The organism is Pantoea sp. X-Soil-TKNS-1279 (assembly GCF_059730565.1).
The window spans coordinates 2,296,762-2,412,104 of record NZ_AP035948.1 but is presented as its reverse complement, the minus strand read 5'-3'; the positions used below and the strand labels follow the sequence as shown (position 1 = coordinate 2,412,104).

The following is a 115,343-nucleotide window of genomic DNA, read 5'->3' as shown; positions in this document are numbered from 1 at the left end:
CTCATCTGATTCAGCAGCAGATCCAGCATGCCCGGATCATCCTGATACCAGCTCAATTGCGGCGTGGTGATTTTCGCCAGTTCAGCGGCTTTGCTGACGGCATCATCAAAGTCACCCAGCGCATCCACCAGTCCGTTAGCTTTGGCATCGCTGCCGGTCCAGACATGGCCTTGGGCAATCTCATTGATCTGCTCTGGCGTCTTATGACGCGAAGCCGCCACTAAACCGACGAAGTTACGATAGCCATTCTCGATAGTCAGCTGCATCAGTTGCTGTACTTCCGTCGGTAACGCTTTGGTGGTGGCGACGTCAGCCAGCGGCGAGGTGGCAACGCCATCGGTATGCACACCAATGGTGCTCAGGCTGTTCTCAACGGTATTGATCACGCCGAAGATGCCAATCGAACCGGTCAGCGTGCTGGGGTTAGCCACAATGTAATCCGCCGGAGTGGAGATCCAGTAGCCACCAGACGCGGCCATCCCGCCCATCGACACCACTACCGGTTTACCTGCCGCATGGGCAGCAGCCAGTTCTTCGCGGATGGCTTCTGACGCGGTCACGCTGCCACCAGGGCTATTGACGCGCAAAATGATCGCTTTGATTTTCGGATCGAGACGCGCATCGCGGATCTGTGCAGCGGTGGTGTCGCCACCGACGTTTCCGGCGGTCTCTTCACCGTCCATAATCGCGCCACTCGCCATCACCACGGCGATATTGCCATCCTGCTGCGTGGGTTGCTTAACGGTGTAATCGTAAATGCTGACGTTACGATAATCGTTATTCTGTTTATCCCAGCCGAAGGTTTTAATCAGCTCCTGATCAGCAGAAGCACGGCTTTCCAGCGCGTCGACCAACTTGTTGTTCAGCGCATATTTTGCCGTATCACCCTGTACCGCCTGCAAACCGCTGATGATACCGGCGGCACCCGGGAACAACTGTTCCGGGGTAATCTGACGGTTCGCGGAGACGGTGTTCAGATAGTTCTGCCACAGCTGACCGATCCAGCGGCTATCGGCATCGCGTGCTTCTGGTGACATATCGTCACGCAGGAACGGTTCGACCGCCGACTTATAGGTACCGACGCGGAAGACATGTGAGTTAACCTTCAGCTTGTCGAGCAAGGTTTTGTAGTACAGGCCGTTAGTGGCGAAACCGTGCAGATCAACGGTGCCCTGCGGCGAGAGATAAACTTTGTTGGCGTAACTCGCCAGATAATATTGTGCCTGGCTGTAGCTATCGCCAATCGCGTAGACCGGTTTGCCGCTGTCACGGAATTCGCGCAGTGCTTTACCGACATATTGCAATGACGGCTGATCGCCACCGGCAAAATCACGCAGATCCAGCACGATGCCGGTGATGTTTTTGTCACTTTTTGCCTGACGAATGGCATCGACCACATCAAACAGCGAGTTTTCCTGGAGACGATCACTACTGGTACCCAGCAACTGACGGCCAATCCGGCTCAGACGGTTGCTGACCGAAGGTTTGTCCACCAGCACCCCGGTAAGATCGACTTTCAGCGCGCCCTGCTGGACCGGTTCGCTGCTGCCGGAACCGCTCACCTGTAACCAGATCCCCACACCCGCCAGGATCAACACAATCAGAAATAAATTAAGGATAAATTCCCGGATAAAATTCAGCACCCGCCAGCCCCAGCGGAACAGGCCAGCAATAATTCGCCACAATGTGCGCATAGACTCTCCATATTCACGTAGCCGAAGACAGCCAGCACGCCAGCCGCCTCGATATCGACCACATCCTAAAGAGCAGCGTGTTAAAAGTCAGCAGGAAATCGCGCCAGACTGTTACAAAAGATCGTGGTATGCCAGGATTAGACAACGTTTTTTTCCAAGGGAGAAGATAATGGATGCACTTGATTTGTTAGTTAATCGCCGTTCAGCCTCACGTCTGGCGGATCCCGCCCCGGCAGGTGAGGTGCTGGAAAACATCCTGCGCGCCGGTATGCGCGCGCCGGACCACGGCACCCTGCAACCCTGGCGCTTCATCATCGTCGAGAAAGAGGGACGTGAGCGCTTGAGCAAGCTGCTGGAGCAGGCCGCGCGTGCCAGCGCGATGGATGATAAGGCCATAGAGAAAGCCAGCTCATCGCCGTTCCGGGCACCGATGATCATCACGGTGGTCGCACGTTGTGAAGAACATCCTAAAGTGCCACGCTGGGAACAGTTGATTTCCGCAGGCTGTGCGGTGATGGCGATGCAGATGGCGGCAGCCGCGCAGGGCTTCAATGGCATCTGGCGCAGCGGTCCCTGGACCGATCATCCGCAGGTGCGTGACGCCTTCGGCTGTCGGGAACAGGATGCGATTGTCGGTTTTCTGTATCTCGGTACGCCGCAGTTAAAATCCAGCACCACGGTTCTGCCCCCTGACACGGCGGAATTTGTCAGTTATTTCTGACAGACACCCGCGGGTTTCTCCGTCAGGCTGAGCGGCGTTGCAAATATTGCACACCGCGTGTGCGATTGATCGAGCTGTGATTGCGCACCACTTACCTCAGGCTGGCAGCCAGGCTAACATAGCGCTATCTGCCAGTGCATAAGGAACCCGCCATGAGTGACCCTGTTCGCTTGACCCAATACAGCCACGGCGCTGGCTGTGGCTGCAAAATCTCACCCCAGGTGCTGGAAACCATCCTGCATAGTGAACTGAGCGCCTTCCACGATCCCCATTTGCTGGTGGGGAACGAAACCCGCGATGATGCCGCCGTTTATGACCTGGGCAATGGCAGCGCGGTGGTCAGCACCACCGACTTCTTTATGCCGATTGTTGACGATCCCCATACCTTTGGCCGTATCGCTGCCACCAATGCCATCAGCGATATCTATGCAATGGGCGGTAAGCCGATCATGGCGATCGCCATTCTTGGCTGGCCGGTGAATGTGCTGAGCCCCGAGGTCGCGCAACAGGTGGTTGAGGGCGGTCGTGCGGCATGCCAGGCCGCCGGCATTGCGCTGGCGGGCGGTCATTCGATCGATTCACCTGAGCCGATTTTTGGCCTCGCCGTAACGGGCATCGTTGATGTGGCGCGGGTGAAGAAAAATAGCGCAGCCCAGCCTGGCTGCCAGCTGTTCCTGACCAAACCGCTCGGCATTGGTATTCTGACTACCGCCGAGAAAAAAGGGCTGTTACGACCGGAACATCACTCGCTGGCGGCGGAAGTGATGTGTCAGTTGAATAAGGTGGGTGCGGAGTTTGCCCAGCTCGCAGGAGTGACTGCAATGACCGATGTCACCGGTTTTGGTCTGCTGGGGCATTTAAGTGAAATCTGTCAGGGTTCCGGTTTACGTGCTGAGGTGAACGCGACCCAGGTGCCACGCCTGCCGGGTGTGGACGGGTATATTGCTGCCGGTGCCGTACCGGGAGGAACCAGTCGTAATTTTGCCAGCTACGGTCACCATGTGTCACCGTTGGATGACGCGACGCGTGCGCTACTGTGTGACCCACAAACCTCCGGTGGTTTACTGGTGGCGGTACAGCCTTCTGAAGTTGAAGCCTTTCACCGCTGTGCCATGCTGGCCGGTGTGACGCCCACCGCGATTGGCGAATTGTATGACGCCGAACCCCATCATCCGCTGATTACCGTAGTTAACTGACGTTTAAGGATCGACGCCATTCATGCGTTTGTTTATTGCAGAAAAACCGAGCCTCGGACGTGCCATCGCCGACGTGTTGCCTAAACCCCATCGACGCGGCGATGGTTATATTGCCTGCGGAAATGATCAGGTTGTCACCTGGTGCGTCGGGCATTTGCTGGAACAGGCGCAACCTGATAGCTACGACAGCCGTTATGCGCGCTGGAATCTGGCTGACTTGCCGATTATCCCTGAGAAGTGGCGGCTCCAGCCGCGTCCCTCGGTGGCGAAACAACTTAAAGTCATTGAAGGTTTGTTGGCGCAAGCGTCCGAAGTGGTTCACGCGGGCGACCCGGATCGTGAAGGACAATTGCTGGTGGATGAGGTGATTGATTACCTGCAATTGCCTGCGGAAAAGCGCCAGAAAGTACAACGTTGCCTGATTAACGACCTCAACCCGCAGGCGGTGGAACGCGCAGTGAGCCGCCTGCGTGAAAACCGTGAGTTTATCCCGTTGTGTGTCTCGGCGCTGGCACGCGCCCGTGCCGATTGGTTGTATGGCATCAACATGACCCGTGCCTGGACGCTGTTAGGGCGTAATGCAGGCTATGACGGTGTGTTGTCGGTCGGTCGGGTACAGACGCCGGTGCTTGGGCTGGTGGTACGACGCGATGAAGAGATTGAGAACTTTATCCCGAAGGACTATTTCGAAGTCAAAGCACATATTGTCACGCCAAAGGATGAGCGTTTTGTCGCCAGTTGGGTGCCGAGTGATGCCTGCGAACCCTGGCAGGATGAGGAAGGGCGCTTGTTGCACCGCCCACTGGCGGATCATGTGCTGGAGCGCATTAACGGCCAACCGGCGCTGGTCACCGCCTATAACGATAAACGGGAATCAGAAATCGCGCCTCTGCCGTTCTCCCTCTCCAGTTTGCAGATTGAAGCGGCAAAACGCTTCGGCCTGAGCGCACAAAACGTTCTGGATTGCTGCCAGCGTTTGTATGAAACCCACAAGCTGATCACCTATCCGCGTTCAGATTGCCGTTACCTGCCGGAAGAACACTTTGCCGGGCGTCATGCGGTGCTGAACGCCATTCAGGCCCATCAACCGGATATGACACCACCGGCTGATTTCAACCCTGAACAGCGCAACCGTTGCTGGGATGACAAGAAAGTCGATGCTCACCATGCCATCATCCCGACCGCACGCGCCAGTAAGGTGAATCTCAGTGAAAATGAAGCCAATATCTACGGCCTGATTGCGCGTCAGTACCTGATGCAGTTCTGTCCCGACGCGGTGTTTCGCAAGTGCGTCATTGATCTCGACATTGCGGGTGGCAAATTCGTTGCTAAGGCACGTTTCCTGGCGGAAGCGGGCTGGCGAGCGTTGCTTGGTAGCAAGGAGCGCGATGAAGAGAACGATGGCACGCCATTGCCGGTGGTCAGTAAAGGTGACGAACTGTTATGTGAACGTGGTGAAGTATTGGCAAAGCAGACGCAGCCGCCCCGTCCGTTCACTGATGCCACGTTGCTTTCGGCCATGACCGGCATCGCACGCTTTGTGCAGGACAAAGATCTAAAGAAAGTGCTACGTGCGACCGATGGTTTAGGAACGGAAGCGACGCGAGCCGGGATTATTGAATTATTGTTCCGGCGAACATTCCTGGTGAAAAAGGGCCGCTATATTCACTCTACCGAGGCGGGCAGGGCATTGATCCATGCGCTGCCGGAAATGGCGGCACGGCCTGATATGACTGCCCACTGGGAATCGACGCTAACCCGCATCAGTGAAAAAGCCTGTCGTTACGATGAGTTTATGCAACCGCTGGTCAGCACCTTAATTGGCCTGATTGGCCAGGCGCGGCAGCAGCCATCGCTTCAGGCATTTCGTGGCATTGCCGCAAGTGGGAGCGCGAGTGAGAAAAAACGGACACGCAAACCTGCCCGGCGCAAAATGAAGGAGACCGAGTGATGCGATATCTGATGGTGTTGCTGAGTGGCGCTCTGTTGTTGAGCAGCGCGGCACAGGCGAATCGCACCCCTGATTCTGGCCGCACGGGTAACACCGACGTGGTGGTGGATATGCCGCCAGAAGTCTGGACGCAGGGGCAAAATAATCAGCAGAGCAACTGTCTGCAATGCTGTACCTATGAGAATCGCAGCTACTCGGAGGGTGCGGTAGTCAAAGCGGAAGGTGTGCTGCTGCAATGTTCGCGCGATGAGAAAGTGATGGGTACTAATCCATTGATTTGGAAAATTATCAAATAAGTCGCGTGGCCTGAGCAGGCCACGCAGCGTCATCACAATTTAAAGGTTGACCATACCGGCGCATGGTCCGACGGTTTTTCCATGCTGCGGATGTCGTAATCAATACCGCTGTCGATACAACGCGATGCCAGAGGCTGACTGGCCAGCAGCAAATCGATACGCAGACCGCGGTTATCATCAAAGCCTTTGGAGCGGTAATCAAACCATGAGAAACGGTCAGTCGTTTCCGGGAATTGTGCACGCCAGGTATCAACCAGACCCCAGTTAAGCAGGCGGTCCATCCACTCACGCTCTTCCGGCAAGAATGAACATTTACCGGTGCGCAGCCAACGCTTACGGTTCTCTTCACCGATGCCGATGTCGAGATCGGTGCTGCTGATATTCATATCACCCATAATCAGCACCGGTTTGTCTGCTGCCAGTTGAGTTTGCAGGTAGCTTTGCAGATCCTGATAGAACTTCGCTTTTGCCGGGAATTTGATCGGATGGTCACGGCTTTCACCCTGAGGGAAGTAACCGTTGATCACCGTGATATTCCCAATCGGGCTGGGGATTTCAGCCATAATCAGACGGCGCTGGGCATCTTCGCCATCAAGCGGGAAGCCGCGATGTACCGCGACCGGCTCGGCTTTGGTCAGTAGTGCGACCCCGTAGTGGCCTTTTTGTCCATGATAAAAGACGTGGTAACCGAGTTTACTGACCTCTTCAAGCGGGAACATGTCGTCATGGACCTTGGTTTCCTGCAAGCCAATCACGTCCGGCTGATGCTGTTCCACCAGCGCTTCAAGTTGATGAGGGCGCGCACGCAAACCATTGATGTTAAATGAGACAAATTTCATTTCGCTACCATTTTTATCCGCAAAAGTATGGCGGGATGGTAGCGAGTTTTGTGGTAAATGTCATGGTCAGAAGCGGCATTGCGTAGCGGCGCGATATATCGCGCGGTTTTTCCGTGCTGAAAATGCGCGATAAATCACGCCGCTGTGCTTCAGAATCTGACAGCCCGGGCCAGTGCGGCAATCAATTCACTGCTGTTCATTCGCACGCAATAAGACGGCATACCGCGTTCAAAACGCCAGCCTTCAGCCAGCGGCCCGGCATCAACGGCATCAAAGCCGAAGGCGTCGTACAACGCGACCGCGATTGCTTTACCTTCTGCATCGTCACCGGCTACCGGCAGGGCGCGTCGACCGGATGTGGCTGCGGCCTGACCGTCACTCTCCAACTGGGTCATTGGGATGGCGTTGAAGGCTTTGGTGATCCGCGCCTCTGGCAGGTAACGGGCCAGCAGTTCGCTGGTGGTGGTGGTGCGGGAAGATAATTCGGCGATGTCGCCGTCGCGTTCGCGATAGTAATTCACCGCATCAAGGACGGGCTTGCTGCCAATCTCAGTGGCAGGCAGAGCATCAATGGCGGTCAGCGGTACCGCGATAATGACGATATCACCGAAGCTGGCGGCTTCGCGAGCTGTGCCGATCTCACAACCGATCATCGGGCGCAGGCTGAACAACGTTTGCGGGTCGCGTGAGTTACTGAGCATGACCTGATGTCCGGCCTGAATGGCTAATTTGGCGATCGCCCGGCCTACGAATCCTGCGCCAATAATTCCTGTCTTCATTTTTTCACTCCATCGGGTTGTTGTGAGTTGTAATATGATTCCCTCCCATAAGAAGATAAATCGCATTAATGTTGTTTTAAAAACAACTCTCAGGAGGGAATGATGGACAAACTGGCCGGGATGAAGGTGTTCGTCAAAGCCGCTGAATTAGGGTCATTTGCCGCTGTTGCGGATGCACTGGAGATGTCACCACAGATGGTGGCTAAACACATTGCAGCGCTTGAGACACGACTGGGTGCCGCATTAATCAACCGTACCACGCGACGTCAGCATTTGACTGAAATCGGCCGTCGCTACTATGAGCGTTGCCGCGTGGTGCTGACCGAAGTGGAGGAGGCGGATGCCGTAGTGTTGAATATGCAGGCCACGCCTTCCGGTATTATCCGTGTGAATGCCCCGGTGACCTTTGGGTCATACACACTCTCGCCTTTCATCAGCCGTTACCTCGCTGCCTGGCCACAAGTACAGGTCGAACTGACGTTGAGTGACAGAATCATTAATGCCACCGAGGAAGAAGCGGAGGTTTTGATCCGCATTGGGGAGTTGGCCGACAGCGCTATGGTAGCCTGGCCGCTGGCACCCTATCGATTGATTGCCTGTGCAGCCCCGTCTTACATTGCGCGTCATGGCATGCCCCAGACACCGGCAGAACTGCAACATCACGCCTGCCTGGTCTATGGCTACTGGTCTGCCGCGATGCCCTGTCGTTGGATCTTTCATAAAGCGGGTAAGATTGAAGAAGTCAGGCCGGAAGGGCGCTTACGCTCCAACGACTGGAAAGCCCTGATGCATGCTGCACTTGAGGGTTATGGTGTGACTCTTGGACCAGAAGATGTGCTTAAAGAGGAAATCGATAAAGGACGTCTGGTGCGGGTGCTGCCGGATTACAGCGGACCCTCTCGCCCAATGCATATACTGGTGCCATCGGCGCGTAAGCAAACGACCAAGATACGTTGTTTTGTTGATGCGGTGAGGACTGAGTTTGGGAATAAATAGGGGAGAATATTCGGATGGTGGTGGGAGAAGGATTATTCGGCGCAGAGCGCCTCACCCTTCGGGCCGCGCTAAAGCGCGTTGTCTCGCGTGGCTCGACCCGAACCTTCGGTCGAAGCTTCTCATCCTTCTCCAATCAGCGATATGGGGAATGTGAGTGAAAGTCAGGAACAAGGGAGAATATTCGGATGGTGGTGGGAGAAGGATTCGAACCTTCGAAGTCTGTGACGGCAGATTTACAGTCTGCTCCCTTTGGCCGCTCGGGAATCCCACCAGGGATAAGGCATATTGTGGCAACAGATCGCGGCGATTCAGATGGTGGTGGGAGAAGGATTCGAACCTTCGAAGTCTGTGACGGCAGATTTACAGTCTGCTCCCTTTGGCCGCTCGGGAATCCCACCACTGGCCTGAATCATTACGCCTGAAAGCGGGGCGCATAATACCAAATGCGCTTCATCTGTAAAGCGCCCGCACTAAATTTATGAATCGATTGCCCACTTTTTACTCGTGGCGCTGAAGGCTTGCGCAGTTCAGCGCCGAAGTGGTTAAAGAATGATCGTGCGGTTGCCGTACACAAACACGCGTTGACCCAGCACTTTATACAGTGCTCGGCTCAATACATTCTTCTCTACATCGCGACCGGCGCGCATCATCTCTTCAGCGGTGTAGCTGTGATCAACGTTGATCACATCCTGCATAATGATCGGGCCTTCATCGAGATTGTCGTTCACATAATGCGCGGTCGCGCCGATGATTTTCACACCACGCTCATACGCCTGATGATAGGGGCGTGCACCGATAAATGCCGGCAGGAAGGAGTGGTGAATGTTGATGATCTGGTTCGGATAGCGTTGCACAAACGCGGGCGTCAGGACGCGCATATATTTCGCCAGCACCACATAATCGGGTTGATAACGATCAATCTCATCCGCCATGCGGTTGTCGTGTTCTTCGCGCGTCAGACCTTCATGGCTGACCAGCACAAAGGGAATATCAAAGCGTTCAACCAACGAGCGCAGCGTTTCATGGTTGCCAATCACCGCAGCGATTTCCATATCAAGACCACCAAAGGCGCTTTTCATCAACAGATCGCCAAGGCAGTGCGCCTCTTTGGTCACCAGGATCACCACACGACGGCGGCCTGCGCTGTTCAGTTCGCGAATTGAACCCGCCGGTAAGGCGCTATCAAGATCCGCAAGCAGGGTGTTGTCGTTGAAAATGCCTTCAAGCTCTGTGCGCATAAAAAAGCGCCCGGTACGGTGATCGACAAATTCGTTGTTCTGCACGATGTTGAGTTCATGCTTGTAACAAATGTTGGTGATTTTGGCGATCAGACCTTTCGCATCGGGGCAAATGGTACGTAAAACTTTTCGTTGCATGGTTTGCGCTTGCATCTCGATCAGAGTCCTGTCAAAGCGATGAATGGTAATGCTGTTGGGCTGATGTCCACATCAGCCACAACATTTTTTGTATTTTTTATCGGAGCCACAAGGACAGCGATCGTTTCGCCCCAGCGGGGGCGTTGTTCCGTCCACATAGTACCAGCGTTGATCCTCACGAAGAAAGCGTGAACATTCATAGATGGCCGATGTGCGTCCTTTTTCGAGGTATCGCGCAAAAAAGGTCACGAATGCTTCATTCTGATGGCTTCCCTGATTACAACGGGTTACATTCAGGCCCAGCCATTCAGTACCGGAAAAACTTTCAGATAATAACGTCTCAAGTTCGGCCACACGTTGGCTGGAGTGCCAGGTTGCGACCAACCATGCCGCGTTTTTCTCCACGTATGCCGTGTAGCGTGAGCGCATCAGCTGTTCGGCGCTTGCCGGGGTAGCCTGCCCGGTCAGAAAGGGTTGGCAACATAGGCTATACTGCTTTCCGCTACAGCAGGGGCACGTTTCGGACACGTCATCTCCACAAGGTGATTAAAGTTAAAGATTGCGCGCTATGGTAGCTGACTGTCGGGCGCGAAGCTACGTACCAGGTAAATCCCGAGGTGAGATGAGAAAGGTGAGGATCGGGCTGGCCCTGGGTTCAGGTGCCGCCAAAGGCTGGTCGCATATTGGCGTGATCAATGCGTTAGAACGGGCCGGGGTCGAGATTGATGTGGTCGCCGGCTGTTCGGTGGGGGCGCTGGTGGGATCAGCGTATGTCAGTGGCCGTCTTGGTATGATGGAACGCTGGGTCAGCGCCTTTCGCTACTGGGATGTGATTCGCCTGATGGACCTTTCATGGCAACGTGGCGGACTATTGCGCGGCGATCGCGTGTTCAGCCATGTTCGGCAGATGATACCCCATGAATTAATTGAGCAATGCGAAAAACCTTTCGGTGTTGTTGCCACCAATCTTAGTACCGGTCGTGAGTTGTGGTTAACCGATGGCGACCTGCATCAGGCGGTACGTGCATCATGCAGTATGCCAGGCTTATTACCACCCGTTGGCTACAATGGGTACTGGCTGGTCGATGGTGCGGTGGTCAACCCGGTACCCATTTCGCTTACGCGTGCGTTAGGGGCTGACATCGTGATTGCTGTCGATCTCCAGCATGATGCGCATCTGATGCAGCAGGATTTACTGTCAGTGACGCCGCAGAGTGGTGAGGAGCAGGCGGCAGCAGAAGCATTGAGCTGGGGTAAAAAATTACGTCAGCGACTACTGGGACTTACCCAGCGTCGTGCAAATCAAACGCCTGGTGCCATGGAGATTATGTCGACCTCCATCCAGGTGCTGGAAAATCGCCTGAAGCGCAATCGTATGGCAGGCGATCCGCCGGATGTGCTGATTCAACCCTTTTGTCCGCAAATTTCTACGCTGGACTTTCACCGGGCTGAAGAGGCCATTGCGGCAGGCAAGGCCGCCGTCGAGAAAAAAATGGATGAACTATTACCGCTGGTCCGTAGCAGATAGTCAGGTTGTTCATTCACAGGTGTTGTGACTTCGGTTAATTCTGAAAGGCACAACTGCGTTTTATGAACCACTATTGAAATGTCTGGTACGCAGGGGGAGAGAATGGAAAAACCGCTAATCGGCAAAAAGATACTCATTGTCGAAGATGAGGTCGTTTTCCGTTCGTTGCTTGATAACTTTTTAATCAGTCTTGGCGCGCAGACCATGCAGGCCGGAGATGGTCTTGATGGGCTGACGCTGCTCACCGCACAGGCGGTTGATCTGGTCATTTGCGATCTGGAAATGCCGCGTATGGGTGGGATTCAGTTCGTAGAACGCATCCGCAGCCGGGGTAACAGCGTGCCAATCCTCATCATATCCGCTACCCAGAACATGGCGGATATTGCCCATGTGTTACGCCTTGGCGTTCAGGATGTACTGCTTAAACCGCTGAGAAATCTCGATCGTTTTCGCGAAGCGGTGTACGAATGTCTCTATCCTTCGATGTTTACCTCAAAAGTTGAGGAAGACGAACAACTTTTTCAGGACTGGGATGCGCTGGTGAGCGATCCTCTGGCGGCGGCAAAATTACTGAAACAATTGCAGCCTCCGGTCCAACAAAATATTGCCAATTGCCGAATCAATTACCGACAACTCACTATGGCAGAACAGCCGGGCCTGGTGTTGGATATTGCTGCCCTGTCAGATAAAGATCTGGCGTTTTATTGTCTGGACGTTACCCGGGCGGGTGATAATGGCGTACTGGCGGCCTTGTTGCTGCGTGCGTTATTCAATGGCTTGTTGCAGGAACAACTTTCCGGTCAGAAGCAGCGGTTGCCCGAGTTAAATGGTCTGCTGCGCCAGGTCAATATGTTGTTGCGGCAGGCAAACCTTAATGGTCAATTCCCGCTGCTGGTCGGTTATTATCATCGGCAGCTGAAAAACCTTATTCTGGTGTCAGCCGGTCTGAATGCCACCCTGCACATTAACACCCATCAAATTCAACTCAGTAATGGCGTACCGCTTGGCACTATGGGGAGTACGCATCTTAATCAAATTAGCCAACGCGCCGAGTCCTGGCAGTGCCATGTATGGGGCGCTGGTGGCCGACTCCGCCTGATGTTATCGGCTGAAGAATAAACGATTACATTTATATTTTTCGCGGGTTGAAGACAGGACCAGGGCTTAGCTTTACACTTGGGTAATAGTCTTAAATTCCGCGGATTAACTTCATCCAGGATAAATCCGTCAAAGAGTAACTGATATACTCAATTTCGATTTTTAAACCGACATATCAAGTATTAACTTGAGCGGCCTATAAGAGAGGTATCTTGATGTCTGCCTTTAAGTCAAAAGTAAAAAAAGCGGTAATCCCTGTAGCTGGCCTGGGCACGCGTATGCTGCCAGCCACCAAAGCTATCCCGAAAGAAATGTTACCGCTGGTTGATAAGCCGTTGATCCAGTATGTCGTGAACGAGTGTATCGCTGCCGGCATTAATGAGATCGTGCTGGTCACCCATTCCTCTAAAAACGCCATCGAGAACCACTTTGATACCAGTTTTGAGCTGGAGTCGATGCTGGAAAAACGTGTTAAGCGTCAGCTGCTGGATGAAATCCAGTCTATTTGCCCACCGCATGTCACCATCATGCAGGTTCGTCAGGGTATCGCCAAAGGTCTGGGCCACGCTGTGATGTGTGCACACCCGCTAGTTGGTGATGAGCCGGTTGCAGTCATTCTACCGGACGTGATCATCGATGAGTACGAGTCCGACCCGACGAAAGACAACCTGGCAGAAATGCTGTCTCGCTATGAAGAAAGTGGCCGTAGCCAGATTATGGTTGAGCCGGTTGCCGACGTGACGGCATACGGCGTGGTTGACTGCAAAGGTGCCGATCTGGCTCCGGGTCAAAGCGCACCGATGGTCGGTGTGGTTGAGAAGCCGAAAGCCGCTGAAGCCCCGTCAAATCTGGCGGTAGTGGGGCGTTATGTACTGTCTGCTGACATCTGGCCTTTGCTGGCAAAAACCCCTCCGGGTGCAGGTGGTGAAGTTCAGCTGACTGACTCCATTGCCATGCTGATGGAAAAAGAGACCGTTGAAGCTTACCACCTGAAAGGTGTGAGCCACGACTGCGGTAACAAATTGGGTTATATGCAGGCTTTTGTTGAATACGGTGTTCGTCATCCGGTTCTGGGTAAAGATTTCACCCAATGGCTTGAAGGCGCTGTAGGAAACAAAAAGTAATCCATTAAAAACAGGATAATTCAATGAAAGTCACTGTATTTGGTATCGGCTATGTCGGTCTGGTTCAGGCTGCGGTGTTAGCCGAAGTCGGACATGACGTTCTCTGTATTGATGTCGACGCGAAAAAAGTCGAAAACCTGAAAAAAGGCATCATTCCGATTTATGAACCCGGTTTAACCCCGCTGGTGATGTCGAACTATGAGGCAGGTCGCCTTAAGTTCAGCACCAACGCGGAAGAGGGTGTCAACCACGGTGTGATGCAGTTCATCGCGGTGGGGACGCCCCCGGATGAGGACGGTTCTGCCGATCTGAAATATGTGACTGCGGTTGCGCGTACCATTGCGCAACATATGAATGATCACAAAGTGGTTATCGATAAGTCGACAGTACCGGTCGGTACTGCTGATAAAGTGCGCGCAGTGATGACCGAAACCCTGAAAAAACGTGATGCTAATATCGCGTTTGATGTGGTTTCAAATCCGGAATTCCTCAAGGAAGGTGCAGCGGTTAATGACTGCATGCGTCCTGAGCGCATCGTTATTGGCACCGACAATGACGACGTGGTTGAGCTGTTACGCGAGCTGTATGAGCCGTTCAACCGTAATCACGATCGTATGATTTTGATGGACATCCGTAGTGCAGAGCTGACCAAATACGCAGCAAACTGCATGCTTGCCACCAAAATCAGCTTTATGAACGAGATGTCTAACCTGGCTGAACGACTGGGTGCGGATATTGAGAAGGTGCGTCAGGGTATCGGTTCTGATTCCCGTATTGGCTACCACTTTATCTATCCGGGCTGTGGCTACGGTGGTTCCTGTTTCCCGAAAGATGTGCAGGCGCTGATCCGCACAGCAGAGTCTATCGGTTACAAACCCCGTCTGTTGCAGGCGGTTGAAGATGTGAATGACTCGCAGAAAAGCAAGCTGCCTGGCTTTATCAAACGTCACTTCGGCGATGATTTGCGTGGTAAAACGTTTGCTCTGTGGGGGCTGGCATTTAAACCGAACACCGATGATATGCGTGAAGCCTCCAGCCGTGTACTGATTGAAACGTTATGGGAAGCAGGTGCTACCGTTCAGGCGTTCGATCCGGAAGCGATGGATGAAGCACAGCGTATCTACGGACACCGTAGCGACCTGAAGCTTATGGGTACCAAAGAAGCGGCGTTGCAGGGAGCTGATGGCCTGGTGATTTGCACTGAATGGCAAAACTTCCGTGCCCCTGATTTTGATGTGATTAAAACAGCATTAAAACAACCCGTGATTTTTGATGGTCGTAACCTGTATGATCCGGAGCGTATCAGCAAACGCGGTTTCGTTTATTATGCAATCGGCCGCGGGGCTTCAATTCAAATTGCGTAATAGATGAGGGATGTATGAAGTTTCTGGTTACCGGTGTAGCAGGTTTTATTGGATTTCATGTGAGTCAGCGTCTGCTGGCTGCCGGTCACCAGGTTGTCGGCATCGACAACCTTAATGACTATTATGATGTCGGCTTGAAACAAGCCCGCCTTGACCAGATAGCGCAACATCCCGCATTCAGCTTTAGCAAAATGGACCTGGCAGATCGCCAGGCCATTTCTTCTTTATTTGAGCAGCAAGGTTTCGACCGGGTTATTCATTTAGGCGCGCAGGCAGGGGTGCGATATTCCATAGAAAATCCACATGCCTATGCCGATGCAAACTTGATCGGGCACCTGAATATTCTTGAAGGTTGTCGCCACCATAAAATTGGGCATTTGCTTTACGCCTCGTCCAGTTCAGTTTATGGTCTGAACCGCAAAATGCCTTTTTCAACTGATGATTCGGTTGACCATCCTGTTTCACTTTATGCGGCGACCAAAAAAGCTAATGAGCTGATGTCGCACACTTATTCGCATCTCTACCAATTGCCCACTACCGGTTTACGTTTCTTCACGGTATACGGTCCGTGGGGACGTCCTGATATGGCGTTGTTTAAATTTACGCGCGCAATGCTGGCAGGTGAGCGCATTGATGTTTACAACAACGGGCAAATGAAACGCGACTTCACCTACATTGATGATATTGCCGAGGCCATTGTGCGTTTGCAGGATGTGATTCCGCAACCCGATGAGCAATGGACGGTGGAGACCGGAACGCCAGCAAGCAGTTCAGCACCTTATCGCGTGTATAACATCGGAAATAGCCAGCCAGTGAGCCTGATGGATTATATCAAGGCACTGGAGAATGCCCTGGGCATCGAAGCAAATAAGAATTTGATGCCGATGCAGCCGGGAGATGTGCTGGAGACCAGCGCGGATACGCAACCATTGTATGATGCGATCAATTTCCGGCCACAAACCAGCGTCGCTGAAGGCGTGCAGCAATTTGTTGACTGGTATCGTGAATTTTACCACGCGTAATCATGCATGAAAAAAGGAAGCCTCAGGCTTCCTTTTTTTTACCTGGTGAATTCACCAAATGGGTGTGTAATCACAAAAATTGCTAAGCACTGGTGGGGTTACAGCAGGAAATCGTCCAACTGTTTGCCTTGTTCTTCAATCGCTTTTTTAATCACGGCTGGTGTACGACCCTGACCAGTCCAGGTACGGGTTTCACCATTTTCGTCAACATATTGATATTTTGCCGGACGAGCTGCGCGCTTGGTTTTACCCGCAACTTTAGTTTCTGATAAAGCCTGCAATAACTCATTCGGGTCGATACCATCAGCAATCAGCATCTCACGATATTGTTCGAGTTTACGCGTACGCTCGGCATTTTCTGCTTGCGCATGAGACTCTTCTTCACGACGTTCATTCACCACAACTTCGAGTTTCTCCAGCATCTCTTCCAGAGTTTCCAGAGTGCATTCCCGAGCCTGTGCGCGCAATGTACGGATATTATTAAGAATTTTAAGTGCTTCGCTCATTGTCCTAATCTCAAAATATATTTAATGGGAGTTGTTCTGCCAGCTCATAATAGTGGCGGAGAAAAATAACTGCAATAGCCAGATTAAAAAGTAAAACGTAAATTAAAACGCAGAAGGCATTTTTAGCGACAGATGTAGTCTATTTAACTTGTCACATTGTATTCGATAGCCCTTAAAGTTTGTGGTTCAAAGGTGCGTTGAAGGCATACAGTTGATCCGCTAAAGGAATAAAAATGAATAAAAAGTCGGCATGGCCACTCCTTTATCATTGAGTGCTATTTGCGTGCTCAAGCGGCATTCTGTTAAGTGAACTTATGCTGTTAATTTGAGCAAATGATAAAAACAATCCTGCGCTACAGCGTGATACCTTTATGGTAGACTTGCACGCATCTGATTTTGGCCCTGAAGAGATTTACCAATGGCTCAACTCTATTTTTATTACTCAGCGATGAACGCGGGCAAATCAACGGCGCTGCTACAGTCATCCTATAATTATCAGGAGCGCGGTATGCGCACCCTGGTCTATACCGCTGAAATTGACGATCGCTTTGGTGCGGGCAAGGTAAGTTCACGTATCGGTCTGTCATCACCTGCCTGCTTATATAATGCAGAAACTCAACTCGATGTGGAAATAGCCGCAGAACATGCCCGTCAACCGCTTCATTGTGTATTGGTCGACGAAAGCCAGTTTCTGACGCGCGAGCAGGTCAGGGCGTTGTCGGATGTGGTCGACAATATGGATATTCCGGTGCTGTGCTATGGATTACGCACCGATTTCCGTGGCGAATTATTTGTCGGTAGCCAATATCTGTTGGCATGGGCTGATAAGTTGGTTGAGCTGAAAACCATCTGCCATTGTGGACGTAAAGCCAGCATGGTTTTACGCCTCGACGCCAGCGGTAAGCCTTTTAGTGAAGGTGAGCAGGTGGTGATCGGTGGAAATGAGCGATATATATCTGTCTGCCGTAAACATTATAAACAGGCGATTGATGAAGGATCATTAAAAGCCATTTACGGGAATCGCCAGCCCGAATTATAAAATTGCATGCATAAAAAAACCCGCCGAGGCGGGTTTTTTTATTATTCAAACTCAGGCTTTTTTGGTTTTTTTCTCTGCTTTCACCACTTTCACCGGTTGTAAGTCAACGGCTTCCGCCACTTCGGCTGTCGCTTCGACAAACTCACGGCCGTAGAAGGTATCCAGCATGATTTGTTTCAGCTCAGCAATCAGCGGATAACGCGGGTTCGCACCGGTACACTGGTCATCGAAGGCATCGTCAGCCAGTTTATCCACTTTCGCGAGGAAATCGGCTTCCTGTACCCCGGCTTCACGAATTGAGGTCGGAATACCCAACTGCGTTTTCATCTCTTCCAGCCACGCCAGCAATTTCTCAATTTTCTGCGCGGTACGGTCGCCATCGGCACTCAGACCCAGATGATCAGCGATTTCAGCGTAACGACGACGTGCCTGCGGGCGGTCATACTGGCTGAAGGCGGTCTGCTTGGTTGGGTTGTCATTGGCGTTGTAGCGAATGACGTTACAAATCAGCAGGGCGTTCGCCAGACCATGTGGAATATGGAACTCAGAACCCAGTTTGTGGGCCATTGAGTGACATACACCAAGGAAGGCGTTAGCAAACGCGATACCGGCGATGGTGGCCGCATTGTGCACACGCTCACGCGCTACCGGGTTTTTCGCACCTTCTTTATAACTGGCTGGCAGATTCTCTTTCAGCAGTTTCAGTGCCTGGAGCGCCTGGCCGTCAGAGTATTCATTGGCAAGGACGGAGACGTAGGCTTCCAGCGAGTGGGTTACCGCATCCAGGCCACCGAAGGCGCAGAGTGAACGCGGCATATCCATCACCAGGTTCGCATCGACAATCGCCATATCCGGAGTCAGCGCATAGTCAGCCAGTGGGTATTTCTGACCGGTCGCGTCATCCGTTACCACAGCAAACGGCGTTACTTCAGAACCGGTACCGGAAGTGGTGGTGATGGCGATCATGCGTGCTTTCACACCCATTTTCGGGAATTTGTAGATACGTTTACGGATGTCCATAAAGCGCAGGGCCAGTTCTTCAAAATGGGTTTCCGGATGTTCATACATCACCCACATGATTTTTGCCGCATCCATCGGTGAACCACCACCCAGGGCGATAATCACGTCAGGTTTAAAGCTGTTCATCTGCTCAGCGCCTTTGCGCACAATGCTGAGCGTTGGGTCAGCTTCGACTTCGAAGAACACTTCAGTCTCGATTCCGTGTGATTTCAGCACGCGGGTGACCTGGTCAGCATAGCCATTGTTGAACAGGAAACGGTCAGTAACGATGAAGGCGCGTTTGGCCCCATCCGTTGCCACTTCTTCGAGTGCAATTGGCAGAGAACCACGACGGAAGTAGATGGACTTCGGAAGTTTATGCCACAACATATTTTCAGCTCGCTTGGCCACGGTTTTCTTGTTGATGAGATGTTTAGGGCCCACGTTTTCAGAAATGGAGTTACCGCCCCATGAACCGCAACCGAGAGTCAGTGACGGAGCCAGTTTGAAGTTATACAGGTCACCGATACCACCCTGTGAGGCCGGGGTATTGATCAGAATACGCGCCGTTTTCATCTTGTCGCCGAAGTAGTGTACGCGCTCACCCTGGTTATCCTGGTCGGTATAGAGACAGGAGGTGTGGCCGATACCGCCCATAGCAACCAGTTTTTCCGCTTTACCCACCGCGTCTTCGAAATCTTTGGCACGATACATCGCCAGAGTCGGGGACAATTTTTCATGCGCGAAAGGTTCTGATTCATCAACCAGTTTTACTTCACCAATCAGGATCTTGGTGTTAGCAGGGACGGTGATACCGGCCATCTCCGCAATTTTAGGCGCTGGCTGTCCAACAATGGCGGCATTCAGTGCGCCATTTTTCAGGATGATATCCTGAACGGCTTTCAGCTCTTTACCCTGCAACAGATAGCCGCCGTGGGTGGCAAAACGCTCACGCACTGCTTCATAAACGGAGTCGACGACAATCACTGACTGTTCAGAAGCACAGATCACGCCGTTATCAAAGGTTTTGGACATCAGGATGGAAGCAACTGCACGTTTAATATCTGCTGTTTCGTCCACCACTACCGGGGTATTACCGGCACCCACACCAATGGCAGGTTTGCCTGAACTGTAAGCGGCTTTCACCATGCCCGGTCCACCGGTTGCCAGGATCAGGTTGATATCCGGGTGATGCATCAGCTGATTTGACAGCTCAACAGACGGGGCATCGATCCAGCCGATAATGTCTTTCGGTGCGCCAGCGGCGATAGCTGCCTGCAACACGATATCTGCGGCTTTGTTGGTGGCATCCTTAGCACGCGGATGTGGTGAGAAGATAATACCGTTACGTGTTTTCAGGCTAATCAGTGCCTTGAAGATGGCGGTAGAGGTCGGGTTAGTGGTTGGAACAATACCGCAAATCAGGCCGATAGGTTCAGCGATGGTGATAGTCCCGAAAGTGTCATCAGTTTCGAGCACACCACAGGTTTTTTCATCTTTATAAGCGTTGTAGATATATTCGGAAGCAAAGTGGTTTTTGATTACTTTATCTTCAATGATGCCCATGCCGGATTCGGCAACGGCCATCTTAGCCAGAGGGATACGTGCATCAGCAGCAGCGAGCGCGGCAGCACGGAAGATTGCATCAACTTGTTCCTGACTAAAGTTGGCGTATTCACGCTGTGCCTTTTTAACACGTTCTACCAGTGCATTAAGTTCGGCGACATTAGTTACGGCCATGGTGTTCTCCTGAAGGAAGTTAAACTTTTTTAGTAAACAAGCCTGGATCCAGAAGTATAGTCGTGCTCTGGTCAGGAGAAGCGAAGGAACTCGCAGTTGCTTACTAAAAAGGTTTTCCGGTCTGGATACTAAAGCCTCAGGATTCTGTTTCGATGGGGTAAGATTACCCCCGATGAGGTAGGAGAATTATGATGCAGATCAATTTCGCCCCAAGCTGACACCTTTCAGCACCCACTTTCGCAAGTAAAGTAATCGCGGACGCCACAAAATGACGACTGCTCAGCAGCAAAGTGGTAACTCGCCATTAACGCCAGTCAGATGTACTGGATTAAAGGTAAAAAAGCAGCATAGTTTTCTGCTTAAACCACTGGTTTTTCTCCCGGCTTTTGCACTACATTAAGCGCGATTTTCACTGTGACCATTTCTGGAGCTGACTGTGACCCCCGTGCTACTTGATCTATCCGGCTATATTAAGTTTTTTGTCGGTTTGTTCGCCCTGGTGAACCCGGTGGGCATCATTCCGGTGTTTATCAGCATGACCAGCTACCAGGGGGCTGCGGAGCGCAATAAAACCAATCTTACGGCTAACCTTGCAGTGGCGATCATCCTGTGGACCTCGCTGTTCCTTGGTGATGCGATTTTGCATCTGTTCGGCATCTCCATTGATTCCTTCCGCATTGCTGGTGGCATCCTGGTGGTGACCATCGCCATGTCGATGATCAGCGGTAAGTTGGGTGAGGATAAGCAGAACAAGCAGGAAAAATCAGAAACCGCGATTCGCGAAAGCATTGGTGTGGTGCCTCTGGCATTGCCGCTGATGGCCGGTCCCGGCGCCATCAGTTCCACCATCGTCTGGAGTACGCGGTATCACAACTGGCAAAATCTGCTGGGATTCACCGTCGCTATTGCCATATTCGCCTTTTGCTGTTGGCTGTTGTTTCGAGCGGCACCGTTAATGGTTCGCGTACTTGGCCAGACCGGAATCAACGTTATTACCCGTATTATGGGTTTGCTGTTGATGGCGTTAGGCATTGAATTTGTAGTCACCGGACTAAAAGCCATTTTCCCTGGTTTATTAAGTTAAAAATTGGCTTAATTTTTCTCACGTCATCAATGGATGATCCTGAATGGTGCAATCAGGTAAAATACTGCACCATTTAAGTGCTTTTATTCATCGTACTTAACAGCGCAGTGCTGATATCAATTTTGCTACTGCCGTCTCCTTCCCTTGTGTGATTCTCGTTTTTTATTGTGATAATTATCACAGCATCATATCTGGCATAATTGCCAATGATATAAATAAAACCTCTGCATGGGGTTATTTTAGTGAATAGATATGCCATTGTAATGCTAACTAATGGCATATAACGCATTTAAAATATAAGCCAGTCGCGCATGCGCATAATGTCAGCATAAATTGATATAAATAAATTAAAATCAATGAATTAGATGATAATTCTGGTTAAGAATTAACACTTTTCCTTCTCACCAGGACGTGATAAAAGAGAATTAGCTAACATTTTTGCGGTTTAGCTTTGGCGTGCGGGTATTTGTTCTGATAATTTTCGGACCATCACAATTTTTTTATCTGATAGTCAAAAATGTGTACGGTTCTTGCTTACACGCTATCAGGTTTATGTTTAGGGTTGATTTCTGTTGATGAAATGGAAGGTAGCGAAGGTCACGGCGTTTTCACCTCTCGCCTTTTGCCTGTGGGGTTTGTTTAGCCAAAGCCAGGCGGCTGAGATTCCTGTGGGGACACAATTATCCGACACCCAGCGCATTGTGATTAATAATGGCAGCGAAGTGGCGTCCCTTGATCCGCAAAAAATCGAAGGCGTACCGGAATCCAATGTGATCCAAAGCCTGCTTGATGGTCTGGTCAACACTGACAACAACGGGAAGATTGTGCCCGGCGTCGCGGAAAAGTGGCAGAACGATCAGGGACGCGTCTGGACCTTTACCCTGCGTGATAACGCGCGCTGGAGCAACGGTGAACCCGTAACGGCGCAGGATTTTGTCTACAGTTGGCAGCGTCTGGCTGATCCCAAAACCGCTTCCCCTTATGCCAGCTATTTACAGGCGGCGCATGTGGAGAATATTGATGCGGTGATGTCGGGGAAAGCCAAACCTACAGCGCTGGGCGTCAAAGCACTGGATGCCCGTCATTTCCAGGTTACGCTCTCTGAACCGGTTCCCTATTTCCTTTCAATGGTCGCCAACACTGCGATGAAGCCGGTTTATCGTCCGGCGGTGGAGCAGTGGGGCGAACAATGGACTCAGCCTGAACACTACGTCAGTAATGGTCCTTATACCCTGAGCCAGTGGGTGGTGAATGAAAAAATCGTGGTGAAGCGTAATCCACTTTACTGGGACAACGCCCACACGGTGATTGAAGAGGGTGTTTATCTGCCCTTGTCGTCGGAAAACAGCGACGTTAATCGCTATCGCAGCGGCGGCACGGACATGACCAACAGCGTTGTGCCGCCCGATATGTTCCATAAATTGCAGCAGGACCTCGGTGATGAGGTCAAAGTCAGCCCGCTACTGTGCACCTTCTATTACGAAATCAATAACAAGAAAGCACCGTTTACCGATGCTCGGGTGCGTACTGCGCTGAAGCTGACGCTGGATCGTGACATCATCGCGCAGAAAGTAATGGGGCAGGGGCAAATTCCCGCTTATAGCCTGACGCCGCCGTTTACCGATGGCATCACGCTTTCTCCGCCCGCCTGGTTTAAGCAGACGCAGGCGGAACGGAATGCCGCAGCCAAAAAGCTGTTGGCTGAAGTCGGCTTTAATGATCAGCACCCGCTGCGTTTCACGCTGTTGTACAACACCTCCGAGCAAAATAAAAAACAGGCGATTGCTGCGGCTTCTATGTGGCAGAAAAACCTTGGTGCGGTGGTGACGCTACAGAATCAGGAGTGGAAAACGCTACTCGAAACACGTCATCAGGCGCAATACGACGTGGTGCGCGCGACCTGGTGCGCTGATTACAACGAACCATCGACCTTTCTGAATATGTTGCTGACTGGTGCCTCAATTAACACCGCGTTTTACAGCAACCCGGCTTTTGACCAGTTGATGAATAAAACCCTCACGGTGTCGGATGCGGCAGCGCGTGCGGCGCTTTATCAACAGGCTGAGACGCAACTGGATAAAGACTCGGCGATCATTCCGGTCTATTACCGTGTCAGCGTGCGACTGGTGAAACCCTGGGTGGGGGGCTTTACCGGCCAGGACCCGCAGGATCTCATCAATCTGAAATACTATTACATAAAGAAACATTGAGTAATGGGCTGAACCGGCGCTACAGTCGGGCGGCACGTTACCGTGGCAACACCTGAAAAGGTGATTGCGATCTCTGACCAGACAGGGCGGAGATCTCCCGGATACGGGGTACGCCGGGCGGTGTTAACTTCCCGGTGACGATAATAAAACTGGAGCGTAATAATGAACAACATCACGAAAAAAAGCCTGATCGCCTTAGGTGTGGTTGCGGCGATTGGCGCGCTGGCAGGGAATGCCGCGCTGGCAGCAAATGTGCCAGCAGGCGTTGAATTGGCAGCAAAGCAGGAGCTGGTGCGCGGTAATGGCGACGAGGTCCAATCTCTGGACCCGCATAAAATTGAGGGTGTGCCGGAAGACAACGTGGCGCGCGATCTGTATGAAGGTCTGTTGGTCAGCGACAGCGATGGCAAACCGGTTCCGGGTGTTGCTGAAAGCTGGGAAAATAAAGACTTTAAAGTCTGGACTTTCCATCTGCGTAAAAATGCCAAATGGTCCAATGGCGCGCCGGTAACAGCACAGGACTTCGTTTACAGCTGGGAGCGTCTGGTTGATCCCAAAACCGCGTCACCGTACGCCAGCTATCCGCAATATGGTCACATCGCCAACGTTGATGACATCATTGCCGGTAAAAAACCGATTACCGATCTGGGCGTAAAAGCGCTTGACGATCATACGCTGGAAGTGACCCTCAGCGAGCCGGTGCCTTATTTCGACAAACTGCTGATCAACTCCGTGATGTCTCCGGTGTACAAACCGGCAATTGAAAAATTTGGCGACCAGTGGACGCAGCCGCAAAACTGGGTGGGTAACGGTGCCTTTAAATTACAAGACCATGTGATCAACGAGCGTATTACGCTGGTACGTAACCCGGAATATTGGGACAACGCACATACCGTGCTGAACAAGGTCACTTTCCTGCCGATCAACTCAGAAGTCAGTGATGTGAACCGTTTCTTCTCCGAGAACGGCAGCGACATGACTTACAACAACATGCCGATCGAGCTGTTCAAAAAGCTGCAACGTGATAACCCGAAAGAACTGCACGTAGATCCGTATCTGTGTACTTACTACTACGAAATTAACAACCAGAAAGCACCGTTCACTGACCCGCGTGTGCGTGCTGCGCTGAAACTCGGCCTTGATCGCGACATCATGGTGAACAAAGTTCTGGCACAGGGCCAGCAGCCAGCCTACAGCTTCACCCCGCCAGCTACCGATGGCATGGAGATTCTGCCGCCAGACTGGTTCAAGTGGTCACAGGAAAAACGTAACGCAGAAGCGAAGAAACTGCTGGCTGAAGCCGGTTATACCGCTGATAAACCGCTGACGTTTAACCTGCTGTACAACACCTCCGATCTGCATAAAAAACTGGCGATCGCAGCAGCATCTATCTGGAAGAAAAACATTGGCGTGAACATCAAACTGGAAAACCAGGAGTGGAAAACCTTCCTGGATACCCGTCATCAGGGCAACTTTGATGTGTCCCGTGCCGCCTGGTGTGCAGACTATAACGAACCAACGTCGTTCCTGAACATCATGGTATCTGACAGCAGCAGTAACACCTCGCACTATAAGAGCGCAGAATTTGACAAGGTGATCAAAGACGCAATTAAAGCGCCTGACGCCAAAGGTCGTGCTGCCGATTATCAGAAAGCCGAGCAGATCCTGGATAAAGACAGCACCATCGTGCCGGTTTACTACTACGTGAACGCGCGTCTGGTGAAAACCTATGTGGGTGGTTACACCGGCAAAGATCCGCTGGATAAAACCCTCGATAAGAACTTTTATATAATTAAACACTAATAGCACACAGGCTATAAGACAGAGGCGGTGCTGCGGCACCGCCCATTACTTTGTGAAGCAACAGCCTGGTAGGTACGGCAATGTTAAAATTCATCCTGCGCCGGATTCTTGAAGCGATTCCGACGCTCTTTGTTCTAATCACCATCTCCTTCTTTATGATGCGACTGGCCCCCGGCAGCCCCTTTACGGGTGAGCGTACCCTGGCGCCTGAAGTCATGGCCAATATCGAAGCCAAATATCATCTCAACGACCCCATCGGCAAACAGTACGTTGATTACCTGATCCAGTTGGCGCACGGCGACTTTGGTCCCTCCTTTAAATATAAGGATTACAGCGTTAACTATCTGGTGGGACATGCCTTCCCGGTATCAGCCAAGCTCGGGCTTGCCGCCTTTGTGCTGGCAATGGTGCTGGGCATTGCGGCGGGCGTGATAGCCGCGTTAAAACAGAACAGTTTATGGGATTACGCGGTGATGGGGGTCGCCATGACCGGCGTGGTGATACCCAGTTTTGTGGTAGCGCCATTGCTGGTGCTGATCTTCGCCATCACCCTGCGCTGGCTGCCTGGCGGCGGCTGGAATGGTGGGCAACTGCAATATATGCTGCTGCCGATGGTAGCGCTGTCGTTAGCGTATATCGCCAGCATCGCGCGTATCACGCGTGGTTCAATGATTGAAGTGATGCACTCCAACTTTATCCGCACCGCGCGGGCGAAAGGGCTGCCGCTGCGTCGTATCGTGCTGCGTCATGCGTTGAAACCGGCACTGCTGCCCGTCATCTCCTATATGGGACCGGCTTTCGTCGGCATCATCACCGGTTCAATGGTGATCGAGTCGATTTACGGCCTGCCGGGTATTGGTCAGCTGTTTGTGAATGGTGCGTTGAACCGTGACTATTCGCTGGTGATGAGCCTGACCATTCTGGTTGGTGTGCTGACTATTGTGTTTAACGCGGTCGTTGACGTGCTGTATGCCGTTATCGATCCGAAGATTCGCTACTGACGCCGGAGTTCGCCCATGATGTTAAGTAAGAAAAACAGCGAAGCTCTGGATGCCTTCAGTGAAAAGCTGGAAGTGGAAGGGCGCAGCCTGTGGCAGGATGCGCGTCGTCGCTTTATTCATAACCGCGCCGCGCTACTCAGTTTGCTGGTGCTGGTGCTGATCGCGCTGTTTGTGATTTTTGCGCCGATGCTGTCGCAATTCCGCTACGACGATACCGATTGGGGCATGATGTCGGCTCCGCCGGATACCACTTCGGGTCACTGGTTCGGTACCGACTCTTCCGGGCGTGATCTGCTGGTGCGCGTGGCCATCGGTGGCCGTATCTCGCTGATGGTGGGGATTGCCTCTGCGTTGATTGCGGTGCTGGTCGGCACCTTGTACGGTTCGGCTGCCGGTTATCTTGGCGGTAAAACCGACTCGGTGATGATGCGTATTCTGGAGATCCTCAACTCCTTCCCGTTTATGTTCTTCGTCATTCTGCTGGTGACCTTCTTTGGCCGTAATATCCTGCTGATTTTTGTCGCCATCGGCATGGTGTCGTGGCTGGATATGGCACGTATCGTGCGCGGGCAAACCCTGGGCCTGAAACGTAAAGAGTTTATCGAAGCCGCGCAGGTTGGTGGGGTATCAACGATGAACATCGTGTTGCGCCATATCGTACCTAACGTCCTTGGTGTGGTGGTGGTGTATGCCTCGCTGCTGGTACCCAGCATGATCCTGTTCGAATCCTTCCTCAGCTTCCTCGGCCTGGGTACGCAGGAGCCGCTGAGCAGTTGGGGGGCGTTGTTAAGCGACGGGGCAAACTCGATGGAAGTTTCCCCCTGGTTGCTGATGTTCCCGGCGGGTTTCCTTGTGATCACGTTGTTCTGTTTTAACTTTATCGGCGATGGCCTGCGTGATGCCCTCGACCCGAAAGATCGTTGAGGAGTTTCCCGATGACCATTCATGAATTTCAGCCAGCAATGGCGGCCCGTGCGGGAAGCAACCTGTTGTTAGATGTTAAAGATCTGCGTGTCACCTTTGGTACGCACGATGGCGATGTCACTGCGGTCAACGATCTCAACTTCTCGCTGCGAGCCGGTGAAACCCTCGGTATCGTTGGCGAGTCGGGTTCCGGTAAATCGCAGACCGCGTTTGCGCTGATGGGACTGCTGGCGAAAAACGGTCGCATTGGCGGATCAGCCAAATTTAACGGCCAGGAGATCCTCAACCTGCCGGAAAATACGCTGAATAAACTGCGCGCCGAGCAGATCGCGATGATCTTCCAGGACCCGATGACCTCGCTGAACCCTTACATGCGCGTTGGCGAACAGCTGATGGAAGTACTGAAGCTGCATAAAGGGATGAGCAACGCCCAGGCGTTTGAAGAGTCAGTGCGTATGCTGGATGCGGTAAAAATGCCGGAAGCACGCAAACGCATGAAAATGTATCCGCATGAATTCTCCGGCGGGATGCGCCAGCGCGTAATGATTGCTATGGCGTTGCTGTGTCGTCCGAAATTATTGATTGCCGATGAACCCACCACCGCATTAGACGTGACGGTACAGGCGCAAATCATGACGCTGCTGAACGAACTGAAGCGTGAGTTCAACACGGCGATCATCATGATTACGCACGATCTGGGCGTGGTTGCCGGGATCTGCGACAAGGTGCTGGTGATGTATGCCGGGCGTACTATGGAGTATGGCCGGGCGCGTGATGTGTTCTATCAACCGGCGCATCCGTACTCGATTGGTCTGCTGAGCGCGGTACCGCGTCTCGATGCCGAAGGGGAGTCGCTGATGACGATTCCGGGTAACCCGCCCAACCTGTTACGTCTGCCGCAGGGGTGTCCGTTCCAACCGCGATGCCCGCATGCGATGGATGTCTGTGCCAAAGCCCCGGCACTGGAACCTTTTGGTGAAGGCCGTCTGCGCGCCTGCTTCAAGCCGGTGGAGGAGTTAGTATGAACGCCGTAGCTGAGAAAAAAGTGTTACTGGAAATCGCCGATCTGAAGGTGCATTTCGATATCAAAGATGGCAAGCAGTGGTTCTGGCAACCCGCCAAAACCCTGAAGGCGGTGGATGGCGTGAGCCTGCGCCTGTACGAGGGGGAAACCCTCGGCGTGGTGGGTGAATCCGGCTGTGGTAAATCGACGCTGGCACGCGCAATCATCGGGTTGGTGAAGGCCACTGATGGTCGTGTGGCGTGGCTGGGACGCGATTTGCTGGGACAGAGTCAGGAAGAGTGGCGCAAAGCGCGCAGTGATATCCAGATGATCTTCCAGGACCCGCTGGCGTCGCTCAACCCGCGTATGACCATCGGCGATATCATTGCGGAGCCGCTGCGCACCTATCATCCGAAGATGCCGCGTCAGGAAGTGAAGGACAAGGTCAAAAACATGATGATGAAGGTTGGCCTGCTGCCCAACCTCATCAACCGTTATCCGCATGAGTTTTCGGGCGGTCAGTGTCAACGTATCGGCATTGCGCGTGCGTTGATCCTCGAACCGAAGCTGATTATTTGTGATGAACCCGTTTCTGCGCTCGATGTGTCGATTCAGGCGCAGGTGGTGAACCTGTTGCAGCAGCTGCAACGTGAGATGGGGCTGTCGCTGATCTTCATCGCGCACGATCTGGCGGTGGTTAAACACATTTCTGACCGTGTATTGGTGATGTATCTCGGTCATGCGGTGGAGCTGGGGACTTACGATGAGGTCTACAGCAATCCGCAGCACCCGTATACGCGTGCGTTGATGTCAGCGGTGCCGATTCCCGACCCGGATCTGGAGAAGAACAAACAGATTCAGCTGCTGGAAGGTGAACTGCCGTCGCCGATCAATCCGCCATCAGGTTGCGTATTCCGCACTCGTTGTCCGATAGCCGGGCCGGAGTGTGCCAAAACGCGTCCATTGTTGGAAGGCAGCTTCCGTCATGCGGTGTCTTGTCTGAAGGTCGATCCGCTATAAAACACAACGCCGGGCAAGTGCCCGGCGTTCATTGTCATGCTGCGATCATTCGCGCCAGAGAATATGACACAACTTGTGGTCTTTCTCGCGGCACAGCAGAATACGCGCGAACACATCGGTAATCGGCTCACCATCGGCTTCACCTAGACCAATCACCACCTCAGAGAAAAAGTCAGGGTTCAGGTCAAAATCGACATGCTCCTGCCAGTCTTCTGACGGATCGAACAGCTCTGCGCCACCGCGTTCCTCAAATTGCAGGTTGAACAAAATGATATCTGCGGGATCGAGATTGTCGCCTGCCAGCTCAAGAAAAATATCGTAAGCCTGCTCCAGCGTTTCATCTTCGGTAAGGCGGTTATTTAAATCCATAGTCATTGGCGTGCCCTGCGGCGGTAAATATTTCCGCTCGTTTTACAGTAAAGGACTGAAGAAGTAAAACAGTCGTTCGACGATGCGTTGCCACCAGGCACGTTTTGCCCAGCGAGCGCCATCCAGCAGGCGTGAACGCGCGATGTAATCATCCTGTACGCAGGCGAGATCGCTACCAAAACCGGCGTCATCCACCACCAAAGTAATCTCAAAATTGAGCCACAGGCTGCGCATATCCAGATTCACCGTACCCACCAGGCTGAGCTGACCATCAACCAGCACGCTTTTGGTATGCAGCAGGCCATCTTCAAACTGGTAAATCTTCACCCCCGCCTCCAGCAGCTCGGTGAAAAAGGCACGACTGGCCCAGCCCACCAGCAGCGAATCATTATGGCGTGGCACCACAATGCTGACCTCGACCCCGCGCAGTGCTGCGGTACAAATGGCATGCAGCAAGTCATCGCTCGGCACGAAATACGGCGTGGTCATGATCAACTGATGACGAGCCGAGTAAACGGCAGTCAGCAACGCCTGATGAATCATGTCCTCGGGGAATCCTGGACCAGAAGCGATCACCTGAATGGTGTGGCCGCTCTCTTTCTCGAACGGCATGATATTGGTATCGGGTGTCGGGGGCAGGATACGTTTGCCGGTTTCAATCTCCCAGTCGCACGAGTAGACAATCCCCATGGTGGTCGCCACCGGGCCTTCCATACGTGCCATCACATCAATCCATTGACCGACTCCAGAATCTTGTTTAAAGAAGCGCGGATCGACCAGGTTCATGCTGCCGGTGTACGCGATGTAGTTATCAATCAACACTACTTTGCGATGCTGACGCAAATCCATCCGGCGCAGGAATACACGCAGCAGGCTGACCTGTAACGCTTCCACCACGTCGATACCGGCATTGCGCATCATGCCGACCCACGGGCTACGGAAGAAGGCGACGCTGCCTGCGGAGTCGAGCATCAGGCGGCAATGGACACCACGGCGTGAGGCGGCCATCAGCGATTCTGCCACTTCATCGGCGAGGCCGCCGGGTTGCCAGATATAAAACACCATCTCGATGTTATGGCGTGCCAGTTGGATGTCGCGAATTAACGCATGCATGACATCGTCGGAGTTGGTCAGCAACTGCAACTGGTTACCTTTAACCCCGGCGATACCCTGGCGGTGATGACAAAGCTGAAACAGCGACAGCGCCACGTCGCTATGTTCGGTGGCAAAAATATGGCGACATTGTTTCAGGTCGTTCAGCCATTTGGCGGTAGAAGGCCACATGGTGCGCGCGCGTTCCGCACGGCGTTTACCCAGATGCAGTTCACCAAATGACAAATACGCAATGATACCCACCAGCGGCAGAATATAAATGATCAGCAACCAGGCCATTGCGGAGGTGACGGCACGGCGTTTCATCAGAATACGCAGCGTCACCCCGGCGATAAGCAACCAGTAGCCAAAGAGCAGCAACCAACTGATAAGGGTATAAAATGTGGTCATTAAGTGGACGTCCCGTTCGCGCTTTGATGAGCAAAGTTTACGTGTTGCTGAACGGTAGCGAAACCTTTAATCATTACGGGGTAACGATAAGCGATTCGAATTGGCATTTTATGGCAGATCACTATAATGCGTGCCGGTGATTAGCCTGTCTGAGAGGATGTGATGAGACGAAGCAGAAATGAAGTGGCTCGCTGGAGAATGTTACGTCAGGTGCAGCGTCGTCGTGCGCGCTGGCTGGAAGGGCAGTCACGTCGTTACAAGCGTATTCACGCTATTCGTCATCAGGTCGCGCAGCAGCATCGCCGCTCCATCCTGTTTATCACCCAGAATGCCTGATAAACAATGCGGCGCCTAAGCGCCGCGCAGAACTAAAGTCAGGTTAACCATCTGTAGCGCCGCTGCCAGCACAATCAACATCACAATTTGCTGCCGTGCGCGGCGAAAGCCTTGCCGACGCCATATCCAGAGTGCTCTGCCGATCAGAATGAAAACGATGATCAGCAGAATCAGCGTGCGCCACATATCAGAAAACGCGTTTAAACGGCTTTACTGATACCTGCTTGTAAACGCCCGCCGCGATATAAGGGTCGTCATTGGCCCAGGATTGTGCCGCTTCCAGTGACGGGAACTCTGCAATCACCGTAGAACCGGTAAAACCGGCCGCGCCAGGATCGTTGCTGTCGACGGCGGGCATTGGGCCAGCCACAATCAAACGCCCTTCATCCTGCAACAATTGCAGACGTGCCAGATGGGCAGGGCGTACAGCGGTGCGTTTTTCGAGCGAGTCAGCATTGTCTTCCGCATAAATGACATAAAGCACGATAGGGAACTCCCGTTAGACTGGTCTGATTTGCCGAACACGTTAAGTGATCGTTAATCAGAGTGCAAACGAAAGATAATCCCACTGCCATCCAGCGCAAATGGGGCTAAAAAAGGCATTTACTGTACACACTTAACTCTGCTTGTTGAAACTGATTGCTATTTGCATTTAAAATCTGCGCTTCACTCAATGAACATGACTGTTATGACGACGCTGACTACGCCTTTTCCCAAACGTACCCCGGTTTCTGTGCTGTTATCTGTGGTTCTTCACGGTACGGTAATTGCCGGCATTCTTTATGCATCGTTTCATCAGGTCATTGAGGTTCCGAAAGCATCCCAACCGATCAGCGTTACAATGGTGGCGCCTGAAGTGCAGCCTGAACCTGCGCCAACCGTGCAGACCCCGCCGCCACCGGAGCCAGAACCCACTCCTGAGCCAGTACCAGAAGTCGCGCCGGAACCACCAAAAGCTGAGCCAGTTCCGATCCCGATTCCAAAACCTGAGCCGAAGCCAAAACCCAAGCCGAAGGTAGAGAAGAAGCATGAGCCGAAACGTGAGGTGAAACCACGCGAAGAGGCGAAGCCGCAGGCTCCGGTGAAAACTGACGCCCCAACTACCCAGACGCGCCCGACGACCGCACCGCGAACCACGCCAACCTCCACGCCTTCGGTTTCTGATGGCCCGAAAGCGATGAGCGTCAGTAAGCCAGCCTATCCGGCACGCGCCTTCGCGCTGCGCGTTGAGGGGCGGGTGCGGGTACAGTTCGATGTGGATAGTGACGGTCGTGTCGATAACATTCAGATTCTGTCTGCGGAACCGCGCAACATGTTTGAACGTGAAGTAAAGCAGGCGATGAAGAAATGGCGCTATCAACCAGGGCGTCCCGGCACCAACCTGACGATGAATATCGTGTTCCGCATCAACGGTGGCGCGAACATCGAATAAGAAAAAAGCGGTCAATGACCGCTTTTTTTAGCGCTGTTAATCACTCAGATTGGCTTTACCCGGTGGCAGTGGCCGTGACTTGCCGGAGTTATCAATAGCAACATAAATAAACACCGCTTCGGTCGCACAATATGTCTGACCAATCGGTTCCGACGAGACTTTTTTGATCCACACTTCCACGTTGATGGTCATCGAGCTGTTACCGGTGCGAATGCAGCGGCAATAGCAGCTCACCACATCACCTACCGCAACGGGTTTCAGGAAACTCATGCCATCCACCCGTACTGTTGCGACACGGCCCTCAGCAATCTCTTTTGCCAGGATGGCACCGCCCATATCCATCTGCGACATCAGCCAGCCGCCAAAAATATCACCGTTGGCGTTGGTATCTGCTGGCATCGCCAGCGTGCGCAGCACCATTTCGCCTTGCGGCAATTTATGTTTTTCGTCCATTGCTTCAGTTCTTATGCAGGTGAGGCGGCAAGCGCCAAAAAACCCGGCAGAGCCGGGCATCAGAGATTATTTTTCTTCTTGTTGTGGCATGTGTCGCCAGATGTATGCGCCACTTAACAGGGTAAACAGCAGGGTAAGACCTGTCAGACCAAACACCTTAAAGTTAACCCAAAACTCCTGCGATAACCAAAATGCAACATAAATATTCGCCAGCCCACAGGCAAGGAAGAAAATCGCCCAGGCAATATTCAGACGACGCCAGACCGTATCCGGGAGCTGCAACTCTTTACCCAGCATGCTTTGAATCAGCGGTTGCTGCATAAACCATTGGCTGTAGAGCAACGCCAGCGCAAACAGAGAGTAAATCACCGTCACTTTCCATTTGATAAATTCATCGTTATGGAACACCAGCGTCAGCGTGCCAAACACGGCAACCAGTACGAAGGTGATGATGGTCATTTTTTCCAGTTTGCGGTACAGCACCCAACTGGCGATCAGCGCGATACCTGTGGCAACCACCAGCGCGCCCGAAGCGACAAAAATGTCGTAAAGCTTGTAGAAAACGAAGAACACGACCAAAGGGAGAAAATCGAGTAACTGCTTCATAGAATATCCAGTCAGGGGCGTTAATTCAGGCGCTCAACGAGCGCCATAAGGTTAACGTAACAGCATATACAGCCGGTACAGGTAGATAATCAGGATGGCGGAAACCAGGTTCCCCAACGCATTCAAAACCACAGACGCGACATTGGCGGGCAGTACCGTCAGCGAGGAGAAAAAGAACATCAGCGCAATTTTCGCCAACAGCCAGACAATAATGGCCGGCGCGATCAGTTTCATATTTTTCCACGCCATGCGCATACTGGCGCGCATCGCACTCATCACACCCATCTTCTCATTGACCAGCATCACCGGTGCCAGCGATAGCAGGATCGCCAGCATTACCCCTGGCACCATCAGCACCATAAAGCCGAGTTGCACCAGCAGGGTGATTAAAAAGGTTTGCAGCAGCAATTTGGGCAGCGTTGGTGCTGAAGCACCGATGGCACGCAGCGCGCTCACACGCTGACCGCTTGATACCATCGGGATCAGGCACAGCATACCGCCTAATAACAAGGTATTTCCCACCAGCGCCGCGAAGGTGCCTGCCGCCGAGGCGCGCAGCAAAATACGCTGCTGTTCCGGCGACATATTCTGTACCAGTTCAAACAGCGAAGAAGCGCTGTCATCGCTCTGACTCAACAGCGACAACTGGTCAGCACCAGGCGTCAGGGCGTGGCCGATAATCACGGTTATAAATGAGGTAAGCAACGCCATCAGCACAATGGTAATCAGCTGATGGCGCAGAAAATTTCCTGTGTCACGGTATAACGAGCTTGCCGTGATAGACATGTACACTCCTTGGAGAAACCGGGTTAATTAACCCGGCGATTGTACATGTTCTGCGGGCAGGCTGGCACCCGGATTAGGACATCTTTCTGTCATCTCAGGTAAAGAAGGGTGAAAAAGAGCAGGTAAACCATAGCGCGCTCTGGCCCGATCGCAGGCTTCGTTCAGCACGTCGTGTTCACCCGACATCTCAAATTCACGGCAAGGGGAAGGACGGTGTTGATAAATGCCGCAGGAGACGCAGCCGCCGATCTCGCCCTGCAATGCCACACAACGCGGTTCGCGTACGTTAGTGCCGCGCATATTCCGCATCAACAGGCTGAGGGGTTCGGTTAGTTCAACGGGAACGAGGCCACCCGCATCGTCAGCTTCGGCCCAATAGAAAGAAACACGGAAATGGGCGCAGCAGGCGCCACAGGTCATGCAAGGGTTAAGTGAATCGCTCATTTGATCGCCCGCTTCTCCTAAGCATCGAACCAAAATCAACGGAAGAGAAATAGCAAAGTAGTCACGCTGTGAAATTTTCGCAAGGGGATTTTTATTACGCCGTGTAAGGCCAAAATTGATCTGAATCAATTCATTGTTTTATAAGTGATTTATTTGAATTGATTCACATGCATTTTGCCTGAAAAAGCGTTAGATCTTTGCCACCAACGCTGATCAATAACATCAACAATTCTGGCAAAGGAGTGAATATGAAACTGGCAAAATGCGCGCTGCTGGTGGCACTGGCGATCCCACAATTGGCACTGGCCCATGAGGCGGGTGACTTCTTTATGCGTGCGGGTAGCGCGACAGTACGTCCGACCGAAGGCTCTGACAATGTGCTGGGTATGGGCGGTTTTAACGTTAGTAATGATACCCAACTGGGTCTGACTTTTACCTATATGGCCACCGATAACATCGGTGTCGAGTTGTTGGCTGCGACGCCATTCCGTCACAAGGTTGGTCTGGGACCAACGGGTAATCTGGCAACAGTACGCCAGCTGCCACCCACCTTGATGGCGCAATATTATTTCTTCGACAGTAAAAGCCAATTCCGTCCCTATGTAGGTGTGGGTATAAACTACACCACATTTTATGATGCCAAATTCAACCAGACTGGTCGTGATGCGGGTCTGACCGACCTTAGCGTGAAAGATTCCTGGGGAGCGGCGGGTCAGGTGGGCGTAGATTATCAAATCAACCGCGACTGGATGCTGAATGCTTCATTGTGGTACATGGATATCGATACCACCGTAAAATTTAAAGCGAATGGACAACAACAGAATATTGATACCCGTATCGATCCCTGGGTGTTCTTCTTTGGTGTCGGTTATCGTTTCTGATTGGCGATGGGATGACAGTTCCAGGTCGCCATATATGGCGACCTGATCTGAATATCAGTGGGTAAGCGGCAACGTTTGCGATGCTTCCTGCTGTCCATCGGCTGTCATTGGCGTAAACATCACCTCTTTTTGCAGCGGCAGATGGTGTGGACAGGCACCGTAGACGATGACGGTTTGTCCCGGAAGTACTGTGGTTTCATTCAACGCCACAAGCGCATCATCCGGCAGCAGTTTGATATCTTTGTCGAGTTGGATCGGCACTTTACCGTTATTCGTCACCGTCAGTCTTTGCTCTTTTATTCCCCATACCAGTGGCAGAGGGGCAGATTGTACTGCCTGAGAAAACAGCGAGCATAGCAGCAGTGCTGAAGGCACAAGGCAAAGAACCTTAATTGTCCTTGTCATATACGACTTCCTGAGCATTCGCCTCCTGACGAAACAGGAGGCGATGAGATAATCAACACGCCTTGATAATTACAAGGCGTGTGACAGGTAATTAACGGCGAACTTTAACCGTCTGGGTGGCAGTTGAAGAAAGGCCCGTGTTGGGGTCGGTAATTTTTACCTGAACGTCAACATCGAAATCTTCCATCACTACTGAGGCCGGATAATCGAGAGTCGCAATCTGACCGTGGAGATGTTTGAACACAATCTTATTCGCGTTGTTCAGCACCGACCACTCAAACTTAGCGGTATCGAGTGAAGCATTACCCGGTAAGGTTGAATTGGCTGCACTCAGGGTTGCACGCAGGTTTCCTGTTGAAATGGTGTCGTTACCCTGAATTTCCAGATTGGCGATCGGTTTGGTTTCTGTCGCTTTTACCGTCACAGTGATATCACTGCTATCGGTTTTATCACCTTTTTTCACTGTCAGGCGGTAGGTAACCTTACCGGTTGTGCCAGGTTTGATCAGCGCACGGGCTTTCGCTGTGCTGACGCTCTGCACCCATGCTCCATTGTCCATGGTTTGCATTGCGCCGATATTGTGACCCGAGACAATCGTCCACTTATAGCTATCCGCATTCTTACTGGCAGAGCCATCCAGTGGATAATTACGGGATTCTTTATTGCTCTCAACGGTAAAGTTGGTCCCTGCCACCGCAACCGGTGCATTCGTTGCTTTTTCAACAGTCATAACAACTGACTGCATATTATCTTGTAAGAAGATACCGTTATTACGAAGATCGATTGGGTCAAATGAAATACTGCCGCTGGTGCTTTGCTTACCGATCAGAACAAAATTGGAATAGTTGGTGTTAATTTCAGTTGCCAGCTCAGCAATCCATTTATCATTAACGTTAGCAGCAGTGATCTCTTTTTTAATATCAACCAGGTTGGTACCTTTAGTGCCACCCATCAAACGGAAGTGAACATATTCACCGGCTACCGGTTTGTGCTCGTGGGCAAATTTACTGTATTCAAACCAATCGGTAGTTTGACCGCCATCCCCACCACCCGGATTCTCGGGGTCAATCGGTGGTTCACCAGTTCCAGGCTGATCGATTATCACATCACTACAGTTGTAAAAACCTTCACCACGGGGGTCATTACGCTGCCAGCGTGAAAAAATCACGGCACGGCCGGTACGGTCTGTCGGAATGGTGATATTAAAATCTTCGTAGCTGGAGTAAGCGCCCGGAACGTTTCCTGGTCTATTTTGAGTTGCTTTGGAAGAAACAACGGTATCCAGTAACTCCACATCGTCCCAGCCCAGGGCTTTCTCTGCCGGATTGTACCCTTTTTTACTGATATAGAATTCAATCCATGAAGGGTCATGAGGTTGCGTATAGCCATAACGCAGTTTGACATTACCGTTGCTGTCTGGCTTGATCAGCGTGGTGTGCCATTCGGCGCGAGGTGAACTGAATCCTCTCCCTTTACTGGTACCTGAGCAAATGAGGGTGCTGGGGATCTCTTTTCTGGCTTGTTCTGCGCTGTGATTACCACCAACAAAACCTGTCAACTCTTGCCAGGTATAAATCGACTGACCACCATCATTGCTTTCTGCGGAGGCTTTTTTGCAGACATCAAGATTCTGGTTTTGATTGCAATAATACTGACGTGCTGGTGGCTCAACTAAGGCACCATGACCAAATACACTGGGTACGGAGCCAGCACAGATGCTACCAATTACTAAAGATAGCAACGTCCGATGTTTAAGTTTCATCAGGGAATATCCTTTTGATTATTCATTTGCTGTGTGATTAACAAGAAACGGTGGTTATCACCTTTTTCGTGGGAATTATAAAAACGACACAGACGAGATAAAATAATCAAAGGATGAGAAAGGAGACGGGTTTATTTAGAAATGTCTTGATAATTTTAAGATGTAGTGCAATAAAATCGGGCGACCAGATAGTCGCCCGATAACTTATTTGATTTGCATATTATTTACGACAGATTTAACACCGGCGACGGTGCGTGTCACCGCCACGGCACGGTTCGCCATTTGCGGTGAACTGACGAATCCACTCAACTGTACGCGCCCTTTAAAAGTTTCCACATTGATCTCCGTGGATTTCAGCGAGTCATCTTTCAACAACTCTGTTTTCACCTTGGTGGTAATCACCGTGTCATCGATGTAACCCCCGGTTCCTTCCTGCGTTGACGTAGGTGCACATGCGCTGAGTGCTAGCGCCATCACCGCAGCCATCAGCAATCCTGCAACGACTTTGAACAAATTCATCGGTTATCTCCTTGTCATACATGATGTTTCACCGCGATGTGACGGTGCGATTAAAGTGTGGTGTGGCGGTTGGGAATGGTCAAATGACCGGGTGGAAAAAACACGGAATATGGCGTTTTTTGCCACTTATTGATCCCATTGCTTTATTTGGCAATCGGTTACGCTGTGAACACCTCAGCCACTGCCTTCAGGGATCAAACAATGAAAAAAACCCTTATCCTGATCATCGCCACCGTTGGCTACCTTTCCTGGTTACAACTTTTTGCCAACCAGACATTGCCGGTGCCACACGCGCAGGCGGAATCCCGGCTGATTAATCCGCACCTGGGCACCATCTGTAAGGCGACCACCGCCATTAGCTTCGGGCGTAATTTCCGCATCATGCAACTGGACAAAGTCGACGAACAGGGCGTTGCCTGGGTGCATTATCTGCGTCCATCGGATCATTCGCGCTGGGCGATTCGTTGTCGTTTACAGGAGGATCGGGTGATTTGGATGGCGGATAATCCCGACAGTGATGCACGTTGGCGCATCGGTCCGGACGATGAGAAGATCACCTGGCGTATCAGCGAAGACAATCTCACTCTCAGGCTGGTTTACCCGGATGGCTCTGGTGATGAGCAAACTTTTCAACTGGAGTAGGGAGAACGCCTTATCCGCCATGCGGCAGATAAGGCGGGGCGATTAACGGGTTGCGGCCTTCAGATTGCTGACAAAGGCTTGCAGTTCGCTCAGCAACGTCTCTGGTTGATGTTGATTACGTTCAATAATCTTCACAATAGCAGAACCAGAAATGGCACCGGCAGCACCAGCGCTGACGGCTTCTTTCACCTGACCCGGTTCAGAGATACCAAAGCCCTGCAACGGCGGTGCAGCATGGTATTCACGCAATTTGTCGATCAGGTGCTGCAACGGCACATGGGCACGGTTTTCAGAACCGGTCACTCCGGCGCGTGACAGCAGGTAAGTATAACCACGGCCATGCGAAGCAATTTCACGCAGCAGATCATCATCGGCATTCGGCGGGCAGATAAAGATCGGTGCTACATTGTGGCGCATTGCCGCCTGACGGAACGGGGCGGATTCTTCCACCGGCACATCGGCCACCAGGACGGAATCGACACCAACGGCTGCGCACTGGGCGTAGAAGTTATCGATCCCTTTACTGAACACCAGGTTGGCGTACATCAACAGGCCAATTGGCAGCTCAGGGTATTTCTGGCGTACGGCTGCCAAAATTTCAAAGCATTGTGCGGTGGTGGTTCCGGCGGCAAAAGCGCGCAAAGTGGCGTTCTGGATGGTCGGACCATCGGCCAGCGGATCGGAGAACGGAATGCCTAATTCCAGCGCATCGGCACCGCCCGCGACCAGCGCATCAATAATCTTCAGCGACATCTCTGGCGACGGATCGCCCAGCGTGACGAAAGGAACGAACGCACCTTCTTTGTTCGCCGACAGACGTTTAAACAGCTGATTGTAACGTTCCATCAGATCTCTCCCTTCGCTTTCAAAATATCGTGAACGGTAAAAATGTCTTTATCGCCGCGGCCAGACAGGTTAACCACCAGCAACTGCTCTTTTTCCGGGTTTTCACGGATCATCTTCAACGCATGGGCGAGGGCGTGTGAAGACTCCAGTGCCGGGATAATCCCCTCGGCACGGGAGAGTTGCTTAAAGGCGTCCAGTGCTTCGTCGTCGGTGATCGACACATATTCAGCACGACCAATGCTGTTGAGATGGGCGTGTTGTGGTCCCACCGACGGGAAATCAAGACCCGCCGAGATAGAGTACGACTCCTCAATCTGGCCTTCTTCGGTCTGCATCATCGGCGCTTTCATGCCGAAGTAGATGCCTACTCGGCCATGCTTGAGCGGTGCGCCATGCTCACCGGTTTCGATACCGTGACCTGCCGGTTCAACGCCGATCAGACCAACGCTGGTTTCATCGATAAAGTCAGCGAACATGCCGATGGCATTCGAGCCACCGCCGACACATGCCAGAACTGCATCCGGTAAGCGACCTTCTTTTTCCAGAATCTGCGCTTTGGTCTCTTCGCCAATCATACGCTGGAACTCGCGCACAATGGTCGGGAAGGGGTGTGGACCTGCCGCGGTGCCGAGCATGTAGTGTGCGGTTTCATAGCTGCCGGACCAGTCACGCAACGCCTCGTTACAGGCATCTTTCAGCGTGGCGGAGCCGCTGTGCACCGGGATCACCTCTGCACCCATCAGGCGCATACGGAACACATTAGGTGACTGGCGCTCCACGTCTTTCGCGCCCATATAAATGCGGCACTTCATACCCAGCAGCGCACAGGCCAGGGCAGAGGCGACGCCGTGCTGACCCGCACCGGTTTCCGCGATGATTTCATTTTTGCCCATGCGCTTTGCCAGCAATGCCTGACCAAGCACCTGGTTAGTTTTGTGCGCGCCACCGTGCAGCAAATCTTCACGCTTCAGATACAGGCGAGTTTTGGTGCCTTTGGTCAGGTTGCGGCACAGCGTCAGCGCCGTGGGGCGACCGGCATAGTTTTTCAGCAGGTCAGTAAATTCGGCCTGAAAATCCGGATCGCGCTGGGCTTCGACAAATGCCGCTTCCAGCTGACGCAGAGCAGGCATCAGGATTTGCGGCACATATTGCCCGCCAAACTCGCCAAAATAGGGATTCAGTAACGTCATCTTCTCATCTTCCTTATCCAGCCCGCTCCCGGCGGGCAAGAGAAATTAATAGGCGCGTAAGGTGCGGAACACTGCGGCAATTTTGCTGGCATCTTTAATGCCCGGCGACGATTCCACACCAGAATTGAAGTCCAGACCGGCGCAACCCAGTTGTGCCGCTTCGACACAGTTGTCGGCGCTTAATCCGCCCGCCAGCAGCACATTGCTGAGATCCTGTCCCTGCAACAGTGACCAGTCAAAACGCTGGCCGGTACCGCCCTGACCATTATCAAATACATAGCGGTCAACATGCGGCCAGTCGCGCGCAGGGAGCGCATCTTTGATACTCAGCGCTTTCCAGATCTGCACGGTTTCCGGCAAGGCCTGACGCAGTTCGGCAACAAATGCCGGGTTTTCATCGCCATGCAACTGGACGGCGAACAGGTTGAGCGCGTTGACTTGCGTGACAATGTCACTTATGCCCTGATTGCGAAACACGCCAACGTATTTCAACGGTGCAGCGGCGATCACCGCCTGCGCCTGTTGCGTACTCACCTGACGTGGCGAGCCTGCGGCAAAAATCACCCCACCATAAATGGCACCGGCCTCATGGGCGCTGCGCGCATCTTCCGCACGGGTCAGGCCACACACCTTGTTGTCACCCAACAATACGCGACGCACGCCTGCGTTGAGGTCATCTTCTTCCATCAGCGCCGAACCAATCAGGAAACCATTGGCAAAATGGCTGAGTTCACGGATCTGTGCATAGTTATGAATGCCGGACTCACTAATCACCGTTACGCCGTGGCTGAGGCGTGGAGCAAGCTGGCGTGTACGATTCAGGTCAATCGACAGGTCGCGCAGGTCGCGGTTATTGATGCCTACCACTTTGGCTTCCAGCGCGATGGCGCGTTCCAGCTCTTCTTCGTTGCTAACCTCGGTCAGAACACCCATTTTCAGGCTGTGGGCCACCGCGGCCAGTTGGCGGTACTGCTCGTCATCCAACACCGACAGCATCAACAGAATGGCATCGGCCTGGTAATGACGCGCCAGGTAGATCTGATAAGGGTCGATGATAAAATCTTTGCACAGCACCGGTTGCGTGATCGCCGCACTGACGATGGGCAGAAACTCGAAGTTGCCCTGGAAGTATTTTTCATCGGTCAATACGGAAACGGCGGAGGCATAGTTCCGATAAATACCGGCGATGGTCGCGGGATCAAAGTCCTCACGAATCAGTCCCTTCGACGGTGACGCCTTTTTGCATTCCAGAATAAAGGCAGTTCGTGTACCGCGCAGCGCATCGTAAAAATGGCGTTCGGCCGGTTGCAGGCTGTTCTGGAAAGTGGTCAGGGGCTGCTGCGCTTTACGCGCCTCGACCCAGACGGCTTTATCCAGCACAATTTTTTCTAACACGGTTCCCTTAATGCTCATCTCATCCTCTCGCTGCCAGTGCGACAACGCGTTCATAGGCCTGACCGCTGCGAATGGCGGTGATGGCGCGTTGTGCGTTATCACGCAAATCTTCATTACCAAATACTTTCAGCAACATCGCCACGTTCACCGCAACGGCTTCCTCGTGCGCTTGCTGGCCTTTACCCTGGAGTAAACGCGTCAGAATGTCACGGTTTTCTTCCGGTGTACCGCCCGCCAGCGCTTCTTTGTCGTGGAAGCGGAAACCAAAGTCTTCTGGCGTCAGCTGATAGCCGGTAATTTCGCCGTCACGCAGCTCCGCCACCTGGGTTGGGCTATGCAACGCCACTTCGTCCATTCCGCCACCGTGCACCACGGCGGCACGCTGGTAGCCGAGCACTTTCAACGTCTGGGCAATCGGCAGCACCAGCTCCGGGCTGTACACGCCGATCACCGCCAGCGGTGGACGCGCCGGGTTAATCAACGGACCGAGTACGTTGAACAGGGTGCGGGTTTTCAGCTGCTGACGTACCGGCATCGCGTGACGGAAACCGCTGTGATATTGCGGCGCGAACAGGAAACAGACGTTCAGATCATCCAGCGCCTGGCGCGCATGCTCTGGCGGCATGTCCAGATTGATGCCAAACGCCGCCAGCAGGTCGGACGAACCGGATTTGCTCGATACGCTGCGATTGCCATGCTTGGCGACTTTCAGGCCACAGGTCGCCGCAACAAAGGCGCTGGCGGTGGAGATATTAATGCTGTTGCTGCCGTCACCACCGGTGCCAACGATATCGGCAAAGGTGTAATCCGGGCGCGGGAAGGGTTTGGCATCTTCCAGCAGCGCTGACGCAGCACCGGCGATCTCTTCCGGGCGCTCGCCACGCACTTTCATGGCAATCAGCGCAGCGGCCAGTTGGGTCGGTTCCAGTTGGCCGGTAATAATGGCGCTAAACAGCTGATGGCTTTCAGCCTGAGTCAGCGTCTGGGCCTGATAAAGTTTTTCCAGAATAGCTTGCATCATTATCTCCCTATTACTTCGCCAGCGCCCAGGCCAGCGTCTGCTCTAACAAACGTGCGCCCTGGGTGGTCAGAATAGATTCAGGATGGAACTGGAAGCCGCATACGCGATCGGCATCGTGACGTACCGCCATCACCATGCCGTTGTAGCTGGCGTTCACCGTCAGCTCGGCTGGGGTATTGCTCCCCACCAGTGAGTGATAGCGCGCGACGGGCAGGGGATTGCTCAGACCGGCAAACATGCCAATGCCGTCATGGGTAATGGAGGAAGCTTTACCATGCAGAATTTCACCGGCCTGACCTACCTGGCCGCCATAGGCTTCAACAATCGCCTGATGGCCGAGGCAGATACCGATAATCGGCAGGCGGCCACGCAGGGTGCGCAACAGTTCCGGCATACAACCGGCATCTTTCGGCGCGCCCGGTCCGGGAGACAGCATCAGCACCGGGTTTTCCATCTGCTGTAAGCGTTCAACCAACAGCTCCGCTGGCAGGTTATTACGGTAGATCACCACGTTGTGGCCGAAGGTCCGCAGCTGATCAACGAGGTTGTAAGTAAAGGAGTCGATATTATCGAGCAGCAGGATATCGGCCATCAGAAAATCTCCTTGCAGTGATGGGCGGTGGCAATCGCGCGCAGCACTGCGCGGGCTTTATTACGGCTTTCATCGGCTTCCGCCTGGGGCTGAGAATCCAACACGATACCGGCACCGGCTTGTACCGTGGCGACGCCATCTTCCACCCAGGCAGAACGAATGACGATACAAGTGTCGAGGTCGCCGTGCGCAGTGAAGTAACCGACCGCACCGCCATAGCTGCCGCGACGAGTGCCTTCGGCGTTGGCAATCAGTTGCATGGCACGCACTTTAGGCGCGCCGCTCAGGGTGCCCATGTTCATCACGGCACGATAGGCATGCAGCACATCCAGGTCATGACGTAACGTACCCACCACGCGGGAAACCAGATGCATCACATAGGTGTAGCGGTCAACGCTGGTCAGATCGGCGACATAGCGGCTGCCCGGCACACAGATGCGTGCCAGATCGTTACGCGCCAGATCGACCAGCATCAGATGTTCGGCCAGCTCTTTATGGTCGGTACGCATTTCCAGCTCGATACGGCTGTCCAGATCGCGATCCAGCGAGCCATCGGCATGACGGCCACGCGGGCGTGTACCGGCGATTGGGTAGATTTCAATCTGACGACTGGTGGCATCGTATTTCAGCGAGCTTTCCGGCGAGGCGCCGAACAGCGCGAAATCCTGGTCCTGCATAAAGAACATATACGGGCTGGGGTTGCTGTTTTTCAGCGTGTCATAGGCCGCCAGCGGTGACGGGCAAGGCAACGAGAAACGACGCGATGGCACCACCTGGAAGATCTCACCAATGCGAATGGCTTCCTGCATCTGGCTCACCACGTTGCAATAGACCTCATCGCTTTGGTTGGTGCTGAGGGCCATATGTTCTACGGTTTGCACCGGCAAGGCGGGTGCGGGCTGTGTCATCTGTCCACGCAACTGTTCGACACGACTTTGCAGACGTTGGAACTCGCTGGTGGAAGGGCAGAACAGGCTGGCCTGTAGGCGAGCACTGCGCGTCTGATGGTCAATCACCAGCAAGGTTTCTGCCAGATAGAAGCAGTAATCCGGGCAGCGCTGATCATTGCGAAGCTCAGGTAATTCTTCGAAACCGGCCACCAGGTCATAGGCGAATAATCCACCGAGGAACATCGCTTCACGCTCTTCCTCCGGGCTTTGCACCAGTTGCGGAATCAGACGTAACGCGTCAAACACCGACAACGCTTTCAGGCGCGAATCTTCATCCTGTAAATCCTGGGGTTGCGGGAAGTGCAGCTCACGGCCATCGGGACGTACAGCAATCTGCACCGCCTGCGGTAATGCTTCATCCAGCAGCGCCAGCAATGAGCGGCCATTCTCAGACAGCGCCTGAATAGTGACTACGTTGCCGGTAGCGCTGATACGCAGGGCGCTATCCACGATTAACAGGCTTTTCAGGTTACGTTTGCTGTCGATATCGGCGGATTCAAGCAGCAGGGTTGCCGGACGTGCGCCGCATAATTGATGAAACACTGCGGCCGGATCTTCGCGATAGGGCGCGGTGCCGGTAATCAACTTCAATGTAGGTTTCGCATTTGGCATGATGAATTCTCTGAATTTAGCTCAAAAAAAAGCCCGCTCGGTGGCGGGCTCAGGTATCTGCACAGCGTTTACGCAAGTTGTGCACGACGACGTCGCCCGTGTTCGGGAACATCGCGCCACCAACCATTTGAATGCGTGTGAACAACAGCCATGATTAAATACCCGTTACGTGTGAACTTGCGTACTAGTTAACTGGTTCGGCTGAAAAAAGTCAATACCCTTTTTCAGTTAAGGGCAAAATCGGTATCATGCCTGCCGGTTTATGCAGTTGCTGGAGCTATTCTTGTCGGACATCCCCCGTTTTCCCCTTTACGATTTACACAGCCATACGCTGGCTTCTGACGGCGTGCTGACCCCTGCGGCGCTGGTGCAGCGCGCAGTGGAGATGCGTGTCGGCGTGCTCGCCATTACCGATCACGATACCGTTGCCGGGGTGGCCGAAGCGCAACAAACGGTAGCGCAGCACAACTTGCCGCTTAAAGTGGTCGCCGGGCTGGAAGCCTCAACGTTATGGGAAAATCATGAAATCCATATTGTCGGATTGCATGTCGACTGCCAGCATCTGGCACTGACCCAATTCCTGGCGCAGCAACATCACTGCCGTGAGCAACGGGCGCTGCTGATCGCCGAACGGCTGGAGCGCGCACGAATTCCTGGTGCGCTGGACGGAGCGCAGCGTCTGGCACAGGGTGGGGTGATCACGCGCGGCCATTTTGCTCGCTATCTGGTTGAAATCGGGAAAGCGGATAACCTTGCCCAGGTGTTTAAGAACTACCTGGCGCGTGGGAAAACCGGTTATGTGCCCCCGCAATGGTGTACAATTAAACAAGCCATTGATGCAATTCATGATTCTGGCGGCTTTGCCGTGCTGGCACACCCCGGACGTTACGGTCTTTCCGGCAAATGGCTGAGACGACTGATTGCCCATTTCACGGAGGCAGGTGGCGATGCAATGGAAGTGGCGCAATGCCAGCAGGCGCCAAACGAACGTAGCCAGCTGGCAACGTATGCCCGCGAACATCAGCTGGCAGCGTCGCAGGGATCTGATTTTCACCAACCCTGTCCGTGGATCGAACTGGGTCGCAAGCTGTGGTTACCAGGCGGTGTGGAACCGATCTGGGAACGCTTTCCCGTGCTTGCGCCTGAGCTGAACCCCAGCGACAGGTGATATGAGGTTTTTATGAGTCAATTGTTCCATATTCATCCCGAAAATCCGCAGCCGCGTCTGGTTAACCAGGCGGTTGACTATCTCAACAAAGGTGGGGTGATTGTCTATCCGACCGATTCCGGTTACGCGCTGGGTTGCCGTCTCGAAGAGAAAAATGCCATGGAGCGTATTTGCCGCATTCGTCAGCTGGATGGGCATCACAACTTTACCCTGATGTGCCGTGATTTATCGGAGCTTTCGACCTATTCACAGGTGGACAACTCGGCGTTTCGCATCATTAAAAACAACACGCCGGGAAGCTACACCTTTATTCTGAAAGCGACCAAAGAGGTGCCGCGTCGCCTGATGAACGACAAACGTAAGACCATTGGTCTGCGTGTGCCGTCGAACCCGGTGGCTCTGGCGCTGCTGGAAGCGCTCAACGAACCGATGATGTCGACCTCGCTGATGCTGCCAGGCAACGATTTCACCGAATCCGATCCGGAAGAGATTCAGCACAGCATCGGCAAGCTGGTGGACCTGATCATTGATGGCGGCACGCTGGGACAGCAGCCGACCACGGTTATCGATCTCACCAGCGATGCTCCGGTAATCGTGCGTGAAGGGGTGGGCGATATTCGCCCGTTCCAGTAATTATGTGTGGTCAGGCGCGCTGTCGGGTGTCTGACCAATATTTCTCTCCAGCCAGCTCCTGAATTCACCGTACGGAATATACAGCGACACATCTTTCAACACCGCCTGACCGCTACGAATATTATCAATCCGGTGGCTATAGCCGACAATAACGCCGGCCATTGTCTGGTCTGCATTATAAACCGCGCCGCCCGACATTCCCTGTACAACACCGGCATTGGTTGCCATTGCGACACAAGGTTTTTTATTCCAGCGATTGTTAATTGCAGTGCGCGCTAAATTAACGCCACTTGATTCCACTGGCATGGCAGAAACAAAACTGTAACCGTACATCTTAATCGGTTCGCCAATGTTGCTTTTGCGGAATTTAACCAGGGTACTGGGATCGTTCTTGTGATAAATAATTGCCACATCACAATACGGATGATAAGCCTTCACACGCTGGACGGCAGTGGTTGCAACGTGCGCAGCGGTCAGGCTGTATTCTGGCGTTAAGGGAATGGTTGTGCCAAGGACACCTAAACCCAGTACAGTCGGGATGCCGGTCACGCTCATATCAACGTGTTGCAGCGCCGCACGGCTGTACTCAGTATGGCCCACGGAACAACCGCTCAGTGCCAGCGCGGCGAGCGCAGGCCAAAGCAGTGACGTTCTCATAATAGTCATCTTTATTCAGGCATGCCGGCAAAATCCCTGGTGAAGATTTTTGGCATGCAAGTTTAATTCGTACCTGAATGAATTAACGCAACAGCTCCCGCGCGCGCCGGTTTATAATATCAATGAAATTTCACAGTGCTCGTTAATGATTTGTTGGTAAATCGATAATAAAAAGTAAGTCTTAATTTTTTTATTTTTACGACGCACTGGATTTCAGGCTCAAATTTTACACAATTTTTAATTCAGAACAATTCAGAAATTTAACCTTTCTCAAATAAATCGGAAAATATAGATATAATCCAATCCACGATATTATTTGGCTGAGGATTTACATTTAATGCGCTTACGAAACTTACTTAACCTTTTTTAGTGGAGTTTTATCCTGTTTTTACCTTAGGGTTTGGTCTTTGAAATGGCATTTTATCATAAGTACAGATAGCTCTGCTGCGATATGAGCCTTGAGTCTGGCTAATGTATCAGTTTGTTTAAGTGAGGTCGGTTTAAGCCAGGGAAGTCTTAAGCTAAAAAGACAAAAATTCAGAGGGTTGAGTCAAAGTCGCTGCGTAGCGCAGAACGTGATTTATTAGTCTGGCGAATGGATGGGATTTTTGACCCCGGGGTGATGGAAATCTGCGCGACCATTGTTATCGGCAGAAAAGTAAAAGGTTTTAACGCTGCTATGCTTAGTGTAAAATCGCGGGCCGCCTGAAGGTCTGGCGGTTAATCCGAATTCCGATATGGGAACTGGTAATCCCTGTATCTGTACCTTCTTACCACGACGCCTGGGAAGGCGACAACGAGGCTGCTCAATGAGCGAGAAATTACAGAAAGTGTTAGCGCGCGCCGGTCATGGCTCGCGCCGTGAAATCGAAACCATGATTTCAGCCGGACGCGTCAGCGTTGACGGCAAACTGGCGACGCTGGGCGATCGCATAGAAAGCGACAAATCCCTGAAAATCCGCATCGATGGGCATCTGGTGTCCATCGCTGAATCCACCACCGAAGTATGCCGGGTGTTAGCCTACTACAAACCTGAAGGCGAACTCTGTACGCGTAACGATCCGGAAGGTCGTCCGACGGTGTTTGATCGTCTGCCGCGCCTGCGCGGTTCCCGCTGGATTGCCGTTGGCCGTCTGGACGTGAACACCTGTGGCCTGCTGCTGTTCACCACCGACGGGGAGCTGGCGAACCGCCTGATGCATCCCAGCCGTGAAGTCGAGCGTGAATATGCCGTGCGCGTGTTCGGTGAAGTGGGCGACGATAAAATTCGTCAACTGAGCAAGGGCGTGCAACTGGAAGACGGCCCTGCTGCGTTCAAAACCCTGCGTTTTGCAGGTGGTGAAGGGATCAACCAGTGGTACAACGTCACGCTGACCGAAGGACGTAACCGTGAAGTTCGTCGTTTATGGGAAGCGGTAGGCGTGCAGGTGAGCCGCCTGATGCGTGTGCGTTATGGTGATATCCAACTGCCGAAGGGGCTTCCGCGCGGTGGCTGGATGGAGCTGGAATTACCGGCGGTCAACTATCTGCGTACCCTGGTGGGGATGCCGGAGGAGACGGTGACCAAAGTTGCGGTTGAGAAAGATCGCCGTCGTACCAAAGCCAACCAGATCCGCCGTGCGGTGAAGCGGCACAGCCAGGTGAGCAACTCACCACGCCGTAGCAGCAAACGCGGCGCCTGAGAATAAAAAGGACGCCAGTGCGGCGTCTTTTTTTACCAGTCAATACCTTGCTGGGCCTGAATCCCGGCATCAAAGGCGTGTTTCACCGGACGCATTTCCGTCACGGTATCCGCCAGCTCGGTTAAGCTGCGATGGCAGCCGCGGCCGGTAATGATCACGCTCTGTCCCGTGGGTCGTTGCTGCAATGCGGCGACCAGTTCATCCAGATCCAGATAATCCATGCTAACCATGTAAGTGATCTCATCCAGAATCACTAAATCCAGTTGCGGATCCGCCAGCATACGTTTTGCATGTTGCCACACCTGCTGGCAAGCGGCGGTATCGGTCGCCCGGTTCTGGGTTTCCCAGGTAAAGCCGGTCGCCATCACCTGGAATTCCACTCCGTGCTGTTCCAGCAGATTACGTTCGCCGTTGGGCCATTCACCTTTAATGAACTGAATCGCAGCAACTTTTTTACCGTGACCACAAGCGCGCAGGGCTGTGCCAAACGCGGCGGTAGTCTTGCCTTTGCCATTGCCGGTAAACACCATCAGAATGCCGCGCACCTCATTCGCCGCTTTGATGCGTGCATCAACCTGTTCTTTCAAACGCTGCTGACGTTGTTGATGTCGTTGTTCACTCATGCGCTGGCCGGTCCGGGTTTGCGTCCTGGCTGAGCATCAAAACTGATGCCAGTCTTGCGGCGGCTGTCATCACCCATTAAATAAAGATACAACGGCATCAAATCCGCCGGGGTTTTCAGCAGGCTGGCATCTTCCTGCGGGAAGGCACTGGCGCGCATTTTGGTGCGGGTGCCGCCGGGATTGATGCAGTTCACCCGTAAATGGCGGTTTTTGTATTCATCTGCCAGCACCTGCATCATCCCCTCGGTGGCGAATTTCGATACCGCATACGCCCCCCAACCGGAGCGACCAACGCGACCGACGCTTGAGGTGGTAAAGATCAGCGATCCGGCATCGGATTTCAGCAGCAATGGCAGCAGGGCCTGAGTGAGGTAGAAGGTAGCATCAAGGTTAATCTGCATCACCTGACGCCAGATATGCGGCTCCAGCTCTGCCAGGGGGACAATCTCACCGAGGATGCCCGCGTTATGTAGCACCCCGTCGAGGCGTGGCACTTGCTGCGCCAGTTGTTGTGCCAGTTGCTGGCAGCTCTCAGGTGTGGCATGGGCAAAATCCAGCAGCAGGGTGGATGCCGGTTTTTTTTGCAACTGATTAATCGCCTGTTCAGTTTGCTGCAAGGTGTGCGGGTTGCGCCCCAGCAGGATCACCTGCGCGCCATAGCGCGCATAGGTTAACGCGGCTTCACGGCCAATGCCGTCTGAAGCGCCGGTTACCAGGATAATACGGTTTTCAAGCAGATCGCTTTTCGGTTGATAATGCACAGCGATGTCCTTTGCACAGGTCAGAAGGTTTTTTGGCTTTATGCCTTAATTTACGGTCTGGCGCAATCGCTCAACCGCGCTTTCTGTGCCGCCCGCGGGCAATTCAGGCGACGAATGCCACTAAAGCGGGTAAACTCGGGCTTTGTTTGTAATTCACTGTTTAATAAGGCGGCAGAATGGATTTACTCTCCAGTTATGGATTATTTCTGGCCAAGGCCGTCACCTTAGTGGTGACGATCGCAGCTATTGTTCTGATTGTGCTCAATGCGGCGATGCGGAAACGTCACAGCGGTGGTCAGCTGCGCTTAACCCATCTGGATGAAGACTACCGCCAGATGAAAGAAGATTTGCAGTTGGCGAAGATGAAACCGCAAGCGCAAAAAGTTTGGTTGAAGCAACATAAAAAAGAAGAGAAACAAAAAGCCAAACTCGCCAAACGACAGGCGAAAACCGGCGTGACGGAGACCGAAAAGCCGACGCTTTACGTGCTGGAATTTAAAGGCAGCATGGACGCCGGAGAAGTCAGTTCGTTGCGTGAAGAGATCTCCGCTGTGCTGGCGGTGGCAACGCCTGGCGATGAGGTGCTGCTGAAGCTGGAAAGCCCGGGCGGTGTGGTGCACGGCTACGGCCTGGCGGCTTCGCAGCTGCAACGTCTGCGCGATGCTGGCCTGACGCTGACGGCAGCGGTAGATAAGGTAGCGGCCAGCGGTGGTTATATGATGGCGTGCGTGGCCGATCGTATCGTTGCCGCGCCATTCTCAATCATCGGCTCCATCGGGGTAGTGGCGCAGATTCCTAATTTTAATCGCCTGCTGAAGCGAAACGATATTGATGTTGAACTGCATACCGCCGGGCAATATAAACGCACCCTGACTTTGTTCGGTGAAAATACCGATGAAGGGCGTGAAAAGTTTCGTGAAGACCTGAATGAAACTCATCTGCTGTTCAAAGATTTTGTTCATCAAATGCGCCCGGGGCTGGATGTGGAAAAAGTCGCCACGGGTGAGCATTGGTACGGGCGCCAGGCGCTGGAACTGGGGCTGGTGGATGAGATTGGCACCAGCGATGCGTTGATTATCAATCAGATGGAACGCTTCACCGTGCTGGGTGTGCATTATGCGCGTAAACGTAAAATGATCGATCGTATGACCCATAGCGCCAGTCTTGCCGCAGAGCGACTGATTCTGAAAATGTGGCAGCGTGGCAACAAGCCGCTCTTGTAAAACTACTCTATCCTGTAGCAGCGCGATTTATCGCGCTGCTACAAATAAGGGCGTTTTACTCCAGGTGATACTGGGGCGAGAAGGTGATAGCCAGGTATTTAAACACGTTAAATACTGCGGTGGTTTTGGCGGTCGGTAACTCGTCGTTATCGAGAAACAACGGGCCGCGAAACACCAGCACATCGCGTTGCTGGATGACATCCGTCGCTTCCATACCGGCAAAATAATCATCGTGTTCTTTGATCAGTTGATTGGCCTTTTCCAGTAACGCCTGGCGCGAAATGGATTCCGTAAATGCTGACATTATTCACTCCTTTTTTGACAGCCTCTTTTCTCCTTCTATATTACTTGCCAGTGAGCATAAGGTGCAAACCCGCTCGGGAGTGTTAAGTTGGCGCAAAATTAACCAGGATGCTAATTAAGTTGCGTAACGGATTTTATCAGGTAGAGTGTGGGCGATTCAGATTTCAGGGAGATCACACTGGGATGTGTGATATTGTCAGATGGAAAACTCGCTCCTAATCATAAAGTTGCATAAGTCGATGCAATCTGACCTGAGATTGTCCCGGTTGCCTTGAAAAGTGAAACAGTGGCAGCAATATTGAACCCATTGGGTTTTAGGGTCTTCAATCCTCTCCCGTTTATCAGGACGTTTCAATTAGGTAAAGGTACATATGGGTAAAGCACTCGTCATCGTTGAGTCCCCGGCAAAGGCCAAAACAATCAATAAATACCTCGGTAATGACTACGTGGTGAAATCCAGCGTCGGTCATATCCGTGATTTGCCGACCAGTGGTTCAACAGCCCGTAAAACTGCCGATGGGGAAAAAGCGAAACCGGCTGGCAAAAAGGTCAAAAAAGACGAAAAAGCTGCGCTGGTCAACCGTATGGGCGTGGATCCCTGGCATGGCTGGCAGGCAGATTATCAAATCTTGCCAGGCAAAGAGAAAGTGGTCTCTGAGCTAAAAAGCCTGGCTGCCGATGCTGACCATATCTATCTCGCAACCGACCTTGACCGCGAAGGGGAAGCCATTGCCTGGCACCTGCGGGAAGTGATCGGTGGTGATGACAAGCGTTTCAGCCGCGTGGTGTTTAACGAAATCACCAAAAATGCGATTCGTCAGGCGTTTGAGAAGCCTGGCGAACTGAATATCGAACGTGTTAATGCCCAACAGGCGCGCCGTTTTATGGACCGCGTGGTGGGTTATATGGTTTCTCCGCTGCTGTGGAAAAAAATCGCCCGAGGCCTCTCTGCCGGACGTGTGCAGTCAGTGGCAGTGCGCCTGGTGGTTGAGCGCGAACGTGAAATCAAAGCCTTCGTTCCGGAAGAATACTGGGAAGTTGATGCTGACCTGGTGACGCCGAAAGGTGATGCACTGGCTATGCAGGTGACTCATCAGGGTGACAAGGCGTTCCGTCCGGTTAACCGCGAGCAAACCTATGCCGCGGTGGCGTTGCTGCAAAAAGCGCGTTACGACGTACTGGACCGTGAAGACAAACCGACCAGCAGCAAACCTTCTGCGCCCTTTATCACTTCCACGTTGCAACAGGCGGCCAGCACGCGTCTCGGCTTCGGGGTGAAGAAAACGATGATGATGGCACAGCGTCTGTATGAAGCGGGCCACATTACTTATATGCGTACTGACTCCACCAACCTGAGTCAGGATGCCATTACTATGGCACGCGGTTATATCGATAAAAACTTCGGTGCCAAATATCTGCCGGATGCGCCAAATACCTACGCCAGCAAAGATAACTCGCAGGAAGCGCACGAAGCGATTCGCCCTTCTGATGTGGCTGTGGCAGCAGACCAACTAAAAGATATGGAAACAGATGCGCAGAAACTGTATCAGCTGATTTGGCGTCAGTTTGTCGCCTGTCAGATGGTACCGGCGCAGTATGATTCCACCACCCTGACCGTTGGCGCAGGTGATTTCAAACTGAAAGCCAAAGGACGCACACTGCGTTTTGACGGCTGGACGCGCGTGATGCCCGCGCTGCGTAAAAATGATGAAGATTTGACGCTGCCACCGGTAAACGTGGGTGATGTGCTGGATCTCAAAGAAGTGCTGCCAAGCCAGCATTTCACCAAACCGCCAGCCCGTTTCAGCGAAGCTTCGCTGGTACGTGAACTGGAAAAACGCGGTATTGGTCGTCCTTCGACCTACGCTTCGATTATCTCGACCATCCAGGATCGTGGTTATGTGCGGGTAGAAAACCGCCGTTTCTATGCCGAGAAGATGGGTGAGATTGTGACCGATCGTCTGGAAGAAAACTTCCGCGAGCTGATGAACTACGATTTCACAGCCCATATGGAAGACAGCCTCGACCAGGTCGCGAATAATCAGGCTGAATGGAAGGGCGTGCTGGATTCGTTCTTTAGCGATTTTAGCCAGCAGCTGGACCAGGCGGAAAAAGAACCGGAAGAGGGCGGCATGCAGCCGAACCAGATGGTGCTGACATCTATCGATTGTCCAACCTGTGGACGTAAGATGGGGATTCGTACTGCCAGCACCGGCGTGTTCCTTGGCTGTTCAGGTTATGCCTTGCCGCCGAAAGAGCGTTGCAAGCAAACCATCAACCTGATCCCGGAAAATGAAGTACTCAACGTGCTGGAAGGTGACGACGCCGAAACCAACGCGTTGCGCGCCCGTCGCCGTTGCCAGAAATGCGGCACCGCGATGGACAGCTATCTGATTGATAATCAGCGCAAGTTGCACGTCTGCGGTAATAACCCGGAATGTGACGGCTACGAGATCGAGCAAGGTGAGTTCCGTATCAAAGGGTACGACGGCCCGATTGTTGAGTGCGAAAAATGTGGCTCGGAAATGCACCTGAAAATGGGGCGTTTTGGTAAGTACATGGCCTGTACCAACGACGAGTGTAAAAATACCCGTAAAATCCTGCGTAATGGTGAAGTGGCACCGCCGAAGGAAGATCCGGTCCCGTTGCCAGAACTGCCTTGTGAGAAGTCAGACGCTTACTTTGTGTTGCGTGACGGTGCTGCTGGCGTGTTCCTCGCAGCCAACACCTTCCCGAAATCACGCGAAACCCGTGCACCGCTGGTGGAAGAGTTGCAGCGTTTCGCCGATCGCCTGCCTGAGAAACTGAAGTACCTGGCGGAAGCGCCGGCAGCCGATCCGGAAGGCAACAAAACCATGGTGCGTTTTAGCCGTAAAACGAAACAGCAGTATGTTGCTTCGGAGAAAGAAGGCAAAGCGACCGGTTGGTCTGCCTTCTATATCGATGGCAGTTGGCAGGAAGCGAAGAAGTAATCCCCCAAGGCCAGCGTCAGCTGGCCTTTTCACCATCCTTATAGCTAATCGTTCTACATTCTTTCTTTAACTGATATAGTGGTTATAGATTTTACGTTTCGCTGACACGCTTTCCCTGAATATCTCGCTCAAGGCGAAAATACGCTCGCCGGGATTGCTCCTCTGTCGCCTACCGGGAAGATATAACTATGAAATTGCAGCAGTTGCGCTACATCGTTGAAGTGGTCAATCACAACCTCAATGTTTCTTCGACGGCAGAAGGCTTATATACGTCGCAGCCGGGCATCAGTAAGCAAGTCAGAATGCTGGAAGATGAGCTGGGGGTGCAGATTTTTGCTCGTAGCGGTAAGCACCTGACGCAGGTGACACCAGCCGGTGAGGAAATCATCCGCATTGCCCGTGAAGTGTTATCAAAAGTGGATGCCATCAAATCGGTGGCGGGTGAGCATACCTGGCCTGATAAAGGCTCTTTATACGTCGCCACTACCCATACCCAGGCTCGTTATGCGCTTCCCGGTGTAATCAAAGGCTTTATTGAACGCTATCCTCGTGTTTCCCTGCATATGCACCAAGGCTCACCGACGCAAATTGCGGAAGCAGTTTCAAAAGGTAACGCTGACTTTGCCATCGCCACCGAAGCGCTGCATCTTTACGATGACCTGATTATGCTGCCTTGCTATCACTGGAATCGTGCGATTGTCGTGACGCCCGACCATCCGCTGGCAGGCAAAGCGCAGGTGACGATTGAGGAACTGGCGGAGTTTCCTTTGGTGACATATACCTTCGGCTTTACCGGGCGTTCTGAACTGGATACGGCGTTTAATCGTGCGGGGCTGACGCCGCGTATTGTGTTTACTGCAACCGATGCTGACGTCATTAAGACCTATGTCCGTCTGGGGCTGGGGGTTGGGGTGATTGCCAGCATGGCGGTAGATCCGGTTTCTGACCCTGATCTGGTACGCATTGAAGCATCAGAGATCTTTACCAATAGCACGACTAAAATTGGCTTCAGACGTAGCACCTTCCTGCGAAGCTATATGTATGATTTTATTCAACGTTTCGCACCGCATTTGACCCGCGATGTGGTGGATACTGCGGTGGCATTGCGCTCCAACGAAGATATCGAAGCGATGTTCCGTGATATCAAGTTACCCTTCAAATAGCCTGTAAACTCACTATGTTAACAGGGTGCCCATTGGGCACCCTTTGTTTTTTTTGCCGTTGCTTAGCGCCATTGGTAGCTCAAAAATTAGATTAATTTTATGTAAATGAAACATCGGTCACATGTTTTTTCATTGTTAGTTGTTAAATGCGAATTAGTACACATTTTTTACTTTACCGCTTTGCGTGATCCCAGGAATATTCCCATACTCCAGTTAAGAGTTGATGGCGAAGGGCTTTTTTGCTGCATCGCTAATTTAAACTTGAATTTAGAATGGATCTAATTTTGATTTAACCCAAATTTACAAAGTTAGTTTTTAATTAATAGTTTGCTTAGTTATTAAATTTATCTCATCATTTTTCGGTGTTTTGATAAATAGCATTAATCGTTGTGCTCAATAAAAATAACTGGATTTTTGGACTTAAGGCGTTTAGGATTCGTCCTAAATCTTAATCGATGTTAACAATCGTTTTATTGAGAGTGATTATCAAAAACTATGGCTACGAGATTAACTGTACAACCGGACTTCCGGGCTAAAAGCACCAAGGTTGAGCGTTCAGGGAACATCCGTCGCAAAGCCTGGTTGACTGTCTTCGCTGCTTCAGCCTTGTTCTGGGTAGTGGTGGCATTAATGATTTGGCGTATGTGGGGTTAAGCCATGTGGGCAAATACACTCAGTCGTAAATCTCCGGTTTCTGCACGTCAGCCCAACACGCCTGCGTGTAAAGCGAAAGACGTTGCCAGCACAGAACAAGATGTAGCGATACCGGCATCCTGGGAACTGAGTGAAAAGCAGCGCGGTTTTATTGAATCATTCATGGATCCGAAGTCCAAATAACGCAGTCTGCGTTCAGTTCTTTATATAGACGAATAGTCCTTCTCTTTACCGGGTTATCCGGTGGGCAATTTGAACGCCCTTCCTATAACACTCAGCATATAAAAAATGGTGTCATCAGCTAAAGCTGAAGACCGTAGCCCTTTTTTACCCGGAATCCGGGAGGGAGTGACTTAATGAACTCAATGAATAGTACAATTACCCTGTCATGATTCAGCGTATATGCCTTTTCATTCGCTGTTTGGGCTGCTGCCGTGTGGACGATGATGTAATTTAATAACTCAAATTATTTCTTTTTTTAAATGCCCTGGCCAATATCCAGGGCATTTTTGTTTTTGGATCAATGTGTCAATTCGTGTTGTTATCAAAACGTTAACGAAAATGTGGTCTATCTTTAAGCTAAACCTTGCGGTTACTGAGGTTAAGAGAAACCCATGAGGAGGAGCTATGTCGTTAACGTTGCGCGAGCAGAGCCGGGAGACGCTCGAAGTTGGTAACCATACTTATCACTACTACAGCCTGCAAAAAGCATCCCATCACCTTGGAACCCTTGAACGCCTGCCTAAATCCATGAAAGTCCTGCTGGAGAATCTGCTGCGCTGGCAGGATGGCGATTCTGTGACGGCGGAAGATATTCAGGCGCTGGCCGCATGGCAAAAAGATGCGCACGCCGACCGTGAAATTGCCTATCGTCCGGCGCGCGTGCTGATGCAGGATTTTACCGGCGTTCCCGCGGTGGTTGACCTGGCGGCAATGCGCGAGGCGGTGAAACGCCTTGGCGGCGATGTCGCCAGAGTAAATCCGCTCTCTCCGGTTGACCTGGTGATTGACCACTCTGTCACCGTTGACCATTTTGGTGACGATGAGGCATTTGAAGAGAACGTGCGGTTGGAGATGGAGCGCAACCATGAACGTTATGTCTTTCTGCGCTGGGGGCAAAAAGCCTTCAATCGTTTTCGCGTGGTGCCGCCAGGCACCGGCATTTGTCACCAGGTAAATCTGGAATATCTCGGCCAGGCGGTCTGGCATGAAAGCCAGGATGGCAACGAGGTGGCGTATCCCGATACCCTGGTGGGCACCGATTCCCACACTACGATGATCAATGCGCTCGGTGTATTGGGGTGGGGGGTTGGCGGTATTGAAGCTGAGGCGGCAATGCTCGGACAGCCGGTATCGATGCTGATTCCAGACGTGGTCGGTTTTAAACTGACCGGCAAACTGCGGCCAGGGATCACGGCGACCGACCTGGTATTGACCGTCACGCAGATGCTGCGTAAGCACGGCGTTGTAGGCAAGTTCGTTGAATTCTATGGCGATGGTCTGGCGGATCTGCCGTTGGCTGATCGTGCAACTATCGCCAATATGTCTCCCGAATATGGTGCCACCTGCGGCTTTTTCCCGATAGATGACATTACTCTTAGCTACATGACGCTGACAGGACGCGACAGCGAGCAGATTAAATTGGTTGAAGCCTATGCCAAAGCACAAGGTATGTGGCGTAATCCAGGTGATGAACCGATCTTCACCAGCACGCTGGCGCTGGATATGAACGAGGTTGAATCCAGCCTCGCCGGTCCGAAGCGTCCACAGGACCGCGTCTCTCTGGCGGATGTCCCTGCGGCCTTCGCGGCGAGTAATGAACTGGAGGTGAACCAGGCACAGAAACCGCATAAAAGTGTCAGCTATCGTGACAGTGAGACGGGGGATAGCCATCAACTGGATGATGGGGCGGTAGTGATCGCGGCGATTACCTCCTGCACCAACACCTCGAATCCCAGTGTGCTGATGGCTGCGGGACTGTTGGCGAAAAAAGCGGTGGAAAAGGGATTGATGCGTAAGCCGTGGGTCAAAGCGTCACTGGCACCCGGCTCTAAAGTGGTGTCCGATTATTTGGCCGTGGCGCAACTTACGCCCTATCTGGATGAGCTGGGTTTTAATCTGGTGGGTTATGGATGCACCACCTGCATTGGTAACTCCGGACCATTACCAGACAGCATTGAGAGCGCCATTAAAGAGGGTGACCTGACCGTCGGCGCGGTGCTCTCGGGTAACCGAAATTTTGAAGGTCGTATCCATCCCCTGGTGAAAACCAACTGGCTGGCGTCGCCACCGCTGGTGGTGGCCTATGCGCTGGCGGGCAATATGAAACTCAATCTGCAAAACGATCCTATCGGTCAGGATCAGCGCGGGAAGGATGTTTATCTGAAAGAAATCTGGCCGTCGCCGGAAGAAATTGCCGAGTATGTGCAAAAAGTAACCAGCGATATGTTCCACAAAGAGTATGCCGAAGTGTTTGATGGCACCCCGGAATGGCAGCAGATTAAAGTCAGTGAAGCGGCCACCTATGACTGGGATGAAGATTCAACCTATATCCGACTTTCTCCGTTCTTTGACGATATGGAAAAAACACCGAAACCGGTGCAGGACATCAAAGGAGCACGCATTCTGGCGATGCTGGGAGACTCCGTCACCACCGACCATATCTCCCCGGCGGGAAGCATCAAGGCAGAAAGCCCGGCAGGGCGTTATCTGCTGGCGCACGGTGTGGAACGTACGGACTTCAACTCATATGGATCAAGACGCGGCAACCATGAGGTGATGATGCGCGGCACCTTTGCCAATATCCGTATTCGCAATGAGATGGTGCCGGGCGTGGAGGGGGGTTACACCAAACATTTCCCCAGTAATGAGCAATTGGCGATCTACGATGCAGCCATGAAGTATCAGTCCGAGGGGGTTCCGCTCGCGGTGATCGCCGGGAAAGAATATGGATCGGGATCCAGTCGTGACTGGGCAGCCAAGGGGCCTCGATTGCAGGGGGTACGTGTGGTGATTGCCGAGTCATTTGAACGTATCCACCGTTCCAATCTGATTGGTATGGGGATTCTGCCGCTGGAGTTCCCACAGGGCGTTACGCGTAAGACGCTCAACTTAACCGGAGAGGAACACATTGATGTGGCGAACCTGAATCAGCTCAAGCCTGGCGGTACAGTTAAGGTGACGCTGACGCGCATGGATGGTGCTACAGAGACGCTGGAGACACGTTGTCGCATTGATACCGGCAATGAACTGACCTATTACCAGAATGACGGCATTCTGCACTACGTGATCCGCAATATGCTGAACTAAGAAAAAAGCCGGGATAATTTCCCGGCTTTGTTTTATTGCTTCGGCAGCAAATGGCCCATTTTTTCGGCTTTAGTATCGAGATAATGCGCGTTCTTCGGGTTACGCCCGACAATCAGCGGGACGCGCTCAACGATGTTGATGCCAGCTTCGCTGAGAATTTCCACTTTACGTGGGTTATTGGTCAGTAAACGCACTTCGTTGACACCCAGCAGTTTGAACATATCTGCACACAGGGTGAAATCACGCTCATCGGCGGCAAAACCTAACTGATGGTTGGCTTCTACCGTATCGTAGCCTTTGTCCTGCAAGGCGTAGGCGCGAATTTTGTTTAACAGGCCGATATTACGACCTTCCTGACGATGATAAAGCAGGATACCGCGTCCTTCTTCAGCGATAGCGGTCAGCGCGGCTTCCAGCTGAAATCCGCAATCGCAACGCAGGCTGAACAGTGCATCACCGGTCAGGCATTCGGAGTGGACGCGTGCCAGTACCGGATTGTGGTCGCTAACATCACCATAGACCAGCGCGACATGGTCGTGACCGGTTGCCAGTTCTTCAAAACCAACCATGAGGAAATCTCCCCAGGGCGTGGGCAGTTTGGCTTCTGCTACCCGTTTAAGCTGCATGTGACTCTCCAGAACCTTCAGAGGATGCGCTATCATCATGATAACGCACGGGCCTGATTGGCCCGAAAACTGACAATATTGTGCCACAACCTGGGTGCAGGCAGTTAATCAGTCAGAGTTATTGTAGTGATAAAGCACAATTATCCAAGCTGCAACGGTTATGTTATTCTTTTTTCAGCTAAAGTTATGCCTGACATAGTGTTTTGCGCGGTTTTAAGGACGATGGATGTTAAAAATTATACAACGCACCACCCTTGGCACGCTTCTGTTGCTGATTATGCCGCTGAGCGTCTGGCTTTCTGGCTGGCAGTGGCAACCAGGAGAAAATGGTGCGCTGTTAAAGCTATTATTCTGGATGACTGAAACGGTCACCAGCCCGTGGGGAATCCTCACCAGCTTTATCCTCAGTGCCTGGGTACTCTGGTGCCTGCGTTTTCGGCTCAAGCCTGCCATCCTGCTGCTTGTCATCATGAATGGTGCGATTCTGGTCGGTCAGTACACCAAATCTTTCATCAAAGATCAGGTCCAGGAACCTCGACCTTATGTGGTGTGGCTGGAAAAAAGTCATGGCGTCAATGAAAGCGCATTCTATGAATTGAAGCGTAAACAGCGCGGCAAGTTGGTAGAGCAACTGGTGGCGGATGATACGCAACTACCAGGATGGTTAAAAAAGCATTGGGCTTTTGAAACCGGCTTCGCTTTTCCTTCCGGCCATACGATGTTTGCAGCCAGTTGGGCGTTGCTGGTTATAGGTCTGCTCTGGCCCCGTCGGCATACCCTGACAATTGTGGTGTTATTTGTCTGGGCCACATTGGTGATGGGAAGCCGCCTGATGTTAGGGATGCATTGGCCACGCGATTTGGTGATGGCGACACTGATCTCCTGGTTGCTGGTCACGGTGGCGACCTGGTTAGCTCAACGATTTTGCGGGCCGTTGACGGTGCCGCCAGCAGAGGCAAAAGAGATTGCACAGCGTGAAGACGGATTGTAATTTTTGCATCCGGCCCCATATTATTGATTGCACTTGCCTAAATCAGGCGGTTTGATGCGCTGATAAGCAGCATCGGCGCGGCTTTTTTGGCATACTCCTACTGGATAACCTCACGACAGGATGCATTGTGAAATATTTGCTGATTTTTCTCGTGGTATTGGTCATTTTCATCATCTCCGTGACGCTCGGGGCACATAACGACCAAATCATCACTTTTAACTATCTGCTGGCGCAGGGCGAATTTCGTATTTCCACATTGTTGGCTGTTCTGTTTGGTGCGGGATTCTTGCTGGGATGGGCGATTTGCGGCCTGTTCTGGTTGCGTTTACGGGTATCGCTGGCACACGCACAGCGTAAACTGAAACGTATGCAGGCGCAGAATGAACAATCGACGGCGGTGACAACGTCGCCTTCTGCCGGTCGTCGGGATTAAGCTTAGATGCTTGAATTGCTGTTTCTGCTTCTTCCTGTGGCTGCGGCGTATGGTTGGTATATGGGCCGACGCAGTGCGCAACAGGATAAGCAACAGGAAGCCAATCGCCTGTCGCGTGAATACGTTGCGGGGGTTAACTTCCTGCTGTCCAATCAACAGGACAAAGCCGTTGATCTCTTCCTCGACATGTTGAAAGAAGACAGCGGCACGGTCGAAGCCCATCTCACCCTGGGTAACCTGTTCCGTTCACGCGGCGAAGTTGACCGCGCCATCCGCATTCACCAATCCCTGATGGAAAGTGCATCGCTCAGTTATGACCAGCGTCTGCTGGCGGTGCAACAACTTGGCCGCGATTATATGGCGGCTGGTTTGTATGACCGCGCAGAGGATATGTTTAGCCAGCTGGTGGATGAGACGGATTTTCGTATCGGTGCGTTGCAGCAACTGCTGCTGATCCACCAGGCAACCAGTGACTGGCAGCAGGCCATTGAAGTGGCGGAAAAACTGGTCAAACTGGGAAAGGACAAGCAGAAAGGCGAAATTGCCCATTTCTACTGCGAACTCGCTTTGCAGGCACTCAGCAGTGACGATCTTGAACGGGCCATGACGCTGCTGAAAAAAGGCGAGGCGGCGGATCGTCAAAGTGCGCGCGTGTCGATAATGACCGGCCGCATTTTTATGGAGCAGGGCGAATACGCAAAAGCGGTCGAACGTTTACAACGGGTGCTGGAACAGGATAAAGAGTTGGTCAGTGAAGCCTTGCCAATGCTCGAAACGTGTTATCAGCGCCTGGATCAGCCCGAACAATGGGCGCAATTCCTGCAACGTTGCGTGGATGAGAATACCGGAGCGGTCGCTGAACTCTATCTCGCCGATATCCTTGAACAACAACAAGGCCCGGAAGCGGCGCAACTCTATATTAATCGCCAGTTGCAACGTCATCCGACGATGCGGGTTTTCCATCGTTTAATGGATTTTCACCTGCATGAAGCTGAAGATGGTCGGGCAAAAGAGAGTCTGATGGTGTTACGCGATATGGTGGGGGAGCAAATCCGCACCAAGCCGCGCTATCGCTGCCAGAAATGTGGTTTCACTGCGCATGCGTTGTACTGGCATTGTCCTTCCTGCCGTACCTGGTCTTCGGTGAAACCGATTCGTGGACTTGACGGCCAATAACGGCCGTCTTTTCTAAAAAAAGTCATTTTATAGTTACAACATGCTATAGATCTAAACTATTTATTCAATGCAGCATCGTGCAGGGTTCGGTCAAACAGGTTACAAATCCCGGCACCGTGATTGTCGTCATCAGGTCGCGCAGGTAGAATGCTTGCCGTTTGTCTAACGCGCCTGCGGGTGCCTGTAACTGAGGAAACGTTATGCCTGTTACCACTTCACCTATTCTGGTGGCACTCGACTATCATAATCTCGACAGCGCACTGCAATTTGTCGATCGCATCGACCCGAGCCAATGCCGCCTGAAAGTGGGCAAAGAGATGTTCACGTTGTTTGGGCCAACGCTGGTGAAAACGTTACAGGATCGTGGTTTCGAAATCTTCCTCGATCTGAAATTCCACGATATCCCGAACACCACGGCGCATGCGGTTGCGGCGGCGGCAGACCTTGGCGTATGGATGGTTAACGTTCACGCCAGTGGTGGGGCACGCATGATGAACGCAGCGCGTGAGGCGCTGGTGTCGTACGGTAAAGATGCGCCGTTACTGATTGCGGTCACCGTACTCACCAGCATGGATGAAGAGGATCTGAAAGGGCTTGGTATCACCTTGTCTCCTGCGGCACAGGCCGAACGTCTGGCATGCCTGACGCGTGACTGTGGCCTTGACGGCGTGGTGTGCTCCGCACAGGAAGCGGCACATTTCAAACAGGTGATTGGCAAAGACTTTAAGCTGGTGACACCAGGAATTCGTCCGGCAGGTAGTGACGCGGGTGATCAGCGTCGTATCATGACGCCACAGCAGGCGCAGCAGGCAGGGGTGGATTATATGGTAATTGGGCGTCCGATCACCCAATCTGCCGATCCTGCCACCACCCTGCAACAGATACTGCAAAGTTTACAGGAGGGCTAATGGCTCAGGACAACCCGCTGGTTTACTCCACCGAAACCGGCCGCATTACGCCAACCGAAGAGAAAGCTGTACGCCCGAAAGGCGATGGCATCGTACGTATTCAACGTCAGACCAGTGGTCGTAAAGGTAAAGGTGTTTGCCTGATCACCGGTGTCGATCTCGATGATGACGCGCTGACCAAACTGGCCGCCGAACTGAAGAAAAAATGCGGTTGCGGTGGCGCGGTGAAAGACGGCGTGATTGAGATTCAGGGCGATAAGCGCGACCTGTTGAAATCGCTGCTTGAAGCTAAAGGCATGAAGGTCAAACTGGCTGGCGGTTGAAATGACCAGGCCACTCGGTGAGTGGCCTGTTTATGTAGATGCGCTGCGTAAGCCTTTTGTTATGTAGTCGGAATTAATGAACCTGATGGCCGATAATGCCACCAACAGCAGCACCACCAATGGTGCCCAATGCGCTTCCGTTAGTCAGAATAGAACCGCCAATTGCACCCGCACCCGCACCAATCGCGGTATTGCGGTCACGCTTGGACCAGTTTGAACAACCGCTCAGGGCAATAACCAGGGTGGTAGCCAGCACGGCGGCGGTCAGACGTTTCATTGTTGTTGTCATAAACTTCTCCTTGATTGTACATACAGGGACAACCTTTTAAGTATAGGTGTTGTTTCCTGCAATCATTTCACCCTGTGGTTTCATAACGGTTCTCATCCCTGAGCCTGCAATCCGCAGCCCGCATGCAAAAACAGTGTGATAGCCGCATCACCGGGCAATAAAATCGTCCCGTGGTTGGCTGGAGACAGTCTAATCATTACGGGATTTTTCCGAAGATGGAAAACTCCGAATTCACGCCACATTTTTACGCCCTCAGCCACTTTCCGCAGCTTTTACAGCGATTCCCTCCATAACGCTTTTGCGCCAGGCTTTGCACAATTTCTCCATCACATCTAACGGGAGAAAAAACATGCTGGAAGCGCTGAAACAACAGGTGCTGGAAGCCAATCTGGATCTGCCACGTTATAACCTGGTGACCTTTACCTGGGGCAATGTCAGTGCCCTCGATCGTGAAAGCGGTCTGCTGGTGATCAAACCTTCCGGGGTGAAGTACGTTGATATGAAACGTGACGATATGGTGGTGGTGGAGCTGGAAAGCGGGAAGGTGGTGGAGGGTAAGATGCGCCCCTCATCTGACACTGCCACCCATCGCGCGCTGTACCTCGCCTGGCCAGATATTGGCGGCATAGTCCATACCCATTCACGTCATGCTGCCATCTGGGCGCAGGCAGGGCGGGATATTCTCGCCTGGGGCACCACTCATGCGGATGATTTTTACGGCACCATTCCTTGCACACGGGCTATGCAGCGTGAAGAAATCGAGCAGGAATATGAGTGGAATACCGGACAGGTGATTATCGAAACCTTCGCTAAGCGCGAAATATCGCCCACCGCGATTCCGGCGGTGCTGGTGAATTCGCACGGCCCTTTTGCCTGGGGGAAAGATGCGGATGCGGCAGTGCACAGCGCGGTGGTGCTGGAGGAGGTCGCATATATGGCATTGCATACCGAGCAACTACACCAGGCACTCCCACCGATTTCGCAAACGTTGCTTGATCTGCATTACCTGCGCAAACACGGCAAAAACGCCTGGTATGGGCAGAAGTGATAAACAGGCGCGCTTGATCGCGCAGCTCTTTCAGGCGCCATCTGGCGCCTTTTTTGTTGCCTTCAACCAACTGGTATGGCGACGCTGATCAAAAAATAAAATGATAATCCAATAAAAATAAAACAACGTTTCATAAATATATTTGCGATCACTTTTTTGTCTGTGGTGAGCCGGTATCTTGCCCGTAATGCCTGACGGCAACAAATAACGCACCTCCCTCTGGCTTAGTACAGGTGATACTCAAATGCATATTAAACGTGCAATCGATAAAATTCCTGGCGGCATGATGTTGATCCCGCTGTTTCTCGGCGCGCTTTGCCATACCTTTTCCCCTGGCGCGGGCAAATATTTTGGTTCCTTTACCAATGGATTAATGACCGGCACCGTGCCAATTCTGGCGGTGTGGTTCTTCTGTATGGGGGCCTCGATCAAACTCAGTGCCACCGGTACCGTGCTGCGTAAATCCGGCACCCTGGTATTAACGAAAATCGCCGTTGCCTGGGTGGTTGCTGCGATTGCCTCGCGCGTCATGCCTGAAAATGGCGTTGAAGTGGGCATGTTCGCCGGTCTATCCACCCTGGCGCTGGTGGCGGCGATGGATATGACCAATGGTGGCCTGTACGCGTCAATCATGCAGCAATATGGTTCGAAAGAAGAGGCGGGCGCGTTTGTGCTGATGTCGCTCGAATCAGGACCACTGATGACTATGGTTATTCTTGGCACCGCAGGTATCGCCTCATTTGAACCTCACGTCTTCGTGGGTGCAGTTCTGCCATTCCTGGTTGGCTTCGCCCTGGGCAACCTTGACCCTGAATTACGTGAGTTTTTCGGTAAGGCGGTGCATACCCTGATTCCGTTCTTTGCCTTTGCCCTTGGCAACACCATTGATTTAGCGGTAATTGCCCAAACCGGTTTGCTCGGTATTTTGCTTGGCGTCGCGGTCATCATCATCACCGGCATTCCGTTAATCCTGGCGGATCGCTTGATTGGTGGCGGCGATGGTACGGCGGGTATTGCTGCCTCCAGCACCGCTGGTGCAGCGGTAGCGACACCGGTGTTGATTGCCGAAATGCTGCCGCAGTTTAAACCGGTTGCGCCTGCCGCCACCGCTTTAGTGGCCACATCAGTAATTGTCACTTCAGTATTGGTGCCGATCATTACGGCGCTTTATTCACGCCGCGTTAAGCGTTTTCATGCTGCGGTGGGCCAACGCGCCGCTATTAAGTAAGCCCGCTAATCTTTCCCCGACCCCTGTGTCGGGGAAATCTCTGGAATTTACTTTATAAATCAATCTCTCATTTGGTCTGGCCTCACTCTGGATTACGCTGATATTGCGTTTAACGCATCACATAACTAGAGGATGAGACTATGACAGTGATTAACCAACCGACATGCCGACTGTTCACCGAAGTCGGACAAACCACTCAACTGGCTGCCTATTATGAAGAAGGGCGTCACACCATGTGGATGATGCTGCGGGCGCAACCTCGACCCAGTTTCAACCACGAGTTAATCGAAGAGATCATGAACCTGAGCTACGCGGCGCAGCGTTCCGGTTTACCGATTGATTTCTGGGTGACGGGATCGTTAGTTCCTCAGATGTTTAACGCCGGGGGTGATTTACGCTTCTTTGTTGAATGCATTCGCAACAACCGGCGCGAAGCACTGCGTGCCTACGCCCGTGCCTGCGTGGATTGCATCCATTCAGCCGCCCGAGGCTTTGATACTGGCGCGGTGACGCTGGCAATGATCGAGGGTAGTGCTCTCGGCGGAGGATTTGAAGCCGCCCTGGCGCACCACTTTATTCTGGCGCAAAACAGCGCACGAATGGGGTTCCCGGAAATTGCGTTTAACCTGTTCCCCGGCATGGGCGGATACTCGTTAGTGGCGCGCCGCGCGGGGATGAAGCTGGCTGAAGAGTTAATTTGTGAAGGGGAGTCACACAGCGCGGAGTGGTATGAAACCCGTGGTCTGGTCGATAAAGTGTTCCAGCCTGGTGACAGCTATCGCACTACACGCACCTTCATCGACACTTTACGTCCCAAACTGAATGGCGTACGGGCGATGCTTAAAGCACGTCAGCGCGTGTTGCAACTCTCTAGGGCGGAACTGATGGATATAACGGAAGATTGGGTGGATTATGCCTTCACGCTGGAACCGAAAGACATTGCTTATATGGAACGTCTGGTGCAACTGCAAAACCGTCATAGCGCATCCTTGCGCAAAGCCGGATAATCTCGCAGTTCAGCGTTAAACGCGGGCAGGATGCTTAGCCAGCCAATGCCCGAGCTGCTCTGCGGGCATTGGTTTTGCGTAAAAATAACCCTGACGCCCATCGACGCCGTTAGCCATCACAAATTTTTCTTCGGCTTTGGTTTCAATACCCTCGGCAATCACCTGCAACTCCAGGGCTTTGGCCACAGCCATAATGGCACGCACCAGTGACTGTGCCACCGGTTGCTTATTGATATTACGAATAAAACTCTGGTCCAGCTTGATGGCGTCAATCGGTACTCGCGCCAACTGTGACAGGGAAGAGTAACCGGTCCCGAAATCGTCAAGATGCACCTGTGCCCCCAGCTCCTGAAACTGTTTCATTAGTTTCAGTGCATCGGCTTCGTTCTCGATCAGGCAGCTTTCAGTCAGTTCGATATCAATCGGGCAATCCTTGATGCCACTCTCAATCAGGGCCTGCTTCAGGTCGCTATAAATACTCTGATCAATCAACTGCTTGGCTGAAACATTCACTGCCACCCGCAACCAGATCCCTTCTTTGCGCCACGCAATCACCTGCTGCAACACATTCAGCATCACCCAGCGCCCCAGCGGCACAATCAGACCGGATTCTTCCGCATAAGCAATAAAATCACCTGGTGGCACCAGGCCACGCTCCGGCGAATTCCAGCGTACCAGCGCTTCGGCACTGCGCACCTCGCCATCACGGTCGATTTTCGGTTGGTAATACACCACCAGGTGATCCTGGTCCAGGGCTTTACGCAGATTGGTATCCAGCCACAGATACTCAAACACGCGTTGATTCATTTCGCTGGCAAACACGCAAAACTTACCGCGGCCATTTTCTTTGGCGTGATACATGGCGGTATCGGCATTGCGGATCAGGCTTTCACGGTCTTCGCCATGCAAGGGGGCAAGGGCGATACCGAGCGAGCAGCCGCTGTAAACCTCAATCAGTCCGATGCGAAAAGGCTGACGCAGCCGTTCGAGAATCCGCGAAGCCATCGCTTCCAGCGCCGCCTGGCTGGTATTTTCTGCCAGTACCACAAACTCGTCACCGCCCAGGCGTGCCAGGGTTTGATCTTTGCCGAGGCAGCTAAGGATCGCCAGCGAAACCGCCTGAAGTAACTGGTCACCGAACATGTGCCCGTAGGCGTCATTCACCTTCTTGAAATTGTCTAAGTCGAGATACACCACGCCGGTTTGCGTGCCTTTCGCCGTCTCAAGTGCCAGACTAATTTGCTGATGGATGGCATTGCGATTGGGTAAACCCGTCACCGTATCGGTGTTGGCCAGTACGCGCAGACGCTCCTGGGCCCGGCGCTCCTCGGTAATATCCGTTCCTGAACAGATGAGGAAAATTTCATTTTTTCCGCTGCCGCTGTGAACGAACTTATTACGAAACAGAAACAGTCGCTGACCTTTCTTGGTTTTGATCCAGCGTTCCACTTCGTAAGAGTTGCCGTCGCGAAAAAATCCGGCGATGTTGCGGCGGGAGGCCTGGGCTTCCTGTTTGGTCATGAATAGCTGGAACACATTACGGCCAATCACTTCGTGTTCTTTCAGGCCAGTGTATTCTTCACTTAACCGATTAAAACGTTGAATGTTACCTCGTTGGTCGAGGATAACGATCACCGAGTTGGCCTCGGAAACCACTTGCTCAGCAAACGACAGGCCCAGCGTCAAATCGCGTGCGACAGAAGAGGTGTCTCCCCAGGCTGATGCGGTGCCTGCCCACGTCGCCTGGTTCACTTTACGACCGACAAAATGCATCGGCACCGGTACGCCATGCAGCGACAGCGTCAGGTTGATGCTGGAGGTAATCACGGTCATGGCGCGCAACAAACTCGCCTGTGCCGGGGTTAGCGGAACGGCCAGATTGGTATGGGCATTTTCCTCTTCGGCAAAATGTAAAGCATCGCTGTCCGCAGTCAGACGCCAATGAGGGCTGGTGGTGCCAAACAAGGTGTATAGCAACGTTTGCCCTTGTTCATCGGTCATGGAAACTTCCTCCAGGGAGTTCTCAGCAGGCGGTATCTCATTATTTTAGCAACAGTATTCATCCTCTTGCGTAAGCACAAGATGCAATCCAAATATATTTTTGTTTAGATAAATGAATGGCACGAAAAAGCCCCAAAAATTTGGGGCTAAACAGGATTAACACGGGCACTTACCCAATTTTCCTGGCTGGCTGGGAAAGCGGGCGTCGAGGCAGTAACGATAAAATTCGCGTTCACTCATCGGGGGCTGTTCGGGATGATGCAGACGCATATGCTGTAGATAATTTTGATAATCGTGTACGCCGACCATTAAGCGAAAGCTCTGCTGCAAACCACGCCAGATTTTTTGCCAGCGGTTGCGTGGCGGCTCGCCTAGCGGCAGACACTGATTTATCTGCCAGCGCCCGGCCGGTTTACGCCAGGCTAAAATCGCTTCAGACATTACGCACCTCCTTACGCAGCGACACCGGTGCCTCATGCACGGTCGGCACGTCACTGCGCAGGGCACGGCGAATGACAAAGAACGCCGCGATCAACATGGTGACGGCCACCAGCATGAAGAAACCACAAAGCAGGGCGTTAATCTGGTTGCTGAACACGATGGTTTGCATATCAGCGACGGTTTTCGCGGGTGCGATAATCACGCCCTCATCCAGACCTTTGCGGAACTTATTCGCCTGGGCAAGGAAACCAATCGACGGTTTTTCATGGAAAATCTTTTGCCATCCCGCGGTCATTGAGGTGATAAACAACCAGGCAGTTGGCAGAATCGTCACCCACGCGTAACGCTGTTTCTTCATCTTAAACAGCACCACGGTGCCGAGAATCAGCGCCATCGACGCCAGCATCTGGTTACCAATACCGAACAATGGCCACAAGGTGTTGATGCCGCCCAGGGGATCGACCACGCCCTGATAGACAAAGAAACCCCAACCCGCAACAGCCACGGTGGTTCCCGCCATATTGCCGAGCCATGAACGGTTATTGGCAAGTGAAGGCACCACGGTGCCGACCAAATCCTGCACCATAAAACGGCAGGCACGCGTACCGGCGTCCACGGCGGTAAGGATAAACAAGGCTTCGAACAGAATGGCGAAGTGATACCAGAACGCCATCATGGCGCGGCTGTTGAACACCTCAGTAATGATATGTGCCATTCCTACGGCGAAGGTTGGCGCACCACCCGCACGGGACAGGATGGTCTTCTCACCCACTTCAGAAGCGATGGTGGTCAGCATTTCCGGCGTGACGACAAAACCCCAGCCATTAATCACCTGCGACGCGTTTTCCACGGTGGTGCCAATCAGCGCCGCCGGGGCGTTCATGGCAAAGTAGACGCCCGGATCCAGCACCGACGCGCAAATCAGCGCCATGATGGCGACAAAGGATTCCATCAGCATCGCGCCGTAGCCAATAAAACGAATATGGCTTTCACGCTCCACCAGTTTCGGCGTGGTGCCGCTGGAGACTAACGCATGGAAACCAGAAATCGCGCCACAGGCGATGGTGATAAACAGGAACGGGAACAGCGCCCCGGAAAACACCGGGCCGGTACCATCGATAAACTTAGTCACCGCAGGCATCTTCAGTTCTGGCATGGCAAACAAAATGCCGATCGCCAGACCAATAATCACGCCAATTTTCAGGAAGGTAGAGAGATAGTCACGCGGTGCCAGCAGCAGCCATACCGGCAGCGATGAGGCAACAAAACCATAAATCACCAGCACCCAGGTGAGTTCCGTGCCTTTCAGGGTGAAGAACGGTCCCCAGAAGGGATGTTGTGCGATATCACCGCCAAAAATAATCGCCGCCATCATCAGTACAAAACCAATAATCGACACCTCAGCGATTTTTCCCGGACGCAGAAAGCGCATATACACGCCCATAAACAGCGCAATCGGGATAGTCGCGGCGATGGTGAACAACCCCCAGGGGCTGTTCGCCAGCGCTTTGACCACCACCAACGCCAGGGCCGAAAGAATAATGATCATCACCCCGAGTGCGCCAAGCATGGTGATCACCCCGGCAAAACTGCCGAGTTCCTGGCGCGCCATTTCACCCAGCGAACGCCCATCGCGGCGGGTGGAGATAAACAGCACGAGGAAATCCTGTACTGCGCCAGCCAGCATCACACCGACCAGAATCCAGATGGTGCCTGGCAGGAAACCCATTTGTGCCGCGAGGATCGGGCCGACCAGCGGACCAGCACCGGCAATGGCGGCAAAGTGGTGGCCGAACAGCACCCACTTGTTGGTAGGCACGTAATCCAGACCATCGTTAAAGCGCTCCGCCGGCGTACGGCGGCGATCGTCCAGTTCGAAAATGCGGCGGGCAATAAACAGGCTGTAAAAGCGATAAGCGATGCTGTAGCACGCCACGGCGGCAATCACCAGCCAGACGGCATTGACGTGTTCACCACGGCTTAGCGCCAGCATGGCGAACGACGCCGCACCAATTAACGCCACCGCTAACCAGATCAATCCGGTTTTGACGTTGTTCATGAGTTAACTCCTTGTAGGGACCGGGAAAAATAAACGATCGAATACAACAAGTTAAAAATAATGTAATGGAATGTAAGCGACAGCGAATCGATGAAGAAGTGTGAAGCGAGGAGCAAATTTAACAATTACTTAAAAGCAGGAATCCGTAGCGGCGCGATTTATCGCGCGCTTTTTAAAACCTGCGCGATAAATCGCACCGCTACGGGTGATGTCAGAACTTAACTGGCAGGACGCGCCACTACGCTGCGGGTTTCCATACGCACTTCGGCGATGGTCACGTCGATCACATCGGTGACGCGATAAACGACTTCACCTTTGATCTGCACGGTGCCGTTTTCCTGGGAACACACCAGCTCATCACGCACCGCGTGGATGAACGGGGCAGGGATAAAGGCCACCGCGCCATTCTCCAGCAGACGCACACGCATACCACCACGGGAAACGTCGATGATTTCTGCGCTGAACTTGCGATCGCCACCGGCAAACGGCGCGAGGAAACGTGCGTACAACCAGTCACCGACATCGCGCTCGGCCATGCGGTTCAGGCGGCGACGTTCGCTCATGGTCACGGTCACATCATCCTGCGGGCGATTGATCGCTTCACCGCGAATAATGGCTTTCAGCAGGCGATGGTTAATCATATCGCCGAACTTACGGATGGGTGAGGTCCAGGTGGCGTAAGCTTCAAGACCAAGGCCAAAGTGCGGGCCTGGCTCGGTGCTGATTTCAGCAAAGGCCTGGAAACGACGGATACGGCTGTCGAGATACTGGGTCGGCTGGGCATCCAGCTCACGGCGCAGTTGACGGAAACCGTCCAGCGTAGTGATGGCCTGCGCATCAACGGTGATACCGTGTCCGGCCAACACGCCTGCTGCCTGTTCGGCGTTGGCGAGGTCGAAACCGGTATGCACGTTATAGATACCGAAGCCCAGCTTCTGTTGCAGCACGCGGGCGGCACAGACGTTCGCGAGGATCATCGCTTCTTCTACGATACGGTTCGCGATGCGGCGAGGCTCGGCAATGATATCCAGCACTTCACCTTTTTCACCCAGGACAAAGCGGTAATCCGGACGGTCTTTGAACACCAGGGCGTGAGTTTGACGCCAGTCGCCGCGAGCCAGACACAGACGATGCAGCAGACGAATCTGTTGGGCAATGGTATCACTGGCGGGCTGCCAGCTACCGTTGTTTTCCAGCCAGTCTGATACTTCGTCATAGACCAGCTTAGCTTTGGACTCGATCCAGGCGGCAAAGAAATGGATATCGTCGGCCAGGCTACCGTCTTTCAACACGGTAACGCGGCACGCCAGCGCCGGACGGCGTACATTCGGGCGCAGCGAGCAAACGTCATCAGACAGTTCACGCGGCAGCATCGGGATGTTGAAGCCCGGCAGATAGTTAGTGAAGGCGCGTTTCGCGGCCAGTTTGTCCAGTTCGCTGCCTTCCGGCACATAAGCGGTAGGATCGGCAATGGCGATAGTCAGCAGCAGGTTGCCTTCGGCAGTCTCTTCTGCGTACAGCGCATCGTCCATATCTTCGGTGCTGGCGCTGTCGATGGTGACGAAGTCGAGCGCGGTCAGGTCTTCACGCGTCAGATGCTCATCAATCATCTCACCAAAACCGACTTCCGGCGCTTCTCGCTCCAGGTTGTGGCGCGACAGCGTGACCCACCACGGTGCCAGATGGTCATCCGCAGTGGTAATAAATTCGGTCAGTTCGGCATAAAAGCCACGATCGCCTTTCAGAGGATGGCGACGCATTTCAGCCACGGCCCAGTCACCGGCCTGGAAATCGTGGGTCACGCCACGGGCAGCACGGCACTGGATAGCATCTTTCAGCAGCGGATGATCCGGCACGATAGACAGGCGATCATCTTTCTTCTGTACGCGGCCGACAAAACGCGTCAGGAATGGCTCAACCAGGCTTTCCGGCTCGGCACTTTCGCGATCTTTATCGGTGTGGATCACAGCAACAATGCGGTCGCCGTGCATCACTTTCTTCATTTGCGGCGGTGGAATGAAGTAGCTTTTCTGAGCATCAACCTCCAGAAAGCCAAAACCTTTTTCCGTGCCTTTCACCACGCCTTCGGCGCGCGGCGTCTGCGCGTGGAGCTTCTCTTTCAGCTGCGCGAGCAGCGGGTTATCCTGGAACATAATTTATTTAGTTTCGTGGCCTAAGAGCGGCTGACAGTTTTACGCGAATCATGCCCGCGCGGCAAGGCCAAAACAGGGTAAAAAGCCGCTTAACGCGGCTTTTTTACCTTCTGATAACCTTCAGATCAGGCAATACGTTGGGTGGGTACGGCGGCAGTTAACGCCAGTTTGACCGGCACCGATTTTGAGGTCGGTGTGCCGCTGCCGTCACCGTAGCTGGAAAGCGGGACAAGTGGGTTGGTTTCGGGGTAATACGCCGCCAGGTTGCCACGCGGAATATTGTAGGGCACCAATTTAAAACCGCTGACGCGACGGGTCAAACCGTCGTTCCACAGGGTTTCAATATCCACCAGTTGGCCTTCAGTGAAGCCCAGTGCCTGCATATCATCCGGGTGAATAAACACCACTTCACGCTGGCCGTAGACGCCACGATAACGGTCATCGAGGCCGTAAATGGTGGTGTTGTATTGGTCATGTGAACGCAGGGTTTGCAGCGTAAACGGCACCTCCACGTCGCCCAACTGCGGGAACAACGAGCTGGGCAGGGCGGCATTGCTGAACTCCGCCTTCTGCGACGGGGTGTTGAAACGCAATTCTGCGGCGGCGTTACCGAGGTAGAACCCCCCCGGGATGTCGCATTTGGTGTTGAAGTCGGCAAAGCCAGGGATGGTGGCGGCAATATGATCGCGGATCAGATTGTAATCCCCGGCCAGCGCCAGCCAGTCCACTTTATCGCTGCCGAGAGTGGCATGGGCGATACCGGCGACAATCGCGGTTTCAGAACGTTGGGTATCCGCCAACGGAATGCCTACGCCCTCAGAAGCGTGCACCATGCTGAAGGAGTCTTCGACGGTGATGAACTGGTTACCGGTTGCCTGACGATCGCGCTCGGTGCGGCCCAGCGTCGGCAGAATCAAGCCCTCATGGCCCGGCACCAGATGGCTGCGGTTGAGCTTGGTGCTGATATGCACCGTCAGACCACAACGTTGCAGCGCTTCTTCCGTCAGCGGCGAGTCCGGTGCGGCGGCTGCCAGGTTACCACCCAGCGCGATCAACACCTTCACTTCATCACGCAGCATGGCGTTCAGTGCCTCAACGGTGTTGTGGCCGTGCTCACGCGGTGGTTCAAAATCAAAATGCTGACCTAACGCATCGAGGAAGGGTTTACTCGGCTTCTCGTCAATGCCCATGGTACGGTTGCCCTGCACGTTACTGTGGCCACGAACCGGACACAGGCCCGCGCCTTTTTTGCCGAGCTGACCAAACAGCAGTTGCAGGTTAACAATTTCACGCACCGTATCCACCGAATGCTTGTGCTGGGTGATGCCCATCGCCCAGGTACAGATCACCCGGTCAGCACTTTGGTAAATGGCGGCGGCTTCGCGGATCTGCGCTTCGCTCAGACCGGACTGACGCACAATATCTTCCCAGCGAGTGTTATCCACCGCTGCCAGGTAAGCTTCCACGCCCTGCGTGGCGGCGTTGATAAAGGTTTCGTCAAACAGACCTTTTTCCCCGGCGGCAATCAGCGCGCGATGGGTTTCCAGTAGCGTTTTCACCATGCCGCGTATCGCAGCCATATCACCGCCGAGATTCGGCTGGTAATAGGCAGAGCTAATGGTGCCGGCCATCGAGGTCACCACTTCCAGCGGTTTTTGTGGATCGGCAAAACGCTCCAGACCACGCTCACGCAGGGTATTAAAGGTGACGATGCGTGCGCCGTGGTCGGCGGCATGACGCAGGCTGTGCAACATACGCGGGTGGTTAGTCCCCGGATTCTGACCAAAGACGAAAATCGCATCTGCATGATCAAAATCGTCGAGACGAATGGTGCCTTTACCCACGCCGATACTACGTTTCAGGCCGGAGCCACTGGCTTCGTGGCACATGTTGGAGCAGTCGGGGAAGTTGTTGGTACCCATCAGGCGACCAAACAATTGATACAGCCAGGACGCCTCGTTACTGGCGCGACCGGAGGTATACAGCTCCATCTGGTCGGGATTGTCCATCGCCTGTAAATGGCTGGCAACCAGCGCGAAAGCGTCGTCCCAGCTGATTGGCTCATAATGGTCGGTTTCGCGGTTGTAACGTAACGGGTGGGTCAGACGGCCCTGATATTCGAGGAAATAATCACTTTGTTGATACAGCGTGCTGACGCTGTGCTGGGCAAAGAACGCCGGCTCAACCACACGGCGGGTTGCTTCCCAGGTGACCGCTTTGGCACCGTTCTCACAGAAACTAAAAGTACTTTTGTTGTCATCGCCCCACGCGCAGCCGGGGCAATCAAAGCCGCGCGCCTTATTCATGCGCAACAGGTTACGCATATTTTTCAGGGCAGCTTTACTGTCAAGGACAAAACGGGTGGTCGCTTCCAAAGAGCCCCATCCACCAGCAGCAGCGCGGTAGGGCTGAATTTTACGTTTAAATTTCATAGTAGATGCAGGCTTATTGTTTAGGAGTTGTTATCAGGATATGACGACTGTTGGCAAGAAGTTTGCGACTGACAGCAAAAGTTGTCTAATTGATTGACTTAATGGTGCGATAGGTGGCGTTTATCGCGTAAAACGGACAGAAGCGTGAGCCAGTTCAAACTTTGGCGGATCGCCAACGCGGTGCGGTTACGTGCGATGTCGATAACTGGCTAATAATTGTACTTTCAATTATTGCAAGGAACTGAACCATGAAGCCTTTGGCCAGCCAAATTCACGCTTTCGGTAAAGCCTTGATGATGCCCATCTCGGTGATTGCCGCTGCCGGGATCTTCCTCGGACTTGCCGCCGCCATGCAGAATCCGGCGATCACCGGTGACGCCTTCGTACAGATGCAGGTGCCGCAGTTGATCATTGGTTTTATCCGTAAAGTGGCGGGCGCGTTGTTCGCCAACCTTCCGGTGTTCTTTGCTGTTGCCAGTGCGATTGGACTGGCAACAGCAGAGAAGCCCACCGCCGCCTTTGCCGCCGTGATTGGCTATATCGCCATGAATGTCGGTATCAGCACCACGCTGGCGGCCAAAGGGCTGACAGCCGCCACCACCACGCCGCAGGCGCTACAACAGGCGGGGATGGATCAGACCACCGCGATGATGACCTCAGCGGAATATATCGAGATGCTGGGCATTTTCACCTACAACATGAGTGTGCTGGGAGGGGTGATTGCGGGGCTTACCACCGTGGCGCTGCACAATCGCTTCTATACTCAGCAACTCCCCACCGCCATTAGCTTTTTTGGCGGACGACGCTTTGTACCGATTGTCACCATCGTGGTGTTGCCGTTGATCGGGGTGTTGCTGGCGTTGATTTGGCCGACCATCGGTGCCGCCATTGCATGGGTGGGGCAGATGATTGGGAAAAGCGGCCAGTACGGTGCGTTTTTACTGGGTGCCTGCGAACGGTTACTGATCCCGACCGGATTGCACCATATCCTCAATGAAACCGTCCGTTTCACCCCAATTGGCGGCATGGCGACGGTTGATGGGCAAACCATTGTCGGTGCGCTAAACATTTTCAACACCTCGCTGACTAATCCCGGCGCGATCCCGGATGCTACCGTGCGCACCGCGACGCAGTTTCTGGCGCAGGGCAAAATTCCGGTGATGATGTTCGGTTTGCCTGCGGCGGCGTTGGCGATCTACCACACCGCCCGCCCGGAGCATAAGCAGCGCGTCAAAGCGCTGATGCTGGCCGGTGCGCTGACCTCCTTTACCACCGGCATCACCGAACCGTTGGAATTCTGCTTTATCTTCGTCTCGCCGGTGCTGTATATCCTGCACGCGCTGCTGATGGGGTTGTCGTTTATGCTGATGTCGATGCTGCATCTGATGATTGGTAATGTGCAGGGTGGTGCCATCGATTTAGTGGTGTTTGGCATTCTCGGCGGCAGCAAAACCCATTGGTGGTGGACGCTGGTATTGGGGGTGATTTACGTACCGATTTACTACTACGGATTCCGCTTTGTCATCACCCGTATGGGGGTGGAAACACCGGGACGTGAATCTGACGATGAACACAAACCCGTACAGGTGGCAGCCGATGAACGTACCCGGGTCATCATCAGCGGGTTGGGTGGTGAAGCCAATATCGAGGACGTTGATTGCTGCTTTACCCGGTTGCGCGTGCGCGTCAAACAGATGAATGAAGTGGTGGACCAGACACTGATGACCACCGGTGCCAATGGCGTCAATCGAGTCAGCGAGCATGACGTGCAGGTGATTTACGGTCCCCAGGTGGAAAAGATTGCCAATGAGGTGAAAAGTGCGTTGGGTGTCGCCTGACCGGAAAGCGCTTGAGAATATTCAGCGCTGGCAGGATGATAGCCAAATTGATGGTAGTCAGGGATATACCATGCTGTTAAGCACTGAAAGTTCCAGAACTTACAATACCGACCGCCGCCTCGCTTGTACTCTGGCGGCGGTGGCCGGGGCACTGAACACCGCGGCGTTTGAAACCGTAGGTTTTTTCTCCGCCAATATGACCGGCAACGTCTCGCTGTTGTCGGATCACCTGGCAAAAGTTGATCTCCACATCGGCCTGTTTTTCCTGGTGATTATCCTGCTGTTTATCGCCGGTTCCTCCGTCTCGACCCTGATTATCAATGCCGGGCGGCGGCGTGAAATTCGTGGCATCTATGCCATTAATATCTTTATTGAGGGCATTGCCTTGCTGGTGCTCGGCGTGCTGGAGAGTTGGTTTCCCAATAACGATTCTGGCGTGCAACTGATCTTCAGCCTGAGTTTTTTGTTGGGATTGCAGAATGCGGTGGTGACGCGGATTTCAAACGCGCGCGTCAGAACCACCCACGTTTCCGGTACCTCTACCGACATCGGTATCGAGTTGGCGATGCTGCTGGATGTGCTGCGGCGCAAAGAATCCCCCAAGGATGCCCCGTTGTACATTGAACGGCTGAAGCTGCATCTGTTCACGGTGTTGGCGTTCCTCGGTGGCGGGGTAGTGGGTATCGTGCTGTTAAAAGCCATTAGCTTTAAATTGTTATTAATGATTGGCCTGATGTTGACGATGATGTCACTGACCGCCCTGCATCGCGCCCGCCAGGTGGCACGATAACCCTTGTGAAAAAAGTATGGATATCAAACAGTTAATCTATCTTTGCAATCTTGAGCGCGAGCGCCATTTTGGCCGCGCGGCGGAGGCGAGCTTTGTCAGCCAGCCCACGCTGTCGATGCGCCTGAAAAACCTCGAGCGCGAGCTGGGGTTATCGCTGATCAATCGTAGCAACAATTTTGATGGCTTCACCCCAGAAGGGGAACGGGTGCTGGCGTGGGCGCGCGAGATAGTTTCCGTCTATCAGGGACTGAAGCTGGAAGTGGAATCGCTAAAACACGGCGTGAATGGCACCCTGCGTCTCGGCGTGATGCCGCAGTGCAGCGTGGCGTTACCTGCGTTGTTGAAGGCGGTGGAAGCCCGCTATCCGCAGCTTGACTACCGGGTGTCAGCCATGAGCGCCGATCAACTGCTGGATGCGCTCAACAGCCATACCGTTGATGGCGGGATTGGTTTTTTTGAACTCAATGCCCTGCGCGAGCTGCATTTTCAGACCGCGCTGCTGAAGGACAGTGGTGTGGAGGCGGTGTTCAACCCGGAATTTTTTCCGGCGTTGCTGGAACATCAGACGCTGGATCTGCCGCTGCTTGCCAGTCAGCCTTTATGTCTCGCGGAGCCAACTCGCTATTTCCGACGTTATCTCGACAGCCAGTTGCGAGCGCGGGAGTTGCTGCCTCGGGTGATCGTCGAAAGCGCGTCAATTATGCAGCTATTGCAAAGCGCACAGGTTGGATTGGGGGTGATGGTGTCACCGTGCGGGCATCTGTTGCCGGAAATGCTGCAAAACCTGCAACGCCGCCCGATTGCGATCGCCCCAATGGGACGGCAGGCGGCGTTGGTGATTGCTGAGCCGGGCAGGGCGACGCCGCTGGCTCAGCACTTCTTCGATGAGGCACGCGGGCATTTGCCCGATTAACGCGTTTCGCCCAACGCCATCGACAGGCGGTCCTGCCAGTTTGCCAGTGCTACCGCCTGAAGCAGGGTAAATATTCGCTCTGCGCTCCAGCCCGCGTTCAACAGCGGTTGCAGATGGGCAGCACTGAACCTTTCAGGTAAACGGGTCAGCTGGGCGCTCACCGTCACCAGTGGATTGTCACCGGCAACCTCCCTGAGCAGCGTCTGTCGTGCGCTACCCGCGAAGCGGTCGAACTGGCGCTGGCAGCCGAGGATGCGTGCGCTCACCGCCTGCACCAATGCTTCATCTTGCGCAAAATGATCGTTGAGTCGCTGCTGTAACGTTGCCCAGCCATACAGCGCCTGGGCGTCATGCACCAGCAGCCAAACCGCGTCTTCCAGACCTTCCATCCCCTGACAAAAGGTGATGGCTGCCAGTTGTTCTGCGCTGGCGTAACGCAGTTCTACCGGTTTTAACGCATGCTGCCAGACCGGAGACGGTTGAAACAGCGCCGCATCGGCATCGGGTGGCGGTGATACGCCAGGGATCCAACGCACCGGCAGGCCCATGATCGCCTGCAAGGCGGCCACCACGCGCGCCTGATAGCTGACAAACCCCACTAACTGATTCAGGGTGACAATATCCGGTTCGGTCAGTCCAACGGCGTCCAGTGCGCTGATGCTGTTGGCGGTAATCAATGCCGGTTGCATCGCCAGCTGGCGTGCATATTGGGTGATTTGCGTCAGCCGGTTATTGCTTTCACGCGATGAATCAGGGCCGGGCAGCGGATTCAAACGTGCCGCATAATGATTGCACAACCGTTGCACCCCGGCGACCTGCGCCACGGTCAGCGCGGTGCTGAGGCGATCGTACAACGTCAGCGTATGGGTCAGGCTGGGGGTTAATGAATCGGGAAACAGGATTTGGCTCAGATCGCGCGCTGCCAGCAGCGCCGGCTGAAAACGCAGCAACAGCGGCTGTAACGCACTGGCTTCTTGCTGCAAACCCAGCAGAAAACGATCGTCGAGATAAGCAGCCTCGGGCACTAGCGGCGCGGCGGCGCTATGCTGCGGGCGGGTCTGGCTTTCGTAAAACCACTGGTCATGGCCTGGAGAACGCCGTTGTTCCATGGTCATTCCTTTTGCAAAAAACGGACTCGGTGTCGGTTGCCACAATCTGAAAATTCTGGGCGCACCAAAGGGCTAGCTTATCGTCGCCGAAGGGCGGTCCGGGGCAAAAGAATGATCGGTGATAATTAATAGCAAGAATGTATAAGGGGGGCGTGTAGCGGCGCGATTTATCGCGCGGATTGAAAAAGAAAAGGGCGAGCCAGGCTCGCCCTCAGGAACTTATTTCAGTTCCAGCTCGTTCATCGCGGCAATGCTGAAGCCGCCATCAACGTGTACCACTTCACCCGTGATACCACCGGCCAGGTCGGAGCACAGGAAAGCCGCAGAGTTACCTACGTCTTCGATAGTCACGGTACGACGAATCGGGGTAACCGCTTCGCAGTGTGCCAGCATCTTACGGAAGTCTTTGATGCCTGAAGCAGCCAGAGTACGGATCGGGCCAGCAGACACGGCGTTAACACGCACGCCTTCCGGACCCATCGCGTTCGCCATGTAACGAACGTTGGCTTCCAGAGACGCTTTCGCCAGACCCATCACGTTGTAGTTCGGGATAGCGCGCTCTGCACCCAGGTAAGACAGGGTCAGCAGTGCTGAATTCGGGTTCAGCATCGCACGGCACTCTTTGGCCATCGCGACGAAGCTGTAGGCGCTGATGTCGTGAGCGATTTTGAAGCCTTCACGAGTAACGGCGTTGACATAGTCACCATCCAGCTGGTCGCCTGGGGCGAAACCGATGGAGTGAACGAAACCGTCAAATTTCGGCCAGGTTTTTGCCAGTTCGGTGAACAGCGCAGTGATGCTCTCGTCTTCTGCCACATCGCACGGCAGAACAATGTCTGAACCCAATTCTTTAGCAAACTCTTCCACACGACCTTTCAGTTTGTCGTTCTGGTAGGTGAAAGCCAGTTCTGCGCCCTGTTTGTGCATCGCCTGCGCAATACCGTAGGCGATGGAAAGTTTACTGGCAACGCCAGTAATCAGAATGCGCTTACCGGAAAGAAAACCCATAGCTGTAATCCTTATGGTCATTGTTGTTGGCGGTCGCAATGATTAAAAAGTGTGCGACCGACGTTAATCGACGTGCGGATTCTAGCACGTCTCTGTCAAATGCGGTAAATCGCACCGCGTTTTCCGCGATGCAGCGAACAATCAACGTTCACGCCGCCAGGCTTCGGCGGTGAGTGCTTCACCAAAATGGCTGGCAATTAACCGTTTGGTCAGCTCGTGCAGCGGGGAGGCCAGCACATCGGCGGTGCCGCCACGTTCCACCACCTCGCCCTGATGCATCACCAGCACCTGGTCGCTGATGTGCTTCATCATGCCGATATGCTGCGTGACATAAATATAGGAGATGCCGTGCTTCTCCTGAAGTTCCAGCATTAAATTGACCAACTGCGAGCGCATGGTCATATCCAGCGACGCCAGTGCTTCATCGGCGATAATCACCTTTGGTTGCAGGATCAGCGCACGCGCCAGTGCCAGGCGTTGCTTTTGCCCGGGAGCCAGCATATGCGGGTAATATCCGGCATGATCGCGCAGCAAACCGACCTGGCGCAGCGTGGCGATAATGCGCTTCTCGCGCTCTTCATCGTCCAGCTCGGTGTTCAACCGTAAGGGGAAGTCCAGGATCTGACTGACGCGCTGGCGTGGATTGAGTGAGGTCGACGGGTCCTGAAAAATCATGCGGATGCGCTGGCTACGATAACCGTAGTCACCATACTCCAGCGGATGATCGTCAATCAGGATCTGTCCTTCAGTCGGCGCGACCATGCCACTTAACATCTTCGCCAGCGTGGATTTGCCGGAGCCGTTCTCACCAATAATCGCCAGTGTCTGTTTATCGCGCAGGGTAAAACTGACATCTTTCACCGCTTCCACATGCTGACGGCGGAATAACCCGGTGCGATAACGGAAGGTTTTGCTCAGGTTGCGCACTTCAAGCAGCGTTTCCATGCTTACTGGCCCTCCATATTCAGCGGGAAGTGGCAGGCGTAGAGATGCGCTTTGTTTCCGTTGAGACGCGGTGTCTCAATGCATTTGCGTTGTGCATAGGGACAGCGCGGCCCGAGACGGCAGCCAATTGGCAGATGCTCCAGCGAGGGAATCGCCCCGGTCAGGGTATTGAGACGGCTTTTATGCGGCAGTGCACTACCGAAATCGGGCATCGCGCGGATCAGCGCCTGGGTGTAAGGATGGTGGGGCGTTCCCATCAGGTCTTCACTTTGCGCGGTTTCTACCGTCTGGCCGCAATACATCACGTTAATGCGATCGGCCCACTGGCTCATGGTGCGTAAGTCATGGCTGATCAGCAAAATGGTGGTGTTGTTGTTCTGGTTAAGGCGGCTTAACAGGCGGAAGATCTGGGCCTGGGTGGTGGGCTCCATCGCGTTAGTCGGCTCATCGGCGATCAACAGACGTGGCTGATTCGCCAGCGCGATGGCAATCATCACCTTCTGACACTCCCCCTCGGTCAGCTCATAGGGGAAACTGCGCATAATGTCTTTATGATCCTTGATGCCGACGCGGTGCAACAGCTCAATGGCGCGCGCTTTGCGCCAGAACCACAGCCGTTGATACCAGTGACCTTTAAAGGTCCAACGTGGGATGGCCTGCATCAACTGGCGACCAATACTTTCTGAGGGATCAAGGCAGGATTGCGGCTCCTGGAAAATCATCGACACGTTATGGCCGACGATGCGACGGCGCTCGCGCGGCGAAAGGCGCAGTAAATCGATATCATCGAAACGCATACGGTCGGCGGTGACGCGCCAGTTGTCTTTGGTGACGCCACAGATGGCTTTCGCTACCAGGCTTTTGCCGGAGCCGGATTCGCCCACCAGACCGCGCACTTCGCCTTCGGTCAGGGTGAGGTTGATGCGGTCGACGGCTTTTACCGGCCCTTCGGCAGTCATAAATTCGATGGTCAGATTGCGGATATCAAGTAACGGCATTATTCAGCTCCCGCTTCTACGGCGCGACGGATGCCATCGCCCAGCAGGTTAACAATCAACACACTCACCATCAGCGCTGCGCCGGGCAGCATCACGGTCCAGGGCGCAACGTAAATCAGTTCCAGCGAGTCACCCAGCATCGCGCCCCATTCGGGCGAAGGCAGCTGTGCGCCAAGATCGAGAAAGCCGAGGGCCGCGATATCAAGGATCGCCATCGACAGGGCGCGGGTAAATTCCCCGACCAGCAGCGGCAGCACATTCGGCAGCACCGCGTTCCACAAAATATTCAGATTGCGCGCACCATCAAGGCGCAACGCCACCACATACTCTTTTTCCATCTCGTCATGCACGGCGGTGTAGATTTCGCGCACCAGTCGCGGGATCAGCGCCAGCCATACCGCCAGCATTGCATGTTCGAGGCGCGGGCCAAGAAACGCCACCACGATGATCGCCAGCAGCAGCGACGGAATTGACAGCAGGGTATCCAGTACGTGATTCATCACCGCTGAACGCAAACCGTGGGTAATGCCCGCCAGCACGCCGAGTAACAGGGCGCAGAAGCTGGCCAGCAATGTCACCAGAATGGCGGATCCCACTGTGGGCGCGACACCGCTCAGCAGACGGCTCAATACATCGCGGCCCAGATCGTCAGTGCCGAGAAAGAACGACACATCGCCATAGCGGGACCACGACGGCGGTAGCAACTGGTAGCCAAGGAACTGCTGGTCGATGCCATAAGGGGCCAGCAAACCGCCAAACAGGCACAAAAACAGCAACGCGCCGAAGCCGTATAGACCAATCATCGCGCTGGTGTCGTGGTAAAAACGCTGCCAGCTAAGGCGGAAGGTGCCGGGCTGCCGTTTTTCGGCGTAGATATTATCGTAGGGCATACCATTCCTTATGTTTCAATGGATTAAGTGCGGCACCGACAATGTCAGATAACACATTAACCACAATCACCAGGCTACCCACCACCATCACGCCAGCTGAAATCGCTGCATAATCCTGCTGGCGAATGGCGTTGATCAACCAACGGCCCAGCCCCGGCCAGTTGAATACCACTTCAGTAATCATCGCCAGCGTCAACATGGTGGAGAACTGCAAACCCAGACGTGGGATCACTGGCGGCAACGCATTATGCAGCACATGACGACGGATAATGGTAAAGCGTGACAAACCCCGCGTGGCTGCTGCTTTGACATAGTTCTTATCCATCACTTCGCTGGTACTGCCGCGCAGCAGGCGAATCACTTCGGTAGTGGGTGCCACCGCCAGTACGATCACCGGCAAAATCATATGGTTCAGCGCGCTCATCAACATTTCATGACGCCACGGTGAGTGGCTTATCCAGGCGTCAATCAGCGCAAAACCGGTGACGTTCTGCACCGGGTAGAGCAAATCAAAACGCCCTGATACTGGCAGCCAGCCGAGGGTTAATGAGAAGAACAGGGTAAACAGCAGCGCCAGCCAGAACACCGGCATAGAGAAGCCAAGCAGTGCCAGCGCGCTGATGGCCTTGTCCTGCCACTTATTACGCATCACCCCGGCGCAGATCCCCAGCGGAATACCGACCAGCAGGGCCAACATAAACGCCAGAATGCACAGTTCAAGGGTGGCAGGAAAAACCTCGCGCAACTGGAGATCGATCAATTGGCCGTTGGTGCTGGAAACACCAAAATCGAGCTGCAACAAACCCTTAAACCAGAACCACCAGGCATCAAACAGCGACGCACCTTCCAACGGGGCATTCGGGGTGAAGTAACTGAGACTGAAGCTGACCAGCGACAGCAAAAACAGCGTAATGATCAGCAGCAGCAGACGACGCAAGATATAGATGATCATGATTATTCCTCGCTGCGTTCGTCACGATAAACGCCTGCGAACGAGGCGTTGCCAAATGGACTCAGTACCAGACCTTTAATATCGTGGCGATACGCCTGCAATCGCAGCGATGACGCCAGTGGCAACACCGGCAACTCTCGCGCCAGGATCTGCTGTGCTTCATCATAACGCTCAATGCGAGCCGACAACTGTTGTGACAGCAGGGCGCGTTGCAACACTTCATCAAATGCTGGCGAGCACCAGTGTGCGTAGTTGGTTTGCGAACGAATCGCCGCACAGCTCAACAGCGGGCGGAAGAAGCTATCGGGATCGTTGCTGTCGGTGGCCCAGCCGGTCAGGGTGATATCATGGTTCATCGCCATCAGTTGCGCTTCCTGAAAACGCCCCTCAACCGGCACGATGGTGACGCGTACCCCCACCTGTGACAAATCGGCCTGTAACAATTCAGCAGTTTTTAACGGGCTGGGATTCCACGCCTGCGATGCTGTCGGCACCACCAGCCGCAGATGGAGATTCTCCACCCCCAGCGCTTTCAATTGTTCCCGCGCTTTGGCCGGATTGTATTCGGTCACCCGCGCATCATTATCATACGCCCAGGACGCGCGCGGCAGAATCGAGGCCGCCGTTTCCGCGGTGCCGTAATAAATCGACTCCATCAGACGTTCATTATTGATTGCCAGCGCCAGCGCGTGGCGGACTTCGGGGCGATCCAGCGGCGGTTTACGGGTATTAAATGCCAGATAGGCGATATTCATCCCCGGACGCAACGTCATGCGCAGGCGGGGATCGTCACGCAGAATGCTGAGCTGACTGGCGGCAGGATAGGCCAGCACATCACACTCGCCGGTCAGCAATTTTGATAAGCGACCGGTCCCACCGACACCGAGGTCAATGACCACCTGTTGTAAACGCGGCACGCCTTTCCAGTAGTGGGGATTGCGCGCCAGACGCAGGTATTGCCCGGTACGGTATTCGCTAAGCTGGAACGGGCCGGTGCCGACCGGTTCCCGATCCAGCCGCTCTTGCTGGCCTTTAGCAGTCAGCTTGTCAGCGTACTCTTTGGAGAGCACCGGTGCGTAATGGGTGGCGATATGCCACAGGAATGATGCATCCGGGCTGTTCAGGCGAATTTCGACGGTATCGTTGTCGAGTTTTTTCACGCTCTGCACCGAGTCAGCAAATTGCAGGCTATCGAAATAGGGATAGCTGCCACCGTTGACGTTATGCCAGGGGTGCTGGCGATCGAACATGCGGGCAAAGCTGAACACCACATCGTCGGCATTCATATTACGGGTAGGGGTGAACCAATTGGTGTGCTGGAAGGGCACATCTTTGCGCAGATGGAAACGGTAAGTCGCGCCGTTATCCCGCACCTCCCAGCTCTGCGCGAGGTCAGGCACCAGGCGATAGGTGTAAGGATCGACATCCAGCAGACGGTCGTAAAGCTGCGCGGCGAGGGTATCGACCACCAGACCGCTACTCGCCATTTGCGGATTGAAGGTATTTACCGTGCCGTTAACGCAATAAACAAAGCCGCTTTGACGAATGTCGCTCGCAGGTGCAGCCCAGACAGACGCACTCAATACGCTGAGACCGAGCAGCAGCGTGGGGATTAATTTTGGCATAGAACTCAACGATTCTGAGGCAATAGCGAGAGTGTATCGCAAACGCCGGGTACTCCCCAAATTAAGACGAATTGTGCTGTCTTTTTCGCCATCCCGACGGCGGGGTAATCACACCGTTAGTGTGGAAATGAGAAAAATTCTCAATTAGGGCTTTACAGATGATAATAAGAATGATTATTATTCTTCTGCGCTTCGACGGTGGCTCTACCGAAGAAGAGCACGACATTGCTCACATTGCTTCCAGTATTAAGTTGCCCGCTTCTGCGGGCTTTTTTTTTCTTCATATTTTGCACTGTAGCGGCGTTGGCTGCGGTTGCTCACCCCGGTCACATACTCAGGTATGCTCCCGGGGATTCGCGCCCTTGCCGCCTTGCTACAGCACAAAATATTTCGAAAAGCCTGTTTACAACAACGTAGCGGCGTTGGCTGCGGTTGCTCACCCCGGTCACATACTCAGGTATGCTCCCGTAGCGGCGCGATTTATCGCGCGCCTTTCCAAAACAGCGCGATAAATTGCGCTGCTACAAATCGGACATGCGCGGGAGTTAACCTTCGTCCCGCACCTGAATCCCGTGCTTCTTCATCATCGCCCGTAGCTGGTGATAGGTCACACCCAGCAAGTCGGCCGCACGGCGTTGATTATATTTCGCCTCTGCGAGGCTGCGATCAACCAGTTGGCGCTCCTGCTGATTTTGCCATTGACGCAAATCGAGTGGCAGGGCAGGCACGCCACTTTCTCCACTGACCACATCGGGCGCAGGCGTATTTCGCGGCGCAAACGGATTGATAATGATGTTATCCAGTTGAGCGTCGACGCTGTGATGGCGATAAACCGAACGTTCCACCACGTTTTTCAGCTCTCGCACGTTTCCCGGCCAGCCGTAATTTAATAGCGTCTGCTGCGCCTGTTCGGTGAAACCGGGAAACAGCGGCAAGCCCAGCTCACGGCACATCTGAATCGCAAAGTGCTCCGCCATCACCAGAATATCGCTGCGCCTTTCGCGCAGCGGCGGTAGCTGCACCACATCAAACGCCAGTCGATCCAGCAGGTCGGCGCGAAATTTTCCCGCCGCCGCCAGCGCAGGAAGATCCTCATTGGTGGCACACACCAGACGTACGTTTACCTGCAACGACTGGTTGCCACCCACGCGTTCCAGTTGGCCATATTCAATCACCCGCAGCAGTTTTTCCTGTACCAGCATCGGTGCTGTCGCCAGCTCATCCAGAAATAATGTGCCACCATCGGCACGTTCAAAGCGGCCAAGATGGCGCTTTTGTGCGCCGGTGAATGCCCCTGCCTCATGGCCGAACAATTCAGAGTCGAGCAGGTTTTCATTTAATGCGGCACAGTTCAGGGAGACAAACGGGCCTTGCCAACGGTCGGAGAGAAAATGCAGGCGGCTGGCAATAAGTTCCTTGCCGGTGCCGCGTTCACCAATCACCAGCACCGGTTTTCCCAGTGGGGCAAGGCGGGAAACCTGTTCCAGCACTTCAAGAAAGTTGTTAGATTCGCCCAGCAGGTTATCGTTGCCATTCGCCATGATGAATTTCACTATCAGTTAATCAATTTCACTACCTTAAGGGAAAAAGTGGGGAGTGTAAAATAATCAATTGCAGTCAATTCAATAAGATAAAAACTGGCACGGCTTTTGTATTAGTGATGAGCGCCTTGCGCCAACCTATGACACTTAGAGGAACATCATTATGGGTATTTTTTCTCGTTTTGCCGACATCGTGAACGCTAACATCAATTCACTGCTGGAGCGCGCCGAAGATCCGCAGAAACTGGTACGCCTGATGATTCAGGAAATGGAAGACACGCTGGTGGAAGTGCGTTCCACCTCAGCCCGGGCACTGGCAGAGAAGAAACAACTGCTGCGCCGCATTGAGCAGGCAGATATTCAGCAGGCCGAATGGCAGGAAAAAGCCGAACTGGCGCTGCGCAAAGATAAAGATGACCTGGCGCGTTCGGCGTTGATCGAAAAACAGAAATTGACCGATTTAATCGCGGCGTTGCAGCAGGAAGTGACGCAGGTAGAAGAGACGCTGGAACGGATGAAAGGCGAGATTGGTGAGCTGGAGAAAAAACTCAGCGAAACCCGTGCCCGTCAGCAGGCGCTGACCCTGCGTCATCAGGCCGCCTCTTCATCGCGTGATGTACGTCGCCAGCTCGACAGCGGCAAACTGGATGACGCGATGGCACGTTTCGAATCATTCGAACGTCGTATCGACCACATGGAAGCCGAAGCTGAAAGCCAGCGTTTTGGTAAGCCGAAAAGCCTGGACCAGCAATTCGCAGAATTGAAAGCTGATGACGAAATCAGCCAGCAGTTGGCTGCACTGAAAGAAAAAATGAATCGCGGCGAATAATTGGGCTGCCCCCGCGACCGGTTAAATGATTAAGGAGAGTCAATGAGCGCACTTTTTCTGGCCATACCGCTGACCATCTTCGTGCTGTTTGTCGCACCGATTTGGTTATGGCTCCACTACAGCAACAAACGCAACGGCGGTGCGGAGCTATCATCAAACGATATGCAGCGTTTGCAGCAGCTGACGCAGGATGCACGCCGGATGCGCGAGCGTGTTGAAGCACTGGAAGCGATTCTGGATGCAGAACATCCGAACTGGAGGCAGCCATGAGCGGAAACAGCCTGAAGGGGCGCAAGCTGTGGCGTATTCCTCAGCAGGGCAAGGTGCGTGGCGTCTGCGCGGGCGTGGCCGAGTATCTCGACATTCCGGTGACGCTGCTGCGAGTGATTGTGGTGTTGTCGATGTTTTTTGGTTTGTTCGGCTTCACCCTGATCATCTACTTTATTCTTGGCTTTGTGCTGGATGTAAAACCCGATGATGAACCGGCTGACCGCGCGCCGAGCGCCAGCCAGTTGCTGGATGAGCTGGATGACGCGCTCAAATTCGATGAACGCCATGTGCGGGATATTGAACGCTACGTCACCTCGGAAACATTCAGTGTGCGTAGTCGTTTTCGTCAAATCTGATGCTGGAGGTTGCCTTGTCTGACCAACGTTTTTCTACTCTGCGCCGCCGCGCAGCACCGGCGTTGAAGTCGGCGGGGAAATTTATCATTATCAGTGCAGTCACTTACGCGCCTGGCGGCATTGCGGGCTGGGCGGTAAAATCGGTGGCGCGTCGTCCGTTACGTCTGTTACTGGCGTTCGCGCTGGAACCGTTGCTGAGCAAGGTGTTTAACCGCCTGTCAGCACGCTTCATCAGGGAGAGCGATGAAAAGACTGCAAAATGAATTGATGGCGTTGGTGAATCGCGGTGTCGATCGTCATCTGCGCCTTGCCGTGACCGGTCTGAGCCGTAGCGGCAAAACCGCCTTTATTACTTCGCTGGTTAATCAGCTTCTCCATGTCCACAGCGGCTCCCGATTGCCGCTGTTCAGCGTGGTGCGCGAAGAGCGTCTGTTGGGCGTGAAACGGGTGCCGCAGCGCGAATTGGGTACGCCGCGTTTCACCTATGACGAAGGCCTGGCCCAGCTCTATGGCACGCCGCCCATTTGGCCCACACCTACCCGGGGTGTCAGTGAAATCCGTCTCGCGCTGCGCTATCGTCCGGATGAATCGCTACTGCGGCATTTCAAAGATACCGCCACGCTGTACCTGGAAATTGTCGATTATCCGGGAGAATGGCTGCTCGATTTACCGATGTTGGCACAGGATTATGCGGGCTGGTCGCGGCAGATGCTCGGTTTGTTGCAGGGCGATCGCGCGACATGGGCGCAGCAGTGGCGCAGCCTGTGTGCCGATCTCGATCCCTATGCTCCTGCTGATGAAAACCGGCTGGCGGCGATTGCCGCTGCCTGGACCGATTATCTGCATCAATGCAAAAACCAGGGTCTGCATTTTATCCAGCCTGGCCGCTTTGTTTTACCGGGAGACATGGCAGGCGCACCGGCGTTGCAGTTTTTCCCGTGGCCGCAGGTGGAGGACATCCAGCGCCAGGCCCCGGCAGGCAGCAACTACGCAATGTTGCAGCAGCGATTTAACTACTATTGCCAGCATGTGGTGAAGGGCTTCTACAAGCATCATTTTCTGCGTTTTGATCGTCAGATTGTCCTGGTCGATTGTTTGCAACCGCTGAACAGCGGGCCGCAGGCGTTTAATGACATGCGACTGGCACTGACACAACTGATGCAGAGTTTTCATTACGGTCAACGCACGCTGTTTCGCCGCCTGTTCTCCCCGGTGATCGATAAGTTGTTATTCGCGGCCACCAAAGCCGATCACATCACCGCCGATCAGCACGCCAATATGGTGTCGCTGTTACAACAACTGGTGCAGGATGCGTGGCAAAACGCGGCGTTCGAAGGTATCAGCATGGATTGTCTTGGCCTGGCCTCAGTGCAGGCGACCGAGAGTGGGCTGGTGGATCATCGGGGCGAAAAACTGCCAGCGCTGCGCGGGCATCGTCTTGAAGATGGCGAAGCCCTGACATTTTATCCCGGCGAAGTGCCGCCACGTTTGCCTGGCCACAGTTTCTGGCAGCAACAGGGATTTCAGTTTGAACAGTTCCGGCCGCAGCAGCTCGATGTTGATCGTCCGCTGCCGCATATTCGCATGGATGCCGCGCTGGAATTTTTACTGGGAGATAAATTGCGATGAACGATGAAACACCGTTAAAACCGCGGATTGATTTTGCCCGCCCACTGGAAAGCAACGTGGAGAAACCACTGCGTGCCGCGCAGACCTTCGACGCTGATGCCGAAGGAGCCTTTCTTGCTCTGCGTGAAGAGGAGCCGCTGGAGGAGGGCTCGGGTGAAAAAGCGGTGGAAGCCGCCCTGCGTCCGAAACGCAGCCTGTGGCGCAAAATGGTGGGGGCAGGCCTGGCGATTTTTGCTGTCAGCGTGGTGGCCCAGGGGGTGCAGTGGATGCATGATGCCTGGCTGACGCACGACTGGTTTGCGCTGGGCAGCGGCGTGGCAGGTGGCTTGATTGTCGCTGCGGGTGCCGGAGCGTTGGCTGGTGAGTGGCGTCGGTTGTATCGCTTGCGCCAGCGCGCGGAGGAGCGCGATGTGGGGCGCGAGTTGCTGCACAGCCACGGCATCGGTCAGGCGCGTGCGTTCTGTGAAAAACTGGCGCAGCAGGCCCAACTCGATCAAGCGCATCCGGCGTTGCAACGCTGGCACGCGGCGTTGCATGAAACCCATAACGATCGCGAGATCGTCACGTTGTATGCCCAATTGGTGCAGCCAGTGCTGGACCGCCAGGCGCGGCGCGAAATCAGTCGCCATGCCGCAGAAGCGACGCTGATGATCGCCGTCAGCCCGCTGGCGCTGGTGGATATGGCGTTTATCGCCTGGCGCAACCTGCGGCTGGTGAACCGCATCGCCACTGTTTACGGCATTGAGTTGGGCTATTTTAGTCGTCTGCGTCTGTTCCGTCTGGTGTTGCTGAATATGGCGTTTGCCGGTGCCTCTGAACTGGTGCGCGAAGTGGGTATGGATTGGGTGTCACAGGATATTGCCGCTCGCCTGTCAGCCCGTGCCGCACAGGGGATTGGTGCCGGGTTGTTGACGGCACGCCTTGGCATCAAAGCGATGGAACTGTGCCGCCCGCTGCCGTGGCTGGAAGATGATAAACCGCGACTGGGTGACTTCCGCCGCGAGCTGATCGGCCAGTTGAAAGAAACCCTGAGCAAAAGTGAGGGCAAAGCAGGGCAGAGTGCTAAATAATCGCTGCCTGCTCACCTTTCACACTAAAAAGTCTGTGAAAGGTGAGATTTTCTTTGTTAATTGTGATTTTTGACGGGATTAATCGTGGTTGTTCCGTTACAATTTTGCCCATCGCCTGCCTCTGACTGTCAACTTTTCCTGACAGGCCCCTTCTGAGGCGTCGCAAGTTAGCGTATTATCACTAAAATCAAAACCTGATTAAGGCCATCGCAATGCGTTTGGAAGTTTTCTGCCAGGACCGTATCGGTCTGGCGCGCGAGCTGCTCGACCTGCTGGTTGCACGCAATATCGACCTGCGCGGCATTGAAATTGCCCCGCTTGGCCGTATCTACCTCAACTTTTCTGCCCTGGAATTCGAATCTTTCAGTTCGCTGATGGCGGAGATCCGCCGTACACCTGGCGTGACAGACGTTCGTACCGTGGCGTACATGCCATCAGAACGCGAGCACCGTGCGCTCAGCGCCTTGCTGGTGGCGATGCCGGAGCCGGTGCTGTCTATCGACCTGAAATGCAAAGTCGAACTGGCTAACCCGGCAGCACAAAACCTGTTTAACCTCGACGAACAAAAGATCCGCAACCAGAATGCCGGTTCCTTAATCAGCGGTTTTAACTTCCAACGCTGGATTGAAAACGATCGCGTGGAAGCGGAAGTGCAACATGTGGTGATTCAGGGACGTGATTTCCTGCTGGAAGCACGGCCAATCTATCTGGCGGAAGAAGAGGGCCAGAGCGATCAGCCGGTTGGCGCAATGATCACCCTGAAATCCACCGCCCGCATGGGACGTCAGTTGCAGAATCTGACTGTGACGGATGAATCGGAGTTTGATCATATTGTCGCGGTGACGCCGAAAATGCGTCAGGTGCTGGACCAGGCGCGCAAGCTGGCGATGCACGATGCCCCGTTGCTGATTGTTGGTGACACCGGCACCGGCAAAGATATGCTGGCGCGGGCCTGCCATCTGCGCAGCGCGCGCGGCAAGAAGCCGTTCCTCGCGCTGAACTGCGCCTCGTTGCCCGATGACGTGGCGGAAAGTGAACTGTTTGGTCACGCCGCAGGCGCTTATCCCAATGCGCTGGAAGGCAAAAAAGGCTTCTTCGAGCAGGCTAACGGCGGTTCGGTGTTGCTGGATGAAATCGGTGAGATGTCACCGCGTATGCAAACCAAACTGCTGCGCTTCCTTAACGATGGTACTTTCCGCCGGGTGGGTGAAGAACACGAAGTGCATGTGGACGTGCGCGTGATCTGCGCGACGCAAAAGAATCTGGTGGAACTGGTGCAGCGCGGCGAATTCCGTGAAGACCTGTTTTATCGTCTCAACGTGCTGACGCTCAATCTGCCGCCGCTGCGTGAGCGCCCGCAGGATATCCTGCCGTTGACCGAGATGTTTGTCGCGCGCTTTGCCGATGAACAGGGGTTGCCAAGACCTCGGCTGTCACCGCAACTGACTGCTTTCCTGACACGCTACAGTTGGCCCGGTAACGTGCGACAGTTGAAAAACGCGCTGTATCGCGCGATGACGCAGTTGGAAGGATACGAGTTGCGCCCACAGGATATCGTCCTGCCGGAACAGGCGTTGGATGTGTCCATTGGGGAAGAGGCGATGGAAGGTACGCTGGATGAGATCACCAGCCGTTTTGAGCGTTCAATCCTGACGCGGCTGTATCTTTCTTATCCCAGTACGCGCAAGTTGGCGAAACGACTCGGTGTATCGCATACCGCGATTGCCAACAAGTTACGTGAATACGGTTTGAGCCAGAAGCGTAACGACAGCGAATAACCGGAAATGATCCCGTAACGGTGCGATTTATCGCGCGATTCTTTATCAGACGCGCGATAAATCGCGCCGCTACGGGTCAGTGCCGTGACTTAGTTCAGTGCAGCCAGCGCCGCATCGTAGTTCGGCTCGCTGGTGATTTCGTTCACCAGTTCGCTGTAAATCACTTTATCGTTCTCATCCAGTACCACCACCGCACGGGCGGTCAGGCCTTTCAGCGCGCCATCGGCAATCGCCACACCGTAATCTTCTTTAAATTCTGCACCGCGCAGCGTTGACAATGTCACCACGTTATTCAGGCTTTCAGCACCACAGAAACGTGACTGCGCAAACGGCAGGTCAGCGGAGATGCACAGCACCACGGTGTTGTCAGCTTTGCCAGCCAGTTCGTTGAACTTGCGCACAGAAGCGGCACAAACGCCGGTATCAATGCTCGGGAAAATGTTCAGGACTTTACGTTTGCCTGCATACTGAGAAAGGGTCACATCAGCGAGATCTTTAGCTACCAGAGAGAACGGTTTAGCCTGTGCGCCTGCCTGTGGGAACTGGCCTGCTACTGGCACCGGGTTGCCCTGGAAGTGAACATTCTGAGACATACGATTTCCTTTTAACGATGAAAAAATCTGACTTTTACTTGGTCAGAACAGGTATAGCCGTTGTTTATGACATATTTTTTAAGGGTTTTCGAGGGCAAATCGTAGCGGAAACTGCGCCAGCTCGCATTTAAGTGATGGATTTAAGGAGAAATAATGAGAAAGGTGAAAAGTTATCCGGAAGCCTGGCCGCTGCATTCCCCTTTTGTGATTTCGCGTGGTAGCCGCACCGAGGCGCAGGTGGTGGTGGTGGAAATGGAAGAAAATGGCGTTCGTGGCATCGGTGAGGCCACGCCTTACGCGCGCTATGGCGAAAGTGAAGCCTCGGTGCTGGCGCAGATTGCCTCAGTGCTGACGCCGTTACAGAACGGTATGACGCGCGCGGCGTTACAGCAGGCGCTGCCGGCTGGCGCAGCACGTAACGCGATTGATTGCGCCCTGTGGGATCTGGAGCGCCAGCAACAGCAGCAAAGCCTGGCTGAGTTATGTGGCGTCACTCTGGCATCGCGCATCGTCACCGCCCATACCGTCAGCATCGATACCCCTGACGCTATGGCCAGTAGCGCGCTGGCGCTGTGGCAACATGGCGCGCAGCTTTTGAAAATCAAGCTGGATAATAACTTTATCAGCGAACGTCTGGTCGCCATTCGCAGCGCGGTGCCGGAGGCCACGCTGATTGTCGATGCTAACGAATCGTGGCAGGCAGAAGGTCTGGCGGCGCGCTGCCAGTTGCTGGCCGACCTCGGGGTAGCAATGCTGGAGCAACCATTGCCCGCCGCGCATGACGCCACGTTAGCGAACTTTATCCACCCGCTGCCGATTTGCGCCGATGAAAGCTGCCACACGCGTGACAGCCTGGCAGCCCTGCGCGGGCGTTATGACATGGTGAATATCAAACTGGATAAAACCGGTGGCCTGACGGAAGCGCTGGCGTTGGCGGTCAGTGCGCGGCAGCAGGGCTTCGCTATTATGCTCGGCTGTATGCTGTGCACCTCGCGTGCGATTCGGGCGGCCTTACCGCTGACGCCGCTGGCGCAATTCGCCGATCTCGACGGCCCCACCTGGCTGGCCGCAGATGTGGAACCGTCGTTACGCTTCGCCAACGGTGTGCTTATGCCAGCGGCTGCCAGCGTAGCAGATTGATCATGGTTTCCAGATAGACTTCGGTGGCTTCGTCCACCGAAATCGGTGGCATTTCGGCGGTGATGCACAACAGGCCGATATCGTCACACCAGCTACCGAAGGAACCTGGCGTGGCATAACCGACGCTGCTCACCACCGGCAATTGGGTTTGCTGTGACAGCCACTGCGCCAGCTCGCTGTGATGGGGATCATCAATGCAAGCGAGCGGTTCATGCCAGGTCACCACCCAGCGCGGTTTAAGTTGATGGATTAGCTGGCACAACGCTTGGGTTTCCGGTTCGGAAGAGGGATGCTCTCCAGTCGACAACACCACATCGCGCTCATCCGCCACGCTATTCCAGCGATACACGGTGTCACCGCTTTGCCAGTTGGCGGCCGGGAAATTACGGTTGAGATCGACACTGCGTGCATTGGCGCGCAGCCCAAGCTGACATCCGTCAGGATTCACCGCCAGAATAACGTGATGACGGCGCAGGGATTCCGGCAGGGTACGCATGGCGCCGGACAAGGTGGCGACCGCCGCGTTCTCATCGCCGTGGGTACCGGCAATGATCAAACCGCTATCGGCGTCTGCCGCTGGCGCAGGAAACCACAGCAGCGGGGCACCCAATACCGATTGCCCATATTGTTGCCAGACAGCATCCAGCTTGCCGCGCAACGGGCGCGGGTGTAGTGACGACATAAGCAAACTTCCTCGTAGCAGCGCGGTTTATCGCGCGTGTTTTAATGTGCCAACAATTCCCGACATGACGCGAAGTGTGACCGTGGCTCCAGCCTCAACATAACGGTAAACAGCACATCAGAAAATAGCTATTTATCAATCACCAATCTGCGATAAAGTGCCAAAAGTCGCTGGCGGCGCCTCCCTTTTTCGCAGCCGCCTTTTTTCGGGTAAAAGGAGTGGTGATGAAAATAGCGTTTCGCAAGACCCTGGCTGCCTTAATGGTTATCGGTGCTATCACACCGGCGTTGGCAGCTTCCGTGCCATCCGGGGCGCAGTTGGCCCCGGTGCAGGAAATCGTGCGCCACATCAAAGATGAACCCGCCTCGCTCGACCCGATGAAAGCCGTCGGTCTGCCGGAAATCCAGGTGATGCGTGACCTGTTCGAAGGACTGACCAATCAGGATGCGCGAGGTCATATCGTGCCGGGTGTGGCGCAAAGCTGGAGCAGTAACGACAACAAAACCTGGATTTTCAATCTTCGTAAAGATGCGCGCTGGTCCAATGGTGATCCGGTCACCGCCCAGGATTTTGTTTACAGCTGGCAGCGCCTGGTTGATCCGAAAAACAGCTCACCCTCCGCCTGGTTCGCGGCCCTGAGTGGTATCGAAAATGCCGAGGCAATCACCAAAGGCCAGATGAGTGCCGATAAACTTGGGGTGACGGCACTGGATGGCAATCGACTGAAGGTGACATTGTCACGCCCGGTCCCCTGGTTCCCAAGTATGGTTGCCAATGCCGCTTTGTTTCCGGTGCCGGAAAAAGTTATCGCCGAATTCGGTGATGGCTGGACGGCGCCGGGCAAGCTGGTCGGCAATGGTGCCTATCAGCTTCAGTCGCGGGTGGTGAACGAGAAAATTGTGCTGGTGCGCAACCCGCATTATTGGGATGACGCCCATTCGGTGCTGACTAAAGTCACCTTTATCCCCATCAATGAAGAATCAAGCGCCACCAAACGCTACCGTGCCGGTGATATCGATATCACCGAATCCTTCCCGAAAAACATGTACGCGTTGTTGAAGAAGGAGCTGCCGGGCCAGGTCTACACCCCGGACCAGCTAGGCACTTACTATTACGCCTTTAACACCGAAAAAGGCCCAACGGCGGATGTACGGGTGCGCAAAGCGCTGACATGGACTATCGATCGCCGCATCATCGCGGAAAAAGTGTTAGGTACCGGTGAGAAACCGGCCTGGCATTTCACGCCGGATGTCACCGCAGGTTTTACCCCGCAGCAGAGCTATCTGCAACAGCACAGTCAGCAGGAGTTAAACGTTCAGGCCAAAGCGCTGCTGAGTGCCGCCGGGTATGGTCCGGCTAAACCGCTGCACCTGACGTTGTTGTATAACACCTCAGAAAGTCACCAGAAGATCGCTATCGCGGTGGCGTCGATGTGGAAAAAGAATCTGGGGGTTGATGTCACGCTGCAAAACCAGGAGTGGAAAACCTACATCGACAGCCGTAACAGCGGCAACTTCGATGTGATCCGTGCCTCCTGGGTGGGGGACTATAACGAACCGTCCACCTTCCTCAGCCTGCTGACCTCCAGTCATACCGGTAATATCGCGCGTTTCCGTAACGCGGATTATGATGCGGTGATGGCAAAAGCCAGTAACGAGACGAGCGCGCAGGCGCGTAATCAGGACTACAACCGCGCCGAGCAAATTCTGGCGATGCAGGCCCCGATTGCGCCGATTTATCAGTACACCAATGGGCGTCTGATTAAGCCGTGGGTGAAGGGCTACCCGATCACCAACCCGGAAGATGTGGCCTACAGTCGCGAACTGTGGATTGCTAAACACTAAGTTACCTTTCTGGCGGCCTTTCTGGCCGCCTGTCATGTTTGCTCACAGCCTGAAGATTGCAACTCGTCGCTGCCACGCTAGACTGTATCGTATTGATTTTGATAGAGAGGCGAGTACGTGAACGTCATTGAAGGTAAAGCATTGCAGGTTTCGGATGCCATTGTGGCTTGTCAGCTTGACGGTCAGGGGGGATTGATCGCCATTGAGGACACTGACGTCGTCAATTGTGAGCGCCCCTGCTGGTTGCACCTCAACTACACCCAGCAGCAAAGCGCTGAATGGTTGCAAAACACCCCGTTAATTCCCGACTCGGTGCGTGATGCGCTGGCGGGCGACAGCATGCGCCCGCGTGTTACACGTCTGGGTGATGGCTTTATGATTGTGCTGCGCAGCGTCAATCACAACAGCGACTCGCGCCCGGACCAACTGGTGGCGATGCGGGTGTTTATTAATGACAAACTGATTGTCTCGACGCGACGTCGCAAGGTGTACGCGATTGATGAAGTGCTTACCGATCTGCAAAACGGTAACGGTCCGGTGGACGGTGGTAGCTGGCTGGTTGACGTTTGTGATGCACTTACCGATCACGCCAGCGAATTTATTGAAGAGATGCACGATAAGATTATCGAGCTGGAAGATGCGCTGATGGATCAGCAGATCCCACCACGCGGTGAGCTGGCGCTGCTGCGCAAGCAATTGATTGTGATGCGACGTTATATGGCCCCGCAGCGCGATGTCTATGCGCGACTGGCGAGCGAGAAGCTCGGCTGGATGGATGATGATGAACGGCGGCGTATGCAGGATATCGCCGATCGCCTGGGTCGTGGACTGGACGATCTGGATGCCGGTGTGGCGCGCACCGCCGTGCTGACCGATGAAATTGCGTCAGTGATGGCGGAAGCGATGAACCGTCGTACTTACACCATGTCTCTGCTGGCGATGATTTTCCTACCGACCACTTTTTTAACCGGCCTGTTTGGTGTCAACCTTGGTGGGATACCGGGTGGCGCGTGGCATATGGGCTTCAGCGTTTTCTGTTTTTTACTGCTGGTGTTGGTGGTGGGACTCGCCTGGTGGTTAAGACGGCGTAAATGGTTATAAGCGCATTGCGAATGTTAACAATGGGTTATCGAAAGGTAACTCGCTGTAAATTAAGGCCAGAAGGGCAAAAAAGCGGAAAAAAACTGATCGACGTCAATATCCGCAACCGACAACAGGGGCAAACTCTCTCTCGCAGGTGAATGCAACGTCAAGCGATGGGCGTTGCGCTCCATATTGTCTTACTTCCTTTTTTGAATTACTGCATAGCACATTTGATTCGTACAACGCCGGCTTATCCGCCGGCTTTTTTTTGCCCGTTTGCCAGTGCCGCTGACCTTTTCCTATGCTTAAAGGACATTCGCAACCAGGAGAAGGGCATGCAAACATTCCACGCCACCGATCCCATTCCAACCGATCCACCTCCCATCCCGGAGCCGATTCCGCGTCCACAACCGTTGCCGGAACCTGATCCGCCATACGATCCCGAATATCCACCGATCATCGATCCACCGCCACATCGTTAATAAAAAAGGCGCGTAGCCGAAGCGACGCGCCTTTTTTGTGCCGGGAGAAATTACTTAATCTGCAATACGTCGAGACGGGCGCTTAAATCGGGTGCGTCTTCCTCTTCCGGCTGCCAGCCCGCAGGTTGTACCGGCAGCGATTCGCGGTCAAACGCCAGATCGCCACCGTCAACCACCGCATCACCGTGCTGAATACCTTTGAAATCAAACAGATTGATATCAGCCATATGCGAAGGGACGATGTTTTGCATCGCGCTGAACATGGTTTCGATCCGTCCCGGATAGCGTTTATCCCAGTCACGCAGCATATCCGCCACCACCTGGCGTTGCAGGTTAGGCTGAGAGCCACACAGGTTGCACGGAATAATCGGGAACTGACGGGCTTCGGCAAAGCGGATGATGTCTTTCTCGCGGCAGTAGGCCAGCGGGCGGATCACGATATGCTTACCATCGTCGCTCATCAGCTTCGGTGGCATACCTTTCATTTTGCCGCCGTAGAACATGTTCAGGAACAGGGTTTGCAGGATGTCATCGCGATGATGTCCGAGCGCGATTTTAGTACAACCCAGTTCCGTCGCGGTGCGGTAAAGAATGCCACGACGCAGGCGTGAACACAGCGAACAGGTGGTTTTTCCTTCCGGGATTTTCTCTTTAACGATGGAGTAGGTGTCTTCGTTAACGATTTTATACTCAACGCCCAGTGCATCCAGATACGCTGGCAGCACATGTTCCGGGAAACCGGGTTGCTTCTGGTCGAGATTGACCGCCACCAGCGAGAAGTTAACCGGCGCGCTTTGTTGCAGATTGCGCAGAATTTCCAGCAGGGTATAGCTGTCTTTACCTCCAGACAGGCACACCATGATGCGATCGCCTTCTTCAATCATATTGAAATCGGCAATCGCTTCGCCCACGTTACGACGCAGACGCTTTTGCAGTTTGTTCAGGTTGTACTGCTCTTTTTTTGTATTATCTTGATTTTGTTGCATTATTTACTGTCTCAGCCAGCGATTTTCAGCAAAAGGGGCATGACGGGGGCACTATCGACTACCAGGCGACTGTAGCGTTCAGTATTTTAACCTGCTTGCTATTCATCTCTTCAATCCCCGTAGCATTAATCTGGTACACCCTCTGCGCATTCTCGATCCCCATCTGATTCGCAATAAACGACGGGACCGCACCTGCTGGCATCAGCCAGCAGGCAAAAAGTATGTCGCGTATGGTACGGATTACGGCGGCGAATGCCAGCACGTTTTATAGCAGCATTCCAGGCTGCCTCCGATCATGCTCGGTGGTGAAGGGTGACGTTAACGATAAGCCGTTTGGTAACGTGGAATACACCCTTGCAAAAAGTAATAAGTATCATTATCTTTCGCGATCTGCGTGCATAAAATGTAGTAGTAAAGCGAAAAATACAGGCAAAAAAAGAAAGGTTAATTTCAATTTGTCGATGATTTTCTGGCAAGGTAATCACAATGTAAAGCAATGAAATATAAGTATTTATTTGTATTGTTAACATCCATTTTGTTGCCAGAGGAGTGGAGAGGGTATCTGTAGCGGAAAAGCTAAAATTTATATTTACTACTACATTCCCTCATGTTTGAATGATTATCAATTACATTATCAACTACGCCTTGTCTTGATAACAATATCGGACCTGCCGATCACGCACTTCCGCGCAACAACAGCCGGCAGCATGACAGGATTGCGTCAGAGTATGAAAAAACAGCTTGTGATAATTGCCAGGGAAAAAAATCAGAAATGAATGAATATAAAAATATTCAACACCACAAGCGCCCTTTGGGGAAAATATGGCTTGCGGTATACAGTGGTGCGTTAATTTCTTCAGGTGGCAGCTATGCCGCTACCGACAATAATACCTTGACGGTGACTGCCGCCCAACAGACAGAACAACCCGACACCGGATATTCCAGCCCAACTACGTCGGTCGCCAGTAAAACGCCCACCTCTAAACTGAATGAAGCGCAGTCGGTGAGCGTGGTGACAAATAAACAACTGAGTGATTATCAATCCACCACCCTGTCCGATGCTATGCGTTTTGTTAGTGGCGCTGCGCAAGCGAATACGCTGGGCCAGACGGAAGATGGTATTGTTCGCCGCGGCTTTGGTTCAAACTCCGATGGTTCTGTGTTCCGTGACGGTATCCGTAGTAGCCAGGGACTCAATCTTGATGCCACCACGGATCACGTTGAAGTGTTGAAAGGGTCGTCTTCGCTGTTATACGGTATTTTAAATCCCGGTGGGATGATTAATGTCGTGAGTAAAAAACCGCAATATGAGTGGCACACAATTGTTGGTGGACACTACAACAGTACTGGAGGCGGTGCAGGAAATATTGATATTACCGGCCCACTGGGCAATGGTTTTGCTTTCCGTCTGATTGCCGAAAAACAAGCGCAGAACTACTGGCGCGGATACGGAAACGAAAAACATAATCTGCTGGCACCTTCATTACAGTGGTATGGCGAAAAAGCCAGTTTTAATATCAGCTATGAAAGTTATCAGTATGATATTCCGTACGATCGCGGCACGGCATTTATTAATGGGAAACCGATCAATATCGGTTATAAAACCCGTCTGGATGATTATTCCAACCATGCGTGGGGGCGTAATCAGACCTTCAACAGCTACTGGGATTATCAGTTCAATGACATTTGGTCGACCCGCGTTACCGTAGGGATGAACCAGCGCAAATACAACAGCAATACCGTGACAACCACCGCCATTAATACAACCACCGGTGTCGTTACGCGACGTCCGGATGCCTTCCGCGGCTTTAACCACAAAACAAAATATGTTTCGTGGGATGCCATCGGTACGCCCGAAATATTTGGCATGACGCATAACCTGGTGGTCGGTACTGATTATGAAATGAACCAAACTTACCGGGCACACGCTTATAACGGTACAAAAAATACTGACTTCACTCTGAGCAACCCGGTTTATGGATTAGCAACCATCACCGACAGCAGTACGGAAAAAACTGCCGACAGTAATTTGCTCAATCGCATTCACAATCGCTCGGTCTATTTTAAAGACAATATTGACCTGACGTCGCAATGGACCGTGGTAGCTGGCGCTCGTTATCAGCACTTCGAACAACGTGAATCAAGAGGCAGTGATTCCACTCTGACTTATAGCGATGAAGGTAATAAGTTTTTGCCTCAAACAGGGCTGATTTATAAGCTGACACCGACAGTATCTTTCTATGGCAGTTTGAGTAAATCGTTTACGCCATCGACTAATCCGGATGACAACGGCGACGTTGAAGCACCGGAACAGGGTACGACCTATGAAGTCGGCAGCAAATGGCAGATGACACCGGCACTGCTTGCCACGGTTGCGCTCTACCGTATAGATGAGCGCAATGTTGCCTTAGCATTAAACGATGGAACCTATGCCGTAGATAAAGCTCGTTCCAGTGGCATTGAATTAGAGGTTAACGGTGAAATTTATCCTGACTGGGATATTAGCGCCAATTACAGTTACAACGAGGCGAAAATCGTTAACGATAAAACCGACCCGACTAATAATGGCAACCGTCTGCAAAACGCACCACGAAATTCTGGCGCGGTCTATTTAAGCCACGATCTGCGCTTCAATCTGTTGCCGGGCAGTTTCCGTATTGGCGGCGGGGTTCGTTATATGGGCACGCGTGCGGGCGATCCGAGCAACAGTTTCACCCTGCCTGCTTACACCGTCGCGGACAGTTTTATTGGCTGGGACAATCAACTGCTGGGTAAAAAAACGCATTTACAATTAAACCTCAACAACTTGTTTAACAAGCACTATTACACCTCAAGTGGTGGCAATTTGCGCGTTGCTGAAGGTGAAACGCGCAACCTGGTGCTCAGCGCAAGCGTCGAGTTCTGAGGCTGAGGTTCTTCACAGTTATTCCAAAATAGTTCAGGAATACCAAACGGCTCTGTTGGATAGGGAGCCGTTTATTATTACGACCATGACGTCATGGGTGGACATTAAGCCCGCAGCACCAATCGCTATACACAAATGATAATTATTATCATAAACTCTGATGGTGCTGACCAAGGAGCGATAATGAAGCCTGAAGCGAATGCGATCCTGAACACCGATTGCTGCATTGTTGGCGGCGGTCCGGCCGGGTTGATGCTGGGGTATCTGCTGGTGCGTGCCGGTCTGCGGGTGGTGGTGATTGAAAAACATGCCGATTTTCTGCGTGATTTTCGTGGTGATACCATTCATCCTTCGACCCTGGAGATCATGCATCAGCTTGGTCTGGTGGAGGAACTGCTGCAACTGCCGCATCAGCGTGCCGAAAAGTTACAGGCGGAAATCGCCGGTCAGGAAGTGACGATGGCCGATTTCTCCCGCCTTCCCGTCCAGTACCGTTTTATCGCCTTTATGCCGCAATGGGATTTCCTCAACTTTCTCGCACAGCAAAGCGCGCGCTTTGACGGATTTACCATGCTGCAATCCACCACGTTTGATCGCTTCATCGACAATCAGGGGCGCGTGGGTGGCATTCACGCCATCACCGAACAGGGGCCGGTGGAGATCCGGTCGCAGCTGGTGGTTGGCGCTGATGGACGAAACTCCGCCGTCCGTGCCGCTGCCGGGTTAACCAGCCAGGCGTTTGGTGCGTCGCGCGATGTGGTTTGGTTCCGGCTGGATAAGCAGCAGGGCGATCCCACCTGGGGCATGGGGCATAAAGGGCCACGGCAAAACTTCATCGTTATCGACCGGGGTGAGTACTGGCAATGTGGCTACACCATCCCCAAAGGAGAGTTTGCTGCGCTGCAAACGGCGGGTCTGGAGCCATTCAAGGCGGCGATTGCGCAAGTCGCGCCCTTTGATGTGGCACGACTGTCTCAGTTTGATGACTGGCAGCAATTTAAGTTGCTGTCGATCCGTATTGACCGCCTCGATAGTTGGATGAAACCCGGTGTACTCTGCATCGGTGATGCGGCGCACGCCATGTCGCCGATTGGCGGTGTTGGCGTGAATCTGGCGATACAGGATGCGGTCGCCGCCGCCAATTATCTGACGCAGCCGTTGCGCAGGGGAGATGTCACCCTACGTGACCTGGCGAGAGTCCAGAAGCGGCGTCAGTTCCCGACGGTGGCCACCCAGTTCCTGCAAATTAAAATGAGCAGCAATAAACGCCAGCCCGGTAAGAAAAGCCCAATGCCGACCCTTATCCGTCGTTTCCCGTTCCTGCGTTTTGTGTTTGGTCGCCTGATCGGGCTGGGATTCCGGATGGAGAAGCCGCGTTTTTCCGGTTAATCACCGCCCAGAATAAAGATCAGCATTCTTTGCCCGAATTATTTGTGCATTTATTGATCTGCGCGAAGATTTTGCATGCGCCACGCTGACAGGATGAAGGCATGAGTTACTTTAGTTTCTAAAGGGTGAGGAGAGGCGGATGCAAACTTACGATATGGTTTTTGAAGAAGCGTGCCGGTTAGTCGGTCAATGTTACCTGGAACTGGCACAGCGTGGCGTGGCAACAGAAAAAGATGTGTTGGCAACGGAGTTACAAAATCTGCAACTCCGTTACCGCGAATTAACCGGATCCCCCAACCGGGCGGTGGAGATGGCAATCACGCAACTCAAGCCCTGTTAATCATCATCAAGCCCGGCCATCTGTGCCGGGCTTTGTTTATCACTCGCTTTTCTCCGCTTTGCCAGCCAGCTCCGCTAACCGCTGATAACGTTGGTTAGCGGCCTCGCTGGCATCCCGCCACAACTGCGCAGCGGCTTCCGGTTGTTCGGTTTGCAACTGGCGGAAGCGCTGCTCATTCATCAATGCCTGCTCCAGCTCGGAAGTCGGTGGGCGCGAATCCAGTGACAACGCAGCTTTTCCCTGTTCTGCGCGTTGCGGATCAAAACGATACAACGGCCAGAATCCACTGGTGGTCAGCAGGCGCATCTGTTCATGGCTATACGCCAGGTCATAACCGTGTTCTTCGCACGGGCTGTAGGCGATGATCAGCGAGGGACCGGGCCAGGCTTCGGCTTCCTGTATCGCTTTCATGGTTTGATTCAACTGCGCGCCAAGGGAAATCTGCGCCACATAAACATGCCCGTACAACAATGTCGCCATGCCGAGATCTTTACGTGCCTTGCGTTTTCCCTGCTCACCAAATTTGGTGATCGCGCCGAGCGGGGTGGCTTTTGACGCCTGACCACCGGTGTTGGAATAACATTGCGTATCCAGCACCAGCACATTGACGTTCTCGCTCAGGCTCATCACATGATCCAGCCCGCCGTAACCGATGTCGTAGGCCCAGCCGTCCCCGCCGATTAACCACACCGATTTATCAACCAGCGCATCAGCCGCAGAGATTAACGCCTGAGCAGCGGCGTGCGGCGCATTCTTCAGCTCAGCACGTAGCTGGCTAATCTGTTCGCGACGTTGTGAAGTGGTTACGTTGTCACTTTTCAGTGCCACCACCAGCGCTGCTGGCAACGCAGAGGCGCACTGATCCAGCAAGCGCAGGGCACGCTGGCGCTGCTGATCAACACTCAGGCGGAAGCCAAGGCCGAATTCGGCGTTATCTTCGAACAGCGAATTGGCCCACGCCGGGCCGCGTCCTTCGGCGTTAGTGGTGTAAGGCGTGGAAGGCAAATTGCCGCCGTAGATGGAGGAGCAACCTGTCGCGTTGGCAATCAACAGACGATCGCCATACAGCTGCGTGAGGATCTTGATATACGGCGTTTCACCGCAGCCGGAACAGGCTCCCGAATATTCAAACAGCGGGGTGATCAGCTGTGAGGTACGGATATCAATACGCTCCAGTTGTTCTGCGGTGATCTCCGGCAGGGCGAGGAACGCGTCATAATTGATTTTTTCCGTTTCAACGTGTTCCAGCCGCGATTGCATATTGATGGCTTTGATTTCCGGATGCTGGCGGTCGCTGGCGGGACAGACTTCGACGCACAGATTACATCCGGTGCAGTCCTCGGGAGCGACCTGCAACACGTATTTTTGTCCGCGCATATCACGCGATTTGACATCCAGCGACGCCAGGCTGGCGGGGGCACCCTCCAGCGCTTCCGGTGCCACGACTTTGGCGCGAATGGCAGCATGTGGGCAGGCGGCGACGCAATGGTTGCACTGGGTACACAGGTCGGGCTGCCAGATGGGGATCGCTTCCGCGATATTTCGCTTTTCCCACTGCGTGGTGCCGGTAGGCCAACTGCCATCCGGCGGCAGAGCAGAAACCGGTAACTTATCGCCCAGTCCGGCCAGCATGGCGGCGGTGACGGTTTTAACAAAGTCGGGTGCATTGTCGGCAACCACCGGTGGGCGATGTGGGCTGCTCGCATCCACCGCCTGCAACGGCACTGCTTCCAGCGCCTGTTGTGCCATTGCCAGCGCCTGCCAGTTACGCTGCACCAGCTCCTCGCCTTTGCTGCGATAACTGCGGGCGATGGCGTTTTGCAGTTCGGTCAGGGCGCTGTCGCCTGGCAGAATTTGTGTCAGTTGGAAGAACGCCATCTGCATTACGGTATTGATACGCGCGCCGAGCTGGCATTCCCGCGCAATTCGTGCCGCATTAATCACATAAAAACGCGCCTGTTTATCGTTGAGCTGCGTCTGCACCTCCTGCGGCAGGCGATGCCACACTTCATCGGCGGCATAAGGGGTATTCAGCAGAAAAATGCCGCCTGGTTTCAGTTGATCGAGCATCGAATATTTGTCGATAAATTGTAATTGGTGGCAGCCAATAAAATCGGCCTGCTGAATCAGATAGGCCGACTGAATCGGTTGCTGGCTGACGCGTAAATGTGAAACCGTCAGGCCGCCCGCCTTTTTCGAGTCGTAAACGAAATAGCCCTGCACCTGCCACGGTGTGGCGTTGCCGATAATTTTCAGGTTGTTTTTGGTGGCACTGACGCTGCCATCGCTGCCCAGCCCGTAGAACAACGCTTCAAGATGGGCGCGATTCGGCACAATGTTGGCTTCAGGCGGCAACGAGAGATGGGTGACATCGTCATAAATCCCCACGGTGAAGCGTGCAGGCGGCTGTGGGCGTTGCAATGCACGGAACACCGCCAGCACTGCATCGGGAGCAAATTCTTTCGACGACAAGCCATAACGCCCGCCACACACCTGCGGCAGGGTGCTGCGTTCTCCTCGACTAAAGGCTTCTGCCAGCGCGGTCATCACATCAAGAAACAGCGGTTCACCCAGCGCGCCAGGTTCTTTGGTGCGATCCAGCACCGCCACACGTTGCGTCGTTGTCGGCAACACGCTTAACAGATGCTGAGCCGAGAACGGTCGATACAGACGTACCTTGACCAGCCCGACTTTCTCACCGCGTTGAAGCAACTCATCAATGGCCTCTTCAGCGGTACCGCAGCCGGACCCCATCATGACAATCACCTGTTCCGCCTGCGGATGGCCATAAAACTCAAAGGGTTGGTAGCGGCGGCCAGTTTGTTCCGCAAACGCCATCATGGCGTTTTCGACATGTCCGGTGCAGGCGTCATACCAACGGTTGGTTGCTTCACGCGACTGGAAGTACGTGTCCGGGTTGGCCGAGGTGCCGCGAACGGTGGGGTGATCCGGCGTCAGGGCGCGGGCGCGATGCTGCGCAATCGCTTGCTGCGGCATCAGCGCCAGTAATGTTTCGTCACTGAGCGGCACGATTTTGTTGATTTCGTGTGAGGTACGGAAGCCATCGAAGAAATGGATAAACGGGATGCGGCTGTTGAGTGACGCCATTTGGGCGATCAGGGCAAAATCCTGCGCTTCCTGCACGCTGGAGGCGCAGAGCAGCGCACAGCCGGTCTGGCGCACCGCCATCACGTCGGAGTGATCGCCAAAGATGGATAACGCATGGGTGGCGACGGTGCGTGCGGCGACATGCAGTACAAACGGCATCAATTGCCCAGCCAGTTTGTACAGGTTAGGGATCATCAGCAGTAACCCCTGCGATGAGGTGAAGGAGGTGGATAACGACCCGGTTTGTAACGCGCCATGCACGGTGGCTATCGCCCCCCCTTCGGATTGCATCTCAACCACGCGTGGCACATCGCCCCAGATATTGCGGCGGCCTTCCCCGGACCAGCCATCGGCCAGTTCAGCCATGGTTGAACTGGGGGTTATGGGATAAATGGCGATAACTTCGCTGGTGCGGAAAGCGACAGAAGCCACTGCGCCATTGCCGTCGACGGTAATCATAAATCGTCCTTTGCTTCGCTGAGAATGCCCGTAAACATTACGTCATGCTTTATCGCGTGATACGGATTGCCATAAAGTTTCCGGGGTTAATTATCTCAGTCTAGCAAAGCGGGCAGGCATCACTTTCTCATCCGTGTGATGTCAGTGGCTTGTCGCACCACTGACTAAGGTTGCTGCTTTTTACATCATGACGGGTGCGGATAAGAGGTGAAAAAAGGGTAATCAGGATAATTCTGGTTGCAAAGTGTGAAAGAAAATTTTGTAAAAAGCTGTGTCGCCTCTCGACCCCTTGCTGCGCCTGACATATGCTGGTTCGAATTTTCCCCCGAACCGCCCGGAGCCTGATCGATGAAAGCCGCTTCCTTCCTGCTGGCCGGTGTTGCGCTGTTACTTTCCGCTTGCAGCAGCAATAGTGATAATGAACCGCCACAACAGGCGACCGCTGCGCATATTCAACCGCAGGTGGTGATGTCGTCATTGGCTGAAACTAACTGTGCTAATGCTGGTGGAACACTGGCGTTTTCACGCCAGTTAGATGGTTCGCGCATCGGCATGTGCCAGATGGCGAATGGCCGTCGCTGCGATGAGCAGGCGCTGATCGGTGGAAGCTGCGCCCGCTAACGCAGGCGCCGGGTGTCAGGCTTTCACCTGGTTAGGGCAAGTTTCACCGCGTTCCAGCTGACCCAGATTGTTTAACGTGGTTTCGGAGATGGCGGTCAATGCTTCCGCCGTCAGAAACGCCTGATGGCCAGTAAACAGCACGTTATGGCAGGCAGAGAGACGACGGAACACGTCATCCTGAATTACATCATTCGATTTATCTTCAAAGAACAGATCGCGTTCGTTTTCATACACGTCCATCCCCAGTGAACCGATTTTCTGCTGCTTCAGCGCATCGATTGCCGCCTGTGAATCAATCAATCCACCACGGCTGGTGTTGATAATCATCACGCCATCTTTCATCTGGCTGAAGGCCGCGGCATTCAGCAGATGGTGGTTTTCTGGCGTCAGCGGGCAGTGCAGGGTGATGACATCCGATTGTGACAGGAGGGTTTTGAGATCAACATATTCGGCTCCCAATTCCAGTGCCTGGGCGCTGGGATAGGGATCAAACGCCAGCAGGCGCATACCAAACCCTTTCAGAATACGCATCGCCGCCACGCCAATCTTGCCGGTGCCGACGATCCCGGCAGTTTTACCGTGCATATTGAAGCCGGTTAAGCCATCCAGCGAGAAGTTCGCATCACGCGTACGTTGATAAGCGCGATGGATACGCCGGTTGAGCGTCATCATCAGGCCAACTGCATGTTCCGCAACGGCTTCTGGCGAATAGGCGGGAACACGCACCACCTGCAAACCGAGAGCGGCGGCAGCGTCCAGATCGACGTTATTAAAACCGGCACAGCGTAGCGCGATATATTTCACGCCCAGCGCAGCCAATTCCTCCAGCACCACTTTGCCGCCATCATCATTCACGAAGATGCACACCGCATCACAGCCGACGGCGTTCTTGGCTGTGGTTTCCGTCAGCAGAAAGTCGAAGAACACCAGCTCGAATCCATAGCTGGCGTTAACATGTTCAAGATACTTCTGGTCATACTGTTTGGTACTGTAAACCGCAACTTTCATTGTTTCGCTCCTGAAAAATGGCATGTTGGCAGAGGACAGGATAACGTTTTCTGGTCGAAACAGCGCGCAATGATCGCATGCCACCGGGTAAAACCTTCATTTACCCGGTATAACATGCCATCATCTTCGTCAGGATTTTGTAAGGAACAGGAACGTTAGCTGCCATGACGCGGGGCCTTCGCCGAACACTTGCTGCGCTACTGGCGCTGATACTGCTGCTACTGGGACTGCTGCTGACGGTGACGCAATGGTTACCCCGGCTGGCAGGCATCTGGCTGCCGGAAGATACCCGCGTGGAGCTGAACGGCGCGCCAGGCTGGCAGCAGGGTGGCCTCTATTTCCCGGCAGTGCGTTACCTGGCGGGCGATTGTGAGCTGGCGAAAGTCAGCAATGTCAGCCTCGGTTGGCACCAGCATCGCTGGCAACTGCATGCCCGGCAGGTACAACTCGACAGCAACTGCCTGCAATCGCTGCCGCAAAACACCACCCCGAACGATGCGCCACGTACGCTTGCGCAGTGGCAGGCATTGCTGCCGGGCGCGGATATCCACCTTGACCAACTGGTGTTGCTGCCGTGGCAGCAATATGCCGGGCAGTTTGATCTCACCCTGGATAAAACCGCGCAGCAACTGCGTTATCAGGGCGAGAATCTTACCGTTGACGCCCGTCTGCAAGGACAACAACTGCAACTCTCGCGGTTGACGCTAACGCAACCGTTGCTCCCCAAAGCGCTGGATCTACAGGGTACGCTGACGCTGCCCACCTTTGCCGACGGCCTTCCGGTCGCGGGTGAGTTAACGGGGGATGCAAGTCTGAGCCAATGGCCGCAGCCACTGCGGCTGGCGCTGAACTGGCAGCAGCAGCAAGGGACGCTAACCGTGAGTCAGCAGGGCGACGATCAGCCGTTGCTGCAACTACCGTGGCAGGTCGATCAACAACACATTCGTATTACCCAGGGACACTGGCGCTGGCCACAGCCCGATCAGCCGCTGTCGGGCGGTCTGGCATTGACTTTAACCGACTGGCAGCAGGGACTGGATCACACCCAGATTCAGGGACGATTTAACCTGCTGACACAAGGCAAAGGGGGCAAGGGCAACCTGGTGTTGAGTGTCGGGCCAGGGACGCTCAGCCTGAATAACAGCGCCTTGCCGTTCCAGCTTACTGGCGAAAGCAAATTCGCCCGGTTGCAATTATATGGCGCCATCCCCGGCGAGTTGCAGGGGATGCTGACCGACCCGCAACTGGTGTTGAAACCGGGTGCCTTGTTGCGCCTGCGTGGTCGGTTGTTGTCAACGCTGGAGGTGGATGAGGCGCGCTGGCCGCTGGCGGGCGTGACCCTGAGCAGCAAGGGGATTAACGGACGTTTGCAGGCGATTCTGCAAGCCCACGACCCCAGCTTTGGCCGTTTGCGGCTGCACCTCGACGGGCGCGCCACGCAATTCTGGCCGGACAGTGGACGCTGGAACTGGCGCTACTGGGGCGATGGCATGATGCAGCCGCTCAACGCCAAATGGGATGTCAAAGGGACCGGCAGTTGGCAGGATACCCTGATTAGCCTGGATACGTTGGACACCGGATTTGACCAACTGGCATATGGTATGGCGCAGGTGAGCAAACCGCGTTTGACCCTGACCGCACCGGTACGCTGGCAGCGCGATGCGCAGCAACCAGGCTTTGCTGGTGGCTTTGTGTTGAAATCCGGCCAGACGCATTTCAGTTATGGTGGCTGGCTGCCGCCGTCAGAGCTTGAGTTTGCGGCCAAAGGCAGCGACCCCAGTCAGTTTATCTGGCACGGCCAGCTTAAGGCGGGTGAGATCGGTCCGTTGCGGGTGAATGGTC

104 protein-coding genes, 2 tRNA genes, 1 other RNA gene, 2 pseudogenes and 1 other annotated feature (2 of these 110 only partly in view) are annotated in these 115,343 nt (G+C 53.6%); of the genes and pseudogenes, 58 read left to right on the top strand and 51 right to left on the bottom strand.

The genetic code is table 11. The annotated features are described in order from the left end of the window. On the bottom strand, positions 1-1,694 hold the 5' portion of the coding sequence (gene sppA / locus AC6I8N_RS11405) for a signal peptide peptidase SppA (RefSeq protein WP_021183044.1). 163 nt of this gene lie to the left of the window's left edge; the window shows 1,694 of its 1,857 coding nt (coding positions 1-1,694); its start codon is at positions 1,692-1,694; its stop codon lies beyond the left edge, outside the window. 169 nt (positions 1,695-1,863) lie between these two features. Between sppA and AC6I8N_RS11400 the strand changes: the two genes are divergently transcribed. The 4 genes from AC6I8N_RS11400 (at position 1,864) to AC6I8N_RS11385 (ending at position 5,858) form a co-directional block, all read left to right on the top strand. After that, positions 1,864-2,415 (top strand): NAD(P)H nitroreductase, encoded by a 552-nt coding sequence (locus AC6I8N_RS11400; RefSeq protein ID WP_497829079.1) that lies wholly within the window; start codon positions 1,864-1,866, stop codon positions 2,413-2,415. 152 nt (positions 2,416-2,567) lie between these two features. Further along, positions 2,568-3,611 (top strand): selenide, water dikinase SelD, encoded by a 1,044-nt coding sequence (gene selD, locus AC6I8N_RS11395; protein WP_497829078.1) that lies wholly within the window; start codon positions 2,568-2,570, stop codon positions 3,609-3,611. Between the two features lie 22 nt (positions 3,612-3,633). Further along, the gene (locus tag AC6I8N_RS11390) at positions 3,634-5,562 is read left to right on the top strand and encodes a DNA topoisomerase III (RefSeq protein ID WP_497829077.1); all 1,929 of its coding nucleotides are present in this window, start codon (positions 3,634-3,636) and stop codon (positions 5,560-5,562) included. Continuing rightward, a complete protein-coding gene (locus AC6I8N_RS11385; RefSeq protein ID WP_497830685.1) occupies positions 5,562-5,858 on the top strand; it encodes a YnjH family protein in 297 nt (98 codons plus the stop codon). The genes AC6I8N_RS11390 and AC6I8N_RS11385 overlap by 1 nt, the downstream gene beginning before the upstream one ends. Before the next feature lie 32 nt (positions 5,859-5,890). On the opposite strand, the gene xthA is transcribed toward AC6I8N_RS11385, so the two are convergent. Both xthA and AC6I8N_RS11375 read right to left on the bottom strand, forming a co-directional pair. Further along, positions 5,891-6,697: an exodeoxyribonuclease III gene (xthA, locus tag AC6I8N_RS11380; RefSeq protein WP_497829076.1), complete on the bottom strand. Its 807-nt coding sequence runs from the start codon at positions 6,695-6,697 to the stop codon at positions 5,891-5,893. Positions 6,698-6,846: 149 nt separating this feature from the next. Continuing rightward, positions 6,847-7,476: an NADPH-dependent F420 reductase gene (locus AC6I8N_RS11375; RefSeq protein WP_497829075.1), complete on the bottom strand. Its 630-nt coding sequence runs from the start codon at positions 7,474-7,476 to the stop codon at positions 6,847-6,849. 102 nt (positions 7,477-7,578) lie between these two features. On the opposite strand from AC6I8N_RS11375, the gene AC6I8N_RS11370 reads away from it, so the two are divergent. Beyond that, positions 7,579-8,472, top strand: a complete 894-nt coding sequence (locus AC6I8N_RS11370; protein ID WP_497830684.1) for a LysR family transcriptional regulator — start codon at positions 7,579-7,581, stop codon at positions 8,470-8,472. A gap of 15 nt (positions 8,473-8,487) precedes the next feature. Here AC6I8N_RS11370 and AC6I8N_RS11365 read toward each other — a convergent pair. The 5 genes from AC6I8N_RS11365 to AC6I8N_RS11345 form a co-directional block, all read right to left on the bottom strand. Continuing rightward, a non-coding RNA gene (locus AC6I8N_RS11365) (RtT sRNA) lies at positions 8,488-8,616 on the bottom strand. A 42-nt stretch (positions 8,617-8,658) separates the two neighbouring features. Next, positions 8,659-8,743 (bottom strand) — tRNA-Tyr (locus AC6I8N_RS11360). Positions 8,744-8,785: 42 nt separating this feature from the next. Beyond that, positions 8,786-8,870, bottom strand: a tRNA-Tyr gene (locus AC6I8N_RS11355). A gap of 144 nt (positions 8,871-9,014) precedes the next feature. Next, the gene (gene purU, locus AC6I8N_RS11350) at positions 9,015-9,863 is read right to left on the bottom strand and encodes a formyltetrahydrofolate deformylase (protein WP_021183052.1); all 849 of its coding nucleotides are present in this window, start codon (positions 9,861-9,863) and stop codon (positions 9,015-9,017) included. A gap of 57 nt (positions 9,864-9,920) precedes the next feature. After that, positions 9,921-10,376 (bottom strand): YchJ family protein, encoded by a 456-nt coding sequence (locus AC6I8N_RS11345; RefSeq protein WP_036625016.1) that lies wholly within the window; start codon positions 10,374-10,376, stop codon positions 9,921-9,923. A gap of 94 nt (positions 10,377-10,470) precedes the next feature. Between AC6I8N_RS11345 and rssA the strand changes: the two genes are divergently transcribed. The 5 genes from rssA to AC6I8N_RS11320 all read left to right on the top strand — a co-directional run bounded on the left by rssA (position 10,471) and on the right by AC6I8N_RS11320 (position 15,984). Further along, positions 10,471-11,376 carry a patatin-like phospholipase RssA gene (gene rssA, locus AC6I8N_RS11340; protein WP_497829074.1) on the top strand — a complete coding sequence of 302 codons (906 nt, stop codon included), beginning with the start codon at positions 10,471-10,473 and terminating at the stop codon, positions 11,374-11,376. A 102-nt stretch (positions 11,377-11,478) separates the two neighbouring features. Further along, a complete protein-coding gene (gene rssB, locus AC6I8N_RS11335; protein ID WP_021183054.1) occupies positions 11,479-12,495 on the top strand; it encodes a two-component system response regulator RssB in 1,017 nt (338 codons plus the stop codon). A gap of 194 nt (positions 12,496-12,689) precedes the next feature. Further along, entirely contained in the window at positions 12,690-13,598 is a 909-nt protein-coding gene (gene galU, locus AC6I8N_RS11330; protein ID WP_021183055.1) for a UTP--glucose-1-phosphate uridylyltransferase GalU, read from the top strand. Between the two features lie 23 nt (positions 13,599-13,621). After that, positions 13,622-14,962 carry a UDP-glucose dehydrogenase family protein gene (locus AC6I8N_RS11325; RefSeq protein ID WP_208723535.1) on the top strand — a complete coding sequence of 447 codons (1,341 nt, stop codon included), beginning with the start codon at positions 13,622-13,624 and terminating at the stop codon, positions 14,960-14,962. A 14-nt stretch (positions 14,963-14,976) separates the two neighbouring features. Continuing rightward, the gene (locus AC6I8N_RS11320; RefSeq protein WP_021183057.1) at positions 14,977-15,984 is read left to right on the top strand and encodes an NAD-dependent epimerase; all 1,008 of its coding nucleotides are present in this window, start codon (positions 14,977-14,979) and stop codon (positions 15,982-15,984) included. A gap of 98 nt (positions 15,985-16,082) precedes the next feature. Here AC6I8N_RS11320 and hns read toward each other — a convergent pair whose 3' ends face one another. Then, positions 16,083-16,490, bottom strand: a complete 408-nt coding sequence (gene hns / locus AC6I8N_RS11315; protein WP_036625038.1) for a histone-like nucleoid-structuring protein H-NS — start codon at positions 16,488-16,490, stop codon at positions 16,083-16,085. A gap of 418 nt (positions 16,491-16,908) precedes the next feature. On the opposite strand from hns, the gene tdk reads away from it, so the two are divergent. After that, on the top strand, positions 16,909-17,529 hold the full coding sequence (tdk, locus tag AC6I8N_RS11310) for a thymidine kinase (RefSeq protein ID WP_021183059.1): 621 nt from the start codon (positions 16,909-16,911) through the stop codon (positions 17,527-17,529). Between the two features lie 51 nt (positions 17,530-17,580). Here tdk and adhE read toward each other — a convergent pair whose 3' ends face one another. Then, the gene (gene adhE, locus AC6I8N_RS11305; protein ID WP_021183060.1) at positions 17,581-20,268 is read right to left on the bottom strand and encodes a bifunctional acetaldehyde-CoA/alcohol dehydrogenase; all 2,688 of its coding nucleotides are present in this window, start codon (positions 20,266-20,268) and stop codon (positions 17,581-17,583) included. 436 nt (positions 20,269-20,704) lie between these two features. Between adhE and AC6I8N_RS11300 the strand changes: the two genes are divergently transcribed. The 7 genes from AC6I8N_RS11300 (at position 20,705) to oppF (ending at position 29,313) form a co-directional block, all read left to right on the top strand. Further along, the gene (locus tag AC6I8N_RS11300) at positions 20,705-21,352 is read left to right on the top strand and encodes a YchE family NAAT transporter (RefSeq protein ID WP_021183061.1); all 648 of its coding nucleotides are present in this window, start codon (positions 20,705-20,707) and stop codon (positions 21,350-21,352) included. A gap of 575 nt (positions 21,353-21,927) precedes the next feature. Beyond that, positions 21,928-23,562 carry an ABC transporter substrate-binding protein gene (locus tag AC6I8N_RS11295; RefSeq protein ID WP_497829073.1) on the top strand — a complete coding sequence of 545 codons (1,635 nt, stop codon included), beginning with the start codon at positions 21,928-21,930 and terminating at the stop codon, positions 23,560-23,562. A gap of 162 nt (positions 23,563-23,724) precedes the next feature. Beyond that, entirely contained in the window at positions 23,725-25,365 is a 1,641-nt protein-coding gene (gene oppA, locus AC6I8N_RS11290) for an oligopeptide ABC transporter substrate-binding protein OppA (RefSeq protein ID WP_208723532.1), read from the top strand. Positions 25,366-25,445: 80 nt separating this feature from the next. After that, positions 25,446-26,366, top strand: a complete 921-nt coding sequence (gene oppB, locus AC6I8N_RS11285; protein WP_013509342.1) for an oligopeptide ABC transporter permease OppB — start codon at positions 25,446-25,448, stop codon at positions 26,364-26,366. 15 nt (positions 26,367-26,381) lie between these two features. Continuing rightward, positions 26,382-27,290, top strand: coding sequence for an oligopeptide ABC transporter permease OppC (oppC, locus tag AC6I8N_RS11280; RefSeq protein ID WP_036625040.1), 909 nt, complete (start codon positions 26,382-26,384; stop codon positions 27,288-27,290). An 11-nt stretch (positions 27,291-27,301) separates the two neighbouring features. Then, positions 27,302-28,315: an ABC transporter ATP-binding protein gene (locus AC6I8N_RS11275; protein ID WP_021183065.1), complete on the top strand. Its 1,014-nt coding sequence runs from the start codon at positions 27,302-27,304 to the stop codon at positions 28,313-28,315. Next, positions 28,312-29,313 (top strand): murein tripeptide/oligopeptide ABC transporter ATP binding protein OppF, encoded by a 1,002-nt coding sequence (oppF, locus tag AC6I8N_RS11270; RefSeq protein WP_021183066.1) that lies wholly within the window; start codon positions 28,312-28,314, stop codon positions 29,311-29,313. The genes AC6I8N_RS11275 and oppF overlap by 4 nt, the downstream gene beginning before the upstream one ends. A 45-nt stretch (positions 29,314-29,358) precedes the next feature. Here the strand turns inward: oppF and AC6I8N_RS11265 are convergent, their stop codons facing one another. Continuing rightward, positions 29,359-29,688 (bottom strand): HI1450 family dsDNA-mimic protein, encoded by a 330-nt coding sequence (locus tag AC6I8N_RS11265; RefSeq protein ID WP_013509338.1) that lies wholly within the window; start codon positions 29,686-29,688, stop codon positions 29,359-29,361. Positions 29,689-29,724: 36 nt separating this feature from the next. Beyond that, positions 29,725-31,185 (bottom strand): cardiolipin synthase, encoded by a 1,461-nt coding sequence (gene cls, locus AC6I8N_RS11260; protein WP_497829072.1) that lies wholly within the window; start codon positions 31,183-31,185, stop codon positions 29,725-29,727. A gap of 162 nt (positions 31,186-31,347) precedes the next feature. On the opposite strand from cls, the gene AC6I8N_RS11255 reads away from it, so the two are divergent. Continuing rightward, a complete protein-coding gene (locus AC6I8N_RS11255; RefSeq protein ID WP_152521863.1) occupies positions 31,348-31,521 on the top strand; it encodes a YciY family protein in 174 nt (57 codons plus the stop codon). Between the two features lie 15 nt (positions 31,522-31,536). Here the strand turns inward: AC6I8N_RS11255 and AC6I8N_RS11250 are convergent, their stop codons facing one another. Further along, positions 31,537-31,707, bottom strand: coding sequence for a hypothetical protein (locus tag AC6I8N_RS11250; RefSeq protein WP_497829071.1), 171 nt, complete (start codon positions 31,705-31,707; stop codon positions 31,537-31,539). Position 31,708: 1 nt separating this feature from the next. Next, positions 31,709-32,005 carry a YciI family protein gene (locus AC6I8N_RS11245; RefSeq protein ID WP_497829070.1) on the bottom strand — a complete coding sequence of 99 codons (297 nt, stop codon included), beginning with the start codon at positions 32,003-32,005 and terminating at the stop codon, positions 31,709-31,711. 204 nt (positions 32,006-32,209) lie between these two features. Between AC6I8N_RS11245 and tonB the strand changes: the two genes are divergently transcribed. Continuing rightward, positions 32,210-32,953, top strand: a complete 744-nt coding sequence (gene tonB, locus AC6I8N_RS11240; protein ID WP_208723528.1) for a TonB system transport protein TonB — start codon at positions 32,210-32,212, stop codon at positions 32,951-32,953. A 36-nt stretch (positions 32,954-32,989) separates the two neighbouring features. Here tonB and yciA read toward each other — a convergent pair whose 3' ends face one another. The 4 genes from yciA to AC6I8N_RS11220 all read right to left on the bottom strand — a co-directional run bounded on the left by yciA (position 32,990) and on the right by AC6I8N_RS11220 (position 35,242). Next, positions 32,990-33,406: an acyl-CoA thioester hydrolase YciA gene (yciA, locus tag AC6I8N_RS11235; protein ID WP_021183072.1), complete on the bottom strand. Its 417-nt coding sequence runs from the start codon at positions 33,404-33,406 to the stop codon at positions 32,990-32,992. Between the two features lie 66 nt (positions 33,407-33,472). Further along, positions 33,473-34,012: a septation protein A gene (locus AC6I8N_RS11230; protein ID WP_021183073.1), complete on the bottom strand. Its 540-nt coding sequence runs from the start codon at positions 34,010-34,012 to the stop codon at positions 33,473-33,475. A gap of 51 nt (positions 34,013-34,063) precedes the next feature. Continuing rightward, positions 34,064-34,798: a YciC family protein gene (locus AC6I8N_RS11225; protein WP_415174541.1), complete on the bottom strand. Its 735-nt coding sequence runs from the start codon at positions 34,796-34,798 to the stop codon at positions 34,064-34,066. A 27-nt stretch (positions 34,799-34,825) separates the two neighbouring features. Further along, positions 34,826-35,242, bottom strand: a complete 417-nt coding sequence (locus AC6I8N_RS11220) for a YkgJ family cysteine cluster protein (RefSeq protein WP_497829069.1) — start codon at positions 35,240-35,242, stop codon at positions 34,826-34,828. Positions 35,243-35,490: 248 nt separating this feature from the next. On the opposite strand from AC6I8N_RS11220, the gene ompW reads away from it, so the two are divergent. After that, positions 35,491-36,123: an outer membrane protein OmpW gene (gene ompW / locus AC6I8N_RS11215; RefSeq protein WP_021183076.1), complete on the top strand. Its 633-nt coding sequence runs from the start codon at positions 35,491-35,493 to the stop codon at positions 36,121-36,123. 54 nt (positions 36,124-36,177) lie between these two features. Here ompW and AC6I8N_RS11210 read toward each other — a convergent pair whose 3' ends face one another. The 3 genes from AC6I8N_RS11210 to AC6I8N_RS11200 all read right to left on the bottom strand — a co-directional run bounded on the left by AC6I8N_RS11210 (position 36,178) and on the right by AC6I8N_RS11200 (position 38,809). After that, positions 36,178-36,528, bottom strand: coding sequence for a hypothetical protein (locus AC6I8N_RS11210; protein ID WP_152521865.1), 351 nt, complete (start codon positions 36,526-36,528; stop codon positions 36,178-36,180). A gap of 91 nt (positions 36,529-36,619) precedes the next feature. Then, the gene (locus AC6I8N_RS11205; RefSeq protein WP_497829068.1) at positions 36,620-38,290 is read right to left on the bottom strand and encodes a lytic polysaccharide monooxygenase; all 1,671 of its coding nucleotides are present in this window, start codon (positions 38,288-38,290) and stop codon (positions 36,620-36,622) included. Positions 38,291-38,494: 204 nt separating this feature from the next. Beyond that, the gene (locus AC6I8N_RS11200) at positions 38,495-38,809 is read right to left on the bottom strand and encodes a BON domain-containing protein (RefSeq protein WP_208723522.1); all 315 of its coding nucleotides are present in this window, start codon (positions 38,807-38,809) and stop codon (positions 38,495-38,497) included. A 201-nt stretch (positions 38,810-39,010) separates the two neighbouring features. Here AC6I8N_RS11200 and AC6I8N_RS11195 point away from each other — a divergent pair, with 201 nt between their 5' ends. Further along, positions 39,011-39,451, top strand: coding sequence for a hypothetical protein (locus AC6I8N_RS11195; RefSeq protein ID WP_497829067.1), 441 nt, complete (start codon positions 39,011-39,013; stop codon positions 39,449-39,451). Positions 39,452-39,493: 42 nt separating this feature from the next. On the opposite strand, the gene trpA is transcribed toward AC6I8N_RS11195, so the two are convergent. The 5 genes and pseudogenes from trpA to AC6I8N_RS11170 all read right to left on the bottom strand — a co-directional run bounded on the left by trpA (position 39,494) and on the right by AC6I8N_RS11170 (position 46,057). Beyond that, on the bottom strand, positions 39,494-40,297 hold the full coding sequence (gene trpA / locus AC6I8N_RS11190) for a tryptophan synthase subunit alpha (protein ID WP_021183081.1): 804 nt from the start codon (positions 40,295-40,297) through the stop codon (positions 39,494-39,496). Further along, entirely contained in the window at positions 40,297-41,487 is a 1,191-nt protein-coding gene (trpB, locus tag AC6I8N_RS11185) for a tryptophan synthase subunit beta (RefSeq protein WP_208723520.1), read from the bottom strand. The genes trpA and trpB overlap by 1 nt, the downstream gene beginning before the upstream one ends. Before the next feature lie 45 nt (positions 41,488-41,532). Continuing rightward, positions 41,533-42,900, bottom strand: a complete 1,368-nt coding sequence (gene trpCF / locus AC6I8N_RS11180; RefSeq protein WP_497829066.1) for a bifunctional indole-3-glycerol-phosphate synthase TrpC/phosphoribosylanthranilate isomerase TrpF — start codon at positions 42,898-42,900, stop codon at positions 41,533-41,535. A gap of 1 nt (position 42,901) precedes the next feature. Continuing rightward, positions 42,902-44,495: pseudogene (trpD, locus tag AC6I8N_RS11175) on the bottom strand (bifunctional anthranilate synthase glutamate amidotransferase component TrpG/anthranilate phosphoribosyltransferase TrpD). After that, positions 44,495-46,057, bottom strand: coding sequence for an anthranilate synthase component 1 (locus tag AC6I8N_RS11170; RefSeq protein ID WP_497829065.1), 1,563 nt, complete (start codon positions 46,055-46,057; stop codon positions 44,495-44,497). Before AC6I8N_RS11170 ends, trpD begins: the two are co-directional and overlap by 1 nt. 23 nt (positions 46,058-46,080) lie before the next feature. Then, positions 46,081-46,185: a sequence feature (Trp leader region), on the bottom strand. Positions 46,186-46,340: 155 nt separating this feature from the next. On the opposite strand from AC6I8N_RS11170, the gene rnm reads away from it, so the two are divergent. Together rnm and AC6I8N_RS11160 are read left to right on the top strand one after the other, a co-directional pair. Continuing rightward, positions 46,341-47,225, top strand: coding sequence for an RNase RNM (rnm, locus tag AC6I8N_RS11165; RefSeq protein WP_497829064.1), 885 nt, complete (start codon positions 46,341-46,343; stop codon positions 47,223-47,225). A gap of 12 nt (positions 47,226-47,237) precedes the next feature. Further along, the gene (locus AC6I8N_RS11160) at positions 47,238-47,858 is read left to right on the top strand and encodes an L-threonylcarbamoyladenylate synthase (RefSeq protein WP_021183086.1); all 621 of its coding nucleotides are present in this window, start codon (positions 47,238-47,240) and stop codon (positions 47,856-47,858) included. On the opposite strand, the gene AC6I8N_RS11155 is transcribed toward AC6I8N_RS11160, so the two are convergent. Then, positions 47,859-48,515, bottom strand: a complete 657-nt coding sequence (locus tag AC6I8N_RS11155) for a serine protease (protein ID WP_208723516.1) — start codon at positions 48,513-48,515, stop codon at positions 47,859-47,861. An 809-nt stretch (positions 48,516-49,324) separates the two neighbouring features. Here AC6I8N_RS11155 and rluB point away from each other — a divergent pair. Next, the gene (rluB, locus tag AC6I8N_RS11150) at positions 49,325-50,197 is read left to right on the top strand and encodes a 23S rRNA pseudouridine(2605) synthase RluB (protein WP_021183089.1); all 873 of its coding nucleotides are present in this window, start codon (positions 49,325-49,327) and stop codon (positions 50,195-50,197) included. 32 nt (positions 50,198-50,229) lie between these two features. Here the strand turns inward: rluB and cobO are convergent, their stop codons facing one another. After that, positions 50,230-50,820 carry a cob(I)yrinic acid a,c-diamide adenosyltransferase gene (gene cobO, locus AC6I8N_RS11145; protein ID WP_021183090.1) on the bottom strand — a complete coding sequence of 197 codons (591 nt, stop codon included), beginning with the start codon at positions 50,818-50,820 and terminating at the stop codon, positions 50,230-50,232. Continuing rightward, positions 50,817-51,581, bottom strand: coding sequence for a YciK family oxidoreductase (locus AC6I8N_RS11140; protein WP_021183091.1), 765 nt, complete (start codon positions 51,579-51,581; stop codon positions 50,817-50,819). Before AC6I8N_RS11140 ends, cobO begins: the two co-directional genes overlap by 4 nt. Before the next feature lie 176 nt (positions 51,582-51,757). On the opposite strand from AC6I8N_RS11140, the gene sohB reads away from it, so the two are divergent. Beyond that, positions 51,758-52,804 carry a protease SohB gene (gene sohB, locus AC6I8N_RS11135; RefSeq protein ID WP_021183092.1) on the top strand — a complete coding sequence of 349 codons (1,047 nt, stop codon included), beginning with the start codon at positions 51,758-51,760 and terminating at the stop codon, positions 52,802-52,804. Positions 52,805-52,859: 55 nt separating this feature from the next. On the opposite strand, the gene AC6I8N_RS11130 is transcribed toward sohB, so the two are convergent. Continuing rightward, complete coding sequence (locus AC6I8N_RS11130) at positions 52,860-53,108, bottom strand: DUF2498 family protein (RefSeq protein ID WP_497829063.1); 249 nt, start codon at positions 53,106-53,108, stop codon at positions 52,860-52,862. Positions 53,109-53,478: 370 nt separating this feature from the next. Here AC6I8N_RS11130 and topA point away from each other — a divergent pair, with 370 nt between their 5' ends. The 5 genes from topA to acnA all read left to right on the top strand — a co-directional run bounded on the left by topA (position 53,479) and on the right by acnA (position 61,205). Further along, positions 53,479-56,079, top strand: coding sequence for a type I DNA topoisomerase (topA, locus tag AC6I8N_RS11125; protein ID WP_497829062.1), 2,601 nt, complete (start codon positions 53,479-53,481; stop codon positions 56,077-56,079). A gap of 188 nt (positions 56,080-56,267) precedes the next feature. Then, positions 56,268-57,242: an HTH-type transcriptional regulator CysB gene (gene cysB / locus AC6I8N_RS11120; RefSeq protein WP_021183095.1), complete on the top strand. Its 975-nt coding sequence runs from the start codon at positions 56,268-56,270 to the stop codon at positions 57,240-57,242. 495 nt (positions 57,243-57,737) lie between these two features. Beyond that, a complete protein-coding gene (locus AC6I8N_RS11115) occupies positions 57,738-57,896 on the top strand; it encodes a YmiA family putative membrane protein (RefSeq protein WP_013509244.1) in 159 nt (52 codons plus the stop codon). Positions 57,897-57,899: 3 nt separating this feature from the next. Then, positions 57,900-58,079 carry a YciX family protein gene (locus AC6I8N_RS11110; RefSeq protein ID WP_021183096.1) on the top strand — a complete coding sequence of 60 codons (180 nt, stop codon included), beginning with the start codon at positions 57,900-57,902 and terminating at the stop codon, positions 58,077-58,079. A 444-nt stretch (positions 58,080-58,523) separates the two neighbouring features. Beyond that, complete coding sequence (gene acnA / locus AC6I8N_RS11105) at positions 58,524-61,205, top strand: aconitate hydratase AcnA (protein ID WP_497829061.1); 2,682 nt, start codon at positions 58,524-58,526, stop codon at positions 61,203-61,205. Positions 61,206-61,237: 32 nt separating this feature from the next. Here the strand turns inward: acnA and ribA are convergent, their stop codons facing one another. Further along, positions 61,238-61,831 carry a GTP cyclohydrolase II gene (ribA, locus tag AC6I8N_RS11100; RefSeq protein ID WP_021183098.1) on the bottom strand — a complete coding sequence of 198 codons (594 nt, stop codon included), beginning with the start codon at positions 61,829-61,831 and terminating at the stop codon, positions 61,238-61,240. 226 nt (positions 61,832-62,057) lie between these two features. Between ribA and pgpB the strand changes: the two genes are divergently transcribed. The 5 genes from pgpB (at position 62,058) to yciH (ending at position 65,662) form a co-directional block, all read left to right on the top strand. Further along, positions 62,058-62,822 (top strand): phosphatidylglycerophosphatase B, encoded by a 765-nt coding sequence (gene pgpB / locus AC6I8N_RS11095; RefSeq protein WP_497829060.1) that lies wholly within the window; start codon positions 62,058-62,060, stop codon positions 62,820-62,822. 127 nt (positions 62,823-62,949) lie between these two features. After that, positions 62,950-63,255, top strand: coding sequence for a LapA family protein (locus AC6I8N_RS11090; protein ID WP_208723510.1), 306 nt, complete (start codon positions 62,950-62,952; stop codon positions 63,253-63,255). Between the two features lie 6 nt (positions 63,256-63,261). Then, positions 63,262-64,431, top strand: coding sequence for a lipopolysaccharide assembly protein LapB (gene lapB / locus AC6I8N_RS11085; RefSeq protein WP_021183101.1), 1,170 nt, complete (start codon positions 63,262-63,264; stop codon positions 64,429-64,431). Positions 64,432-64,631: 200 nt separating this feature from the next. Then, the gene (gene pyrF, locus AC6I8N_RS11080) at positions 64,632-65,339 is read left to right on the top strand and encodes an orotidine-5'-phosphate decarboxylase (protein ID WP_497829059.1); all 708 of its coding nucleotides are present in this window, start codon (positions 64,632-64,634) and stop codon (positions 65,337-65,339) included. Next, positions 65,339-65,662 carry a stress response translation initiation inhibitor YciH gene (yciH, locus tag AC6I8N_RS11075; protein WP_021183103.1) on the top strand — a complete coding sequence of 108 codons (324 nt, stop codon included), beginning with the start codon at positions 65,339-65,341 and terminating at the stop codon, positions 65,660-65,662. Before pyrF ends, yciH begins: the two co-directional genes overlap by 1 nt. Before the next feature lie 73 nt (positions 65,663-65,735). On the opposite strand, the gene osmB is transcribed toward yciH, so the two are convergent. Beyond that, positions 65,736-65,951: an osmotically-inducible lipoprotein OsmB gene (gene osmB, locus AC6I8N_RS11070; RefSeq protein ID WP_013509236.1), complete on the bottom strand. Its 216-nt coding sequence runs from the start codon at positions 65,949-65,951 to the stop codon at positions 65,736-65,738. Between the two features lie 349 nt (positions 65,952-66,300). Between osmB and araD the strand changes: the two genes are divergently transcribed. From araD to AC6I8N_RS11055, 3 genes are all read left to right on the top strand, one after another. Beyond that, positions 66,301-66,999, top strand: coding sequence for an L-ribulose-5-phosphate 4-epimerase (gene araD, locus AC6I8N_RS11065; protein ID WP_208723509.1), 699 nt, complete (start codon positions 66,301-66,303; stop codon positions 66,997-66,999). 244 nt (positions 67,000-67,243) lie between these two features. Further along, complete coding sequence (kdgT, locus tag AC6I8N_RS11060) at positions 67,244-68,227, top strand: 2-keto-3-deoxygluconate transporter (RefSeq protein WP_021183106.1); 984 nt, start codon at positions 67,244-67,246, stop codon at positions 68,225-68,227. Between the two features lie 140 nt (positions 68,228-68,367). Beyond that, positions 68,368-69,234 carry a crotonase/enoyl-CoA hydratase family protein gene (locus tag AC6I8N_RS11055; RefSeq protein ID WP_021183107.1) on the top strand — a complete coding sequence of 289 codons (867 nt, stop codon included), beginning with the start codon at positions 68,368-68,370 and terminating at the stop codon, positions 69,232-69,234. A gap of 15 nt (positions 69,235-69,249) precedes the next feature. On the opposite strand, the gene pdeR is transcribed toward AC6I8N_RS11055, so the two are convergent. The 5 genes from pdeR to AC6I8N_RS11030 all read right to left on the bottom strand — a co-directional run bounded on the left by pdeR (position 69,250) and on the right by AC6I8N_RS11030 (position 78,320). Beyond that, complete coding sequence (pdeR, locus tag AC6I8N_RS11050; protein ID WP_497829058.1) at positions 69,250-71,235, bottom strand: cyclic di-GMP phosphodiesterase; 1,986 nt, start codon at positions 71,233-71,235, stop codon at positions 69,250-69,252. Positions 71,236-71,391: 156 nt separating this feature from the next. Beyond that, complete coding sequence (locus AC6I8N_RS11045; RefSeq protein ID WP_497829057.1) at positions 71,392-71,676, bottom strand: YbdD/YjiX family protein; 285 nt, start codon at positions 71,674-71,676, stop codon at positions 71,392-71,394. Continuing rightward, a complete protein-coding gene (locus tag AC6I8N_RS11040; protein ID WP_497829056.1) occupies positions 71,669-73,735 on the bottom strand; it encodes a carbon starvation CstA family protein in 2,067 nt (688 codons plus the stop codon). The genes AC6I8N_RS11045 and AC6I8N_RS11040 overlap by 8 nt, the downstream gene beginning before the upstream one ends. Before the next feature lie 218 nt (positions 73,736-73,953). Beyond that, positions 73,954-75,888, bottom strand: coding sequence for an exoribonuclease II (locus tag AC6I8N_RS11035; RefSeq protein WP_497829055.1), 1,935 nt, complete (start codon positions 75,886-75,888; stop codon positions 73,954-73,956). 125 nt (positions 75,889-76,013) lie between these two features. Continuing rightward, positions 76,014-78,320: an FdhF/YdeP family oxidoreductase gene (locus AC6I8N_RS11030; protein WP_208723504.1), complete on the bottom strand. Its 2,307-nt coding sequence runs from the start codon at positions 78,318-78,320 to the stop codon at positions 76,014-76,016. A gap of 248 nt (positions 78,321-78,568) precedes the next feature. Between AC6I8N_RS11030 and AC6I8N_RS11025 the strand changes: the two genes are divergently transcribed. The 3 genes from AC6I8N_RS11025 to AC6I8N_RS11015 all read left to right on the top strand — a co-directional run bounded on the left by AC6I8N_RS11025 (position 78,569) and on the right by AC6I8N_RS11015 (position 81,861). Further along, complete coding sequence (locus tag AC6I8N_RS11025; protein WP_497829054.1) at positions 78,569-80,158, top strand: PTS transporter subunit EIIC; 1,590 nt, start codon at positions 78,569-78,571, stop codon at positions 80,156-80,158. 70 nt (positions 80,159-80,228) lie between these two features. Beyond that, positions 80,229-80,948, top strand: coding sequence for a YoaK family protein (locus AC6I8N_RS11020; protein ID WP_036625134.1), 720 nt, complete (start codon positions 80,229-80,231; stop codon positions 80,946-80,948). 16 nt (positions 80,949-80,964) lie between these two features. After that, a complete protein-coding gene (locus AC6I8N_RS11015; protein WP_208723502.1) occupies positions 80,965-81,861 on the top strand; it encodes a LysR family transcriptional regulator in 897 nt (298 codons plus the stop codon). On the opposite strand, the gene AC6I8N_RS11010 is transcribed toward AC6I8N_RS11015, so the two are convergent. The 8 genes from AC6I8N_RS11010 to pspF form a co-directional block, all read right to left on the bottom strand. Beyond that, entirely contained in the window at positions 81,858-82,970 is a 1,113-nt protein-coding gene (locus tag AC6I8N_RS11010; protein ID WP_497829053.1) for a CMD domain-containing protein, read from the bottom strand. The two genes, AC6I8N_RS11015 and AC6I8N_RS11010, sit on opposite strands and share 4 nt — an antisense overlap. A gap of 219 nt (positions 82,971-83,189) precedes the next feature. Continuing rightward, positions 83,190-83,978 carry an enoyl-ACP reductase FabI gene (gene fabI, locus AC6I8N_RS11005; RefSeq protein ID WP_021183118.1) on the bottom strand — a complete coding sequence of 263 codons (789 nt, stop codon included), beginning with the start codon at positions 83,976-83,978 and terminating at the stop codon, positions 83,190-83,192. Positions 83,979-84,119: 141 nt separating this feature from the next. Next, positions 84,120-84,923, bottom strand: coding sequence for a putrescine export ABC transporter ATP-binding protein SapF (sapF, locus tag AC6I8N_RS11000; protein ID WP_021183119.1), 804 nt, complete (start codon positions 84,921-84,923; stop codon positions 84,120-84,122). A 2-nt stretch (positions 84,924-84,925) separates the two neighbouring features. Next, a complete protein-coding gene (sapD, locus tag AC6I8N_RS10995; protein WP_021183120.1) occupies positions 84,926-85,921 on the bottom strand; it encodes a putrescine export ABC transporter ATP-binding protein SapD in 996 nt (331 codons plus the stop codon). After that, positions 85,921-86,811, bottom strand: a complete 891-nt coding sequence (gene sapC, locus AC6I8N_RS10990; protein WP_021183121.1) for a putrescine export ABC transporter permease SapC — start codon at positions 86,809-86,811, stop codon at positions 85,921-85,923. The genes sapD and sapC overlap by 1 nt, the downstream gene beginning before the upstream one ends. Beyond that, on the bottom strand, positions 86,798-87,763 hold the full coding sequence (sapB, locus tag AC6I8N_RS10985) for a putrescine export ABC transporter permease SapB (RefSeq protein ID WP_497829052.1): 966 nt from the start codon (positions 87,761-87,763) through the stop codon (positions 86,798-86,800). Before sapB ends, sapC begins: the two co-directional genes overlap by 14 nt. 2 nt (positions 87,764-87,765) lie before the next feature. Next, a complete protein-coding gene (gene sapA, locus AC6I8N_RS10980) occupies positions 87,766-89,388 on the bottom strand; it encodes an ABC transporter substrate-binding protein SapA (RefSeq protein WP_497829051.1) in 1,623 nt (540 codons plus the stop codon). A 545-nt stretch (positions 89,389-89,933) separates the two neighbouring features. Continuing rightward, on the bottom strand, positions 89,934-90,929 hold the full coding sequence (pspF, locus tag AC6I8N_RS10975) for a phage shock protein operon transcriptional activator (protein ID WP_497829050.1): 996 nt from the start codon (positions 90,927-90,929) through the stop codon (positions 89,934-89,936). Between the two features lie 163 nt (positions 90,930-91,092). Here pspF and pspA point away from each other — a divergent pair, with 163 nt between their 5' ends. The 7 genes from pspA (at position 91,093) to tyrR (ending at position 96,861) form a co-directional block, all read left to right on the top strand. After that, positions 91,093-91,758 (top strand): phage shock protein PspA, encoded by a 666-nt coding sequence (gene pspA, locus AC6I8N_RS10970; RefSeq protein WP_021183125.1) that lies wholly within the window; start codon positions 91,093-91,095, stop codon positions 91,756-91,758. A 42-nt stretch (positions 91,759-91,800) separates the two neighbouring features. Continuing rightward, on the top strand, positions 91,801-92,028 hold the full coding sequence (gene pspB / locus AC6I8N_RS10965) for an envelope stress response membrane protein PspB (RefSeq protein ID WP_013509216.1): 228 nt from the start codon (positions 91,801-91,803) through the stop codon (positions 92,026-92,028). After that, entirely contained in the window at positions 92,025-92,384 is a 360-nt protein-coding gene (gene pspC / locus AC6I8N_RS10960) for an envelope stress response membrane protein PspC (RefSeq protein WP_021183126.1), read from the top strand. Before pspB ends, pspC begins: the two co-directional genes overlap by 4 nt. Before the next feature lie 14 nt (positions 92,385-92,398). Continuing rightward, the gene (pspD, locus tag AC6I8N_RS10955) at positions 92,399-92,647 is read left to right on the top strand and encodes a phage shock protein PspD (protein ID WP_497829049.1); all 249 of its coding nucleotides are present in this window, start codon (positions 92,399-92,401) and stop codon (positions 92,645-92,647) included. Next, a complete protein-coding gene (locus AC6I8N_RS10950) occupies positions 92,628-94,013 on the top strand; it encodes a YcjX family GTP-binding protein (RefSeq protein ID WP_497829048.1) in 1,386 nt (461 codons plus the stop codon). Before pspD ends, AC6I8N_RS10950 begins: the two co-directional genes overlap by 20 nt. Beyond that, positions 94,010-95,083, top strand: a complete 1,074-nt coding sequence (locus AC6I8N_RS10945; RefSeq protein WP_497829047.1) for a TIGR01620 family protein — start codon at positions 94,010-94,012, stop codon at positions 95,081-95,083. The genes AC6I8N_RS10950 and AC6I8N_RS10945 overlap by 4 nt, the downstream gene beginning before the upstream one ends. A gap of 212 nt (positions 95,084-95,295) precedes the next feature. Further along, on the top strand, positions 95,296-96,861 hold the full coding sequence (gene tyrR / locus AC6I8N_RS10940; RefSeq protein WP_497829046.1) for a transcriptional regulator TyrR: 1,566 nt from the start codon (positions 95,296-95,298) through the stop codon (positions 96,859-96,861). Positions 96,862-96,950: 89 nt separating this feature from the next. On the opposite strand, the gene tpx is transcribed toward tyrR, so the two are convergent. Beyond that, on the bottom strand, positions 96,951-97,454 hold the full coding sequence (tpx, locus tag AC6I8N_RS10935) for a thiol peroxidase (RefSeq protein ID WP_021183132.1): 504 nt from the start codon (positions 97,452-97,454) through the stop codon (positions 96,951-96,953). Between the two features lie 153 nt (positions 97,455-97,607). On the opposite strand from tpx, the gene ycjG reads away from it, so the two are divergent. After that, positions 97,608-98,594, top strand: coding sequence for an L-Ala-D/L-Glu epimerase (gene ycjG, locus AC6I8N_RS10930; protein WP_021183133.1), 987 nt, complete (start codon positions 97,608-97,610; stop codon positions 98,592-98,594). Here ycjG and mpaA read toward each other — a convergent pair. Beyond that, entirely contained in the window at positions 98,563-99,276 is a 714-nt protein-coding gene (gene mpaA / locus AC6I8N_RS10925) for a murein tripeptide amidase MpaA (protein WP_497829045.1), read from the bottom strand. The genes ycjG and mpaA overlap by 32 nt on opposite strands. Before the next feature lie 224 nt (positions 99,277-99,500). On the opposite strand from mpaA, the gene AC6I8N_RS10920 reads away from it, so the two are divergent. The 3 genes from AC6I8N_RS10920 (at position 99,501) to AC6I8N_RS10910 (ending at position 102,685) form a co-directional block, all read left to right on the top strand. Further along, the gene (locus AC6I8N_RS10920) at positions 99,501-101,120 is read left to right on the top strand and encodes a peptide ABC transporter substrate-binding protein (protein ID WP_497829044.1); all 1,620 of its coding nucleotides are present in this window, start codon (positions 99,501-99,503) and stop codon (positions 101,118-101,120) included. 117 nt (positions 101,121-101,237) lie between these two features. Continuing rightward, the gene (gene zntB, locus AC6I8N_RS10915) at positions 101,238-102,221 is read left to right on the top strand and encodes a zinc transporter ZntB (protein WP_021183136.1); all 984 of its coding nucleotides are present in this window, start codon (positions 101,238-101,240) and stop codon (positions 102,219-102,221) included. Between the two features lie 317 nt (positions 102,222-102,538). Next, entirely contained in the window at positions 102,539-102,685 is a 147-nt protein-coding gene (locus AC6I8N_RS10910; protein ID WP_021183137.1) for a hypothetical protein, read from the top strand. A 50-nt stretch (positions 102,686-102,735) separates the two neighbouring features. Here the strand turns inward: AC6I8N_RS10910 and ttcA are convergent, their stop codons facing one another. Both ttcA and AC6I8N_RS10900 read right to left on the bottom strand, forming a co-directional pair. Further along, complete coding sequence (gene ttcA, locus AC6I8N_RS10905; protein ID WP_415173707.1) at positions 102,736-103,671, bottom strand: tRNA 2-thiocytidine(32) synthetase TtcA; 936 nt, start codon at positions 103,669-103,671, stop codon at positions 102,736-102,738. Positions 103,672-103,729: 58 nt separating this feature from the next. Beyond that, positions 103,730-103,958 (bottom strand): annotated as a pseudogene (locus AC6I8N_RS10900) (site-specific integrase); the annotation flags it as partial. A gap of 485 nt (positions 103,959-104,443) precedes the next feature. Between AC6I8N_RS10900 and AC6I8N_RS10895 the strand changes: the two are divergent. The 3 genes from AC6I8N_RS10895 to AC6I8N_RS10885 all read left to right on the top strand — a co-directional run bounded on the left by AC6I8N_RS10895 (position 104,444) and on the right by AC6I8N_RS10885 (position 108,305). After that, the gene (locus tag AC6I8N_RS10895) at positions 104,444-106,576 is read left to right on the top strand and encodes a TonB-dependent siderophore receptor (protein ID WP_021183140.1); all 2,133 of its coding nucleotides are present in this window, start codon (positions 104,444-104,446) and stop codon (positions 106,574-106,576) included. 183 nt (positions 106,577-106,759) lie between these two features. After that, entirely contained in the window at positions 106,760-107,965 is a 1,206-nt protein-coding gene (locus tag AC6I8N_RS10890; protein ID WP_497829043.1) for an FAD-dependent oxidoreductase, read from the top strand. Between the two features lie 139 nt (positions 107,966-108,104). Further along, on the top strand, positions 108,105-108,305 hold the full coding sequence (locus tag AC6I8N_RS10885) for a DUF2767 family protein (RefSeq protein WP_013509199.1): 201 nt from the start codon (positions 108,105-108,107) through the stop codon (positions 108,303-108,305). A 39-nt stretch (positions 108,306-108,344) separates the two neighbouring features. Here the strand turns inward: AC6I8N_RS10885 and nifJ are convergent, their stop codons facing one another. After that, positions 108,345-111,872: a pyruvate:ferredoxin (flavodoxin) oxidoreductase gene (gene nifJ / locus AC6I8N_RS10880; RefSeq protein ID WP_497829042.1), complete on the bottom strand. Its 3,528-nt coding sequence runs from the start codon at positions 111,870-111,872 to the stop codon at positions 108,345-108,347. A gap of 348 nt (positions 111,873-112,220) precedes the next feature. On the opposite strand from nifJ, the gene AC6I8N_RS10875 reads away from it, so the two are divergent. Further along, on the top strand, positions 112,221-112,493 hold the full coding sequence (locus AC6I8N_RS10875; RefSeq protein ID WP_021183143.1) for a putative hemolysin: 273 nt from the start codon (positions 112,221-112,223) through the stop codon (positions 112,491-112,493). Between the two features lie 15 nt (positions 112,494-112,508). Here AC6I8N_RS10875 and AC6I8N_RS10870 read toward each other — a convergent pair whose 3' ends face one another. Beyond that, positions 112,509-113,501, bottom strand: coding sequence for a 2-hydroxyacid dehydrogenase (locus tag AC6I8N_RS10870; protein WP_208723490.1), 993 nt, complete (start codon positions 113,499-113,501; stop codon positions 112,509-112,511). 164 nt (positions 113,502-113,665) lie between these two features. Here AC6I8N_RS10870 and AC6I8N_RS10865 point away from each other — a divergent pair, with 164 nt between their 5' ends. After that, positions 113,666-115,343, top strand: partial view of a YdbH family protein gene (locus AC6I8N_RS10865; RefSeq protein ID WP_497829041.1) — the 5' portion only. It continues 944 nt past the right edge of the window; 1,678 of the gene's 2,622 nt are visible here — the first part of the coding sequence; the start codon lies at positions 113,666-113,668; the stop codon falls past the right edge of the window.

Bases quoted from the DNA above. Each gene is read 5' to 3' on its own strand.
- xthA (WP_497829076.1), bottom strand. From the start codon at position 6,697: ATGAAATTTGTCTCATTTAACATCAATGGTTTGCGTGCGCGCCCTCAT.
- AC6I8N_RS10875 (WP_021183143.1), top strand. From the start codon at position 112,221: ATGAAAGCCGCTTCCTTCCTGCTGGCCGGTGTTGCGCTGTTACTTTCC.
- ribA (WP_021183098.1), bottom strand. From the start codon at position 61,831: ATGCAGCTTAAACGGGTAGCAGAAGCCAAACTGCCCACGCCCTGGGGA.
- AC6I8N_RS11130 (WP_497829063.1), bottom strand. From the start codon at position 53,108: ATGTCAGCATTTACGGAATCCATTTCGCGCCAGGCGTTACTGGAAAAG.
- tdk (WP_021183059.1), top strand. From the start codon at position 16,909: ATGGCTCAACTCTATTTTTATTACTCAGCGATGAACGCGGGCAAATCA.
- AC6I8N_RS11025 (WP_497829054.1), top strand. From the start codon at position 78,569: ATGAAGCCTTTGGCCAGCCAAATTCACGCTTTCGGTAAAGCCTTGATG.
- AC6I8N_RS10910 (WP_021183137.1), top strand. From the start codon at position 102,539: ATGCAAACATTCCACGCCACCGATCCCATTCCAACCGATCCACCTCCC.
- ompW (WP_021183076.1), top strand. From the start codon at position 35,491: ATGAAACTGGCAAAATGCGCGCTGCTGGTGGCACTGGCGATCCCACAA.
- AC6I8N_RS11015 (WP_208723502.1), top strand. From the start codon at position 80,965: ATGGATATCAAACAGTTAATCTATCTTTGCAATCTTGAGCGCGAGCGC.
- AC6I8N_RS11195 (WP_497829067.1), top strand. From the start codon at position 39,011: ATGAAAAAAACCCTTATCCTGATCATCGCCACCGTTGGCTACCTTTCC.
- AC6I8N_RS11040 (WP_497829056.1), bottom strand. From the start codon at position 73,735: ATGAACAACGTCAAAACCGGATTGATCTGGTTAGCGGTGGCGTTAATT.
- osmB (WP_013509236.1), bottom strand. From the start codon at position 65,951: ATGACAACAACAATGAAACGTCTGACCGCCGCCGTGCTGGCTACCACC.
- ttcA (WP_415173707.1), bottom strand. From the start codon at position 103,671: ATGCAACAAAATCAAGATAATACAAAAAAAGAGCAGTACAACCTGAAC.
- AC6I8N_RS11265 (WP_013509338.1), bottom strand. From the start codon at position 29,688: ATGACTATGGATTTAAATAACCGCCTTACCGAAGATGAAACGCTGGAG.
- AC6I8N_RS11225 (WP_415174541.1), bottom strand. From the start codon at position 34,798: ATGTCTATCACGGCAAGCTCGTTATACCGTGACACAGGAAATTTTCTG.
- AC6I8N_RS11055 (WP_021183107.1), top strand. From the start codon at position 68,368: ATGACAGTGATTAACCAACCGACATGCCGACTGTTCACCGAAGTCGGA.
- araD (WP_208723509.1), top strand. From the start codon at position 66,301: ATGCTGGAAGCGCTGAAACAACAGGTGCTGGAAGCCAATCTGGATCTG.
- AC6I8N_RS10885 (WP_013509199.1), top strand. From the start codon at position 108,105: ATGCAAACTTACGATATGGTTTTTGAAGAAGCGTGCCGGTTAGTCGGT.
- yciA (WP_021183072.1), bottom strand. From the start codon at position 33,406: ATGGACGAAAAACATAAATTGCCGCAAGGCGAAATGGTGCTGCGCACG.
- oppC (WP_036625040.1), top strand. From the start codon at position 26,382: ATGATGTTAAGTAAGAAAAACAGCGAAGCTCTGGATGCCTTCAGTGAA.
- cysB (WP_021183095.1), top strand. From the start codon at position 56,268: ATGAAATTGCAGCAGTTGCGCTACATCGTTGAAGTGGTCAATCACAAC.
- AC6I8N_RS10950 (WP_497829048.1), top strand. From the start codon at position 92,628: ATGAAAAGACTGCAAAATGAATTGATGGCGTTGGTGAATCGCGGTGTC.
- pspB (WP_013509216.1), top strand. From the start codon at position 91,801: ATGAGCGCACTTTTTCTGGCCATACCGCTGACCATCTTCGTGCTGTTT.
- AC6I8N_RS11295 (WP_497829073.1), top strand. From the start codon at position 21,928: ATGAAATGGAAGGTAGCGAAGGTCACGGCGTTTTCACCTCTCGCCTTT.
- rluB (WP_021183089.1), top strand. From the start codon at position 49,325: ATGAGCGAGAAATTACAGAAAGTGTTAGCGCGCGCCGGTCATGGCTCG.
- pspA (WP_021183125.1), top strand. From the start codon at position 91,093: ATGGGTATTTTTTCTCGTTTTGCCGACATCGTGAACGCTAACATCAAT.
- sapB (WP_497829052.1), bottom strand. From the start codon at position 87,763: ATGATCATCTATATCTTGCGTCGTCTGCTGCTGCTGATCATTACGCTG.
- adhE (WP_021183060.1), bottom strand. From the start codon at position 20,268: ATGGCCGTAACTAATGTCGCCGAACTTAATGCACTGGTAGAACGTGTT.
- cobO (WP_021183090.1), bottom strand. From the start codon at position 50,820: ATGAGTGAACAACGACATCAACAACGTCAGCAGCGTTTGAAAGAACAG.
- pdeR (WP_497829058.1), bottom strand. From the start codon at position 71,235: ATGACCGATGAACAAGGGCAAACGTTGCTATACACCTTGTTTGGCACC.
- AC6I8N_RS11250 (WP_497829071.1), bottom strand. From the start codon at position 31,707: ATGTGGCGCACGCTGATTCTGCTGATCATCGTTTTCATTCTGATCGGC.
- yciH (WP_021183103.1), top strand. From the start codon at position 65,339: ATGGCTCAGGACAACCCGCTGGTTTACTCCACCGAAACCGGCCGCATT.
- AC6I8N_RS11370 (WP_497830684.1), top strand. From the start codon at position 7,579: ATGGACAAACTGGCCGGGATGAAGGTGTTCGTCAAAGCCGCTGAATTA.
- kdgT (WP_021183106.1), top strand. From the start codon at position 67,244: ATGCATATTAAACGTGCAATCGATAAAATTCCTGGCGGCATGATGTTG.
- AC6I8N_RS11160 (WP_021183086.1), top strand. From the start codon at position 47,238: ATGAGTCAATTGTTCCATATTCATCCCGAAAATCCGCAGCCGCGTCTG.
- AC6I8N_RS11045 (WP_497829057.1), bottom strand. From the start codon at position 71,676: ATGTCTGAAGCGATTTTAGCCTGGCGTAAACCGGCCGGGCGCTGGCAG.
- AC6I8N_RS11325 (WP_208723535.1), top strand. From the start codon at position 13,622: ATGAAAGTCACTGTATTTGGTATCGGCTATGTCGGTCTGGTTCAGGCT.
- AC6I8N_RS11035 (WP_497829055.1), bottom strand. From the start codon at position 75,888: ATGTTCCAGGATAACCCGCTGCTCGCGCAGCTGAAAGAGAAGCTCCAC.
- nifJ (WP_497829042.1), bottom strand. From the start codon at position 111,872: ATGATTACCGTCGACGGCAATGGCGCAGTGGCTTCTGTCGCTTTCCGC.
- AC6I8N_RS11390 (WP_497829077.1), top strand. From the start codon at position 3,634: ATGCGTTTGTTTATTGCAGAAAAACCGAGCCTCGGACGTGCCATCGCC.
- oppF (WP_021183066.1), top strand. From the start codon at position 28,312: ATGAACGCCGTAGCTGAGAAAAAAGTGTTACTGGAAATCGCCGATCTG.
- oppB (WP_013509342.1), top strand. From the start codon at position 25,446: ATGTTAAAATTCATCCTGCGCCGGATTCTTGAAGCGATTCCGACGCTC.
- pspC (WP_021183126.1), top strand. From the start codon at position 92,025: ATGAGCGGAAACAGCCTGAAGGGGCGCAAGCTGTGGCGTATTCCTCAG.
- tpx (WP_021183132.1), bottom strand. From the start codon at position 97,454: ATGTCTCAGAATGTTCACTTCCAGGGCAACCCGGTGCCAGTAGCAGGC.
- cls (WP_497829072.1), bottom strand. From the start codon at position 31,185: ATGACCACATTTTATACCCTTATCAGTTGGTTGCTGCTCTTTGGCTAC.
- AC6I8N_RS11170 (WP_497829065.1), bottom strand. From the start codon at position 46,057: ATGCCAAATGCGAAACCTACATTGAAGTTGATTACCGGCACCGCGCCC.
- AC6I8N_RS11020 (WP_036625134.1), top strand. From the start codon at position 80,229: ATGCTGTTAAGCACTGAAAGTTCCAGAACTTACAATACCGACCGCCGC.
- AC6I8N_RS11110 (WP_021183096.1), top strand. From the start codon at position 57,900: ATGTGGGCAAATACACTCAGTCGTAAATCTCCGGTTTCTGCACGTCAG.
- AC6I8N_RS11275 (WP_021183065.1), top strand. From the start codon at position 27,302: ATGACCATTCATGAATTTCAGCCAGCAATGGCGGCCCGTGCGGGAAGC.
- sapF (WP_021183119.1), bottom strand. From the start codon at position 84,923: ATGGAAACGCTGCTTGAAGTGCGCAACCTGAGCAAAACCTTCCGTTAT.
- AC6I8N_RS10920 (WP_497829044.1), top strand. From the start codon at position 99,501: ATGAAAATAGCGTTTCGCAAGACCCTGGCTGCCTTAATGGTTATCGGT.
- AC6I8N_RS11375 (WP_497829075.1), bottom strand. From the start codon at position 7,476: ATGAAGACAGGAATTATTGGCGCAGGATTCGTAGGCCGGGCGATCGCC.
- lapB (WP_021183101.1), top strand. From the start codon at position 63,262: ATGCTTGAATTGCTGTTTCTGCTTCTTCCTGTGGCTGCGGCGTATGGT.
- hns (WP_036625038.1), bottom strand. From the start codon at position 16,490: ATGAGCGAAGCACTTAAAATTCTTAATAATATCCGTACATTGCGCGCA.
- pspF (WP_497829050.1), bottom strand. From the start codon at position 90,929: ATGGCGAATGGCAACGATAACCTGCTGGGCGAATCTAACAACTTTCTT.
- AC6I8N_RS11320 (WP_021183057.1), top strand. From the start codon at position 14,977: ATGAAGTTTCTGGTTACCGGTGTAGCAGGTTTTATTGGATTTCATGTG.
- ycjG (WP_021183133.1), top strand. From the start codon at position 97,608: ATGAGAAAGGTGAAAAGTTATCCGGAAGCCTGGCCGCTGCATTCCCCT.
- rssA (WP_497829074.1), top strand. From the start codon at position 10,471: ATGAGAAAGGTGAGGATCGGGCTGGCCCTGGGTTCAGGTGCCGCCAAA.
- sohB (WP_021183092.1), top strand. From the start codon at position 51,758: ATGGATTTACTCTCCAGTTATGGATTATTTCTGGCCAAGGCCGTCACC.
- trpCF (WP_497829066.1), bottom strand. From the start codon at position 42,900: ATGAGCATTAAGGGAACCGTGTTAGAAAAAATTGTGCTGGATAAAGCC.
- AC6I8N_RS11385 (WP_497830685.1), top strand. From the start codon at position 5,562: ATGCGATATCTGATGGTGTTGCTGAGTGGCGCTCTGTTGTTGAGCAGC.
- AC6I8N_RS11010 (WP_497829053.1), bottom strand. From the start codon at position 82,970: ATGGAACAACGGCGTTCTCCAGGCCATGACCAGTGGTTTTACGAAAGC.
- sapC (WP_021183121.1), bottom strand. From the start codon at position 86,811: ATGCCCTACGATAATATCTACGCCGAAAAACGGCAGCCCGGCACCTTC.
- AC6I8N_RS11255 (WP_152521863.1), top strand. From the start codon at position 31,348: ATGAGACGAAGCAGAAATGAAGTGGCTCGCTGGAGAATGTTACGTCAG.
- AC6I8N_RS11205 (WP_497829068.1), bottom strand. From the start codon at position 38,290: ATGAAACTTAAACATCGGACGTTGCTATCTTTAGTAATTGGTAGCATC.
- rssB (WP_021183054.1), top strand. From the start codon at position 11,479: ATGGAAAAACCGCTAATCGGCAAAAAGATACTCATTGTCGAAGATGAG.
- AC6I8N_RS11400 (WP_497829079.1), top strand. From the start codon at position 1,864: ATGGATGCACTTGATTTGTTAGTTAATCGCCGTTCAGCCTCACGTCTG.
- sapD (WP_021183120.1), bottom strand. From the start codon at position 85,921: ATGCCGTTACTTGATATCCGCAATCTGACCATCGAATTTATGACTGCC.
- acnA (WP_497829061.1), top strand. From the start codon at position 58,524: ATGTCGTTAACGTTGCGCGAGCAGAGCCGGGAGACGCTCGAAGTTGGT.
- topA (WP_497829062.1), top strand. From the start codon at position 53,479: ATGGGTAAAGCACTCGTCATCGTTGAGTCCCCGGCAAAGGCCAAAACA.
- trpA (WP_021183081.1), bottom strand. From the start codon at position 40,297: ATGGAACGTTACAATCAGCTGTTTAAACGTCTGTCGGCGAACAAAGAA.
- tyrR (WP_497829046.1), top strand. From the start codon at position 95,296: ATGCGTTTGGAAGTTTTCTGCCAGGACCGTATCGGTCTGGCGCGCGAG.
- tonB (WP_208723528.1), top strand. From the start codon at position 32,210: ATGACGACGCTGACTACGCCTTTTCCCAAACGTACCCCGGTTTCTGTG.
- mpaA (WP_497829045.1), bottom strand. From the start codon at position 99,276: ATGTCGTCACTACACCCGCGCCCGTTGCGCGGCAAGCTGGATGCTGTC.
- AC6I8N_RS10870 (WP_208723490.1), bottom strand. From the start codon at position 113,501: ATGAAAGTTGCGGTTTACAGTACCAAACAGTATGACCAGAAGTATCTT.
- fabI (WP_021183118.1), bottom strand. From the start codon at position 83,978: ATGGGTTTTCTTTCCGGTAAGCGCATTCTGATTACTGGCGTTGCCAGT.
- AC6I8N_RS11155 (WP_208723516.1), bottom strand. From the start codon at position 48,515: ATGAGAACGTCACTGCTTTGGCCTGCGCTCGCCGCGCTGGCACTGAGC.
- selD (WP_497829078.1), top strand. From the start codon at position 2,568: ATGAGTGACCCTGTTCGCTTGACCCAATACAGCCACGGCGCTGGCTGT.
- AC6I8N_RS11030 (WP_208723504.1), bottom strand. From the start codon at position 78,320: ATGAAATTTAAACGTAAAATTCAGCCCTACCGCGCTGCTGCTGGTGGA.
- AC6I8N_RS11210 (WP_152521865.1), bottom strand. From the start codon at position 36,528: ATGACAAGGACAATTAAGGTTCTTTGCCTTGTGCCTTCAGCACTGCTG.
- AC6I8N_RS11200 (WP_208723522.1), bottom strand. From the start codon at position 38,809: ATGAATTTGTTCAAAGTCGTTGCAGGATTGCTGATGGCTGCGGTGATG.
- pgpB (WP_497829060.1), top strand. From the start codon at position 62,058: ATGTTAAAAATTATACAACGCACCACCCTTGGCACGCTTCTGTTGCTG.
- galU (WP_021183055.1), top strand. From the start codon at position 12,690: ATGTCTGCCTTTAAGTCAAAAGTAAAAAAAGCGGTAATCCCTGTAGCT.
- AC6I8N_RS11115 (WP_013509244.1), top strand. From the start codon at position 57,738: ATGGCTACGAGATTAACTGTACAACCGGACTTCCGGGCTAAAAGCACC.
- AC6I8N_RS11230 (WP_021183073.1), bottom strand. From the start codon at position 34,012: ATGAAGCAGTTACTCGATTTTCTCCCTTTGGTCGTGTTCTTCGTTTTC.
- AC6I8N_RS10895 (WP_021183140.1), top strand. From the start codon at position 104,444: ATGAATGAATATAAAAATATTCAACACCACAAGCGCCCTTTGGGGAAA.
- AC6I8N_RS11220 (WP_497829069.1), bottom strand. From the start codon at position 35,242: ATGAGCGATTCACTTAACCCTTGCATGACCTGTGGCGCCTGCTGCGCC.
- oppA (WP_208723532.1), top strand. From the start codon at position 23,725: ATGAACAACATCACGAAAAAAAGCCTGATCGCCTTAGGTGTGGTTGCG.
- pyrF (WP_497829059.1), top strand. From the start codon at position 64,632: ATGCCTGTTACCACTTCACCTATTCTGGTGGCACTCGACTATCATAAT.
- AC6I8N_RS10945 (WP_497829047.1), top strand. From the start codon at position 94,010: ATGAACGATGAAACACCGTTAAAACCGCGGATTGATTTTGCCCGCCCA.
- purU (WP_021183052.1), bottom strand. From the start codon at position 9,863: ATGCAAGCGCAAACCATGCAACGAAAAGTTTTACGTACCATTTGCCCC.
- AC6I8N_RS10890 (WP_497829043.1), top strand. From the start codon at position 106,760: ATGAAGCCTGAAGCGAATGCGATCCTGAACACCGATTGCTGCATTGTT.
- trpB (WP_208723520.1), bottom strand. From the start codon at position 41,487: ATGACGTTACTGAATCCCTATTTTGGCGAGTTTGGCGGGCAATATGTG.
- sapA (WP_497829051.1), bottom strand. From the start codon at position 89,388: ATGCCAAAATTAATCCCCACGCTGCTGCTCGGTCTCAGCGTATTGAGT.